92 protein-coding genes and 1 pseudogene (2 of these 93 only partly in view) are annotated in these 115,343 nt (G+C 72.2%); 49 read left to right on the top strand and 44 right to left on the bottom strand.

The genetic code is table 11. The features are described 5' to 3' along the window. The 6 genes from OG344_RS27160 to OG344_RS27135 form a co-directional block, all read right to left on the bottom strand. A protein-coding gene (locus tag OG344_RS27160; protein ID WP_405085521.1) for a toxic anion resistance protein crosses the window boundary here: on the bottom strand, positions 1–1,013 show its 5' portion. Its footprint begins 151 nt before the window's first position; 1,013 of the gene's 1,164 nt are visible here — the first part of the coding sequence; its start codon is at positions 1,011–1,013; the stop codon falls past the left edge of the window. 56 nt (positions 1,014–1,069) lie between these two features. Next, the gene (locus OG344_RS27155; RefSeq protein WP_405085520.1) at positions 1,070–2,194 is read right to left on the bottom strand and encodes a hypothetical protein; all 1,125 of its coding nucleotides are present in this window, start codon (positions 2,192–2,194) and stop codon (positions 1,070–1,072) included. Between the two features lie 228 nt (positions 2,195–2,422). Beyond that, positions 2,423–3,673, bottom strand: a complete 1,251-nt coding sequence (efeB, locus tag OG344_RS27150; RefSeq protein WP_405085519.1) for an iron uptake transporter deferrochelatase/peroxidase subunit — start codon at positions 3,671–3,673, stop codon at positions 2,423–2,425. 82 nt (positions 3,674–3,755) lie between these two features. Next, positions 3,756–4,892, bottom strand: a complete 1,137-nt coding sequence (efeO, locus tag OG344_RS27145; RefSeq protein WP_405085518.1) for an iron uptake system protein EfeO — start codon at positions 4,890–4,892, stop codon at positions 3,756–3,758. Between the two features lie 14 nt (positions 4,893–4,906). Continuing rightward, entirely contained in the window at positions 4,907–5,767 is an 861-nt protein-coding gene (gene efeU, locus OG344_RS27140; RefSeq protein ID WP_405085517.1) for an iron uptake transporter permease EfeU, read from the bottom strand. A 100-nt stretch (positions 5,768–5,867) separates the two neighbouring features. Further along, on the bottom strand, positions 5,868–6,272 hold the full coding sequence (locus OG344_RS27135) for a phosphotransferase (protein ID WP_405085516.1): 405 nt from the start codon (positions 6,270–6,272) through the stop codon (positions 5,868–5,870). 120 nt (positions 6,273–6,392) lie between these two features. Between OG344_RS27135 and OG344_RS27130 the strand changes: the two genes are divergently transcribed. Then, positions 6,393–7,283 carry a TIGR03619 family F420-dependent LLM class oxidoreductase gene (locus tag OG344_RS27130; RefSeq protein ID WP_327046104.1) on the top strand — a complete coding sequence of 297 codons (891 nt, stop codon included), beginning with the start codon at positions 6,393–6,395 and terminating at the stop codon, positions 7,281–7,283. Positions 7,284–7,301: 18 nt separating this feature from the next. Here OG344_RS27130 and OG344_RS27125 read toward each other — a convergent pair whose 3' ends face one another. Then, positions 7,302–8,363 (bottom strand): LLM class flavin-dependent oxidoreductase, encoded by a 1,062-nt coding sequence (locus tag OG344_RS27125; RefSeq protein WP_405085515.1) that lies wholly within the window; start codon positions 8,361–8,363, stop codon positions 7,302–7,304. A gap of 170 nt (positions 8,364–8,533) precedes the next feature. On the opposite strand from OG344_RS27125, the gene OG344_RS27120 reads away from it, so the two are divergent. The 3 genes from OG344_RS27120 to OG344_RS27110 are packed head-to-tail and all read left to right on the top strand — an operon-like array spanning position 8,534 to position 10,274. Continuing rightward, complete coding sequence (locus OG344_RS27120; RefSeq protein WP_359867492.1) at positions 8,534–9,313, top strand: HAD-IIA family hydrolase; 780 nt, start codon at positions 8,534–8,536, stop codon at positions 9,311–9,313. Between the two features lie 52 nt (positions 9,314–9,365). Continuing rightward, on the top strand, positions 9,366–10,001 hold the full coding sequence (locus OG344_RS27115) for a hypothetical protein (protein WP_405085514.1): 636 nt from the start codon (positions 9,366–9,368) through the stop codon (positions 9,999–10,001). Positions 10,002–10,040: 39 nt separating this feature from the next. Further along, entirely contained in the window at positions 10,041–10,274 is a 234-nt protein-coding gene (locus tag OG344_RS27110) for a hypothetical protein (RefSeq protein WP_405085513.1), read from the top strand. 113 nt (positions 10,275–10,387) lie between these two features. Here OG344_RS27110 and arfB read toward each other — a convergent pair whose 3' ends face one another. Further along, positions 10,388–10,810 (bottom strand): alternative ribosome rescue aminoacyl-tRNA hydrolase ArfB, encoded by a 423-nt coding sequence (arfB, locus tag OG344_RS27105; protein ID WP_405085512.1) that lies wholly within the window; start codon positions 10,808–10,810, stop codon positions 10,388–10,390. A 204-nt stretch (positions 10,811–11,014) separates the two neighbouring features. Here arfB and OG344_RS27100 point away from each other — a divergent pair, with 204 nt between their 5' ends. Next, the gene (locus OG344_RS27100) at positions 11,015–11,848 is read left to right on the top strand and encodes a hypothetical protein (RefSeq protein WP_405085511.1); all 834 of its coding nucleotides are present in this window, start codon (positions 11,015–11,017) and stop codon (positions 11,846–11,848) included. A 30-nt stretch (positions 11,849–11,878) separates the two neighbouring features. Further along, the gene (locus OG344_RS27095; RefSeq protein ID WP_405085510.1) at positions 11,879–12,469 is read left to right on the top strand and encodes an HAD-IA family hydrolase; all 591 of its coding nucleotides are present in this window, start codon (positions 11,879–11,881) and stop codon (positions 12,467–12,469) included. Positions 12,470–12,521: 52 nt separating this feature from the next. On the opposite strand, the gene OG344_RS27090 is transcribed toward OG344_RS27095, so the two are convergent. Further along, positions 12,522–13,988: an MFS transporter gene (locus tag OG344_RS27090; protein WP_405085509.1), complete on the bottom strand. Its 1,467-nt coding sequence runs from the start codon at positions 13,986–13,988 to the stop codon at positions 12,522–12,524. A gap of 151 nt (positions 13,989–14,139) precedes the next feature. Here OG344_RS27090 and lon point away from each other — a divergent pair, with 151 nt between their 5' ends. The 7 genes from lon (at position 14,140) to OG344_RS27055 (ending at position 23,585) form a co-directional block, all read left to right on the top strand. Continuing rightward, complete coding sequence (lon, locus tag OG344_RS27085; protein WP_405085508.1) at positions 14,140–16,500, top strand: endopeptidase La; 2,361 nt, start codon at positions 14,140–14,142, stop codon at positions 16,498–16,500. Positions 16,501–16,851: 351 nt separating this feature from the next. Next, on the top strand, positions 16,852–17,796 hold the full coding sequence (locus OG344_RS27080) for a methionine ABC transporter ATP-binding protein (protein ID WP_405085507.1): 945 nt from the start codon (positions 16,852–16,854) through the stop codon (positions 17,794–17,796). Positions 17,797–17,807: 11 nt separating this feature from the next. Next, positions 17,808–18,449, top strand: coding sequence for a methionine ABC transporter permease (locus OG344_RS27075; protein ID WP_327049606.1), 642 nt, complete (start codon positions 17,808–17,810; stop codon positions 18,447–18,449). A 32-nt stretch (positions 18,450–18,481) separates the two neighbouring features. Continuing rightward, the gene (locus tag OG344_RS27070; protein WP_405085506.1) at positions 18,482–19,315 is read left to right on the top strand and encodes a MetQ/NlpA family ABC transporter substrate-binding protein; all 834 of its coding nucleotides are present in this window, start codon (positions 18,482–18,484) and stop codon (positions 19,313–19,315) included. A 67-nt stretch (positions 19,316–19,382) separates the two neighbouring features. After that, a complete protein-coding gene (locus OG344_RS27065; RefSeq protein WP_405085505.1) occupies positions 19,383–20,525 on the top strand; it encodes a Fic family protein in 1,143 nt (380 codons plus the stop codon). A gap of 60 nt (positions 20,526–20,585) precedes the next feature. Next, entirely contained in the window at positions 20,586–22,121 is a 1,536-nt protein-coding gene (locus OG344_RS27060; RefSeq protein WP_405085504.1) for an AMP-binding protein, read from the top strand. A 156-nt stretch (positions 22,122–22,277) separates the two neighbouring features. Further along, positions 22,278–23,585 carry a S1C family serine protease gene (locus OG344_RS27055; protein ID WP_405085503.1) on the top strand — a complete coding sequence of 436 codons (1,308 nt, stop codon included), beginning with the start codon at positions 22,278–22,280 and terminating at the stop codon, positions 23,583–23,585. A gap of 59 nt (positions 23,586–23,644) precedes the next feature. Here the strand turns inward: OG344_RS27055 and cydC are convergent, their stop codons facing one another. The 4 genes from cydC to OG344_RS27035 are packed head-to-tail and all read right to left on the bottom strand — an operon-like array spanning position 23,645 to position 29,145. After that, complete coding sequence (gene cydC / locus OG344_RS27050; protein WP_405085502.1) at positions 23,645–25,372, bottom strand: thiol reductant ABC exporter subunit CydC; 1,728 nt, start codon at positions 25,370–25,372, stop codon at positions 23,645–23,647. Next, a complete protein-coding gene (gene cydD, locus OG344_RS27045) occupies positions 25,369–27,153 on the bottom strand; it encodes a thiol reductant ABC exporter subunit CydD (protein WP_405085501.1) in 1,785 nt (594 codons plus the stop codon). The genes cydC and cydD overlap by 4 nt, the downstream gene beginning before the upstream one ends. Before the next feature lie 59 nt (positions 27,154–27,212). Then, positions 27,213–27,950 (bottom strand): cytochrome d ubiquinol oxidase subunit II, encoded by a 738-nt coding sequence (locus tag OG344_RS27040; RefSeq protein ID WP_327046087.1) that lies wholly within the window; start codon positions 27,948–27,950, stop codon positions 27,213–27,215. Positions 27,951–27,960: 10 nt separating this feature from the next. Further along, positions 27,961–29,145 carry a cytochrome ubiquinol oxidase subunit I gene (locus OG344_RS27035; protein WP_405085500.1) on the bottom strand — a complete coding sequence of 395 codons (1,185 nt, stop codon included), beginning with the start codon at positions 29,143–29,145 and terminating at the stop codon, positions 27,961–27,963. 89 nt (positions 29,146–29,234) lie between these two features. On the opposite strand from OG344_RS27035, the gene OG344_RS27030 reads away from it, so the two are divergent. After that, entirely contained in the window at positions 29,235–29,558 is a 324-nt protein-coding gene (locus OG344_RS27030) for a PadR family transcriptional regulator (RefSeq protein WP_150934878.1), read from the top strand. Here the strand turns inward: OG344_RS27030 and OG344_RS27025 are convergent. Next, positions 29,518–30,249 carry a permease prefix domain 1-containing protein gene (locus OG344_RS27025; protein WP_405085499.1) on the bottom strand — a complete coding sequence of 244 codons (732 nt, stop codon included), beginning with the start codon at positions 30,247–30,249 and terminating at the stop codon, positions 29,518–29,520. The two genes, OG344_RS27030 and OG344_RS27025, sit on opposite strands and share 41 nt — an antisense overlap. 356 nt (positions 30,250–30,605) lie before the next feature. Between OG344_RS27025 and OG344_RS27020 the strand changes: the two genes are divergently transcribed. The 3 genes from OG344_RS27020 (at position 30,606) to OG344_RS27010 (ending at position 34,161) form a co-directional block, all read left to right on the top strand. Next, positions 30,606–31,076 (top strand): universal stress protein, encoded by a 471-nt coding sequence (locus tag OG344_RS27020; protein ID WP_327046084.1) that lies wholly within the window; start codon positions 30,606–30,608, stop codon positions 31,074–31,076. A gap of 92 nt (positions 31,077–31,168) precedes the next feature. Continuing rightward, positions 31,169–32,077: a universal stress protein gene (locus OG344_RS27015; protein ID WP_405085498.1), complete on the top strand. Its 909-nt coding sequence runs from the start codon at positions 31,169–31,171 to the stop codon at positions 32,075–32,077. 278 nt (positions 32,078–32,355) lie between these two features. Beyond that, positions 32,356–34,161, top strand: coding sequence for an ExeM/NucH family extracellular endonuclease (locus OG344_RS27010; RefSeq protein ID WP_405085497.1), 1,806 nt, complete (start codon positions 32,356–32,358; stop codon positions 34,159–34,161). Between the two features lie 3 nt (positions 34,162–34,164). On the opposite strand, the gene ctaD is transcribed toward OG344_RS27010, so the two are convergent. Continuing rightward, a complete protein-coding gene (gene ctaD / locus OG344_RS27005) occupies positions 34,165–35,847 on the bottom strand; it encodes a cytochrome c oxidase subunit I (RefSeq protein WP_405085496.1) in 1,683 nt (560 codons plus the stop codon). A gap of 127 nt (positions 35,848–35,974) precedes the next feature. Here ctaD and trxA point away from each other — a divergent pair, with 127 nt between their 5' ends. Then, on the top strand, positions 35,975–36,340 hold the full coding sequence (trxA, locus tag OG344_RS27000; protein ID WP_327046080.1) for a thioredoxin: 366 nt from the start codon (positions 35,975–35,977) through the stop codon (positions 36,338–36,340). A 163-nt stretch (positions 36,341–36,503) separates the two neighbouring features. Here trxA and OG344_RS26995 read toward each other — a convergent pair whose 3' ends face one another. Together OG344_RS26995 and OG344_RS26990 are read right to left on the bottom strand one after the other, a co-directional pair. Continuing rightward, a complete protein-coding gene (locus OG344_RS26995) occupies positions 36,504–37,844 on the bottom strand; it encodes a class II 3-deoxy-7-phosphoheptulonate synthase (protein WP_327046079.1) in 1,341 nt (446 codons plus the stop codon). Between the two features lie 5 nt (positions 37,845–37,849). Further along, entirely contained in the window at positions 37,850–39,100 is a 1,251-nt protein-coding gene (locus tag OG344_RS26990) for an FAD-dependent oxidoreductase (RefSeq protein WP_405085495.1), read from the bottom strand. Between the two features lie 170 nt (positions 39,101–39,270). Between OG344_RS26990 and OG344_RS26985 the strand changes: the two genes are divergently transcribed. Next, positions 39,271–39,438: a hypothetical protein gene (locus OG344_RS26985; protein WP_327046077.1), complete on the top strand. Its 168-nt coding sequence runs from the start codon at positions 39,271–39,273 to the stop codon at positions 39,436–39,438. Positions 39,439–39,645: 207 nt separating this feature from the next. Here the strand turns inward: OG344_RS26985 and OG344_RS26980 are convergent, their stop codons facing one another. The 3 genes from OG344_RS26980 to OG344_RS26970 all read right to left on the bottom strand — a co-directional run bounded on the left by OG344_RS26980 (position 39,646) and on the right by OG344_RS26970 (position 43,273). Beyond that, positions 39,646–40,674 carry a phosphotransferase gene (locus OG344_RS26980; RefSeq protein ID WP_327046076.1) on the bottom strand — a complete coding sequence of 343 codons (1,029 nt, stop codon included), beginning with the start codon at positions 40,672–40,674 and terminating at the stop codon, positions 39,646–39,648. A 1-nt stretch (position 40,675) separates the two neighbouring features. Further along, complete coding sequence (locus tag OG344_RS26975) at positions 40,676–41,566, bottom strand: aldose 1-epimerase family protein (RefSeq protein ID WP_405085494.1); 891 nt, start codon at positions 41,564–41,566, stop codon at positions 40,676–40,678. Between the two features lie 384 nt (positions 41,567–41,950). After that, positions 41,951–43,273, bottom strand: coding sequence for a GH1 family beta-glucosidase (locus tag OG344_RS26970; RefSeq protein WP_405085493.1), 1,323 nt, complete (start codon positions 43,271–43,273; stop codon positions 41,951–41,953). 139 nt (positions 43,274–43,412) lie between these two features. On the opposite strand from OG344_RS26970, the pseudogene OG344_RS26965 reads away from it, so the two are divergent. After that, positions 43,413–44,687 (top strand): annotated as a pseudogene (locus OG344_RS26965) (RNA-guided endonuclease InsQ/TnpB family protein). On the opposite strand, the gene OG344_RS26960 reads toward OG344_RS26965, so the two are convergent. From OG344_RS26960 to OG344_RS26950, 3 genes are read right to left on the bottom strand one after another with little or no spacing between them, the layout of a single operon-like run. Then, on the bottom strand, positions 44,671–46,164 hold the full coding sequence (locus OG344_RS26960; RefSeq protein WP_405085492.1) for a 2-oxo acid dehydrogenase subunit E2: 1,494 nt from the start codon (positions 46,162–46,164) through the stop codon (positions 44,671–44,673). The pseudogene OG344_RS26965 and the gene OG344_RS26960 overlap by 17 nt on opposite strands. Next, entirely contained in the window at positions 46,161–47,138 is a 978-nt protein-coding gene (locus tag OG344_RS26955; RefSeq protein ID WP_327046072.1) for a transketolase C-terminal domain-containing protein, read from the bottom strand. Before OG344_RS26955 ends, OG344_RS26960 begins: the two co-directional genes overlap by 4 nt. Continuing rightward, a complete protein-coding gene (locus tag OG344_RS26950; protein ID WP_405085491.1) occupies positions 47,135–48,064 on the bottom strand; it encodes a thiamine pyrophosphate-dependent dehydrogenase E1 component subunit alpha in 930 nt (309 codons plus the stop codon). The genes OG344_RS26955 and OG344_RS26950 overlap by 4 nt, the downstream gene beginning before the upstream one ends. Positions 48,065–48,626: 562 nt before the next feature. Between OG344_RS26950 and OG344_RS26945 the strand changes: the two genes are divergently transcribed. The 9 genes from OG344_RS26945 to OG344_RS26905 are packed head-to-tail and all read left to right on the top strand — an operon-like array spanning position 48,627 to position 66,685. Beyond that, positions 48,627–54,353 (top strand): amino acid adenylation domain-containing protein, encoded by a 5,727-nt coding sequence (locus OG344_RS26945; protein WP_405085490.1) that lies wholly within the window; start codon positions 48,627–48,629, stop codon positions 54,351–54,353. Next, the gene (locus tag OG344_RS26940) at positions 54,350–55,981 is read left to right on the top strand and encodes a class I adenylate-forming enzyme family protein (RefSeq protein WP_405085489.1); all 1,632 of its coding nucleotides are present in this window, start codon (positions 54,350–54,352) and stop codon (positions 55,979–55,981) included. Before OG344_RS26945 ends, OG344_RS26940 begins: the two co-directional genes overlap by 4 nt. Position 55,982: 1 nt before the next feature. Continuing rightward, a complete protein-coding gene (locus OG344_RS26935; protein ID WP_405085488.1) occupies positions 55,983–57,560 on the top strand; it encodes a condensation domain-containing protein in 1,578 nt (525 codons plus the stop codon). Then, positions 57,554–57,835, top strand: a complete 282-nt coding sequence (locus OG344_RS26930) for a phosphopantetheine-binding protein (RefSeq protein WP_405085487.1) — start codon at positions 57,554–57,556, stop codon at positions 57,833–57,835. The genes OG344_RS26935 and OG344_RS26930 overlap by 7 nt, the downstream gene beginning before the upstream one ends. Beyond that, positions 57,832–59,661, top strand: coding sequence for a condensation domain-containing protein (locus OG344_RS26925; RefSeq protein ID WP_405085486.1), 1,830 nt, complete (start codon positions 57,832–57,834; stop codon positions 59,659–59,661). The genes OG344_RS26930 and OG344_RS26925 overlap by 4 nt, the downstream gene beginning before the upstream one ends. A gap of 2 nt (positions 59,662–59,663) precedes the next feature. Further along, positions 59,664–59,846 (top strand): MbtH family NRPS accessory protein, encoded by a 183-nt coding sequence (locus OG344_RS26920; protein WP_327046065.1) that lies wholly within the window; start codon positions 59,664–59,666, stop codon positions 59,844–59,846. A gap of 8 nt (positions 59,847–59,854) precedes the next feature. Beyond that, entirely contained in the window at positions 59,855–61,354 is a 1,500-nt protein-coding gene (locus OG344_RS26915) for a condensation domain-containing protein (protein ID WP_405085485.1), read from the top strand. A gap of 7 nt (positions 61,355–61,361) precedes the next feature. Continuing rightward, a complete protein-coding gene (locus OG344_RS26910; RefSeq protein WP_405085484.1) occupies positions 61,362–63,410 on the top strand; it encodes a non-ribosomal peptide synthetase in 2,049 nt (682 codons plus the stop codon). Further along, positions 63,407–66,685, top strand: a complete 3,279-nt coding sequence (locus OG344_RS26905) for an AMP-binding protein (RefSeq protein ID WP_405085483.1) — start codon at positions 63,407–63,409, stop codon at positions 66,683–66,685. The genes OG344_RS26910 and OG344_RS26905 overlap by 4 nt, the downstream gene beginning before the upstream one ends. A gap of 84 nt (positions 66,686–66,769) precedes the next feature. On the opposite strand, the gene OG344_RS26900 is transcribed toward OG344_RS26905, so the two are convergent. The 7 genes from OG344_RS26900 to OG344_RS26870 form a co-directional block, all read right to left on the bottom strand. Continuing rightward, positions 66,770–67,789, bottom strand: a complete 1,020-nt coding sequence (locus OG344_RS26900; protein ID WP_405085482.1) for a LacI family DNA-binding transcriptional regulator — start codon at positions 67,787–67,789, stop codon at positions 66,770–66,772. A 28-nt stretch (positions 67,790–67,817) separates the two neighbouring features. Beyond that, positions 67,818–69,209, bottom strand: coding sequence for a GH1 family beta-glucosidase (locus OG344_RS26895; protein WP_327049605.1), 1,392 nt, complete (start codon positions 69,207–69,209; stop codon positions 67,818–67,820). Positions 69,210–69,250: 41 nt separating this feature from the next. Further along, positions 69,251–70,144 (bottom strand): carbohydrate ABC transporter permease, encoded by an 894-nt coding sequence (locus tag OG344_RS26890; RefSeq protein WP_327046060.1) that lies wholly within the window; start codon positions 70,142–70,144, stop codon positions 69,251–69,253. Further along, positions 70,141–71,115 carry a sugar ABC transporter permease gene (locus tag OG344_RS26885; protein WP_327046059.1) on the bottom strand — a complete coding sequence of 325 codons (975 nt, stop codon included), beginning with the start codon at positions 71,113–71,115 and terminating at the stop codon, positions 70,141–70,143. Before OG344_RS26885 ends, OG344_RS26890 begins: the two co-directional genes overlap by 4 nt. 84 nt (positions 71,116–71,199) lie before the next feature. Beyond that, positions 71,200–72,549 (bottom strand): extracellular solute-binding protein, encoded by a 1,350-nt coding sequence (locus OG344_RS26880; RefSeq protein WP_327046058.1) that lies wholly within the window; start codon positions 72,547–72,549, stop codon positions 71,200–71,202. A gap of 302 nt (positions 72,550–72,851) precedes the next feature. Then, on the bottom strand, positions 72,852–74,303 hold the full coding sequence (locus OG344_RS26875) for a sulfatase (RefSeq protein WP_405085481.1): 1,452 nt from the start codon (positions 74,301–74,303) through the stop codon (positions 72,852–72,854). 121 nt (positions 74,304–74,424) lie between these two features. Then, positions 74,425–75,243, bottom strand: a complete 819-nt coding sequence (locus OG344_RS26870) for an aldo/keto reductase (RefSeq protein WP_405085480.1) — start codon at positions 75,241–75,243, stop codon at positions 74,425–74,427. Between the two features lie 98 nt (positions 75,244–75,341). On the opposite strand from OG344_RS26870, the gene OG344_RS26865 reads away from it, so the two are divergent. Together OG344_RS26865 and OG344_RS26860 are read left to right on the top strand one after the other, a co-directional pair. Continuing rightward, positions 75,342–76,394: a hypothetical protein gene (locus OG344_RS26865; RefSeq protein ID WP_405085479.1), complete on the top strand. Its 1,053-nt coding sequence runs from the start codon at positions 75,342–75,344 to the stop codon at positions 76,392–76,394. Further along, the gene (locus tag OG344_RS26860) at positions 76,391–77,629 is read left to right on the top strand and encodes a DUF6716 putative glycosyltransferase (protein WP_405085478.1); all 1,239 of its coding nucleotides are present in this window, start codon (positions 76,391–76,393) and stop codon (positions 77,627–77,629) included. The genes OG344_RS26865 and OG344_RS26860 overlap by 4 nt, the downstream gene beginning before the upstream one ends. Here the strand turns inward: OG344_RS26860 and OG344_RS26855 are convergent. Together OG344_RS26855 and OG344_RS26850 are read right to left on the bottom strand one after the other, a co-directional pair. After that, entirely contained in the window at positions 77,626–78,492 is an 867-nt protein-coding gene (locus OG344_RS26855; RefSeq protein WP_405085477.1) for a dihydrodipicolinate synthase family protein, read from the bottom strand. The two genes, OG344_RS26860 and OG344_RS26855, sit on opposite strands and share 4 nt — an antisense overlap. Positions 78,493–78,792: 300 nt before the next feature. Next, positions 78,793–80,283: an Ig-like domain-containing protein gene (locus OG344_RS26850; RefSeq protein WP_405085476.1), complete on the bottom strand. Its 1,491-nt coding sequence runs from the start codon at positions 80,281–80,283 to the stop codon at positions 78,793–78,795. A gap of 81 nt (positions 80,284–80,364) precedes the next feature. On the opposite strand from OG344_RS26850, the gene OG344_RS26845 reads away from it, so the two are divergent. Then, positions 80,365–80,496: a hypothetical protein gene (locus OG344_RS26845; protein ID WP_405085475.1), complete on the top strand. Its 132-nt coding sequence runs from the start codon at positions 80,365–80,367 to the stop codon at positions 80,494–80,496. A gap of 28 nt (positions 80,497–80,524) precedes the next feature. Here the strand turns inward: OG344_RS26845 and OG344_RS26840 are convergent, their stop codons facing one another. Then, on the bottom strand, positions 80,525–82,015 hold the full coding sequence (locus OG344_RS26840) for an aromatic amino acid ammonia-lyase (RefSeq protein ID WP_405085474.1): 1,491 nt from the start codon (positions 82,013–82,015) through the stop codon (positions 80,525–80,527). Positions 82,016–82,077: 62 nt separating this feature from the next. On the opposite strand from OG344_RS26840, the gene OG344_RS26835 reads away from it, so the two are divergent. Then, the gene (locus tag OG344_RS26835) at positions 82,078–83,631 is read left to right on the top strand and encodes an NAD(P)-binding domain-containing protein (RefSeq protein ID WP_405085473.1); all 1,554 of its coding nucleotides are present in this window, start codon (positions 82,078–82,080) and stop codon (positions 83,629–83,631) included. Next, positions 83,615–85,099 (top strand): class I adenylate-forming enzyme family protein, encoded by a 1,485-nt coding sequence (locus tag OG344_RS26830; protein ID WP_405085472.1) that lies wholly within the window; start codon positions 83,615–83,617, stop codon positions 85,097–85,099. Before OG344_RS26835 ends, OG344_RS26830 begins: the two co-directional genes overlap by 17 nt. 259 nt (positions 85,100–85,358) lie before the next feature. Here OG344_RS26830 and OG344_RS26825 read toward each other — a convergent pair whose 3' ends face one another. Both OG344_RS26825 and OG344_RS26820 read right to left on the bottom strand, forming a co-directional pair. After that, positions 85,359–87,047, bottom strand: coding sequence for a TIGR03767 family metallophosphoesterase (locus OG344_RS26825; RefSeq protein ID WP_405085471.1), 1,689 nt, complete (start codon positions 87,045–87,047; stop codon positions 85,359–85,361). 253 nt (positions 87,048–87,300) lie between these two features. After that, a complete protein-coding gene (locus OG344_RS26820; RefSeq protein ID WP_405085470.1) occupies positions 87,301–88,524 on the bottom strand; it encodes a benzoate/H(+) symporter BenE family transporter in 1,224 nt (407 codons plus the stop codon). A gap of 63 nt (positions 88,525–88,587) precedes the next feature. On the opposite strand from OG344_RS26820, the gene OG344_RS26815 reads away from it, so the two are divergent. Beyond that, positions 88,588–89,175, top strand: a complete 588-nt coding sequence (locus OG344_RS26815) for a helix-turn-helix domain-containing protein (RefSeq protein WP_405085469.1) — start codon at positions 88,588–88,590, stop codon at positions 89,173–89,175. On the opposite strand, the gene OG344_RS26810 is transcribed toward OG344_RS26815, so the two are convergent. The 5 genes from OG344_RS26810 to pulA all read right to left on the bottom strand — a co-directional run bounded on the left by OG344_RS26810 (position 89,146) and on the right by pulA (position 98,087). Continuing rightward, positions 89,146–90,408 carry a polysialyltransferase family glycosyltransferase gene (locus OG344_RS26810; protein ID WP_405085468.1) on the bottom strand — a complete coding sequence of 421 codons (1,263 nt, stop codon included), beginning with the start codon at positions 90,406–90,408 and terminating at the stop codon, positions 89,146–89,148. The genes OG344_RS26815 and OG344_RS26810 overlap by 30 nt on opposite strands. After that, positions 90,401–91,351 (bottom strand): glycosyltransferase family 2 protein, encoded by a 951-nt coding sequence (locus OG344_RS26805; protein ID WP_405085467.1) that lies wholly within the window; start codon positions 91,349–91,351, stop codon positions 90,401–90,403. Before OG344_RS26805 ends, OG344_RS26810 begins: the two co-directional genes overlap by 8 nt. Next, positions 91,348–93,471, bottom strand: coding sequence for an N-acetylneuraminate synthase family protein (locus tag OG344_RS26800; RefSeq protein ID WP_405085466.1), 2,124 nt, complete (start codon positions 93,469–93,471; stop codon positions 91,348–91,350). Before OG344_RS26800 ends, OG344_RS26805 begins: the two co-directional genes overlap by 4 nt. Before the next feature lie 124 nt (positions 93,472–93,595). Then, positions 93,596–95,017 (bottom strand): sensor histidine kinase, encoded by a 1,422-nt coding sequence (locus OG344_RS26795; protein WP_405085465.1) that lies wholly within the window; start codon positions 95,015–95,017, stop codon positions 93,596–93,598. 79 nt (positions 95,018–95,096) lie between these two features. Continuing rightward, entirely contained in the window at positions 95,097–98,087 is a 2,991-nt protein-coding gene (gene pulA / locus OG344_RS26790) for a pullulanase-type alpha-1,6-glucosidase (RefSeq protein ID WP_405085464.1), read from the bottom strand. Positions 98,088–98,343: 256 nt separating this feature from the next. On the opposite strand from pulA, the gene OG344_RS26785 reads away from it, so the two are divergent. After that, positions 98,344–98,961 (top strand): amino acid-binding protein, encoded by a 618-nt coding sequence (locus tag OG344_RS26785; RefSeq protein WP_405085463.1) that lies wholly within the window; start codon positions 98,344–98,346, stop codon positions 98,959–98,961. Positions 98,962–98,999: 38 nt separating this feature from the next. Here the strand turns inward: OG344_RS26785 and OG344_RS26780 are convergent, their stop codons facing one another. After that, positions 99,000–100,274 (bottom strand): ABC transporter ATP-binding protein, encoded by a 1,275-nt coding sequence (locus OG344_RS26780; RefSeq protein WP_405085462.1) that lies wholly within the window; start codon positions 100,272–100,274, stop codon positions 99,000–99,002. Positions 100,275–100,587: 313 nt separating this feature from the next. Here OG344_RS26780 and OG344_RS26775 point away from each other — a divergent pair, with 313 nt between their 5' ends. The 6 genes from OG344_RS26775 to OG344_RS26750 all read left to right on the top strand — a co-directional run bounded on the left by OG344_RS26775 (position 100,588) and on the right by OG344_RS26750 (position 106,970). Continuing rightward, entirely contained in the window at positions 100,588–101,895 is a 1,308-nt protein-coding gene (locus OG344_RS26775; RefSeq protein WP_405085461.1) for an extracellular solute-binding protein, read from the top strand. A gap of 3 nt (positions 101,896–101,898) precedes the next feature. Then, on the top strand, positions 101,899–102,861 hold the full coding sequence (locus OG344_RS26770; RefSeq protein ID WP_405085460.1) for a carbohydrate ABC transporter permease: 963 nt from the start codon (positions 101,899–101,901) through the stop codon (positions 102,859–102,861). Next, positions 102,855–103,778, top strand: a complete 924-nt coding sequence (locus tag OG344_RS26765; protein WP_405085459.1) for a sugar ABC transporter permease — start codon at positions 102,855–102,857, stop codon at positions 103,776–103,778. The genes OG344_RS26770 and OG344_RS26765 overlap by 7 nt, the downstream gene beginning before the upstream one ends. Positions 103,779–103,804: 26 nt before the next feature. After that, positions 103,805–105,433 (top strand): glycoside hydrolase family 13 protein, encoded by a 1,629-nt coding sequence (locus tag OG344_RS26760; protein ID WP_405085458.1) that lies wholly within the window; start codon positions 103,805–103,807, stop codon positions 105,431–105,433. Positions 105,434–105,443: 10 nt separating this feature from the next. Continuing rightward, positions 105,444–106,466: a LacI family DNA-binding transcriptional regulator gene (locus OG344_RS26755; protein WP_405085457.1), complete on the top strand. Its 1,023-nt coding sequence runs from the start codon at positions 105,444–105,446 to the stop codon at positions 106,464–106,466. 297 nt (positions 106,467–106,763) lie between these two features. After that, positions 106,764–106,970 carry a cold-shock protein gene (locus tag OG344_RS26750; RefSeq protein ID WP_061253952.1) on the top strand — a complete coding sequence of 69 codons (207 nt, stop codon included), beginning with the start codon at positions 106,764–106,766 and terminating at the stop codon, positions 106,968–106,970. A gap of 108 nt (positions 106,971–107,078) precedes the next feature. Here the strand turns inward: OG344_RS26750 and OG344_RS26745 are convergent, their stop codons facing one another. Continuing rightward, positions 107,079–107,492 carry a helix-turn-helix domain-containing protein gene (locus OG344_RS26745; RefSeq protein WP_405085456.1) on the bottom strand — a complete coding sequence of 138 codons (414 nt, stop codon included), beginning with the start codon at positions 107,490–107,492 and terminating at the stop codon, positions 107,079–107,081. A gap of 585 nt (positions 107,493–108,077) precedes the next feature. Between OG344_RS26745 and OG344_RS26740 the strand changes: the two genes are divergently transcribed. The 3 genes from OG344_RS26740 (at position 108,078) to OG344_RS26730 (ending at position 110,266) form a co-directional block, all read left to right on the top strand. Then, entirely contained in the window at positions 108,078–108,995 is a 918-nt protein-coding gene (locus OG344_RS26740; protein ID WP_405085455.1) for a carbohydrate kinase family protein, read from the top strand. Positions 108,996–109,199: 204 nt separating this feature from the next. Next, entirely contained in the window at positions 109,200–109,532 is a 333-nt protein-coding gene (locus tag OG344_RS26735) for a hypothetical protein (RefSeq protein WP_405085454.1), read from the top strand. Then, the gene (locus OG344_RS26730; protein WP_405085453.1) at positions 109,475–110,266 is read left to right on the top strand and encodes a hypothetical protein; all 792 of its coding nucleotides are present in this window, start codon (positions 109,475–109,477) and stop codon (positions 110,264–110,266) included. Before OG344_RS26735 ends, OG344_RS26730 begins: the two co-directional genes overlap by 58 nt. 512 nt (positions 110,267–110,778) lie before the next feature. Here OG344_RS26730 and OG344_RS26725 read toward each other — a convergent pair. Both OG344_RS26725 and OG344_RS26720 read right to left on the bottom strand, forming a co-directional pair. Continuing rightward, complete coding sequence (locus OG344_RS26725; RefSeq protein WP_327046030.1) at positions 110,779–111,192, bottom strand: hypothetical protein; 414 nt, start codon at positions 111,190–111,192, stop codon at positions 110,779–110,781. Continuing rightward, positions 111,189–111,323: a hypothetical protein gene (locus OG344_RS26720; protein ID WP_405085452.1), complete on the bottom strand. Its 135-nt coding sequence runs from the start codon at positions 111,321–111,323 to the stop codon at positions 111,189–111,191. The genes OG344_RS26725 and OG344_RS26720 overlap by 4 nt, the downstream gene beginning before the upstream one ends. A 187-nt stretch (positions 111,324–111,510) precedes the next feature. Here OG344_RS26720 and OG344_RS26715 point away from each other — a divergent pair, with 187 nt between their 5' ends. The 4 genes from OG344_RS26715 to OG344_RS26700 form a co-directional block, all read left to right on the top strand. Beyond that, positions 111,511–111,771, top strand: a complete 261-nt coding sequence (locus OG344_RS26715; protein WP_327046028.1) for a hypothetical protein — start codon at positions 111,511–111,513, stop codon at positions 111,769–111,771. Next, complete coding sequence (locus OG344_RS26710; RefSeq protein WP_405085451.1) at positions 111,768–112,190, top strand: hypothetical protein; 423 nt, start codon at positions 111,768–111,770, stop codon at positions 112,188–112,190. The genes OG344_RS26715 and OG344_RS26710 overlap by 4 nt, the downstream gene beginning before the upstream one ends. A gap of 214 nt (positions 112,191–112,404) precedes the next feature. Continuing rightward, a complete protein-coding gene (gene ligA, locus OG344_RS26705) occupies positions 112,405–114,492 on the top strand; it encodes an NAD-dependent DNA ligase LigA (protein WP_405085450.1) in 2,088 nt (695 codons plus the stop codon). A 434-nt stretch (positions 114,493–114,926) separates the two neighbouring features. After that, positions 114,927–115,343, top strand: the beginning of a protein-coding gene (locus OG344_RS26700) for a hypothetical protein (protein ID WP_405085449.1). Its footprint extends 1,860 nt past the window's final position; 417 of the gene's 2,277 nt are visible here — the first part of the coding sequence; the start codon lies at positions 114,927–114,929; its stop codon lies off the right edge, out of view.

The raw sequence follows: 115,343 nt of genomic DNA, 5'->3' as shown, positions 1-115,343 counted from the left end.
TCGAACGCCTTGCTCAGCGCCTCCATGCTCACGGTCGTGGCGGCGGCCTGGGTCTGGATGTCCCCGGCCTGGGTGCGCAGCATCTCGCTGGTGGCGAGGATCAGGTCGGAGGTGGTGGTGTTCAGCGCGGTGATCTGGTCGAGCACGAGCTTCTGGTTGGCCAGGGCCTGGGCGACCGTGACGGCCGTGCGCAGCGCCGCGATCGTCGTGGTGGTGGCCCGCTCGACCCCCTTGATCAGCTCCAGGTTGTTCTTGCGCACCAGGTCGAGCGCGAGGTAGCCCTGGGCCGACACGGCGAGCTGGGTCAGCAGGTCCTGGTGCTTCTGGCGCACCCCGAACAGCGCGTCCGACCGCAGGGCGTTCGCCTTGTCCGGGTCGGTGAGCTCGATCCGGTCGATCCGCTCCTGGAGGGCCGCGTCGAGCGCCGCCGCCAGCACGGCGTACTCCTGGAGCTTCGTCATCGACTCCCAGAGGTTCGCCTTCTCGCCCTCGATCGCGGCGTTGTCCTTGCGCAGCTCGTCCTGCCCGGACTTCAGCGCCCGGATGATGTCGTCGATGTGCTTCTGCGCGCTGCGGTACCTGGCGAAGTAGTCGCGCAGCCGGTCGCCGAACGGGATGACGCCGAGCAGCCGCCGGGTGCCGGCGGCCGCCTGCTTGGGATCGAGGTCGACGATCGTCCGGCGCAGCGCCACGAGCTGCCCGGCGACCCGCGCCTGACCGTCGGCGCCCTCGCCCTTGGCCGAGGCCAGCGCCGCCACCGGGCGCCTGAGCATCCGGTTGGCGACCTGGGACGACGCGCGGATCTCCGCGTCGCCCATCGAGGTGATGTCGGTCACCTTCCTGGTGAACTCCGGCGACCGGTGGTCGAGCGCGCCGAGCTCGTCGGCGAAGCCGGCCGCCTTCCGGGCGAGCTCGCCGGCGCGCTCGCCGGGGAGCGGCAGCATGGTGGCCGCCTTCTCGACGGGCACCGCCGCCACCGGGGCGGGCGGGGTCAGCACCAGATCTTCGGACACGGATGTCCTCTCTTCCTGGGACTCTTCAGGGAACTGTCTTCCTGAACAAGTGGGGGTCAGGACGACGGCTTCGCACCGGCCTGATAGCGCCGCTCGATGGTCGCGACGAGCTCCTCCAGGCGGTCGTAGGCGGGCGGCTCGACCACGTCGACCAGGCTTGCGGGAATCGGCGCCTTCGCCTTGGTGACCAGGTCCGCGAACGTCTGGGGATCGGCGGTGCGGAAGCCGTACCTCGCGGCGAGCCGGGCGAACTCCGGGTCCTCCTGCAGCAGCCGCCCGACCTCGGCCGCCCGGGCCGTGAGCGGGACGAGCGTGTGCTTGCTCAGCACGGTCGGCGCGGGGTAGATCAGCCGCATGTCGGGGCGGACGGCTCCGCCGCCCGCGAACAGCCGCGCGGCGTACTGCGCCTCGTAGATGACCACCATCGGGGTCTTGCCGATCCCCAGCGCGAGATAGTCCTCGAAGGGCGCCTCGGTGCTGGACTCGGAGTAGCCCTGGTCGAGGAAGAGCGGCGCGATCTTCTCCGCCGCGGCCGTGACCTGTTCCCGCGAGCTCACGACGTCGTCGCCGTTGGCCACGTAGCTGGTCGCCGCGAGGTACATGGCGGCGGAGTTCGACGTGCGGACGTCGGTGGTGGTCAGCAGGACCCGCTTGCGCGCCCGGTACGCGGTGTTGCCGGGCAGCGCGTCCCAGCGGGTGCCCCGGGCGACGAGGTCGAGGAACCGCCGCAGGTCGAGGACCTGGTAGCCCGCGCCCGAGTCGCGGACCACCCCCGCCTTCGCCAGCACGTCCACGACCGGCTGGAACGTCGCGACGGCCATCGGCGAGTAGAACGGCGAGTAGGTCCGGGTGATCTTGCGCGCCTGCCGGATCTTCTCCGCCGCCGGGACGCTGGAGGGAAAGGCGAAGTCGTACGGACGCAGGTCCACCGTGGACGCGATCTCACGCGACCCGGCGGTGTCGACCTCGACCCGCAGTCCGTGCCTGGCGAAGGCCGCCCTGACGGCGGGGTCGTCGAAGAAGGGTTTCTTCTCCGAGCCGATGACGCCGCGGACCGTCGTGAGGGCCCCCTGCCCGTCCCCCTGCCCGTCGCCGTCGCCCCGGTCGTTGCCGAGCACGAGGGCGAGGACGACGGCCGCACCCAGCAGCAGCGCCAGCCCGACCCCGATCCACCGCTTCATTCCCGGTTTCCTTCGCCCCGTGGCCCTGATCCCCGTACCCGAATTATGGGAGACAAGGGAAATTCACGAGCGGAAGAAAAGGGGCATCCAGCGAAATTCCGCGTATGTTCACGACGAATTCATCGACGTGGCAATCGGGACCTCTTCGGCCTGAATGCTGCTGTGTCGAAAAAGGGGCAAAGTGCTATTTATGGGACATGCGGAATCGGGTGCCGACGGGTCACGCGCTCAGGCGAACAGCGTGCGGCCCCAGTAGTCGCCGCCGTCGATCACCCCGGGCGGGCAGGCGAACAGGCCGCTGGAGACGTGCTTGATGTACTCGTTCAGCGCGTCCTTCTGCGCCAGCATGCGCTGGATCGGCACGAACTGCTTGTGCGGGTCGCGCTGGTAGGCAATGAAGAACAGGCCCGCGTCGAGCCGCCCGAGGCCGTCGGAGCCGTCCACGAAGTTGTAGCCGCGCCGCAGCAGCCGCGCGCCGCCGTGCGCGTCGGGGTGCGCGAGCCGTACGTGCGCGTCGCCGGCGATCGCCGGCTGCCCGTCCGGGCCCTTCGCGGCGAAGTCCGGCGCGTCGAACTCCTCCTTGCCGGTGAGCGGCGCGCCCTTCCCCTTGTCCCGGCCGAAGATGGCCTCCTGCTCGGCCAGCGGGGCGCGGTCCCAGGTCTCGATGTGCATCCTGATCTTGCGGGTGACGAGGTAGGAACCGCCGTCCATCCAGGCCGGGCCGTCGCCGGGCGCGGCCCACAGGTGGGCGCGCAGCATGGAGGTGTCCTCCAGCTTGAGGTTGTTGGTGCCGTCCTTGAAGCCCATCAGGTTGCGCGGCGTCGCCTGCGCCCGGGAGGTGGACGAGGTGCGGCCGAAGCCGAGCTGCGAGTAGCGCACGGAGACCTTGCCGAAGCCGATGCGCGCGAGGTTGCGGATCGCGTGCACCGCCACCTGCGGGTCGTGCGCGCACGCCTGCACGCAGATGTCCCCGCCGGAGATCTGGGGCTGGAGGTCCTCACCCGGGAAGGCGGGCAGGTCGGCCAGCGCGGGCGGCCGGCGGTCGGCGAGGCCGAACCGGCCGTCGAACAGCGAGGGTCCGAAGCCGGCGGTCAGGGTCAGGCCGGACGCGGGCAGGCCGAGGGCCTCGCCGGTGTCGTCCGGCGGCGCCTCCGGCGCGCCGCCCACGGCGCCGAAGGTGCCGGCGTCCCTGCCCTGGGTCATCCGGGCCGCGGCCGCCGTCCACTCCTGGAGCAGCTCCACCAGCTCCCCCCTGTCCTTCGTGATCACGTCGAAGGCCACGAAGTGGAGCCGGTCCTGGGCGGGGGTGGTGATGCCGGCCTGGTGGGCGCCGTAGAAGGGGACGGCGTCGGAGGTGGCGGAGGCGAGCGCGACCGGCTGCTCCGCGAGGGACCGGGTGGCGAGCGCGCCCGCCCCGACGGCGGCCACCCCCGCCGCGCCGAGGCCGAACAGCCGCCTGCGGCTCAATCCCTCGCTCACGATGCCTCCCCCTCCACCTCGAACACGGTGCCTCCCCGCCTCGCCGCGTCCTCCGGACCGCGCTCCGGACCGCGTTCCGGGCTCACTTGACCACCGCCGCCGCGACCCTGCTGATCGGCTCGGCCAGCGCGTTGATCGCGTCGGACAGCGCCCGCAGGTCGTCCTTGGACAGCTCCGTGTGCAGCTTCCACCCGTCGCCGTCGCGGTGCCGGCCGAGCGCAGCCTCCGCGTCGGCGAACTTCGCGTCGAGCGTCTTGACCAGATCGGCGTCGCGCTCCTTCAGGACCGGGCGCAGCGCCTGTACGGCCGCCTTCGAGCCCTGCAGGTTCGCGTCGAAGTCCCACAGGTCGGTGTGCGAGTAGCGGTCCTCCTCGCCGGTGATCTTGCCGGTGGCGACCTCGTCCAGCAGCCCCTTGGCGCCGTTGGCGAGCTGCACGGGGGAGAGGTCGACCGTCGCGGACTTCGTCACGATCGTGTGCACGTCGGTCATCAGCTTGTCGGCGATCGGGCCGTCGCCGCCGACGTCCTTCTTGACCCACAGGTCCTTCTCGATGCGGTGGAAGCCGGTCCACTCCTCGCCGTCCGGGACGTCGTTCTCCCGCGCGTCGATGGCCGGGTCGAGGTCGCCGAAGACCCCGGCGACGGGCTCGATCCGCTCCCAGTAGGTGCGGGCGACCGGGTAGAGCCTCTTGGCGGCGGCCACGTCGCCGGCCTTGACCGCCTCGGTGAACTCCCTGGTCTTGTCGAGCAGCGTGTCGGACTGGCTCTTGATGTAGCGCTTGTAGCTGGCCATGGCCTCGGCGAGCCCGGCGTCGCCGCTCAGCGGCTTGTGCTCGCCGCTGACCTTGAGCGGGCCGCGGATGCCCCTGCCGGTCATCCCGGGCTTGCAGGCGGTCTCGTACATGCCGGCGGGAAGCTCCATCACGACCTCGCGGGTCAGGCCGGGCACGATGTTCTCCACCTCGCCCATCACCCGGTCGCCCGGCGCGTACACGTAGAACTCGGTGACCTTCGTGCCGCTGTTGGTGATGGCGAAGGTCGAGGTGCCGGCCGCGAGGTCGGATTTCGTCACCTTGCACTCGGTGTCGGTGGCGGCCACGGCGATCGCGCCGGAGCCGGCCGCGGTCGCCTCGGTGGCGGCACCGGAGCCGGAGGACGAGCACGCGGTCAGGCCTGCCAGGGCCATGGTCGCGACGGCCAGGACGGTGGGGGTGCGCATCGGGCGGACTCCGGTCACGAAGCGGGCTGGGGAGACTGGGGCTGTTGAGACTGGGGGGCGGCGCCGGCGGGTGCCTTGACGGAGGGCCGCCGCAGGAACAGCACGAGGACGGGCACGGCGTAGGCGACCCAGGCGACGGTCTCCAGCACGCTGGGCTGGGCGGTGATGTTGAACATGCCGCTCAGCAGCGTCGAGTACCAGGCGCCGGGGTCGAGCACGCCGCTGATGTCGAAGGCGTACGTGCTCAGGCCGGGCAGCAGGCCCGACTCCTGCAGGTCGTGCACGCCGTACTTGAAGATGCCGGCGGCGACCAGGATCAGCAGCAGGCCGGTCCAGGTGAAGAACTTGGTGAGGTTGATCCGCACCGCGCTGCGGTACAGCCCGTAGCCCAGCGCGACGGAGGTGAGCAGGCCGAGCGTGATGCCGGTGAGCGGGCTCGCGCTGGTGGTCGCGCCCTGGACGGCGGCGAACCACAGCAGGGCGGTCTCCAGCCCCTCGCGGGCGACCGACAGGAAGGCCACCACGACCACGGCCACGGACCCGAGCTGCAGGGCGTCGCTGAGCTTCTCGCGCAGGTCGCCCGACATCCGGCGGGCCGCCGTGCGCATCCAGAAGATCATGAAGGTGACGAAGACGGTCGCGGCCAGCGAGGCGAAGGCGTCGAACATCTCGTGCTGCCGGGAGCCGAGGTTGGCCGCGGTGAACGTCAGCAACGCCCCGAACCCCACGGAGAGCGCGACGGCGGCTCCGACACCGGCCCAGACCAGCGGCAGGCGGTCACCCCTGCCGCTCTTCACGAGGAAGGCCACCAGGATGGAGACGACCAGGGTCGCCTCCAGGCCCTCGCGAAGGCCGATGAGGAAGCTCGCGAACACATCGCCCTCCGGATAGTCGGTAAGCCTTACCTAACTTAGGTCAGGTTCACCTTACCGACAAGAGCACGGATGCGAGTAACCGGGTAGGGCCTTTGTCACCTCAAGGGGCCGCTGGGGCAACGGCACGGCCGTACTGGCGAAACTGGGCGCGTCGGGAGACTTCACAAGCTTCCGGGCGTCCGCCGACGACCTGGCGAAGGCCGGAGACTACCCGGTGGTCCCGCTCAAGCCGCCCGCCCGGCACACCCGCCGCCTTGTCATCCGGGGCGAGCAGGCCGGCGGCGAACCAGGCGGCGGGACGGGCCAGGTCCCACGCCGGGTCGCCCGCTCCGAGGTCGTCGGGGTCGATCAGCAGCCAGCCGCCGCCGTGCCGGACCAGCTGGCCGAGGTGCCAGTCGCCGTGCGTCAGCGCGCCACCCTCCCGGGCCGGCGGCAGCGTCGCGTACGCCTCCAGGATCGGCGCTGCGACGGGGGCGGGAACGCCAGCCGACGCCAGGTCGGCCATGGCCCGCGGCAGCCGCGACGGCCCCCCGGCGGGCGGCAGGCCCGCCGGGTCCCGCCAGACGGGCCAGGTCGCCGGCCTGTAAACGATGATCGTCCACGGCGGACACCCTAGTGTGCGGGTATGAGGATTGGATTTGCCGTGCCGGTGTCGGGCTCGTGGGCGACGCCGGAGAACATGAGGCGGATCGCCCGCCGCGCCGACGAGCTCGGCTACCACGGGGTGTGGGCGTTCCAGCGGCTGCTCTACCCCGAGGGCCACGCGATGGGGCCCGTCTACCGGAGCGTGCAGGACCCGGTCGTCACGCTCGCGTACCTGGCGGGGATCACCGAGCGGGTACGGCTCGGCGTGGCCGTGCTCAACCTGCCGTTCGTCAGCCCGGTGCTGCTGGCCAAGCAGCTCTCCACCCTGCAGCAGGTGTCCGGAGGCAGGCTCGACGTGGGCCTCGGGCTGGGCTGGCTGCCGGAGGAGTTCACCGCGTCCGGCGTGCCGATGGAGCGGCGGGGCAGGCGCGCGGAGGAGTACGTCGGCCTGCTGCGGCGGCTGTGGACCGAGGACGTCGTCGAGCACAGGGGCGAGTTCTACGAGGTGCCGCGCTCCCACCAGGACCCCCGGCCCGCCTCGCCGCCGCCCGTCCTGCTGGGCGGCACCGCGCGGGTCGCGCTGGAGCGCGCCGGGCGGATCGCCGACGGCTGGATCAGCTCCAGCCGCGCCGACCTCGGCACCATCGACCAGCAGATCGCCATCGTGAAGGAGGCGGCCCGGGGGGCCGGGCGCGACCCGGACGCGCTGCGGTTCGTCGTACGCGGCGTCACCCGCGTCCGCCCGGCGGACGAGGGCCCGCTGACCGGGCCGTACGACAAGATCCGGCGGGACGTCGAGGAGCTCGCGGCCAGGGGGGTGACCGAGGTCTTCCACGACCTCAACTTCGACCCCGAGATCGGCGACCCGGAGGCTGACCCCGGAGAGTCCCTGCGCCGTGCCGAGGAGGCCCTTGACGCCCTCGCCCCGTAGGCGGGCGCGGCCGCGACGCTAGATCATGCCGTACGCGCGGGCGACGAGCTCGTGGGAGCGCAGCCGTGCCGGGGCGCCGTGGACCATCGTGGTGATCATCAGCTCGTCGGCCCCGGTGCGCTTGCGCAGCTCCTCCAGCCCGGCCCGCACGGTCCCGGCGTCGCCGTGCACGACGGCCGACAGCCGGTCGCGGACGAACTCCCGCTCGATCGGGGTGTACGGATAGGCCAGCGCCTCCTCGGGGGTCGGCATCCGGCCGGGCCGGCCGTGGCGCATCCGCAGCCACGACAGCGCGCCCGGCATGACCTGCCGCAGCGCCTCCTCCTCGGTGTCGGCGGCGACCGCCGCCACCCCGATCAGCGCGTACGGGCGGTCGAGCACCTCGGAGGGGCGGAAGGAGGAGCGGTAGAGGTCGAGCGCGGGCTCGGTGTTGGCGGCGCTGAAGTGGTGGGCGAAGGCGAACGGCAGCCCCAGCAGCCCGGCCAGCCTGGCGCTGAACCCGCTGGATCCGAGCAGCCAGATCGGCGGCCGGCCCGTGGTCGCCGCGTCGGGTCCGCCCGGCACGGCCCTGATCTTCTCGTACGGGTGACCGGGCGGGAAGGAGCCGTCGAGGAACCCGGTCAGCTCGGCCACCTGCCGGGGGAAGTCGTCGGGGTCCACCTCGGCGGAGCGGCGCAGCGCGTTCGCCGTCGCCATGTCGGTGCCCGGGGCGCGGCCGAGGCCGAGGTCGACGCGGCCGGGGTGCAGCGCGTGCAGCGTGCCGAACTGCTCGGCGATCACCAGCGGGGCGTGGTTGGGGAGCATCACGCCGCCCGACCCGATCCGGATCGTCCGGGTGGCCGCCGCGAGATGCGCGATGAGCACGGCCGGGGAGGAGCTCGCCACTCCCGGCATGCCGTGGTGCTCGGCGACCCAGATGCGGTGATACCCCCACTCTTCGGCCCGCCGGGCCAGCTCGGTGGCGTCGCGCAGCGACTCGGCGGCCGTCTGGCCCTCGCCGACGGTCGCGAGCTCCAGGATCGACAGCGGCACTCCCGCCGTCCCGCGCGGCACGCCGCGGATCTCGTCCCCGCCGCTCATGCCACCCCCTCGCCGCGCGGGCCGGGATCGCGTGGGCCGGTCGGGCCGTGCGTGCTGTCCTGCCTGCTTCGCTCGCTCATGTTCGCCCCAACTTGAGGTCGCATCCGGATATTTCCCGGTGCCCGGGCGAAATGTGCTTCGGTGCCCCGCCACCTGCCATGCTTGGACGCATGAGCGAGCGAAAGCCCATTGAGTCGTGGTTGTCTGATATGGATGGCGTACTGGTCCACGAGGGCCAGCCGGTGCCGGGCGCCGACGAGTTCATCAGGCGGCTGAAGGAGTCGGGGAAGAGGTTCCTCGTCCTCACCAACAACTCGATCTACACCGCCCGCGACCTGTCCGTGCGGCTGCGCGCGGCGGGGCTGGACGTGCCCGCCGAGTCGATCTGGACCTCCGCGCTGGCCACCGCCAAGTTCCTGGCCGACCAGCGGCCCGAGGGCTCGGCGTACGTCATCGGCGAGGCGGGGCTGACCACGGCCCTGCACGAGGTCGGCTACGTGCTGACCGACCTCGACCCCGACTACGTGGTGCTGGGGGAGACCCGCACCTACAGCTTCACCTCGATAACCCGGGCGATCCGGCTGATCGACAACGGCGCCCGGTTCATCGCGACCAACCCCGACCCCGTCGGCCCGTCGACCGAGGGCTCGCTGCCGGCCTGCGGCGCGGTCGCCGCCATGATCACCAAGGCGACCGGGGTCGAGCCGTACTTCGTCGGCAAGCCGAACCCGATGATGATGCGCAGCGCGCTCAACCAGATCGACGCGCACAGCGAGAGCACCGCGATGATCGGCGACCGCATGGACACCGACGTGGTCTGCGGCATCGAGGCGGGCCTGAACACGATCCTGGTGCTCACCGGCGTCACCCAGAAGGACCAGATCGACCGGTACCCCTTCCGGCCCACCCAGGTGGTCAACTCCGTGGCCGACCTCATCGACCTCGTCTGAGCCGGCGGGGAACCTGACAGGGGCTGGCAGGTACCGCTGCCATGCTGGCCCCATGAACCACCGCGTCTATCTGGAGATCGGGCCTAAGAGGGTCTTCGCCTGCTCGGCCGACTGGCCGGGCTGGTGCCGCATCGGCAGGACCGAGGAGGCCGCGATCGAGGCCCTCCTGGACTACACGCCGCGCTACCGCGTGATCGCCGGGCGGGCCGGGCTGGAGTTCGCCCCGGGGGACCCCGAGGTCGTCGAGCGGGTCACGGGCGACCGCAACACGGACTTCGGCGCGATCGCCGCGATCCCCGGCCTCGACCGGGAGCCGGTGGGCGCGCCGGAGGCCGCCCGTACGGTCGCCCTCGCCCGGGCGGCGTGGGACGTCTTCGCCGGCGTGGCCGCGGCGTCCCCCGAGGAGCTGCGCAAGGGCCCGAGGGGCGGCGGCAGGGACCGGGACAAGATGGTCTCCCACGTCGTCGAGGCCGAGCGGTCCTACGCCAGGAAGATCGGCGTGCGGCACAGGCCGTTCAAGGACACGGCCGGCCTGGCCGCCCTGCGCGAGGACATCGTCCGCGTCCTGTCGCGGCCGTCGGACGGCGGGCCGCTCGCCGAGGGCGGATGGCCGGCCCGCTACGCCGCCCGCCGGATCGTCTGGCACGTGGCCGACCACATCTGGGAGATGGAGGATCGTAGGATCTGATCTGATCTGCTGGGGTGGTAACTTGTTACCATGGTAACAGTGGAGCGAACCCAGACCGGCCTCCGCGTCGAGCGCAGCACGCTGAAGGTGCTCAAGGGCCTGGCCGAATACCTGGACATCTCCCTCGGCGACCTCGTTGAGGGGATCGTCCTGCACGCCTTCGAGGGCAAGGCGCCGTTCGGGCCGGAGACCCTCACGAAGATCGGGCAGCTCAGAGAGGTGTACGGTCTGACGCTCACGGCCGCCGACGCCCACCTGCTGGAGGAGGGGTGAGCGCCGCGCCGCGCCGCCGCCGCCTCACCGGCGGCCTGCGCGTCGCGAACGGCGAGCGCGAGTGGGTCGAGGGTGGGCACAGCGACGTGGCGGGGGTGTGCCGGCCGAGCGGCTCAGTCCTCCGTACGGCGCAGGCGCTTGAGGTCGGAGCGGTGCTTCTTGGCCGCCAGGCGGCGCTCGACCGAGCCCCTGGAGGGCTTTGTGGAACGGCGCCGTTTGGGCGGCGGCGCGATGGCGTCGCGGAGCAGGGCCGCCAGCCGTTCCAGCGCCGCCTCGCGGTTGCGCAACTGCGATCGGTGCTCCGAGGCCGTCACCGTGATCACGCCGTCCACCAGCCGGACGGCGAGGCGTTCGAGCGCCCGGGCTCGGAGCGCCGGACCGAAGGCGGTCGTGCGCGCGACGTCGAAGCCGAGCTCGACCCGGCTGTCGGTGGTGTTGACGCCCTGGCCGCCCGGGCCCGACGAACGGGAGAAACGCCAGGTCAACTCGGCCTCGGGCACGACGATCGAGCCGCGGACGGGCAACGGGCCTGGCATGACGATTCCTCTACGGTCGAACGGACGGGACGAACAGGCGAAACAAACGGACAGGACGAACAACTTATCCGCGTAGATACCACCGGCGCGCGTCATTTACCACCGTAAACGCGGCTTACGGTTGTCGCGGTCCAGCACGTCGTGCACAGTGACCCCCGGAAACCGGTGGGTTCCGGAAAACGGGCGACATGGTGGAGCGGGAGCATGACCTCGATCGTCGGCGTGCACGGCATCGGCAAGTACCACTACTACGAGGACGCCGGCGGATCGGCGGACGGCGCCGCCGCGGCCGTCCGGGCCAAGTGGAACGCCTATCTGCACCAGGGGCTGGGCGGACGGGCGGGCGGCGCGGGTGACTACTTCACCGAGATCGCCTACTACGCCCATCATCTCCACAGCGGCCCGCCCCGGCCGGTCCGGCAGATGGCGACTCCGTCGAAGCTGGTCCTCGCCGACTGGGCCGCCCAGCTCGGCGGTCCGTTCCGGGACGCGGCGGGGGAGTCGCTGACCGGCGTCGCGCACCTGCTCGCCGAGTGGCTGCTGGCGAGGCTGGGCCCCGCGGCGGTGCGCTTCGCGCAGGACTTCTGCCCGGAGGTGGCCACCTACCTCGGCGGCGGCTCCCCGCGCGTACGGGCCCGCGACACCGTGGCCGACGTCATCCGCCGGCGCCGCCCCAGGGCGGTCGTCGCGCACTCCCTCGGCAGTGTCGTGACGTACGAGGCCCTGTGGGCACATCCCGACCTGTCCGTCGACCTGCTGGTCACGCTGGGCAGCCCGCTCGGCATGCGCCGCGTCGTGTTCGAGAGGCTCGCGCCAGTGCCGGTCCGGGGCCGGGGAGCGCGCCCGCCGGGCGTGCGCCGCTGGATCAACATCGCCGACAAGGACGACATCGCCGCCATCCCGGCCGCGCTGGCGTCGTGCTTCGACGGCGTCGAGCGGGACGTCTCCTGTGACATCGACTGGCTCGACTTCCACACCGTGCGCAACTACCTGCGCTGCGGGGGCGCCAACGAGTACCTGAAGCCCTTCGTGACCTGAGACACGCACACACGATATGGTCGTACGACCATGAAGACTGTGCTTTTCGACTATGGCAACGTCGTCTCGCTGCCCCAGGCTCCCGAGGACGTCGCCCGCCTGGCCTCGTACGTCACGGGGGCCGAGCCCGGGTTCGAGGACCGCTACTGGGAGGTGCGGCTCGACTTCGACCGCGGCTCGCTCGACCCGGCCGCGTACTGGTCCCACGTGTACGGCAGGCCGATGGACGGCGGCGGCCTCGACGAGGTCGTCGCCATCGACGTGGCGAGCTGGTCGCGGCCCAACGAGGAGACGGTGGCGATCGTCGACGAGCTGGCCAAGGTCGGGGTGCCGATGGCGCTGCTGTCCAACATGCCGGTCTGCGTCGCCGAGGGCATCGACACCCTGCCGTTCATGCGGCCGATCGGACCACGCTTCTACAGCGGCCGGATGGGCCTGGTGAAGCCGGAGGCGGAGATCTTCCACGAGACCGTGGCCTGGCTCGGGGTCGCTCCCGGCGACCTCGTCTTCGTGGACGACCGGCTGGAGAACGTCGCGGCGGCCGAGCGGGCCGGGCTCGCCGCCGTCCACTTCCGCGACGCCGCCGCCCTGCGCGAGGACCTGAAGACGCTTCTCGGCTGAGCGCGCGGCCACCCGCGCCCGGGGCGCAGGAGGGTGGACGTGAACCCCCGCGTCAGGTGCCCGAACCCGCCGGCGGGCGGGAGCCGAGCGGCGACGCCTCGCCCGGGCGTTCAGGGGCGGGCCGCCCAGCCTCCTGCGCGGCGAGGACGTTCGTCCTGATCGTGGCGAAGGCGATGACCGCCGCGACGGCCATCATGACCGCGCAGACCAGCATCGAGGTGTGATATCCCCGGGTGAACGCGGCGGGCGACTCGTAGGCGTCGCCCGTCAGCCCCACGAGCGGCGGCACGGCGGCGACGGCCAGCAGGCCGCCCGTCCTGGCCAGGGCGTTGTTGACCCCGCTCGCGATACCCGCGTACCGCTCCTCCGCGGTGGCGAGCACGGTCGCGGTGAGCGGGGCGACGGCGGCGGACAGCCCGAGCCCGAACACGGCCGCCGCGGGCAGCACGTCGGTCAGGTAGGAGGTGCCCGGGCCGATGCGGCTCATGAGCAGCAGCCCGGCCGCGCACAGCAGGATGCCGCCCGTCATGGGGAGGCGCGGGCCGATCCTCCTCGCCAGCTCGCCGGCCCGGGACGACAGCAGCAGCATGAGGATCGTGACCGGCAACATCGCCGACCCGGCGGCGATGGGAGACAGCCCGGCCGACACCTGCAGCTGGACGACCAGCAGGAAGAACACCAGTCCCATCGCCGCGTACATGACCAGCGTGACGACGTTGACCGCGGTGAACTCCCGCGAGGCGAACACCCCCACGGGGACGAGCGACCGGGGGGAGCGCCGGATCTCCACCACCACGAAGCAGACGGACAGGATGATCCCGGCGGCCAGCGGCACCAGCCCGTCGCCCGCCAGGATCAGGCCGTACGTCAGCCCGGCCAGGGCGGGGGCGGCGAGGACGGTCCCGAGCACGTCGAAGCGGCCGTGCGGCCCGGCGTCCCGGGTCTCGGGCACGTGCCGGGCGGCGACGCCGACCACGACGGCGGCGAGCGGCAGGTTGAGCAGGAACACCCACCGCCAGCCGGCCGCCTCGACCAGCCACCCGCCGAGCAGCGGCCCGACGGCGGCGGCCACGCCGCCCAGACCCGACCAGGCGCCGACGGCGCGGGGCCGGTCGTCCGGCACGTAGCTCGCCTGGATGATCGCGAGGCTGCCGGGGATCAGCAGGGCCGCCCCGACGCCCTGGAGCGCGCGGGCGAGCACGAGCACGGGGGCGCTCGGCGCGAGCCCGCAGAGGGCGGAGGCCAGGGCGAACCACACCACTCCGACGACGAAGATCTTGCGCCGGCCGAGCCGGTCGCCCAGGGACCCACCGAGCAGGATCAGCGCGGCCATCGTGAGCGTGTAGCCGTTCACCGTCCACTGGAGGCCGGACATTCCGGCGTCGAGGTCGCGGCCGAGGGCGGGGAGGGCCACGTTGACCACGGTGCCGTCGAGGGTCGCGAGGGACGACCCGAGGACCGTGGTGAGCAGCACCCAGCGGCCCGTCGCCGAGCGGAGTCGGATATGCCCGGATGTCATGCAGGCCATCATGCGCCATCCGAAGGAGCGGCCCCACCATGGCATCAGGGATTACACGATTACGATCGCTCACAGCGAACTGACGCAGAACAGGGAACAGGGGCGGGCTCCTGTTAGTTGAGTCGGCATAACTCAACCCATTGGAGTGCTGATGTCCCAGGTCCTTCCCGTCCTCCCGCTCGACGACGAAGTTGTCCTGCCCGGCATGGTCGTTCCCTTCGACCTGTCGGACTCGGAGGTCCGCGCCGCCATCGACGCCGCCCGGGCCGGTGGAGAGAGCACGGTCCTGCTGGTGCCCCGGGTGGACGGCCGCTACGGCCCGGTGGGGGTGAGCGCCGTCGTGGAGCAGGTCGGACGGCTGCCGGGCGGCGAGCCCGCGGCCGTCGTGCGCGGCGTGCACCGCATGCGCGTCGGCACCGGCACCACCGGCCCCGGCGCGGCGCTGTGGGTCGAGGCGACGGTGCTGGAGCCGGTTGCCGCCGGGCCGAGAGCCGGAGAGCTGGCCAAGGAGTACAAGGCCCTGACCACCACGATCCTGCAGAAGCGGGGCGCGTGGCAGGTCGTCGACGCCGTCAACCAGATCACCGACCCCGCCGTCCTCGCCGACAGCTCGGGCTACGCCCCCTGGCTGACCATCCAGCAGAAGCTGCTGCTGCTGGAGATAGACGACCCCGCGGAGCGTCTCGACAAGCTCGTCGGGTGGGCCCGCGACCACCTCGCCGAGATGGACGTCGCGGAGACCATCCGCAAGGACGTCCAGGAGGGCATGGAGAAGCAGCAGCGCGAGTTCCTGCTGCGCCAGCAGCTCGCCGCCGTACGCAAGGAGCTGGGTGAGCTGAGCGGCGACCCCTCCGACGAGGAGGAGGACTACCGGGCCCGCATCGAGGCCGCCGGCCTGCCCGAGAAGGTCAGGGAGGCGGCGCTCAAGGAGGTCGCCAAGCTGGAGCGGACCTCCGACCAGTCGCCCGAGACCGGCTGGATCCGCACCTGGCTCGACACGGTGCTGGACGTTCCGTGGAACGTCCACACGACCGACTCCTACGACATCGCGGGCGCCCGCGCGGTGCTCGACGCCGACCACACCGGCCTCGACGACGTGAAGGACCGCATCGTGGAGTACCTCGCGGTCCGCAAGCGCCGGGCCGACCAGGGTCTCGGCGTGGTCGGCGGGCGCCGCAGCGGCGCCGTGCTCGCGCTGGCCGGCCCTCCCGGGGTCGGCAAGACCTCCCTCGGCGAGTCGGTCGCCCGCGCCATGGGCAGGAAGTTCGTCCGGGTCGCCCTGGGCGGAGTGCGCGACGAGGCGGAGATCCGCGGCCACCGGCGCACGTACGTCGGGGCGCTGCCGGGCCGCATCGTCCGGGCGATCCGCGAGGCGGGCTCGATGAACCCCGTCGTGCTGCTCGACGAGATCGACAAGGTCGGCGCGGACTACCGGGGCGATCCCACGGCGGCGCTGCTGGAGGTGCTCGACCCGGCGCAGAACCACACCTTCCGCGACCACTACCTGGAGGTCGAGCTCGACCTCAGCGACGTGCTGTTCCTCGCGACGGCCAACGTCCTGGAGCAGGTGCCCGGGCCGCTGCTCGACCGGATGGAGCTCGTCACGCTGGACGGCTACACCGAGGACGAGAAGGTCGCCATCGCCCGCGACCACCTGCTGCCGCGCCAGCTGGAGAAGGCGGGCCTCACCACCGCCGACGTGACGGTGGAGGAGGCCGCGCTGCGCCGCCTGGCGGGCGAGTACACCCGCGAGGCCGGCGTCCGCTCGCTGGAGCGGTCGATCGCCCGCGTCCTGCGCCGGGTGACGGCGAAGGTCGCCCTCGGGGAGACGGAGCTGCCGGTGACGGTCGCCCCCGGCGACCTGGTCGCCCACCTGGGCCGGCCGCGGCACGTGCCCGAGTCGTCCCTGCCGGAGGCCCGTCAGCGTACGGCAGTGCCGGGCGTGGCCACGGGCCTCGCGGTGACCGGCGCGGGCGGCGACGTCCTCTACGTCGAGGCGTCGCTGGCCGACCCGGAGACCGGGGCGACCGGCGTCACGCTCACCGGACAGCTCGGCGACGTGATGAAGGAGTCGGCCCAGATCGCGCTGTCCTTCCTGCGGTCACGCGGCGCGGAGCTGGAGCTGCCGGTCGGGTCGCTCCGGGACCGGTCGGTGCACATCCACGTGCCCGCGGGCGCGGTCCCGAAGGACGGCCCGTCGGCGGGCGTCACGATGACCACGGCCCTCGCCTCCCTGCTGTCGGGCCGCCCGGTCCGCGGTGACGTGGCGATGACCGGTGAGGTGTCCCTGACCGGCCGGGTGCTGCCGATCGGAGGGGTCAAGCAGAAGCTGCTGGCCGCCCACCGGGCCGGGGTCACCACTGTGCTCATCCCCGCGCGGAACGAGCCCGACCTGGACGACGTGCCGGCCGAGGTGCTGGCCGACCTCACCGTCCACGCCGTGAGCGACGTCCGCGAGGTCCTCGACCTGGCGCTGACCCCCGCGACGGTCACCCGGCAGGCCGTCGCCTGACCGTCGCCCGCTCGTCGCCGGACAGGCGGCGGCATCCGGCGGCTCGCCGCACAAAGGCCCGCGTCCCCGTCCCGGGGGCGTGGGCCCTTTCGTGTGACAAAGGGCACATTACAGGTCTGGAATACCGGAAGTCGCACGGGTTGTTTGAGCTGGTCGTGAGCCTATCGAACTCGATGAACCCGCCTCGACGGGAGTGTCCCTCGGGCTGAGCCCGTGGTCCTCCCGCCCCTCCCATGAAGGCACACACCCGATGACGCTCTTCTCACCGTCCGAGCCGGCCCCGCGCCGGAACGGCCGTCCGCTCTCCCCGACCGGCACGCGGCAGCCGTACGCGTTCTTCGGAGGCAGCAAGTGATCACGGTCACCGGCCTGCGCAAGGCCTACGGCGACGTCGTCGCGCTCGACGGCGTCGACCTGCACGTCGGCAGGGGGAAGGTCTTCGGCGTGCTCGGGCGCAGCGGCGCCGGCAAGAGCACCCTGCTGCGCTGCGTCAACCTGCTCGAACGCCCCGACGAGGGCGGCGTGACCGTCGACGGACGCGAGCTGACCACCCTCGGCGCGGCCGATCTGCGCCGCGCCCGCCAGCGGATCGGCATGATCCACCAGCACTTCGCGCTGCTGTCGTCGCGCACGGTGGCGGGCAACGTGGCCTTCCCGCTGGAGGTCATGGGCGTCGGCCGGGCCGCCCGGGCCCGGCGGGTCGCGGAGATGCTCGACCTCGTGGGCCTGGCCGACCGCGCGGGGGCCTACCCCGCGCAGTTGTCCGGCGGGCAGAAGCAGCGGGTCGGCATCGCGCGGGCGCTCGCGGCCGAGCCGTCGGTGCTGCTGTCGGACGAGGCCACCTCCGCGCTCGACCCCGCCACGACCCAGTCGATCCTGGCCCTGCTGCGGCGGCTCAACCGGGAGCTGGGGCTGACCATCCTGCTCATCACCCATGAGATGGACGTCATCAAGGCCGTCTGCGACTCCGCGGCGATCATGAGCGACGGGCGGATCGCCGAGGCGGGCTCCCTGCCCGGCCTGCTCGCCAGCCCCGGATCGCGGCTGGCGGCCGAACTGTTCCCGCTGCCTCCCGCCGAGGCCGGCACCGTGACGGTCGCCCTGGCCGCGGACGAGACCCTGCTGTCGCGTCTCGCGCGTACGTACGACGTGGACATCGCGGTCGTGGGCGGCGCGGTCGAACAGGTGGCGGGGGCTCCGGCGGGCCGGCTGCGGCTGCGGATCACCGGAGCCGGTGCGGCGGCCGCCCTCGCCGGCCTGCGCGAGCGCGGCCTGCTGGTGGAGGAGGACGCGTGACCTGGTCGGAGATGAGCCCCCTGCTGTGGGAGGCCACCGGGCAGACGGCGGTGATGGTGAGCTGGTCCACGCTGTTCACCGTGCTGTTTGGGCTCCCGCTCGGCGTCTGCCTCGCCGGGACGGACCGCGGCGGGCTGTTCCCCGCCCCCGCCGTGCGGCGCGTGCTCGGTCTGATCGTCAACGTCGGGCGGTCGCTGCCGTTCATCGTCCTCATGATCGCGGTCATCCCGCTGACCCGCGTGCTCACCGGCACGACGATCGGGACCACCGCCGCGGTGGTCCCGCTCACGATCGGCGCGGCGCCCTTCTTCGCCCGGCTGGTCGAGACGGCGCTGCGTGAGGTGGGCCGCGACGTCGTGCAGGCGGCCGAGGCGATGGGGGCGGGCCGGGTGACGATCGTGACGCGCGTCCTGCTGCCCGAGGCGCTGCCCGGCCTGGTCGCCGGGCTGACCGTCACCGTGGTCACGCTCATCTCCTACTCGGCGATGGCCGGCGTGATCGGCGGTGGCGGCCTCGGCGACCTCGCCGTCCGCTACGGCTACCAGCGCTTCGAGACCACGCTCATGGTCGTCACCGTGGTCGTCCTGGTCGTCGTGGTGCAGCTCGCCCAGACCCTGGGCGACGTCGTCGCCCGCCGCCTTTCCCACCGCTGACCTGTTGTTCCTTTGCAAAGGAGTTCTGTCCCATGCGTAGAACACTCGGCCTCGTCATCGGCGCCGTGGTCGCGCTCGTGTTGTCCGCCTGCGGGTCCTCGTCTCCGGACACGGCGACCGCCTCCGGTACGGCGGCGGCGGACGCCCCGCTCAGGGTCGGCGTGAGCCCGGTGCCGCACGCGCAGATCCTGAAGTACGTGGCCGACAACCTGGCCGCCACCAGGGGGCTGAAGCTGGAGATCGTCGAGTTCAGCGACTACGTGCAGCCCAACCTGCAGCTCCAGGATGGCCGGCTCGACGCCAACTACTTCCAGCACAAGCCGTACCTGGACGATTTCAACGCGTCCAAGGGCACCAAGCTGAGCTTCGTCGCCCCGGTGCACCTGGAGCCGCTCGGCCTGTATTCGAGGAAGGTCAAGGACCTCGCCTCGCTGCCGCAGGGCGGCACGGTGGCGGTGCCCAACGACGCCACCAACCTCGGCCGGGCGCTCGGGCTGCTCGCCGACAACGGCGTGGTCACGCTGAAGGACGGCGTGGGCACCGCCGCGACCGAGCGCGACGTGGCCGGCAACCCGAAGAACCTGACCTTCCGCCCGCTGGAGGCCGCGCAGCTCCCGCGCTCGCTCGACGACGTGGACGCCGCCGTGATCAACGGCAACTACGCGATGGACTTGAACCTCAACCCGTCCTCCGACGCGCTGGTTCTGGAGAAGGCCGAGGGCAACCCGTACGTCAACGGCCTGGTGATCGCCCAGGGACACGAGAGCGACCCGCGGGTGAAGACGCTGGTCGAGCTGCTGACCGGCCCCGAAGTGAAGAAGTACATCGAGGAGACGTTCACGGGCTCGGTCATCCCCGTCTCCTAATGCGCACATAAATGGACGAATCATCCGGTCGCTTGATCGGATGATTCGTTCGTGCTGTCATGGCCCCATGTTGTACGGGACACCGGCCCTGGAGGCCGAGGACGAGAAGGTGCTCGCCGAGATCGAGGAGATGCGGCGCGACCTGAAATACCGGCTGGCCGAGGCGCACCGCTGGGACGGCCTGCTGCGACGGCAGTTGCAGGCGCGGGCGATCCAGGGGTCGAACTCCATCGAGGGCTACCACGCCAGCGTCGAGGACATCGAGTCGATCATGTCGGGGGAGGACCCCCTGGAGACGCCGGCGGCCGTCGCCCGCGAGATCTCGGGGTACCAGCAGGCGCTCACCTACATCGGCGCCCTCTCGCGGGCGTGGGCCTTCCGCTACGACGCCGGCCTGCTGCACGCGCTGAACTTCATGATGATCGGCCACCACATGAACAAGACCCCGGGCACGGTGCGGCCGCCCGGCGCGATCTACGTGCGGAACTCGGCCACTGGCGAGGTGGTCTACGAGGGCCCGGACGACGAGCAGGTGCCCGGCCTGCTCGCGGAGCTGGTCGAGTGGCTCAACGAGGGCGATCCCGACGCCGCCGGCTACGTGCGCGCCGCGATGGCCCACTTCAACCTGGTGGCGATCCACCCGTGGCGGGACGGGAACGGGCGCATGTCGCGGGCGCTGCAGACGCTCGTGCTCGGCCGCGACCAGATCACCACGCCGGAGTTCTCCTCGATCGAGGAGTGGCTGGGTATTGGGGAGACCACACTCGAGTACTACCAAGCGCTCCGGGCCGTGCAGAACGGCCGGTGGAGCCCGCACGGGGACACCCTTTCGTGGGTGCGGTTCGTCCTGCGCTGCCACCACATGCAGGCCCAGCGGGTGGGGCGCCGGCTCGCGGAGGCCGGCGAGGTGTGGATGCTGCTGGAGGAGCGGACCGGGGAGCAGGGCCTGAACCCGCGCACGGTCTCGGCGCTCTACCAGGTGTTCGTCTCCCGGCGGCTGCGCCGCGGCATGTACCAGGCCGACGAGGGGCTGAGCCAGGGGCAGGCCGCCCGCGACCTGCGCGAACTGGCCGCCTCCGGATGGCTCCAGCCGTACGGCGAGACCAAGGGCCGCTTCTACGCCCCGGGGCCGAGGATGACGGAGATCAAGGCCGCGTTCGCCGAGCGGGCCAGGCCGCTGCGCGACCCCTACCGGGCGCTGGAGCGCTGAGAGCGCGTCATCGGGAACTCGCGCCTACCGCACCGGTGGCGGACCGGGTAACTTTCGGTCATGCACCCTGGGGCGATCGCGGCGGTGACGCCGGACAAGCCGGCGGTGATCATGGCGGGCTCCGGCCGTGTGATCACCTACCGGGAGCTCGACGAGGAGTCCAACCGTCTCGCGCACCTGCTTCGGGCCGCCGGCCTGCGTCCCGGCGACCACCTCGCCTTCATGCTGGAGAACCACCCGCTCTTCCTGGTGATCGCGTGGGCAGCGCACCGCTCCGGGCTGTACTACACGGCGATCAACTCCCACCTCCAGGCGGACGAACTGTCCTACATCGTCGGCAACTGCGAGGCGCGGGTCTTCATCTCCTCGGCGCGGCTCGCCGAGGTCGCGAGCGCCGTCACCCAGGCCACGCCCCGCGTCGAGGTGCGGCTGATGCTCGACGGCGTCGCCCCGGGCTTCACGTCGTACGAGGAGGCGGTGGCCGGGCAGCCCGCGACGCCGGTCGAGGACGAGTGCCAGGGCATCGACATGCTCTACTCCTCCGGCACCACCGGCCGGCCCAAGGGGGTGAAGCCGCCGCTCAGCCTGGCGCCGCTGGACGCTCCCGGGGTCCTGTTCCGGCTGATCGGGCACATGTTCGCGCCGGCGGCCGACAGCGTGTACCTGTCGCCCGCGCCGCTCTACCACGCCGCCCCGCTGCGCTACTGCCTGACCTTCCTGCGCCTCGGCGCGACCGTCGTCGTGATGGAGCGGTTCGACCCGGAGGAGGCGCTGGCGCTCGTCGAGCGGCACCGGGTCACCCACGCGCAGTGGGTGCCCACCATGTTCGTCAAGATGCTCAAGCTGCCGCGGGCGGCGCGCGAGCGCCACGACCTGTCGTCGCTGCGCTGCGCCGTCCACTCCGCCGCGCCCTGCCCCGTCGAGGTCAAGGAACGGATGATGGAGTGGTGGGGCCCGATCATCCACGAGTACTACGCGGGCACGGAGGGCAACTGCTTCCTGTACGCCTCGCCGGAGGACTGGCTCGCCCACCGGGGCACGGTCGGCCGCCCGCTGCTCGGGGTCGCCCACGTCTGCGACGAGGACGGTGGCGAACTGCCGCCGGGCGAGCGCGGCATCGTCTACTTCTCCGAAGGGCCGCGGTTCGAGTACCACGGCGACCCGGAGAAGACCGCGTCGGCGCGGGACCCCAGGGGCCGCGGCTGGACCACGCTCGGAGACATCGGCTATGTGGACGAGGACGGGTTCCTCTACCTCACCGACCGGCGTGCGTACATGATCATCTCCGGTGGTGTGAACATCTACCCGCAGGAGGCGGAGAACGTGCTGGCGGTGCACCCCAAGGTGGCCGACGTGGCCGTCTTCGGGGTGCCGGACCCGGAGATGGGCGAGCAGGTCAAGGCCGTCGTGCAGCCGCTCGACCCGGCGGAGGCCGGTTCCGGCCTGGAGGCGGAGCTCATCGCCTACTGCCGGGAGCGCCTGGCGCACTACAAGTGCCCGAAGTCGGTCGACTTCCGCGACGAACTGCCCCGCCACGCCAGTGGCAAGCTGTACAAGCGGCTGCTCAGGGACGAATACCTGCAGCGTACGGCCTGAGCCGGGAGCATCGGGCGGCCTCGCATAAAGTACGCGTAGGGCGCTTGGGGGCCCGGCGGCTGATCGCTTAGCGTGACCTTATCGCCGATGCGCCATCGTATTACCTGTACCGGCGGAGAGCCGGGATGACCGGCGGATCCATTGAGGGGGATGGCGATGAGCTCACCTGAGCACGTTCCCGGCAACGAGAACACCGATGTGCTCCCCGGCCACGGCTGGAGCCAGTTCGGCAGCACTCCGCCGCAGCACGGGCAGTACACCGGGGCCTACCAGTCGTACGGCTCGTACGGCACCGGTTCTTATGACACGGCGCAGTTCCCGGCGCCTCCGGCGCGGAAGGGCACGTTGACCGCTCGCCAGAAGGCGGGCGCGGGTCTCGCTCTCGTGGCCGTGGCGCTGGGCGGCGGGGTCACCGGGGCCCTCGTCGCCAACAGTCTGAACGGCGACCGGCCGGTGATCGCGAGCCCGGTGGTCAGGGGGGTCTCCAACTCCTCCGGCAACACCATCGCGGCGGTGGCCAAGGCGATCATGCCCTCGGTCGTGTCGATCGAGGTGAAGACCTCCACGGGTGGGGGCGAGGGTTCCGGCGTCATCCTGTCCGCCGACGGCCTGATCCTGACCAACAACCACGTGGTGACGGCCGGCGGCGCGGGCGGCGGCACGGTGCGGGTCAAGTTCAGCGACGGCAAGACGGCGGACGCCGTCGTCAAGGGCACCGACCCCACCACCGACCTCGCGGTCATCCAGGCGCAGGGCGTCTCCGGGCTCACCCCCGCCTCGCTCGGCGACAGCGACAAGCTCCAGGTCGGCGACGCGGTGCTCGCGATCGGCAGCCCGCTCGGCCTGGAGGGTTCGGTCACCTCCGGCATCGTCAGCGCGCTCGACCGCACCCTGACCGAGAGGCCGGAGGAGCAGCAGCAGCCGCAGCTCCCCTGGGGAATGGGACAGCAGGAACCGCAGCAGCAGAGCCAGGGCACCACGATCGGCGGGATGATCCAGACGGACGCCGCCATCAACCCCGGCAACTCGGGCGGTGCGCTGGTCAACGCGGCCGGCGAGGTCGTCGGCGTCAACACCGCGATCGCCACCTCGGGCTCCAGCTCAGGCAACATCGGCGTCGGCTTCGCGATCCCCATCAACACCGCGAAGCTGGTCTCCGAGCAGCTGATCAAGACGGGCAAGGCGACCCACGCGTTCTTCGGCGTGAGCGTGGCCGACTCGGTCGGCGGCTCGCCCGGCGCGGTGGTCAGCTCGATCACGGCGGGCAGCCCCGCGGAGAAGGCCGGCCTCAAGGAGGGCGACCTCATCACCAAGATCAACGACAGGCTGGTGGACAGCGCGGAGGCGCTCGTCGGCGTCATCCGCAGCTCCCGTCCCGGCGACAAGGTGACCGTCACCTTCACCCGCGACGGCAAGGAGAACACCATCACCACCGCGCTCGCCGAGCAGACGCCGACGAACTGACGGCGTCCACGATCGTCGCCGGCGGGCCTCCGGGGGGATGGCCCGCCGGCGATCGGCGTTCAGGCGTGGCGCCGGGTCAGCGCCTCGGACTCCCACAGATCCCGGTAGTAGCCGGGCACGCCGACGAGGTCGGCGTGGGCGCCGCGCTGGATGACCCGGCCGCCCTCCAGCACCACGATCTCGTCGACCTGCTCCAGGCCGCGCAGCCGGTGGGTGACCAGCAGCGTGGTGCGGCCCCGGGTGGCGTCCAGCAGGTCGGCCGTCAGCAGGTCGGCCGTCTCCTCGTCCAGCGCCTCGGCGGGTTCGTCCAGCAGCAGCACGGGCGGGTCGTACAGCAGGGCCCGGGCCAGCGCGAGCCGCTGGAGCTGGCCGCCGGAGACCGTGCGGCCGTCCTCGCCGAGCACCGTGTCCCACCCGGTGCGCCCCGCCCAGGCGTCCAGGCGGGCCCGCCGTACGGCCGCCTCGATCTCGCCGGTGGAGGCGCCCGGCCCGGCGAGGCGCAGGTTGTCCGTGAACGAGGCCTGGAACACGTACGGATCCTGCGTGAGGCCGGTGACGCGGGCCCGCACGTCGTCGGACGACAGGCGGCGCACGTCCGTTCCGTTGAGGCGGATCGCCCCCGACTCGATCTCCACCGTGCGCATCAGCGCGGACAGCAGCGTGCTCTTCCCGGCGCCGCTCGGCCCGACCACCGCGACCCGGCGGCCCGGCGTCAACGTCAGGCTCACGCCGTTCAGCGCGGGCTCGCGCCGGCCGTGCCGCACCACCAGGTCCTCCACCTCGATCGTCAGCGGCGGCTCCGGGGGCGGCGCCGGCTCGTCCGGCTCGCGGACCGCCGGGGGTGTGGCGGCCGTCTCCCGCAACCTGCGCAGCGCCGCGAGCACCGCCGCGAACCGCTCGCCCGCGGCGCCCAGTGCGAGCGCGGGCTCGAAGGCCACCAGCGAGGTCAGGGCGAGCACGGCCGTCGCCACCCGGTCCAGCCCGGCGCCCTGGGCCACCCAGACCACCGCCGCGACGGTCAGCCCCTGGGCCAGCACGCCGATCCCGAGCGCCGCGGCGTTGATCCGGGCCTGGCCCCGCTCCAGGCGGGCGAGCCGGCTGTCGGCGTCCATCGCGGCAGACAGGGCCTCATCGCGCGCGCCGTACGCGGTGAGGTCGGCCGCGCCGTGCACCAGGTCGGCCACCCGGGCGGCGAGGCCGGCGCGGGCCGGAGCGATCCGCGCCGACCAGCGGCGCGCGGCGGCGGCCGTGCCGGCCGGCAGGGCCAACCCGGCGGCGAGCAGGCCGGCGGCCAGCACCGGCGCGGCGACCGGCAGCAGGAAGCCCGCGACCACGACGGCGGTGAGCCCGGTGACCAGGGCCGCGACGGCCGGGAGCAGGCACCGCACGAGCAGGTCCTGCACGGCGTCGGTGTCGTCCACCATGCGGCTGAGCAGGTCGGCGCCGCGCTGTGGCAGCGGCCCGGCGGGGATCAGCGCCCGGTAGAGGCGTTCGCGGGTGCCCGCCTGGGCGCGCAGCGCGACGTCGTGCCCGGCCAGCCGCTCCCCGTAGCGGAAGATCCCCCGGGTGGTGGCGAACGCCCGCACGGCCACGATGGCGACCGACAGGGCCGCCAGCGGCGGCTGCTCGGCCGCCCTGGTGATCAGCCAGGCGGCCGACGCGATGAGCGCCACGCCCGCGAGGTCGGCGGCCGACCCGGCGAGCGCGGCGAGCACCAGCCGCCGCCCCGTCCCGGCGACCGCGACCACGGACAGCGGCGACGGGCCGGCTGCCTTCGCGCGGCTCATCCCGCCTCCTCGCGTCGCTCCGCCGATCCCGTCCGGGCGGGGGTGACGAGGGCGCCGCCGTCGAGGCGGACGACCCGGTCGGCCAGATGGATCATCGCTGGGCGGTGCGCGACGATGATGGCCGTACGGTCCCGCGCCAGCCCTCGCGTGGCCGCCACGACGGCCGCCTCGCTCCTGCCGTCGAGCCGGGCCGTGGGTTCGTCCAGCAGCAGCACCTCGGTCCCGGTGCGGCAGAAGGCGCGGGCCAGCGCGACCCGCTGACGCTGGCCCGCCGACAGGTTCGCCCCCCGCTCGCCGAGCGGGGTGTCGTACCCCTGGGGCAGGGCCTCGGCGAACTCCGCCACCTGGGCCGCCTCGGCGGCGGCCCGGATCTCCCCGGCCGTGGCGGCCGAGCCGAGCGCGATGTTGCGGGCCACCGAGGTCGCGAACAGGTGCGGGCGCTGCGGCACGAACGCGAGCCGCCGCCGCCACTCGCCGAGGTCGAGGCTCGTGAGGTCCTCCCCGCCGACGAGCACCCGTCCCTCTTCGGGGGTCACGAATCCGAGCAGCAGGTGCAGCAGCGTGCTCTTCCCCGCGCCGCTCGGGCCCACGATCGCCACCCGCTCACCCGGCCCGACGACCAGAGAGACCCGGTCGAGCGCGGCCTCGGCCCGCCCCGGATAGCGCACGGTGACGTTCTCCAGGCGGATCTCCGGGGGCTCGGGCCCACCGGGCGGAGTGGTGCCCCTCGCCGCGGACGCGGCGCGTTCCGTACGCGCACGAGTCGTCGAGGCAGGCGCGGTGTGTTCCGCCGGCGCCGGGGGTGCCCCGGCCGCCGCGTCCTCCCGTACGGCTTCGCGACCGGTTCCGTCGGTCTCGCCCGAGGGGGGCGCGATGACGGCGAACGCCTCGTCGGCGGCGGCGACGCCCTCCATCGCGGCGTGGAACCGGGTGCCCATCGCCCGCAGGGGCAGGTACGCCTCCGGCGCCAGCAGCAGCACGAGCAGCGCCGTGTGCAGGTCGAGCGAGCCCGACAGCAGCCGCAGGCCCACGGGCACCGCCACCAGGGCGAGTGACAGCGAGGCCACGAGTTCGAGCACCAGCGACGACAGGAAGGCCACCCGCAGCGTGCGCATGGTCGCGGCGCGGTGCGCCTCGGCGACCTCGCGGATCACCGAGGCCTGGTAGCGGGCCCGGCCGAAGGCCCGCAGCGTCGGCAGGCCGCGCACCACGTCGAGGAAGTGGCCGCCGAGGCGGGCCAGGGCGCGCCACTGGCGCTCGGTCACCGCCCTGGTGGTCCAGCCGACGAGCGCCCCGAAGATCGGGATCAGCGGCAGCGTGAGCACCACGATCACCGCCGTGGCGAGATCGGCGGCGAACAGCCGCACCACGACCGCGAACGGCACGACCGCGGCCACGGCGGCCGACGGAAGATAGCCGGTCAGGTACGGATCGAGCGCGTCGAGCCCCCGCCCCGCGAGCGTCACCACCTCACCCGACCGGTACGACGGCCCGAGATCGTCGACGCGTCCCAGCAGTAGCCGCCGCAGGGCCGACTTCAGCGCGGTCGCCGCCCGGCCCGCGAGAACCCCCTGTGCCCAGCCGAACAGCCCGCGCGCCGCGACGACGAGCGCCAGGGGGAACAGCGCGGCGACGGCGAAACGGCCCGACAGCACCCCGGCGAGCAGTTCCGCCTGCACGAGCACGAGCAGCCCGGCCGCCACCGCCGCCGCCAGGCAGCAGGCGAGGTGGCGGCGGACGCTCCGCTCGGCGCGGGCCAGTCGCAGGAGATCCTTGTGCAACGGTCACCCATCCAGAAGAACGTCGGCCCAGAAGGACGTGGGCTCAGAAGAACGTCGGCTCAGAAGAACGTCGGCAGGGCGCCCTTCGAGAAGGTGCGCCACACCCATACTTGCGCGCCCACGAGGAACGGGACGAACGGCACCACCATGACACCCAGCACCGTCAGTGTCTGATCCGGGGCGGCGTCGCCGAGCATCCGCCCGGCCGCCCCCGCCGCGACCAGCACGGCGGGGAGCGCGGCGGCGCAGGCCGAGAGCAGCAGCGCACCGCCCCGGGCGCCGTCGAGCCGCCAGGCCGCGAACGTCCGCCCGTGCCAGGCGAGCAGCGCCAGCAGCACGACGCCTCCCGCCAGGCCGAGCGGGTCGAGGGGCGAGCCGGGCAGGCCGCGTGCGACGGCCGTCAGCGCGGCGCCCCAGCCGAGGGCCAGCCCGGCGGAGCCCGCGCACACCGCGCCGTCCCACACCAGCCGCCAGCGCGCGCCGCCGGCCCTGCGCCGGAACCACAGCCCGGCGTCGCGCACGATCCAGGCCAGCAGCACGATGACGACCAGGGGATAGAGGCCGCTCAGGACCGGGCCCTCCAGCGCCGGGAACGCACCGAACAGCACTCCCGCGAGCGCGAGCAGCCACACCTCGTTGGCGAGCACGAACGGGGCCATCGCGCCGACGAGACGGTCCCGGGCGGCGGGTGAGCGCCCGAGAACGGGCAGCAGCACGCCGAGGCCGATGTCGAAGCCCTCCAGGGCGAAGTAACCGGCCAGCAGGACGGCGAACGTCGTGAACCAGACAATCTCCATGCGGGGGTCCTCAGAACGAGTGGGCGGGGGCGGGAGCGGGGTCGGCGGACTGGTCGGGCGCGCCGAGGGAGACCTCCCCGGGACCCCGCCGTACGGCGCGGATGATCAGGGCCCAGTCCACGACGGCGAGCAACCCGAGCACGCCGGCGAAGGCGGCGAAGGAGGCCGTGATGGTCGCCGGGGTCAGCCCGGGGGTGAGGGCGTCGGCCACGGTGAGCTTGCCGTACACCAGCCAGGGCTGGCGGCCCACCTCGCGGGTGAGCCAGCCGGCGATCACCAGGCCGAACGGGGCCGGGGCGATGACCATCAGGACCGGATGGGTCCAGCGCCAGCGGGTGAGCCGCTCGCGGAAGAGCAGCGGCAGCGTGGCCCACACGACCAGCAGGACCAGCTGGCCGAGGGTCGACATCAGGTCGACTCCCAACGCCGGGATCGCGCCGTTGAGCTTGCCGGGCTGGACGCGGTCCACCAGGTCGAGCTGGGTGTAGCCGAACCAGACCGTGACGAACGACCCGACGGACGCGGTGATCACGCCGATGCGCAGCGAGCGCGTGAAGAACTCCCGCTCGGCGGTGCGCCGGAACAGGTGATAGGCGCTGGCGCCCATGACGAAGGAGCCTCCCGCCCATACTCCCGCGCCCAGCACGTGGGGGAGGGCGGCGACGAGGCTGGGGTTGGTGAACAGCGCGCCGAAGTCCCGCAGCACCAGCCGTCCGCCCTCCTCCACCGCCGCCGCCGGGTGCTGCAGGAACGAGTTGGCGACCATGATGAACAGGGCCGAGGCGTACGCCGTCAGGGTCACCAGCCAGATGCAGGCCACGTGGAGCCCGCGCGGCAGGCGGTGCCAGCCGAAGATCCACAACCCCAGGAACGTGGACTCCAGGAAGAAGGCGAGCAGCGTCTCCAGGGCGAGCGGTGTGCCGAACACGTCGCCCGCGTAGGACGTCAGCCCGCTCCAGTTCAGCCCGAACTGGAACTCCATCACCAGGCCCGTGAAGATGCCGAGGGCGTAGTTGATCACATAGATCTGTCCCCAGAAGCGGGTCATCCGCTCGTACAGGGGGTTTCCGCTGATGGCGAGACGGGTGTGCATGATCGCCACCAGGGGGGCCAGCCCGAGTGTCAGCACGACGAACAGGAAATGGAGATTTCCCGTCACGGCGAACTGCAGCCGGGCGAGGTCGACGACATCCATGATTCTCCCAGGGGGGAAACGTAGGCAGCCTACATATAGACAGCCTACATATAGACTGGGGTCGTGACGAACCTGGATAGGCTGCGATCGTGAACGCCGACGCGCTCCGGGGCCACATGGACGCCCTGTTGCTCTCCGTGCTGGAGCGCGAGCCGCTGCACGGTTACGCGATCATCGAGGCGCTGCGCGAGCGCAGTGGCGGCGCGCTCGACGTGCCCACCGGGACGGTCTATCCCGCGTTGCGGCGCCTGGAGCGGGCCGGGCTGCTCGCCGGGGAGTGGGCCGCCGACGGCGGGCGCAGGCGGCGGACCTACCGGCTCACCGACCTGGGGCGCAGAGCGCTCGCGGGGGAGCGGTCCGCCTGGCGGTCGTTCACCAGCGCGATAGGGAGCGTTCTCGATCCGCTGCGCTAGCTCTTGTCTCCCGGGGCGCGGCGACCGCCGTGGTGCAGCGCAGGCAGCGGGCGGCGCTGAACAGCGCGGATCCGGCGAGCAGATAGCTGACGGCGGACACGGCCACCCCTGGCGGGTACGTCGCGAACCCCACCGGGCCACGGGCGGCCGCCGCCAGCGTCAGGCCCATCGCCGCGACCAGCGGCGTCTGCACCCAGACGAACAGCCCCAGGCGCCGGGTGACCAGCGCGGGGCGGCGGATCCGCCGCAGGCCGCGGCCGAGCGCGAGCAGGGTGAGTCCGCCCACGACTCCCACGCCCAGCTGCAGCAGGTCCACCGCCTTGGCCAGGAATCCGAACCAGTCCGGCTTGACCCGCTCGATCCGCGCGGCCTCGGGGAAGACCCGCCAGATCACCGCCCACAGGAACGCGGTCAGCGGCACGCTCAGGAACAGCAGCGTCGCCGTGCGCCTGCCCTGGCTCACCGAGAGCTCCCGCTGGAACCCGGGCGCGATCTCGTCCACCGTGCCGAAGTCGGCGATCGCCCGCCGCTCGGCCTCGGCCCGGGGCAGGCCCCCGGCCTCGTACGCGTCGGCGGCGTCCAGCAGGCCGTCGCGCGCCTCGGCCAGCAGGTCGCGCCGCGCGCCGTACGGCCCGCGCAGCGCACCCCGCAGCACAGTGACGTACTCGTCGATCACACCCGCCCCCGCCATGCACTCCCTCCCCGGCCAGGGCCAGCGTACGGCCCGGATGGCCGGGGGCGCATCAGGGCGATCCCCGACCCCCGCCGATCCGCCGCGCCACGATCTCCTTGAGGCGTGGCAAGGACCCGGAAAGAAGTGCTCCCGATTGAGTAGAACGGCGGAACGGCACCGCTCCGGTCCAGCGATACCCTGTCCTCAGGCCGGGCCGCATTCCAAAACATGGCCTGTTCCCCGTGGGGCGAGAGGGGCAGAAGGGCTTTGTGGGTACGAGGATGCTCGTGGACCCCTGTCTTCTGACCGTTTCGCCACGGCAACATGCCGTTAACCCCGGTGGGCGAGACTGAGAGCGGAGAGCGAGGCGGGACGTGAACCAGCCGAAGATCGTGGTGGGAATCAACGGGTCGATGGCGTCGCAGGCCGCACTTCGGTGGGCCGCCGCCGAGGGTTCGCTGCGCGGCTCGGTGGTGGAGGCGGTGTACGCCTGGGAGTGGACGGGCGGGCTGCACGCGCACTACGCGCCGATCGCGGGCCGCACCTCCCGGGAGGAGGAACGCCGGGCCGCCCTGGACATCGCCGGGAAGGCGGTCGCCGAGCTCGGCGAGCGCCACGTCGAGCCCGTCGTCGTGGAGGGCCCCCCGGCACAGGTGCTGCTCCGCGCGACGGACGGCGCGGACCTGCTGGTGCTGGGCGCCCACGAGGCCGAGTCCGAGCCCTACCCCGTGCTCAACCCCGTCGTCTCCGCCTGTCTGCTGCGGGCCAGGTGCCCGGTCGTCGTCGTGCTGCCCGGCATGGAGCACGACCGCCGTCCCGGGATGCTCGCCGGCAGCCGCTCCTGACCCGGCGCTGATCCGGCCCTGGGCCGGACGTCCTCCCCGTTTCGGGACTTTCCGCCCTGCCCGGCCGTACGGCTCCGGGGCAGCCTGGGGACATGGATGCTGACAGGCAGCAGGGGACCAGCCAAGGGAACAGCCAGGAGACCGGCGAGGAAACAGGGCGGGGGATCGTCGTCGGATACGACGGCTCCGACTACGCCATGCAGGCGCTCGACTGGGCGATGGACGAGGCCGAGTTCCGCCGGGCTCCCATCACCGTGTGTCACGCCTGGCAGTCGCCGTACGCCCTGGGCGACGAGGAGGCGCGCAAGTCGCTGCACCACGCGGCCGAGCACGTGCTGTGGCACGGCGCCGAGTGCGCGCGCCAGTGCACGAGCGGTGTCCGCGTGCGGGAGGACCTGTTCGAGGGCCCGGCCACCGAGCGGCTCGTCGAACTGTCAGCCACGGCCGGTCTCGTCGTGGTGGGGTCCCGGGGCCTGAGCGGACCGGCCCGCCGTGTGATGGGCTCGGTCGCCGGGCACGTCGCCACACACGCGCGCTGTCCCGTGATCGTGGTGCGCGGCGCGGGATCGCTGCCGCATCCGCGCCATCCCGGCCCGATCGTCGCGGGCGTCGGGGGCGGCGACGACCACGTCCTCGCCTTCGCCTACCGCGAGGCCGCCCTGCGCGGGCTGTCGCTGATCGCGGTGCACGCCATGCGCCACCCGGCCGCCGTCTGGAGCGCGGGCATGGCGCCCATGGTGATGGCCGACGTCCCCGGACGGGAGGCGGTCGAGCTCCTGGAAGCCGCCGTACGGCCCTGGCGGGAGCGGTTCCCGCACGTGGAGACGGTGCTCCAGCCCGGCGGGGGCCCGGTGCTCGACGTCCTGGCCGACACCTCTTCCGGCGCGACGATGCTGGTCGTCGGCGCGACCCGGGAGAAGGGCGTGCTCGCGAGGCTCGGGTCGGTCACCCGGCCGCTCATCGACGCCGTCACCTGCCCGGTGGCGGTCGTGCATCCCTGACCCGTCCGCGCCCCTTGACCCGTCCGCCCCTTGACCCGTCCGCCCTTGGACCCGTCCTAACCATGACTCGCCCGAATCGGTGCGGCCGAGCCTGTCCGGTGGACCGATCTGGGGCCGGCCGCACGGCGCGCATTGTCAGCACGGCGCATTGTCAGCACGGCGGAGTGGCCAGCACGCGCACTGCTGTGCCGTACACAGCTCGTCAAATAAGGCCAACATTTTCCCAAAGCCACCGCTTGGTCCTGGTGTTGAGGGGGCCTGCCCCTAAGGTCCGGGACATGCGTGCTCTCTGCCGAGTCAGCCCCGCCGGCCACCCTGGTGGTCGAGGCCTCCGCCGCCGTATCCGCGGCCGGGCGGTCGCCGTGCTCGCCCCGGCCGGCCTGCTGCCCGTCCTCGTCACGGTCGTCGCCCTGGTGCCCGTCTCGGCCGAGCCGGGCACCGTCGTGATCAGCCGGGCCTGCGCGGTGCCCCCGGACCGGCGGATCGCCGAGGTGCAGGGCAGCGGGACCGCCTCCCCGCTCACCGGGCGGACGGTCCGGGTCGAAGGCGTCGTGACCGGCGACTTCCAGCGCGCCGACCAGCTCAGCGGGTTCTACTTCCAGGACCCCACGCCCGACGCCGACCCCGCCACCTCCGACGGCCTGTTCGCGGTCGCCCGTGAATCCGTCAAGGACGTCAAGGTCGGTGATCGGGTGTTCGTCACCGGCCGGGTGGCCGAGTTCGACGGCCTGACCGAGCTCTCCCCGGTCACCGCCGTCGACGTCTGCGGCACCGGGACCATCGGGCCCGCCGTCGTCGTCCTGCCGAGGGCCGCGGGCGCCACCTTCGAGCCGCTGGAGAACATGCTTGTGACGTTCCCCGAGCCGCTGACCCTCACCGACCACTACGACCTCGGCCGGTACGGCGAGGTGACCGTCGCGGCCGGAGGCCGGCTCTTCCAGCCGACCGACCGCGAGGGCGTCGACCCGGCGCTCGACGCGCGCCGGTCCCTGCTCGTCGACGACGGCTCCACCGTGCAGAACCCCGTCACGATCCCGTACGCCGGGTCCCAAGGGGTTCCCCGTCTGGGCGACACCGCCCCCGGGATCACCGGAGTCCTCACCCACGGCTTCGGCGCGTACCGCCTGGAGCCCACCCAGGAGATCCGCTTCCTCCGCGCCAACCCCCGGCTGAGCGCCCCCCTGCCGGTCGGCGGCAACGTGCGGGTGGCCGGCCTGAACACGCTCAACTGGTTCACCACCCTCGGCTCCCGGGGCGCCACCACGGCCGCCGAACAGCGGCGCCAGCTCGCCAAGATCGTGGCCACGCTGCAGGGCCTCGACGCCGACGTCGTCGGCCTGATGGAGGTCGAGAACAACGGCCAGACCGCGCTCCAGGCGCTCGTGGACGCGCTCAACGCCAAGGCCGGCGCGGGAACCTACAAGGCGCTGGTCCACCCGTACCCGGGCGGCGACGCCATCCACGTGGCGGCGATCTACAAGCCGGCCAGGGTCACCCCGTTCGGCGCCGCCCGGTCGTCCGCCGACCCCGTCTTCCGCCGTCCGCCGCTCATCCAGGAGTTCCGCAGGGCCGGCGGCGGCCGGCCGTTCACGCTGGTCGTCAACCACTTCAAGTCGAAGGGCTGCGGCGTGGACGCGCCCGCTCCCGACCAGGAGCACGGTCAGGGCTGTTACAACGACGAGAGGGTCCGGCAGGCCAGGGCCGTGCTCGGGCTGATCGACAGCATGGACCTGCCCGGCCCGCTGTTGATCGGCGACCTCAACGCGTACGGCGAGGAGGACCCGATCCACACGCTGGAGCGGGGCGGGCTGACCAGCCTGACCAAGCGGTTCGTCCCGGAGCCCCTGCGCTACAGCTTCCTGTTCGACGGGCGGTCGGGCGAGCTCGACCACGCCCTCGCCGGACGCCGGCTGGCGAGCCGGGTCACCGGGGCGACGATCTGGCACGTCAACTCCGACGAGTCCCGCATCCTCGACTACAACACCGAGGTCAACCCGCCGGGGCTCTACCAGCCCGACGCGTTCCGCTCCTCCGACCACGACCCGCTGCTGATCGGGCTGAACCTGCCCCGCGGCGAGGGCTGAGGCTCACGCGCCGGGATCGACGAAGTCCCGTTTGGTCTCCGGCGGCTCGCCCGGCGTGCCGCCGGCCCTCGGGTAGCGCAGGTCGAAGACGGGCCGCTCGGAGCGGATCGGCGGGATCGACACGAAGTTGTGCCGCGGCGGCGGGCAGGAGGTGGCCCACTCCAGCGAGTTGGCCTGCCACGGGTCGTTCACCGTCACCTTCTCCCCGTGCCGCCAGGTCCAGAAGAGGTTGTAGAGGAACGGCAGGGTCGACAGTCCGAGCAGGAACGCCCCGACGCTCGACAACTGGTGCATCCAGGTGAAGCCGTCGTTGGCCGAGTAGTCGCCGTACCGCCGGGGCATGCCCTGCATGCCGAGCCAGTGCTGGATGAGGAACGTCATATGGAACCCGACGAACAGCGTCCAGAAGTGGATCTTCCCGAGACGCTCGTTCAGCATTCGCCCGGTGAACTTGGGCCACCAGAAGTAGAAGCCGGAGAACATCGCGAACACCACGGTGCCGAAGACCACGTAGTGGAAGTGGGCGACCACGAAGTAGGTGTCGGTCACGTGGAAGTCCAGCGGCGGCGACGCCAGGATCACCCCGGTCAGCCCCCCGAGCAGGAACGTGACGAGGAAGCCCACGGCCCACAGCATGGGCGTCTCGAAGGTCAGATGGCCGCGCCACATCGTGCCCGTCCAGTTGAAGAACTTCACCCCCGTGGGCACGGCGATCAGGAACGACATGAGCGAGAAGAACGGCAGCAGCACGCGCCCGGTGGCGAACATGTGGTGGGCCCACACGGTCACCGACAGCGCGGTGATCGCGATCGTCGCGCCGACCATCCCGACGTACCCGAACAGCGGCTTGCGGCTGAACACCGGGATGACCTCGGTGATGATGCCGAAGAACGGCAGCGCGATGATGTAGACCTCGGGGTGGCCGAAAAACCAGAACAGGTGCTGCCAGAGCAGCGGGCCGCCCGTCCGCGGGTCGAAGATGTGCGCGCCGAGCTTGCGGTCGATCTCCAGCGCCAGCAGCGCGGCGGCGAGCACCGGGAAGGCCAGCAGCACGAGGATCGAGGTGAAGAACACGTTCCAGGTGAAGATCGGCATCCGGAACATCGTCATGCCCGGCGCGCGCATGCACATGATCGTGGTGATGAAGTTGACCGAGCCGAGGATCGTCCCGAGGCCGGACAGCGCGAGCCCCATGATCCACAGGTCTCCGCCGAGCTGCGGTGTGAAGGGCGCGGTCGACAGCGGCGTGTAGGCCGTCCACCCGAAGGTCGGCGCCCCGCCGGCCAGCGACGACCCCACCACCATCAGCCCGCCGAACAGGAACAGCCAGTAGCTCGCCATGTTCAGCCGGGGGAACGCCACGTCCGGAGCGCCGATCTGCAGCGGCATGATCGCGTTGGCGAACCCGGCGAACAACGGGGTCGCGAAAAGCAGCAGCATGACGCTGCCGTGCAGCGTGAACATCATGTTGTACTGCTGCAGGGTGACGAACTGCATCCCCGGCTCGAAGAGCTCCGCGCGGATGATCATCGCTTCCACGCCGCCGACCAGGAAGAAGCAGAACGCGGTGACCATGTACAGGTTGCCGATGACCTTGTGGTCGGTGGTCGACAACCACGAGGTGATGCGGGCGCCGGGGCCCCGGTGGGGCACCAGATCACTCGGCCGTACGGCGTGAGTCGTCATCCGCCTGCTCCTTCTAGAGTCAGCTCAAGGGGGTCTCCTGCCCGGTGACATGAGGCTCATCGCGAATGGAATGCTGGGATCGTCCGGCTGGTTATGCCCGCTGAAGACCGACTGAAAGGAGTCGCCCATGGCAACCGTCGAGGTGACCGAGAAGAACTTCAACGACATCGCCGACAACGGCATCGTACTGCTCGATTTCTGGGCGTCCTGGTGTGGCCCCTGCCGATCGTTCGCACCGATCTTCGAAAAGACGTCCGAAGAGCACGCGGACATCACGTTCGGCAAGATCGACACCGAGGCGCAGCCGGGCCTGTCGGAGGGATTCGAGATCACCGCGATCCCCACGATCATGGCGATCCGGGACGGTATCGTGGTGTTCGCGCAGCCGGGCGCGCTGCCCAAGCCGGCGCTTGAGGACCTGATCAGTCAGCTCCGCGCACTGGACATGGACTCCATCCGCGCCCAGATCGAGGCGGAGGCCAAGAACGGCTGAGGCGCCGGGCCGCGCCGGGCCGGGATCGGCCCGGCCTCCGTCGCCCGGTCCGCCTTCGTCCCGGCCGCCCCGCATTCCGGCCGCCCCGCATTCCGGCCCCCCTCACCCCGGCCCCTCACCGCAGACCAGGAGTCGCGCGGGCCGGGGGGTGACGGCGTCGGGCTCAGCTGGCTCGGTACAGCTCCGCGACGCGGAAGGCGAGGTCGAGCGACTGGCCGCGGTTGAGGCGGGGGTCGCAGGCGGTCTCGTACCGCAGCGCCAGGTCCTCCTCCACGATCGCGTGCCCGCCGCCGACGCACTCGGTCACGTCGTCGCCGGTGAACTCGATGTGGATGCCGCCGGGGTGGGTGCCGAGGGCGTGGTGGACCTCGAAGAAGCCCGCGACCTCGTCGAGCACGTCGTCGAGCCGGCGGGTCTTGTGGCCGCTCGGCGCCTCGAACGTGTTGCCGTGCATGGGGTCGCACACCCAGGCCACCGTCGCGCCGCTCGCGTTGACCTTCTCGACGAGCGTGGGCAGCGCGTCGCGGACCTTCCCGGCGCCCATCCGGGTGATGAAGGTGAGCCGCCCCGGCTCGTTGTCGGGGTTCAGCTTGTCGATCAGGCTGATGGCCTCTTCCGGCGTGGTCGTCGGGCCGAGCTTCACGCCGATCGGGTTGCGGATGCGGCTGAAGAACTCCACGTGCGCCCCGTCGAGCTGCCGGGTGCGCTCACCGATCCAGACCATGTGCGCCGACACATCGTACGGCAGGCCCGTACGCGAGTCGATCCGGGTGAGCGCCCGGTCGTAGTCGAGGAGCAGAGACTCGTGCGAGGAGTAGAACTCGACGGTGTGGAACTCCTCGGGGTCGGCCCCGCAGGCCCGCATGAACGCGAGCGCCTGGTCGATCTCCCGCGCGAGCTGCTCGTAGCGCCGCCCGGCCGGGGACTCGGCGACGAAGTCCTGGTTCCACGCGTGCGCCTGGCGGAGGTCGGCGTAGCCGCCCTTGGTGAAGGCCCGCGCGAGGTTCAGCGTGACGGCCGAGGAGTGGTAGGCGCGCAGCAGCCGGTTCGGGTCGGGGCGGCGGGCCTCGGGGGTGAAGTCGAACCCGTTGACCATGTCGCCCCGGTAGGCGGGCAGTTCGACGCCGTCGCGGACCTCGGTGGGCTTGGAGCGCGGCTTGGCGAACTGGCCCGCCAGTCGCCCGATCTTGACGACCGGGACGCGGCCGGCGTAAGTCAGCACGATCGCCATCTGCAACAGCGTCTTGAGCTTGTTGCGCACGTTCTCGGCCGTGGCGCCCGCGAAGGTCTCGGCGCAGTCGCCGCCCTGCAGGACGAACGCCTCGCCGCGGGCGACCGCGGCCAGGCTGTCCTTGAGCTGGTCGCATTCGCCCGCGAAGACCAGCGGCGGCAGGCTCGCCAGCTCCGCGACGACCTTGTCGAGCTCACCGCGGTCGGGCCAGTCGGGCTGCTGGGCCGCGGACAGGTCACGCCAGGAGTCCAGGTTCGATGCGCTCACGGACACCAAGGTTATTGCACCGCGTCCCCTGTGGCCTCCTCCTTGTCCATCTGCTGAGATCCTTTCACTCGTGGCGGAAGACGGACGTGCTCGGGAAGCACGCCGAGGCCGATGAATCTGGGCAGCAGCGAGCGGACCACCGGCACGCGGGTGAGATCGGGCACGGTCCGTACGGCACGGGTGGCGAGAGTGGGCCGGATGAACCGGTCCTGCACCACCCGCTGCGCGGTCTGGACGACGACCGTGGGTATCCGGCGGCGGCGCTGCACCCTCGCCAGCAGCGCCGAGGGCGCCCGGCCGCGCAGCAGGGCCGGCCCGACGATGTTGGCCGTCGCGACCGCGTCCTGCACCGCCAGGTTGATCCCGACGCCGAAGACCGGCGACATCGCGTGGGCCGCGTCGCCGATCAGCAGCAGGCCGGGGAGGTGCCAGCGGGAGATCCGGTTCACCTCCACCCGCAGCACGCCGGTTTCCTCGAAGGAGCGCAGTTCGTCCACCCGGCCGCCGAGGAAGGGCAGCAGCCGCCGCACCCGGCCGCGCAGTTCCGCCACTCCCTGCGCCCGCAGCGCCTCGAAGCCCCCCTTGGGGATGACGTAGGCGAGTTGCCAGTGCGTCTCCCTCACGATGGCGACCATGAGCTCCCCGGCCGAGGCCCGCAGGAACGGCTGCCCCGGATCGCCGTCCTCGCGCGGCAGCCGGAACCAGACGACGTCCATCGGCGCGCCGAACCGCCGGGGCGCGAAACCGGCCGCCTGCCGCAGGACGGAGCTCCGGCCGTCCGCCGCGACCGTCAGCGTCGCCCTGATCTCGTGCTCCGCGCCGTGTTCGTCGCGGTAGCGCACCCCCCGGACCACGCCGTCGTCCCGTACGAGGTCGGTGACCGTCGCGTTCATGAGCAGACGGAAGTTGGGGTAGCGGCGCGCCTCGCCGGTCACGAGGTCGAGGAAGTCCCACTGCGGGACGAAGGCGATGTACTTGTACTTGCCGGGAAGCCCGCGCAGGTCGGCGATGGGCACCCGGCCCTCGTCGGTCTCCACGGACAGGGTGTGCGCCTGGAAGTGCGGCAGCCGGTGGAACGCCTCGGCCAGCCCGATCTCGTCCAGCACCTGAAGGGTGGAGGGATGGATCGTGTCACCGCGGAAGTCGCGCAGGAAGTCCGCGTGTTTCTCCAGGAGTGTGACGTCGACGCCCGCACGGGCCAGCAGCAGCCCGAGCACGGCCCCCGCGGGCCCGCCGCCCGCGATCACGCATGTCGTCTCCATAATTCATCACCCGCTGAAATTGTCGCATGAGCGGCTCGGGGACTCCATACCCGGAGGGGGAGCACCTGCTGACCCGCCGCGGCCGGCGGACCGGGGCGAAGCGGGCCTACCGGAGCGGCCGCCGGCGCGCTATTTTGTGATCAACGGAATATCGGCTGTGAGGAGTCGTCGTGATTGCTCGTGTCCCCCGCGCGCCGCGCGTCGCGGCCGGAGCGATGGTCCTGGCCCTCGTGGCCTCGGTGACCATCGGCGCCCCGGCGGCCGTCGCGGCGACCGGAGACGCCGAACCGCACACCGGCACCGGCTGCGGCTCGCAGTCGCTCGTGCTGGACGCCTGATCCGGAACGGACCACACCCCCGTGACCCTGGGTGGTCACGGGGGTGTGGCGTGCCCGTCGAACGGTGGGACGGGCCGGGCCGCGCTGGGCCGGAGCCCGGTTCAGCCTCATCTATCGCGGTGTCGCGGGCTGGGCAGTGAGTCACGCTGCCTGACGCGGACCAGACCGTCGAGGCCATCGACGGCGAGGAGCTGCAAGCCCGGTCGTTTACGGCCGAGAAGCTGACACGCGGGCGTGTGGCCCGTGCTGCCGCGGGCCGGTCCTCAGGGTGTCGAGGCAGCTCGCGAGTGATCGGGTGCACAGGTCACGGATGCGGCCGTAGGACTCCTCCGGGTACTGCCGCGGGCCGTCCTCCACGAGCATGATCAGATAGAGGTAGACCCGGTAGAGGGCGAGCCTGATCCGGGCGCCGTCGCCGAGGTCCGCCCTGCCGCCCTCACTCCGATATCCGGTGAGCAGGGGGTCGTCCTCGCGTAGCTCGCCGAACAGGGTGGGAGTGATGAAATCGGCCAGCGGATCGCCCCAGAAGGCCCTCTCGAAGTCGATGATCGCCTGGATGCGCCGGTCGCCGTCGAGGAACACGTTGCCGGGCCACACGTCGAAGTGGACCAGAGCCGGGGTGACCACCTCGTCGAGGGCGTGCGCGTTCCTGTGGACGAGCCCGGCGATCTCCACGATCGTCGCGGGGAGCCGGGTGTTGTAGTGGACGGCGTCGTCCAGCATCGCGCCCATCATGACGAGGAACGCGTCCCGCCACGTCCGGCCGGTGAGCCCGGCGTACGGGTAGCCGAAGACGCCGGTGCCCGGGATCGCGTGCAGCCGGGCGAGATGGCGGCCCAGCTCGAACCGGATCGCGCTCTCCTCCGCCGGGCCGAGCGAGGTGGCGCTCCACGCGACGCCGTCGAGGGCGGACAGGACGAGGTAGTCGCCGCCGAGCGCCGAGTCGTCGAACGAGGCGTGCAGCAGGTCGGGCATCGGCAGCCCGGCGGGCTTGGCCAGGTGGTAGACCATCGCCTCGGTGCGCAGCAGGTGCCGTTCGTAGGTCAGCATCCGGAGGTCCGGCGGCGGCCCCACCTTGAGCACCACCTGACTTCCGTCGTCGAGCCCGAGCCGCCACGCGGCGTTGGCGAAGCCGTCGGTGAGCTCTTCCGAAGTGGTCAGTGCGCGGCCCAGGGCGTCACGGGCGATCTCGTCGAGCTGCGCGGGGGACAGTCGTCTCTTGGTCCTGCTGTCCAATTCAGTCTTCCTCGTTGGCGGCCGCGATGGTCCACGTGGCCTCGTGCTTGTCCCCCGGCTGCAGAACGACCAGATCGGTGCCCGAGTTGAACGCGTCGGGCGGGCAGGTCATGGGCTCCACGGCCAGCCCCCGGTGGCCGAGCCCCGTGCCGGTGCAGACCTGGACCCACGGCATGACCGCCGGGTCCCAGGTCAGGTCCACCGCGCCTTCCGGGCCGCGCACGCGCACCCGTCCCTCCGCCACGCCGGTGAAGGCGTGGTCGACCGCCGTCTCCCCGACGACGCGCGGCGCCCGGAAGTCGTACGGCGTGCCCGCCACGTCGACCAGGTCGGTGGGGGCGAGCAGGTCGTCGGTGAGCAGCACCCGGCCGGCCGGAAGCTCCAGCTCGTAGGTGGTCACGTCCGGCCCGGCCAGCAGCCAGGGGTGCGGCCCGCAGCCGTACGGCGCGGCGCTCTCGCCGACGTTCTGCGCGGTCAGCGTGGTGGACAGGCCCGCCTCGGAGAGCGCATGCCGCACCTCCAGGGCGATCCGGTGGGGATAGCCCTCGACCGGCTCCACGATGTGCGACAGCCGCACGTGGCCGTGGTGGTCCTCCACCACGAGCAGCTCCGCGCACTCCCAGTCGCGGTCGGAGACCAGGCCGTGCAGGGCGTGCCCGCGGTCGGGCTCGTTCACCGGCAGGCGGTGACGCCGCCCGTCGAAGGCGTACTCGGCCCCGACCACCCGGTTCGGCCAGGGGGCGAGCATCGTGCCGCTGTAGTAGGGGACCGGCCCGCCCTCCGGCCAGCTCGTCACCAGGTCGCGGTCTCCATGCCGCAGCACCCGGAGCGCGCCGCCCCGCTCGCTGATCGTGGCCTGGTAGCCGCCGCCGGTGATCGTGTAATCAGGCACGGGGGGAGTCCTTTCGCTGACGCGAGGTCAAGAACATAGGTCATCTGCCGGTGTGCAGGGACTTTATCCCAGCTCATCGCCCTTGATCCAAGTGGGGTGGGCGATACGTGGGAGCGCTCCCACCGGAGGTAAAGCTAAGTCTTGCCGAGGAACGCGTCAACTTATTCCGGGATTGTGGTGTAGATCGGTATAACGGCCCTGAATTTGCCGTTCGGCGTGTTCCGCTGCACGTGCATGGGAAATCGCCCACCTGACCACGCTGAAAGTTTCAGCCGCTCATGGCACGCGTCGCCGCCCTCGCGCCGGGCGAGGGGCGGCGGGCGGGTGGCGGGCGGGTGGCGTGACACCCCGAAGGCGGACGCGCGGGCTTCCCGCGCGGGCGCGTCAGCGCAGTTCGCCGCTCTTCACGACGTCGCGGTACCAGAGCGCGCTGTCCTTGGGGGTGCGCTTCTGGGTCGAGTAGTCCACGTACACGATGCCGAAGCGCTGGCTGTAGCCCTGCGCCCACTCGAAGTTGTCGAGCAGCGACCACACGTGGTAGCCCTCGACCCGCGCGCCCTCCTCCATGGCGCGGTGCATGGCGGCCAGGTGGTCGCGGAGGTAGGTGATGCGCCGCTCGTCGCGGACGCGGCCGTCGGGGCCGGGCACGTCCTCGGTGGGCAGGCCGTTCTCCGTGATGATCATCGGCACGCCGGGGTAGTCGCGCTGCACCCGCATCAGGATGTCGTGGAAGCCCTCGGGGTAGACCTCCAGCCACTCGGCCTGGGTCCGCTCGTGCAGGAAGACCCGCTCGCCCTTGGCGTCCACGAAGATCGGCGTGTAGTACTGCACGCCGAGCACGTCGATGGGCTCACTGATGACGGCGAGGTCGCCGTCCAGGATGTGGTCGGCCATCGGGCCGCGCTCGGAGATCCAGCGCAGCGTGTCCTCGGGATAGGAGCCCTTGAAGATCGGGTCCAGGTAGAGCCGGTTCTCCAGGCCGTCCTGGTGGCGGGCCGCCTCGAGCGCCTCGGGGGTGTCGTCGGCCGGATACGTCGGGTGGAGGTTGAGCGCCGGCCCGATCCGGCGTCCCGGGTGCCGCTCGTGCAGCACCCGCGAGGCGAGGCCGTGGGCGAGCAGCAGATGGTGGCAGGCGACGAACGCGCGCGCGTCGTCCTTGAAGCCCGGCGCGTGCTGGCCCTCCCGGTAGCCGCAGTCGACGACCGTCTTCGGCTCGTTGATCGTCAGCCAGTCACGGATCTCCAGGGCGTCGAAGCAGATCCCGGCGTACTCGGCGAAGCGCTCGGCCGTGTCCCTGTTCTCCCAGCCCCCTCGGTCCTGCAGCGCCTGCGGCAGGTCCCAGTGGAAGAGCGTGGCCATCGGCCGGACGCCGCGTTCGACGAGCCCGTCGACCAGCCTGCGGTAGAAGTCGAGGCCCTTCTGGTTGGCCTTCCCCGAGCCGGTCGGCTGGATCCGCGGCCACGCGATCGAGAAGCGGTAGCTGCCCAGGCCGAGATCGGCGATCAGGTCCAGGTCCTCGTTGTAGCGGTGGTAGTGGTCGGCGGCCTGGTCACCGTTGTCGCCGTCGAGCACGTTCCCCGGGACCGCGCAGAACGTGTCCCACACCGAGGGCCCGCGGCCGTCCTCCGTGGTCGCGCCTTCGACCTGGTACGCCGCGGTCGACGCGCCCCAGACGAAGTCGGTCGGAAACCGTGCGGGTGAGTTCATGGGAACCTCCGTGGATACCCCCGCCTGCGGGCGGGAGCGGAATCGGACCCCTTGCGGAGCGGGGCATGGGCAGGCGGTTGTCTGCCAGGCGGAACGCCGTACGAACAATCGTGCGATTCTTGGCCGGGCGAGTGGCATGATGTGCGGCGTGGCGCAGAGCGTGAGGCGGGCTTACCGGTACCGCTTCTACCCGACTCCCGAGCAGGCGTCCGAGCTTGCCCGGACGTTCGGGTGTGTGCGCCTGGTCTACAACAAGGCGCTGGAAGAACGGAGTCGCGCTTACACCCTGGAGGGCCGCCGGGTCTCCTACGCGGAGTCCTCGGCCTTGCTGACGGCGTGGAAGCGCGAGGAGGAACTGGCGTTCCTCAACGGGGTGTCCAGTGTGCCGTTGCAGCAGGCGTTGCGGCACCTGCAGGCGGCGTTCGCGAATTTCTTCGCCAAGCGGGCCGGCTATCCGGTGTTCAAGTCGCGGAAGAGGTCGCGGGCGTCGGCCGAGTACACCCGCTCGGCGTTCCGCTGGCGCGACGGCCGGCTCACGCTGGCGAAGATGGACGCCCCGCTGGACATCGTGTGGTCGCGTCCACTCCCGGAAGGGGCGGAGCCGTCCACGGTGACGGTGAGCAGGGACGCGGCCGGTCGGTGGTTCGTGTCCCTCCTGGTGGAAGAGACGATCCGCCCCCTCACCCCCGGCGGGGACGTCGTCGGGATGGATGCGGGGATCACCAGCCTGGTGACCTTGTCCCACCCGATCCCCGGAGTGACCGACCAGGACGGAAAGGTCGCCAACCCCCGGCATGAGCGGGCCGACCGGCGCGCTCTGGCCAAGGCCCAGCGTGCGCTGGCCCGCAAATCCTGGGGCAGCGCGAACCGGGCCAAGGCCCGGCTCAAGGTCGCCCGCGCCCACGCCCGGATCAGTGACCGGCGCCGGGACTTCCTGCACAAACTGTCGACTCGACTCGTCCGCGAGAACCAAACGGTCGTGATCGAGGACCTGACCGTCCGCGCCATGGTCAAGAACCGCTCGCTGGCCCGCGCCATCTCCGACGCCTCGTGGCGGGAGTTGCGGTCGATGCTGGAATACAAATCGCAGTGGTACGGGCGGGAACTCGTGGTGATCGACCGGTGGTTCCCCTCCTCCAAGCTGTGCTCGGCCTGCGGGACACTGCAGAAGTCGATGTCGTTGAACATCCGGGCCTGGGAGTGCGCCTGCGGCGCGGTCCATGACCGGGACGTCAACGCCGCCAGGAACATCCTCGCCGCCGGGCTGGCGGAGAGGTGAAACGCCTGTGGAGCTGGTGTAAGACCTCAACGGAGTCCTCCGAGCGGGCAACCGGCGGCGAAGCAGGAAGCCCGCCCGGTGACGGTCGGAATGCCCTCCCTGCAGGGAGGGGAGGAGGTCAACCATTCTCGGTGAGGAAACGCGCGGGTGATTCGAGCGCCGACCGGAGTTCGCCGAGGAACTCCGCGGCATCGCGACCGTTGACGAAGCGGTGGTCGTACGCGAGGCCGATCGCGGCGGTCTTCCGTACGGCGAAGCCCGAGCCGTCGGGGACGACCTCCGGGCGGGGCGCGGTCAGCGACAGCGCGCACGTCTGGCCGGGGAAGACGATCGGGACGGCGTGCACGATGCCGTCGTGGGTGTGGAGGGTTAGCGTGATATTGCCTCCTTGGAGGTCGCTTTCCCGGAACGACCCGGTGAGGGCCGTCCTGCGGAAACCGGCCAGGTCGCCGGCGATCTCGGAGAGCGGCCGGTCGCCCACGTCGCGGACGACCGGGATGAACAGCCCCCGGCCGACGTCGACGGTCACGCCAACGTCGGCGGTGGCGGCCCGCCGCAGGCGCGGGCGGGGGCCGGGGGTGGGCTCGGCGAAGAAGACCGGGAATCGGTCGAGCAGCCCGCCCGTCGCCTTCACCACCATCTCGGGCAGGCCGATCAGGGCGCGCAGCCGCCGGGTGAGGTCGCGGGCGAGCGAGAGCACCTCGGTCACGTCGACGGTCATCACGGTGAACGCCGCGGGAATCTCGCGCCGGGACCGCTCGACGACCTCCGCCGTCCGCTGCTGCGCCCGGGACAGCGTGATCCACTGCGCGTCGTCGTCCAGCCCCGCCCCGTCCAGGGCGGCACCGGCACGCCCCGCGCCGTTCAGGGCCGAGTCGGTCGCCGAGTGAGCTGCCGAGTGGGCCGGGGCCGGCCGGCCGTTCGCCTGGCCCGCCGTCGACCGCGGAGCGCTTTCGGAGGCGTCCCCCGCCGTGACGGTCGTCCCGGCTGTGGCGGTGGTTCCGGCTGTGGCGGTGGTTCCGGGCGCCGTGGGAGAGGGGAGCGCCTTGCCGCCGAGCAGCTCCTCGACGTCGGCCCGCCTGATCACCTTGCGGCCGAGGGCGTACACCCGCTCCATGGCGACGCCGTGCGCCTCGATCAACTCGCGGGCGGGCATGGTGACGACCACGCCGGAGCCATCGCCAACACCTACGCCGTCAGCGCCGCCGGGACCGCCCGGCACTGGCCCGTCCGGCACTGGCCCGTCCGGCACTGGCCCGCCCGGCACTGGGGCGCCGGGACCGCCCGGCACGGAGTCGCCGGGCGCCGCCGGGAGGCCCGTGCTTCCCGCGCTCTCTGTGCTTCCGGTGCCTGCCGGGTCGTGCGGGGCCGCCTCGTCACCGGGCCCGAGCAGGTGGGCGATGACCTGCCCCGGCTCGCATTCGGCCCCCTCGGCGAGCAGCCGCCGCAGGACGCCGTCGTGCGGGGCGACGACCTCCTCGGTCGCCTTCGACGTCTCCAGCAGCACGACCGGATCGCCGTCGCGCACCGCCTGGCCGTCCTCGGCCAGCCATTCCACCAGGACGTACGTCGTGTCGTTGTTGTTGAGCTTGGGCACGGGGAAGCCGGTCACGACAGGGCCTCCCTGACTGCGGCCCGGATGTGGCCGGCCTGCACGAGCACCTCGCGTTCGAGATGGGGGGCGGCGGGAATCACGCTGTCCGCCGAGTTGACCAGGGTGATCGGGCGGCGCAGGCGGCCCCACAGGCGCGGGTAGAGCGCCGTGGCCACCTCGGCCGCCCAGGTGCCGCCCTCGGTGCCGTCGTCCACCACGCAGACGTGCGGCGCGTTCTCCAGCCCCGGCAGGTGGGGCACCGGGTAGAGCTGGGCCGGCACGAGCAGTTCGCAGACCAGCTCGTCCTCCAGCAGCAGCGCCCGCATGGCGTCGAGCGTCCGATGGACGAGCCCGCCGTGGGTCACCAGCGTGCAGTCGGGCGGGCCCGCGCCGTCGACGTACACCCGCGCCACGTCGTCGGCCACCTCGAACCGGAACAGGTCGCCGGTGTCGTGCATCTGCCGGGTGTAGAGGACCTTGTCCTCGAAGAACAGGCAGGGCCGGGCCAGGGCGAACATCCGGGTGAGCAGGTCGCCGGCGTCGTGGAACGGCGTCATCTCGAACAGGGACAGCCCCGGCACCCCGATGAAGTGCTTCTGCGGGTTCTGGCTGTGGGTGGGGCCGTAGCCGCGGTTGCCGCCCGTGGGGCAGCGGACCACGAGCGGCACCGGCACGGGCCTGCCGTACATCGCGGTGGACTTGGCGGCGAAGTTCGTGATCTGGTCGAACGCCAGGGCCACGAAATCGGCGAACATGATCTCGACGATGGCCTTGTCGCCGGCCAGGGCCAGACCGGCGCCGACCCCCGCGATGGCGCCCTCGCTGAGCGGAGTGGACCGCACCCGGGAACCGAACCGGCTGGACAGCCCCCGGGTCACCTTGAACGCGCCGCCGTACGGGTCGCTGACGTCCTCGCCGAGCAGGTGGACCGAGGGGTCGGACTCCATGAGATCGTGCAGCGCCTGGTTGATGTGCTCGGAGACTCTGGTCACGGCCGCGCCTCCGGCGACGGAGCCGACGGGGCTGACGGGGCTGAGAGGGTGACGGACGCGGCCGGGGCGGCGGGCCGGGCGGAGACCTCGGCGACCACCCGTTCGACGAGATCTCGCTGCTCCGCGTCGATCCGGGCGAACCGCTCGGGATCGGCCTCGGCGTACCGGTCGTACCAGTCGGACTCCCGGACCCGGCGGATCTCCTCCGGCGAGCGGGTGTCGTCGCCCTTGCTGTGCGGTCCGAGACGGTGCGTGGCGAACTCCACGACCAGCGGGGACGGCTCCGCCCGTACGGCGTCCAGCAGCGGGGCGAGGCCCGTCCTGATCTCCTCCACGTCGGTGGACGCGACGTGGTGGTGGCGGACGCCGAAGGCCGCCGCCCGGGCGGCGATCGTGCCGGCCATCTGGACGGACGTGGGGGTCGACTGGGCGATGCCGTTGTGCTCGACCACGACCAGCAGCGGCACCCGCCACAGGGACGCCATGTTGAGCGCCTCGTAGACGGCGCCCTCACCCCAGGTGCCGTCCCCGATATACGCGCAGGCCAGCGCGCCCGTGCCGGCCAGTTTCAGGGCCACCCCGGTCGCCACCGGCAGGCTCTCGCCCTGCACGCCGGTGGACAGGAAGCGCTGGTGGTAGATGTGCTGACTGCCGCCGACGCCGCCGCACAGGGCGCCCTCCCGCCCCATGATCTCGGCGAGCAGGCCGTGCGGATCCGGATGGCGGGCGAGGAAGTGGCCGTGCCCGCGGTGGTTGCTGAACACGAAGTCGTCGTCCCGGAGCAGCGCCGACAGGACGACCGGGACGTACTCCTGCCCGAGGCAGGTGTGGGTGGTGCCGCTCAGCACACCCCGCTCGAACAGGCGCAGCAGGGCTCGCTCGAAGTGCCGGATGAGTAGCAGCGAGCGGAGATCCTGGTCGCCCACGGTTGGCCGTGGGCTCCGAGGGGGTGCGGCGGCGGTGACGGTCAAAGGTGGTCCGCTCCTGGTGCGTCACTGACGGAGGGGCGCGCTCGGTCACCGGCGTTCCCGGCCTCAGGGACAGGAGCACCCATTCTGGGAGCGCTCCCACGGAGCGTAGGTGGGGTGAGGGGTGCTGTCAATCCTCAGCGATAGGGCGATTTGGCGGGTTGTGGCCCATATTGTCCGTGATCTGCGGCAATATCCTCACATTCCCCCTCCTGGGTCTAATAACGGACAGAAACTTCCATGACTCTTGACGAACGAAAGGTCCCGTCCATAGCCTCCGTTCCCGTGGGAGCGTTCCCACTTATGCGTCTTGTTTGAGGGGGATTTACCGGCGCGGACAGCGGCGAATTTCACGCCGCGCACGCCGGCATCAGGCGGGAGGCCCGCCGGCGGTGATTCGGTCACCGCCGGATCGTCGGCCGCCCGCGTATCCGCCCCGGCCCGCCGGCGTGCTGGGGCGCGAAGCGCACAGAGGAATCGCCATGTTCATAACACAGGATTCACCCGAGGTGCCGGCGACGTGACCCGAACCGGTCTCTCACCTGCCAAGCAGGCCCTGCTGGCGCAGCGGCTCAAGGCCGGGAAAGCCGCGAGGGTCACCGTGCCGCCGCGGCCGGCCGGCACCCACCCGCCGCTCTCACACGCCCAGGAGCGCCTGTGGTTCCTGGAGCAGTACGCGCCGGGCACCACCGCCTACACCGTCGCCTTCGCCGTACGGCTGGAGGGCGGCGAGATCGACGAGGCGGCCCTGGAGCGCGCCCTCACCGAGGTCGCCCGGCGTCACGAGAGCCTGCGCACCCGGTTCGTCACCACCGACGACGGCACGCCGGAGATCGTGCTGGACGACGATCCGCCGGTCGGGTTCCGGGTGTCCGGCGATGCCGCCGCCGCGCACGAGATCGTGCAGGAGGAGCTGGACCGGCCGTTCGACCTCGCGAACGGCCCGCTGCTGCGGGTGCTCCTGGTCCGGCTCGGCGCCCGGGAGCACGTGCTGCTCCTGACCATGCACCACGCCGTGACCGACGGCTGGTCCTGCGACATCGTGATGGAGGAACTGCTCGCCCTGCACGAGGCGTACCGGACCGGGACGGAGGCCGATCTCGCCGCCCCGCCGGTGCAGTACGGCGACTACGCCGTGTGGGAACGCGGACGGATCCACGACGACGACATCCGTTACTGGCGGGAGCGGCTGGCCGGGCTGCCGCCGCTGGAGCTGCCGACCGACCTGCCGCGCCCGCCGGAGCAGGGCGCCGCGGGCGCCGCCCACCGCTTCGTGCTCGACCGCGCGCTCGCGGACGCGCTGACCGAGCTGGGCCGGGCGAACGGCGCGACGCTGTACATGACGCTGCTCGCGGCGTTCGAGGTGCTGCTCGCGCGGTATTCCGGCCAGGACGACTTCGCGGTGGGATCCCCGGTGTCCGGGCGCGAGCTCCCGGAGCTGGAGCGGGTGGTCGGCCTCTTCATCAACTCGCTGCCGATGCGGGCCGACCTGTCCGGTGACCCGGCCTTCACCGAGCTGCTCGGCCGGGTGCGCGAGACGGCGCTGGACGCCTACGCCCACCAGGAGCTGCCCTTCGACCGGCTCGTCGGCGAGCTCGGGGTCGAGCGCGACGTGAGCAGGTCACCGGTGTTCCAGGTGATGTTCGCGCTGCAGAACTACCGGTCGGCCCCGCTGCGCGGGCAGGGGCTGACGCTGTCGGCGTACCCGTTCGAGGTGACCGCGAGCCGGTTCGACCTCGGGCTGTACCTGATGGATCTGGGCGACGGCCTGCACGGCAACCTCACCTACCGCACCGAGCTGTTCCGCCCGGCCACCGTCGCCCGCCTGGCGGAGTGCTTCGAGAACCTGCTGCGGTCGATCGTCGCCGCCCCGGACACCCGGGTGCCGGACCTGGAGCTGCTCCCGGAGACGGAGCGGCGCCGCGTGCTCGGCTTCGCAGGCGCGCCGGTGGACCTGCCCGCCGCCGGCACACCCGGCACATCCGGCACATCCGGCACAGGCGTCGCGTCCGGCACATCCCCGGCCGCGCCCGAGCCGGTCGCCGCGCGGCCGCACGAGTGGAACGCCGCCCGCCTCCACGAGGTGATCGCGGCGCAGGCGGCCCGCACTCCGTCCGCGACCGCCGTCGTGTGCGGCGACGACGCTCTCACGTACGCCGAGCTGGACGCGGCGGCCGACCGGCTCGCCCGGCGGCTGCGCGCGCTCGGCGCGCGGCGCGACGACCGGGTGGCGATCTGCCTGGAGCAGTCCACCGGGCTCGCGGTCGCGGTGCTCGGCGTGCTGAAGTCCGGCGCCGCCTATCTGCCGCTCGACCCGGAGCACCCGGCGAGCCGGCTCGGCTACGTGCTCGCCGACGCCGGGGCCACGCTCGTCGTCACCAGCGCCGACCTGCTTGATCGTCTCCCAGGCGACGTCACCCCGGTGTACCTCGGCGACGACCACGCGCCGGAGCCCTCCGCCGCCGACGGGGAGACCGGGACGCCGGGCGACCTCGCGTACGTGATCTACACCTCCGGCACCACCGGGCGGCCCAAGGGCGTCGCCGTGCAGCACCACGAGGTGCTGGTCTACCTCGCCGGGGTGCGCGAGAGGCTGGGCGTGGAGCCCGCCTCGTCCTTCGCCCTGCTCCAGTCCCTCGCCTTCGACTTCGGCGTCACGGTCTTCTACCTGTGCCTGATGACCGGCGGCACGCTGCACCTGGTGCCCTCGCGCACCGCCGGCCCGGAGCTGGCGGAGATCTTCCGCCGGACCGGGATCGACTACCTCAAGATCACCCCGTCGCACCTCGCCACTTTGCTCGCCGACGCCGGCCCGGCCGGCCTGCTGCCCAGGAAGCTGCTGCTGCTGGGCGGGGAGGCGGCCCCGCGCGGCTGGGCGGCCGAGCTGGAGGCGGCGGGCCGCTGCCGGGTCGTCAACCACTACGGGCCCACCGAGGCGACCGTCGGCGTCACCACCTATGACGTCGCCCGGCTCCCGGCTCCCGACGGCCCTGCCGAGGCGAGCGTGAGCCTGCCGATCGGCTCGCCGCTGCCCGGGGCGCGGGCGTACGTGCTGGACGAGCGGCTGCGGCCGGTGCCCGCCGGGGTGCCGGGCGAGGTCTACCTCGGCGGCGACCGGCTGGCCCGCGGCTACCTCAACCGTCCGGGCCTGACCGCCGACCGGTTCGTCCCCGACCCGTACGGCCCGCCCGGCGCGCGCATGTACCGCACCGGGGACCTCGGCCGGTGGACCGACTCCGGCGACCTGGAGTTCCTGGGCCGCCGCGACCTGCAGGTGAAGATCCGCGGTTACCGCGTCGAGCTCGGCGAGATCGAGTCGGTGCTGACCGACCACCCGGACGTCGCGCAGGCCGTCGTCGAGCCGCGCGGGGAACAGCTCGTCGCCTACCTCGTCCCCGTCGCGGGAAGCACGACAGGACCCGACGCCGGGAGCACGCCGGACGGCGGGTCCGGGGAACGGCCCGGCGCCGCGGCCGTGCGCGCCTGGCTGGCCGACCGGCTGCCCGCCTACATGATCCCCTCCCGCTACGCCTGGCTGGACGAGCTGCCGCTCAAGTCGCACGGCAAGGTGGACCGCTCGCGCCTGCCCGAGCCGGCGGCCGACATCCCGGCCGCCGAGTACGTCGCCCCGGAGCCCGGCCCCGAGGAGGATGTGGCGCGCGTCTGGGCGGAGGTGCTGGAGGTCGAGCGGGTGGGGGCGCACGACGACTTCTTCGCGCTGGGCGGCCACTCGCTGCTCGCGATGCGGGTCATCGCCCGGCTGCGCCGGGCCTACCCGGACCGGCCGGTCACCGTGCTCGACGTGTTCAAGCACCGCACCGTGCGCGAGCTGGCCCGGCTGCTCACAGCCGAGGGAGACGTGCCGCGCTCCCTGCTGCACCGGCTCACCCCCGCCCGGGCCGCCACCACCACCCTGGTATGCGTGCCGTACGGCGGGGGCAGCGCGGTCGTCTACCAACCCCTCGCCGACGCGCTGCCCGCCGACTGGGCGCTCTACTCGGTCGCCGTGCCGGGCCACGAACTGGGCGAGGAGCCCCGGCCGTTCGACGAGGTCGTCCTCGGCTGCGTGGCCGAGATCGCCGAGATCATGGACCGCGACGGCGGCTCGCTCGTGCTGTACGGCCACTGCGGCCTCGGCGTCATGCTGTCCGCCGAGATCACCCGGAAGCTGGAGGCGGACGGCCACGCCGTCGACGCGCTGTATCTCGGCGGCGTGTTCCCCTTCGCCCGGCCGGGCCGCGGCATGAGCTGGATCGGGACGTTCTTCGATCACCTCACCAGCGACCAGCAGCGGGTGAACATGCTCACCGCGGCCGGGCTCGACGTGGAGGATCTCGGCCGGGAACAGATCAAGCTGATCGTGCACAATCGCCGCGAGGGCACCCGCGCCGCCGAGCGGTACTTCACCCGGATCTTCGAGGAGGGCGGCGGCCCGGCGCTGCGCGCGCCGGTGATCGCCGTGGTCGGCGAACGCGATCCGGCGGCCGAGTTCTACCAGGAACGTTACAAGGAGTGGCACTGCCTGTCGGACGAGACGGCGTGCGTCGTGCTCGACGAGGCCGGGCACTTCTTCCTCCGCTACCGGAACACCGAGCTGGCCGACATCGTCACCGGCACGCACGCCGCCCTCGCCTCCGGGCGTACCGAGGGGATGACCCGGGACGAGAGCCGCACCTGGTGGCTCCAGGGCGTCTCGCGCCGGCCCGCCGAGGCCGCTGCGGATGCCGTCATCACCCAGGACGGCCCGGCAGACACCATGCGGAACGGGCGGGCCGGGGGCGACGGGCGGCCCGAGCGGGAGGCGCCGGTCGGTTCGCCGGATTCGTCGCCACGGGTCGGCCCGCCCCCCAGCATGCGCCGCTTCCTCGTCGTCGCGGCGGGCCAGCTCGTCTCGATCACCGGCTCCGCGCTGACCGAGTTCGCCATCCCACTGTGGATCTATCTCACGACGGGGTCGCTGGCCAGGTTCGCGCTGTTCTCCGTGCTCGGCCTGCTGCCCGGCATGCTCGTCGCGCCCCTGGCCGGCGCCATCGTCGACCGGTTCGACCGGCGCAGGGTCATGCTCGCCGGCGACGTGGCGGCCGGCGGCACCCAGCTCGCGCTGGGAGTCCTGCTGTGGACCGGCAACCTGCACGTCTGGCACATCTATCCGCTGCTGGTCTGCCTGTCCGTCGCGCTGACCTTCCAGCGGCTCGCGTACGGCTCCGCGATCCCGCAGCTCGTGCCGAAACGGTTCCTCGGGCACGCCAACGGCGTCGTCCAGATGGTCGCCGGCACCGCGCAGCTCATCGTGCCGCTGATCGCCGTCGGGCTGATGGCGGCGATCGGGCTGGAGGGCATCCTCGTCATCGACGTGGCGAGCTACGTCGTCGCCACCCTCACCCTCCTGCTGGTCCGCTTCCCGGCGACGATGGCGTGGAAGCGGCGGGAGAGCGTGCTCGCGGAGATGATGGGCGGCATCCGCCACTCCTGGGGCAACCGGGGCTTCCGCGCGATGCTGTTCTACTTCGCGGTGCTGAACATCTTCCTGTCCCCGCTGTTCCTGATGATCTCGCCGCTGGTGCTGTCGTTCGCGTCGCTGGCCGAGGTCGGCCGGGTGTCGTTCGCGGGCGGTCTGGGCGCCTTCCTCGGCGGCCTCGCCATGGCCGCCTGGGGCGGGCCGCGCCGCCGGAGGCTGCACGGAGTGCTGCTGTCCACGCTCGCCCTGTCGGTGTTCTGCCTGCTGACCGGGCTGCGCCCGGACCTGTTCCCGATCGCCGCGGGCGCGTTCGGCATGTCGCTGTGCCTCACCCTGCTGAACGGCGTCTACGCCACGATCATCCAGGTCAAGGTGCCGCAGCGGTTCCACGGCCGGGTCATCGCGCTGAACACGCTGGTGGCCTGGTCCACCCTGCCCATCGGGTTCGGCCTGGTCGCGCCGTACGGCGCGCAGGTCTTCGAGCCGCTGCTCGCCCCCGGCGGGCCGCTCGCCGGGACGGTGGGCGCGGTGCTCGGCACCGGCCCCGGCCGCGGCATCGGCTTCATGTACGCCTGCTTCGCCCTGGCGATCGCCGCCGTGGCGCTGGTCGGCATGCGGATCGGGGTGCTGCGCCGGTTCGACGACGAGGTGCCCGACGCTCTGCCGGACGACGTCGTCGGCTACCAGGCCCTCACCCGGCGGATCGCGTCGGTCCGTGAGGCGGCCCGCCAGCCCGCGCCCGTAGTCGCCTCCACGTCCGGCCGGGTGCCCGAGAAGGAGCAGGTATGACGCGCACGACGAGGACGCGGAGGATGCCCGCGCTCACCGTGCCGGAGTTGCTGCGGCTGCGCGCCCAGCAGGAGCCGGACGGCGTCGCGATGATCGTCGAGGGGCAGGGGACGCTCACCTTCGCGGAGTGGGAGCGCAGGTCGGCGGCGCTCGCCGCCGGGCTGGCGGAGCAGGGCGTCGTCCCGGGCGACCGGGTGGCGCTGCACTTCGGCAGCCGTGACTGGATCGACTTCGCGGTGGCGTTCTGCGGGGTGCTCGAAGCGGGCGCGGTGGCCGTGCCGATGTCGGACCGGCTGGCGCCGGCCGAGATCCGCTACATGGTCGGGCACTGCTCGGCGTCGGCGGTGCTGCTCGGCCGGGACCTCGCTCTCCCGCCGGCCCTGCCGGCGGCCCGCTCGGACGAGTCAGCGGCCCCGGCGGCGCCGGAACCGTGGACCGCGACCCCGGCGGAGCTCGAATCGCGCGTATCCGGCGGCGTATCCGTCGCCGGGCCCGGCTCCCGCCCGGCCGCGCCGCCGGTGCGGCCCGGCGACCTGGCGCAGATCCTCTACACCTCGGGCACGACCGGGCGGCCCAAGGGAGTGGGCGCGAGCCACGCCAACCTGGCCTACGGGTGCGTCACGCAGCCCAGGCACCGCAGGTTCGCCCACTCGCGGCACCTGCTGCACGCCTTCCCGATCGGCACCAACGCCGGCCAGACGATGCTGATCAACGCGCTGGACGCCCGGCCCACCGTGCTGACCCCCGCGCGGTTCACCCCCGGCAGGTTCGCCCGGCTCATCGAGACCTACCGCCCCGGCACCGTCTTCCTGGTGCCCTCCATGGCGGTCGAACTCCTCGACGCGGGGCTGCACGAGCGGCACGACATGTCCGGCGTGGTGCTGCTGGGCTCGGCGGCGGCGGCGCTGCCCCCCGCTCTGGCGGAGCGGCTGGCGGCGGCCTTCCCGAACGCGACGGTGACGAACTACTACACGTCCACCGAGGCCGCCCCCGCCCAGACCATCATGATCTACGACCGGGCCCGCCCGGCCGCGCTGGGGCGGCCCGCGTTCGACGGGTCGCTGCGCATCGCCGACGAGGAGGGCGGCCCGCTCCCGGCCGGGGAGACCGGCGAGGTGTGGATGCGGTCGCCCGCCGCCAGCAGGTCCTACTACGGCGACGAGGAGGCCAGCGCCCGCGCGTTCCGCGACGGCTGGGTGCGGATGGGCGACATCGGATACGTGGACGCCGACGGCTACCTCTACCTCGTCGACCGGGAGAGCGACGTGGTCAAGACGGGCGCGTACAAGGTGTCCACGCTCCAGGTGGAGGCGGCGCTGTACGAGCACCCGGAGATCGCCGAGGCGGCCGTGTTCGGCCTCCCGCACCCGGTGCTTGGCTCCGTGCTGGGCGCCGCGGTCGTGGCCAGATCCGGCCCCGCATCGGTCCCGGCACCGGTTCCGGGGCCGGGGCAGGGATTGTCGGCGAGCGAGGTACGCGCCTTCCTGATGGACCGGCTGGCCTGGCACGAGCTGCCCGAACGCATCCTCGTGGTCGACGACCTGCCCAGGAACCAGTCAGGAAAGGTCATCAAGAAGGAACTGCTCACGTTGCTGGGCGACTCCATGATCAGCAAAGAAGGCGAGTGAGATGTCACCGACGCTCACGGGCGAGGGGGAGCAGTCGTCCCTCGCGCAGCACGGCATGTGGGTAACGGAGCGGATGGGCTGCGGCGGTCAGGTGTACCACATGCCGCTCGCGATCCGGTTCGACGGCCCTCTCGACGCGGACCGGCTGCTGGCCGCCTGCCACGACGTGGTCCGCGCGCATCCCCAGCTGGCCGCGGCGCTGGCCGAGCGGGACGCCGTGCTGCGCCCCGCCCCGGCCGCCGTGCCGCCGCCGATCGGGTTCGAGGACGCCACCGGGCGCGAGGCCGGTGAACTGGTCGACCGCGAGGCGTCCCTCGACCTGGACCTGGAGACCGGCCCGACGGCCCGGTTCAGGCTCTTCCGGCTCGCGCCGGAGCGGCACCTCCTGGTCGTCGTCGCCCACCACGCGGTCTTCGACGGCATGTCCAAGGACCTCCTGGTGCGCGGCCTGGCCGACGCCTACGCCGGGCGGCCGCTGCCGGCCCTTCCCCTGACGTACGGCGAGGCCGTCGAGCGGGAGAACACCCGGGTGGCCGAGCTGCTCGACGAGGCCGCCGCGTTCTGGCGGGACCGCTGGCAGGACCGGCAGGACCTGCGGCTCCCCGGGCTCACGGGCGTCTCCACCCGGGCCGCCGCGGGCGAGGCCGTCGACTTCGCCCTTCCCGCCGGGCTCGCCGTCGCCGCAGACAAGATGGGCGTCACCCGGTTCGAGCTGGTGCTCACCGCCGTCCACACCCTGCTCGCCGCGTACGGCAACGAGGACGCGGCGGTGTCGGTGGACCTGTCGACCAGGACCGAGGAGACGCGGGACCTCATCGGCCTCTTCGTGAACGAGCTGCCGGTGCGGGCCGGCGCCCCGGGCGGGACGTTCGCCGAGTTCGCCGGGTCGGTGCGCGGCGAGCTGCGGGCCGTCTACCGGTTCCGGCAGGTGCCGCTCGCCCGCGCGGTCGGGGGCGTGAGCCCGCGCACCGCGCTGACGCCGGTCTCGGTCAGCTACCGCGGGCGCGACGGGAGCGCGCCGGAGTTCCCCGGGGTGGCGGCGTCGGTCGACTGGATGTCGTTCAACCACCAGGTGCGCGGCACGCTGCACCTGCAGGTGGTCGACGCCCCGGACGGCAGCACGGCCCGGCTGCAGTTCAACCCGGCGATCCTCAGCCGCTCCGGCTGCGAGTCCCTCGTGGGGCACCTGCTCGACCTTCTGGAGGCGGTGGCCACCGCCCCCGACGACACCGACCTCTCCCACCTGCCGCTGCCGGCTCCGGTCGAGTCCTCCTCCGTACGGACGGAGGCGAGGCGGAGTGAAGCGGAACCGGCCGCGGTGCCGCGCGCCGGGGAGGCGGGCGCCACGCCCTACCTGGCGGAGGTCGCGGAGATCTGGAGCGAGGTGTTCAAACGGCCCGGCATCGGGCCGGACGAGGACCTCTTCGACCTCGGCGGGCACTCGCTGACGATCGTCGAGATCATCGCGAAGGTGCGCGAGCGGATGGACGTGGAGCTGTCCTTCGACCTGTTCTTCGACGAGCCGACGATCGCGGGGGTCGCCGCGGAGGTCGCCCTCCTCCGGGAGGAGGCATGCTGAGGGAGCGCCTCGCCGAGCTGGTGTCCAAGGCGAGCGGCGGGGACCTGGCCGCCGCCGACGTGCTGGCGGCCGACTGCAGCCTGCCCGCGCTCGGCCTCAACTCGCTCGCCTACCTCCGGCTGATCGACATGGTGGAGACCGAGTTCGGCTGCGACGTCGACCTGGACGGCGGCTACCTCGACACACTCGACGGCCTGGCCGGGCACATCGCCGCGCACACCGGCGGCGACGGTGACGCGGACGGTCACGGAGACACCGGCGGGCAGCGGAGGTGACCGGCAGCCCGCCGGCGGCGCAGGCGCCCGGCCTCACCGCGCTGCCGCCCCGCACCGTGGAGTTCCGCGGCGCGCGGGGCGGGCAGGCCGCGCTGACCTGGGGGCAGCAGGGCATCTGGCGTTCCACCCAGTGGCTGGACGACGGCGATCCCTACTTCAACCTGGCCTGGACCCTGCCGGTGACCGGCGCCGCCGACCTGGACGCCGTGCTGCGCGCCGTCGGACGGCTCGTCGAGCGGCACGAGACGCTGCGCACGGCGTACGTCCGGGAGGGCGCCGGGGAGGGCGCCGAGGAGGGGACCGTCCAGCGGGTGTGGCGGGAAGGCCGGATCACCGTGGGCGTGTACGAGGCGGCGGCGAAGCCGATGACCGCCGCCAAGGCGCTGGCCGCCGAACTGGCCGCGACCGGGTTCGACTACGCCGCGGAGCTGCCCGTCCGGTGCGCGGTGGTCTGCCTGAGGGGCCGGCCGCGCGCGCTGGCGCTCGCGCTGTCCCATCTCGCGCTCGACGGCTGGTCGCTGAACATGGTGGCCGCGGAGTGGCCGCGGCTCGTCGCCGGGGAGGACCTGCCCGTCCCGGAGTGGCAGCCGCTCGACCAGGCCGCCTTCGAGCGGTCGGACCCGCCGCCCGGCGCGCAGGCGCTGCGTCACTGGCGGAACGGCCTGGCGTCCGCGCCGCGCTCGATGTTCGACTTCCCCGAGCGGGAGCCGGAGGAGCCGCGTTTCGTCCGCTACGGGATGGACTCCCCGGCGGCGGCCGTCGCCGCCGAGGCGCTGGCCGCCCGGCACGGCGTGACGACCTCCAGCGTGCTCACGGTCGCGAGCGCCGCCCTGCTGGCCGCCGTCACCGGGCACTCCATCGCCGCGCTGCAGCTCATCGTGTCGAACCGGCATCACCTCCGTACGGGGGCGATGGCCGGTCCGGCCGCGCAGGACGGGCTCTGCGTCATCGACCTGGGCTCCGGTGACCTGCGCAACGGGGATCCGGGGCGCGGTGATCTGGGGGCCGGCACCTTCGCCGAGGCGCTGGGGCCGGGGCACCGCAGGACCCTGGCGACCTACCGGAACGGGCACTACGACCCCTCGCTCGTGCTCGCCGCCCGGGACGCCGAGGCGTGGCACCGCGGCGCCGACATCGACCTGGACGCGTTCTTCAACGATGTCCGGCAGGGCGGCCGCTGGTCGGGCCTGCCGGACGTCGATCCCGGTGACGCCGGGGCGCTGGCCGCGCTGCGGGGCCGGACCAGGACGTTCTTCGTCGGCGCCTACTCGAAGGTCAAGGCGAAGATCTTCTTCGCCACCGGCCCGGCCCCGTCCACCTGCGAGTTCTTCGTGCTGGTGGACACGGCGTTCCTGCCCGGGCGGGTCGCCGAGCGGATGCTCGGCGGCCTGGAGGAGCTGCTGGTCCGGGCGGTCTCGGCGGACGTGCCGCTGGACCGGATCGCGGAGGTCGCCGGCCTCGACCCGGTGCGGCGTCCGGCCGGATGGACGCGGATCGGCCCCGACTGGGTGAGCCTGCCGGAGACCGAGGCGCTGCTGCGCCGGGTCTGCGGCACCGGTCCGGCCGCGGTCGTGGTGGAGCCCGGCGACGACGGGGCGGCCCGGCTGACCGGCTATCTCGTGGCGCGTCCCGGGCTGGACACGCCCGACGCCGTCCACGCCGCCGTGATGCGGGCCGCGGCCGGTCGCACCGGCGTGCTCGCCCCCCGGCACTACGTGCTGTGCCCGGCGCCGCCGGCCGGCCCCTCCGGCTGGCCGGACCGCCCCCGCCTGACCGAGGGCGGCGGCCGGGTCCCCTCTTCCGCAATGACTGCTTTGGGAAGGTGAAAATGACCGAGTCCCCGATGCTCGTGGTCGTCAACGACGAGGAGCAGTATTCGGTGTGGTGGAGCGACCGCGAGCCGCCCGCCGGGTGGCGGCCCACCGGCTTCACCGGCACCCGGCAGGAATGCCTGGACCACATCGAGACGGTGTGGACCGACATGCGCCCGCTGAGCGTACGCGGCGGATGACCGGGCCGATGACCGGGCCGACGACTGGGCCGACGACGGGGCGGGTGAGCGGCGCCGAGCGCCGCGCGGCGCTGATCGAGAAGCTGGCCGGGCTGCCCCCCGAGCGCCGGGCGGCGCTGCTGCGCTCCCTCGGGGGCGCGGCGGCGGACCCCGGCGGGCAGGAGTGGCCGCTGTCGCCGGGACAGGAGCGCCTGTGGTTTCTCAGCCGCTTCGACCCCGCCGACACCAGCTACAACACGCCCTGGTCCGTACGGCTGCGCGGGCGGCTCGACACGACCGCGCTGGCCTCGGCGTTCACCCGGGTCACCGAGCGGCACGAGGTGCTGCGGACCCGCTTCCGGCTGCGCGGGGACGCTCCCGTGCAGGTGGTGCTGCCACCCGCGCCGACGCCGGTGGAGGAGCTCGCGATCTCCGGCGAGGCGGGTCCCGGCGGAACGGGTCCCGGCGGAACGGGTCCCGGCGGAGCGGGGGCCGGCGAGGCGTTGCGCGAGTTCGCCGAGCGCCCGTTCGACCTGGAGAACGAACCTCCCCTGCGGGTCGGCGTGGCCTGGCGGGGAGAGGACGAGGTGGTGCTGTGCATCGTCCTGCACCACATCGTGGTGGACGGCTGGTCGCTCGACGTGCTCATGCGCGAGCTCGCCGAGTGTTACGCGGCGACGCGCGAGGGGCGTGAGCCCGTCCTGGCGGAGCTGCCGATGCAGTACTCCTCCTACGCCGTGCAGGAGAGACGGCGGGACCACACGGCGGGCGTGGAGCACTGGGCGGGCCGCCTGGCCGGCGCCCCCGCACTCGACCTGCCACCTGATCATCCCCGGCCGTCCCGGTGGTCGGGGCGCGGCGGGCGCGAGGAGCTGCTGCTGCCGCCGGAGGAGGTCGCGCCCCTGGAGCGGGTGGCCAGGAAACGGCGCTGCACGTCATTCATGGCCCTGGTCGCCGCCTACCAGGCGACCCTGGCCCTGGCGTCCGGCCAGTCCGACTTCTGCGTCGGCGTCCCGGCGTCCCGCCGGACCCGCAGCGAGCTCGCCCCGCTGATCGGCTACTTCGGCAACACGCTGGTGCTGCGGGCCGACCTGTCCGGCGATCCGGCGTTCCACGAGCTGCTGGACCGCGTGCGGGAGACGACCCTGGCCGGGATGCGGCACGCGGACGTGCCGTTCGAGCACATCCTGGCCGCGCTGCGCGTGCCCCGCGACGTCGGCCGGCCGCCGCTGTGCCAGGCCATGTTCAACCTGCACAGCGACCTGCCCAAGGACGACCTGCTGGGGACCCGGTTCGCCGACCTCGACGCCGAGGTCCACACGATCCCGCCCAGCCACACCAAGTCCGAGGTCTCGCTCGACCTGTGGCGCGGACCGGAGGGGCTGGGCGGCGTCTTCGACTACAGCGCCGACCTGTTCACGCCCGCGACCGCGCGCCGCCTCGTCCGCGGTTTCGCCGAGGTCGTACGGCGGGCCGGGGCCGACCCGGAGACCCGTCTGTCCGCGCTGAGCGGCGCGTTCTCGAAGTGAAAGGTGCATGACAGTGAGTGACGCGGTGAGCGGCGGGCCGGCGGCCCCGGGTGCCGGGCGGCCGGGAACGGACGCCGCGACGGCGCTCGCGCTGATCCGCCGGTGGCGTGACGAGAGCCCCGGCGCGGTCGCCGTGAGCGGCGACGGCGGCGTGCTGACATACCGGGAGCTGCTCGACCGGGCCGACCGGCTGGCGGCGCTGCTGCGCGCCCGCGGCGTCGGGCCGGAGGTGCCGGTGGGCCTGTGCCTGGAGCGGTGCCCCGGCATGGTCGTGGCGCTGCTCGCCGTCTGGCGGGCCGGCGGCGCGTACGTGCCGCTCGACCCGGCGTTCCCGGAGGACCGGCTCCGCCACATGCGGGAGGACGCGGGCATCCGGCTGGTGCTGGCCGGCAAGGGCGTCGGCTCCGCGCTGCTCGACGGCGTCCCGGACGTCGTCGAGCTGGCGTGGGACGGCGTACCGGTCGCGGGCGAGGGGCAGGACGGCGACGGCGCTGGTGACGGCGCTGGTGACGGTGCGGGGCCGGTGGGGGATCTCGCCTACCTCATGTACACCTCCGGCTCCACCGGCCGGCCCAAGGGGGTCGCGGTCCCGCACGGCGCGGTGGTCAACCTGCTGGAGTCCTTCGCCTCCCTGCTGGAGCTCGGCCCGCGCGACGCCTGGCTCGCGGTCACCACGCTGTCGTTCGACATCTCCGTGCTGGAGCTGCTCCTGCCGCTGACCCGCGGCGCCCGCGTCGTGGTCGCGTCCGCGCACGAGACGACGGACGGCCGGGCCCTGCGGTCGCGGGCCGTGACCGACGCCGTCACGATCATGCAAGCGACCCCGGCGAGCTGGCGCATCCTGATCGAGTCCGGCGGAGTCCCCGCGAACATCGCGACCCGGCTGTGCGGGGGAGAGGCGCTGCCCCGCGACCTCGCCGACGCCCTCCTCGCCGACGGCGCCCGCCTCTGGAACGTGTACGGCCCCACCGAGACGACGGTCTGGTCGACGGCCGGGCGGGTCGCCCTGGTCGACGAGGGAGGGTCGCCCGCCCCCATCGACCTGGGCGAGCCGATCGGCAGGACGACCGTGCACATCCTCGGGCCCGACGGGCGTCCGGTGCCGCCCGGCGAGGCCGGGGAGCTGCACATCGGCGGCGCCGGCCTGGCCAGGGGATATCGCGGCATGCCGGGCCAGACGGCGGACCGGTTCCGGCCCGACCCGTTCTCCGCGGTTCCCGGGGCACGCCTGTACGCCACGGGCGACCTGGCCGCGCTGGAGAACGGCAGGCTGCGCTATCTCGGCCGGGCCGACCAGCAGGTGAAGGTGCGCGGCTTCCGGATCGAGCTCGGCGAGATCGAGACCGTGCTGCGGGCCGCGCCGGAGGTGGCCGGCGCGGCGGTCGGCGTCCACGCCGGCCACGACGGGCTGGCCCGCCTGGTGGCCTACGTCGTGCGCGCCAGCGGAGAGACCGCCAGCGGAGAGACCGCCAGCGGAGAGGCTGCCCGGGAGACCGCCGGGGAGATTTCCCCGGAGACGCCCTCGGAGACGCCCTCGGGGGCCGGGGAGGCGGATCTGTGGGCCTCCCTGCGGGACCGGCTGCGCCTCAGCGTCCCCGAATACATGGTGCCGGCGCGTCTCGTTGTGCTGGACGCCCTGCCGCTCACCCCCAACGGGAAGCTCGACCGCGCCGCCCTGCCCGCGCCCGAGTGGACCCGCGCCGGGAGCCGGCCGTACCGGCCGCCGTCCACGCCGCTGGAGGAGGATCTCGCGGCGCTGTGGGGAGAGGTGCTCGGCATCGCGGAGCCGGTCGGCGTCGACGACGACTTCTTCGAGCTGGGCGGCCACTCGCTGACCGCCACCCAGATCATCGCCAGGATCCAGGCGCGGTTCGCGATCGGTGTGCCGATCGTCGAGCTGTTCGAGAACCCCACGGTGGCCGGCCTGGCGGCGGCGATGGACCGGCTCGATGACGACGACCTGGACCTCGCCGAGATCGCCGCGCTCCGCGACGAACTCGACGGCCTCAGCGCCGAGGACCTCGCGGCGGTGCTCGACGGGATGTCGGACCGATGAGGGCGCCGCTCTCGCCGGACCAGGAACGGCTCTGGCTCCTGCAGAAGCTGGATCCGCGCGACGCCTCTTTCGGTATGTATCTCGTCCGCCGGCTGCGCGGCCCCCTCGACCGGGACGCCCTCGAAGGGGCGATCGCCGACGTGGTGGCCCGGCACGAGAGCCTGCGCACCCGGTTCGAGGAGGAGGACGGCGTCCCCTGGGCGGTCGCGGAGCCGGCCGGCTCCCCGCCGCCGGTGGCGTGGCCGGCCGCGACGGACGAGGAGCACGCCGGGCGGCTCGTCGCCGAGCGGGTCAACGCGCCGTTCGACCTCGCGGACGGCGTGCCGCTGCGCGTGGCGGTGATCGGGATCGGGCCGCTGGACCACGTCCTGTGCGTCACGATGCACCACATCATCGGCGACGGCTGGTCGCTGGGGATCCTCCTCGACGACCTGGCGGAGTGCTACACCGCGCGGCTGCGCGGCCGCGCGCCGGAACTGGCGCCGCTGCCGGTCCACCCGTCCGACTACGCCCGCTGGCAGCGCCGCCGCGCCGAGCGCGCGGTGCCGTACTGGCAGGAGCGGCTGGCCGATCCGCCGCCGTCCGATCTGCCCTGTGGCATCGGCGGCATCGGCGGCGGGGACGACGGCGGCGCGGAGGGCGGCGCGGGCCACGGGCCGGGCGGGTTCCAGATCGTCCGGGTCGGCCCGGAGGTCGCGGACCGGCTCGACCGGCTCGCCCGCGAGCACCGGACCACCCTGTTCACCGTGCTCATGGCGGCCTACCAGGTCCTCCTGCACCGCCACTCCGGCCACGACGACGTCCTCGTCGGGACGGTCGTCGCCGGGCGCGACCGGGTCGAGCTGGAGCCGCTGATCGGCTACCTCACGCAGACCGTCGTGCTGCGCGGCGACCTCGGCGGCGATCCCGCGTTCGCCGACCTGCTGCGGAGCACCGGGCGCGAGGCGCTGACGGCGATGAGCAGGACGTCGGTGCCGTTCGAGCGGATCGGGCACCCCGCCCAGGCGCTGATGCCGACCGTGTTCATCCTGCACACCCAGGACGTGGGTCCCTCCCGGCCTTTCGGGGACCTGTCCGTCGGCTTCTTCCCCGACGGCTTCCGGCAGGTGAAGCTCGGCCTCTACACCGAGGCGTGGCGGGACGGCGGCGGGATCACCGTTTCGTTCGGTCACGACGGGTCCAGCGGGTCCCCGCACGAGGCGCAGGCCGTCCGGCGGCTCGCCGAGCGCTTCCTGCTCCTGCTCGCCTCGGCCGCGGCCGAGCCGCATCGCCGGATCTCCGAGCTGCGCGTCTGGACCGACGACGACGAGGCCGACATCCACACGATGGCCGGCGACGGCGCGGACGTTCCCGGGCCGGCGGTCCCCGAGATGATCGCCGAGACCGTCCGCCGCACGCCCGGCGCCGTCGCGGTGGCCTGCGGGGAGACCGAGCTCACGTACGGCGAGCTGGACCTGCGGGCGGCCCGGCTCGCCGCGTCGCTGCGCGCGTCCGGCGTCCGCCCCGGCGACGTCGTCGGCGTCCGCCTGCCCCGATCGGCCGAGGCGATCGTCGCGCTGCTCGCCGTCTGGCGGGCCGGCGCGGCCTACCTGCCGTTCGAGCCGGACGAGCCGGACGAGCGGATGGCCTTCTCGCTCGCGGACGCCGGGGCCACGCATGTGATCACGACCCGTACGCCGCCCCCCGGGCTCGTCGCCGTCGGCCCGATCCCCGGCGGGGAAGAGGACGCACAGGGGCCCACCGAGCAGGGCGACCAGTGGCCCCCCGAGCAGCGGTCCATCGGGCAGCAGGGCGAGGAGGGGTCGGGTGAGACCCGGCCGGGAGACGTCGCCTACGTCATCTCCACCTCCGGCTCCACCGGCCGCCCCAAGGGCGTCGCGGTCGAGCACCGCGCCATCGCGGCCCGCATCCGGTGGATGCGCGACGCGTACGGCCTGACGCCCGGCGACCGTGTCGTCCAGTTCGCGTCGCTGAGCTTCGACACCCACCTCGAAGAGGTGTTCCCCGCGCTCGCCGCGGGAGCGACCCTGGTGCTGCTCCCCGGCGGGGCGGCGACGCTGCCCGACCTGCTGGCCGCGCCGGGCGGGGAGCGGATCACGGTGCTCGACCTGCCCACCGCCTACTGGCACCACCTGGTCGAGGAGATCGACCAGATCGCCTGGCCGCCCGCGCTGCGCCTGGTGATCATCGGCGGCGAGCAGGCGTCCGGCGGTGCCTGGACGCGCTGGCGGCGCCGGTTCGGCGACGGCGTCCGCCTGCTGAACACCTACGGCCCGACCGAGGCCGCGGTCATCGCGACCTGGGCCGACCTCGGTGCCGGTCCTGGGGCCGGCCTTGAGTCCGGCCTTGAGTCCAGCCGGGGGTCCGGTCTGGGGTCGGGCCTGGGGAGCGGTTCCGCGGCGGGCCCCGGCGCGGCGCCGTACGGCAGGCCGCCGATCGGCCGGCCCGTCGGCGCGACGACGGTCCACCTGCTCGACGCCGCCGGAGCCCCGGTCCCGAAGGGCGCGATCGGCGAACTGGTCGTCGGCGGAGCCGGCGTGGCCCGCGGCTACCTGCGCCGCCCCGCGCTCACGGCCGCCGCCTTCGTCCCCGACCCCGCCGGGCCGCCGGGAGCGCGGCGGTACCGCACCGGGGACCGGGCGCGCTGGAACCAGGACGGCGAGCTGGAGTTCCTGGGCCGGCTCGACGGGCAGCTCAAGGTGCGCGGCTTCCGGATCGAGCCGGGCGAGGTCGAGGCGCGCCTGCTCGACCACCCGGGGGTCGGCCAGGCGTTCGTGACGGTCCACGCCGAGGAACTCGTGGCGTACGTGACGGGGACCGCGACCGGGGAGGAGCTCGCCGCGCACCTCGCGCGGACCCTGCCCCGGCATCTCGTCCCGACCGCCTGGGTCGGTCTCGACGCGCTGCCGCTCACCAGCCGCGGCAAGGTGGACCGCGCGGCGCTGCCCGCGCCGGTCCGGGGGCCGTCGGCCGGGCACGTCCCGCCGAGCACGGACGCGGAGCTGCTGGTGGCCGAGGTCTGGGCCGAGCTGCTCGGCGTCGCCTCCGTCGGCGCCGACGACGACTTCTTCGCCCTCGGCGGGCACTCGCTGCTCGCGACGCGGATCGCGGCCCGGCTGCGCCGTACGACCGGGGTGGAGGTGCCGGTCCGGACCATCTTCGAGCGGCGCACCGTGGCCGACCTGGCGGCCGCGCTGGAGGACCTGCTGGTCGCCGAGCTGGAGGGCATGTCGGAGGAGGAGGCCGAGCGCCTGCTCTCGTCCGCCGACGGCTGAGCCCTCTCGAAGGCAGGGCCGACGACAACGAGACCGCCGCACACATCGGGGATGTGCGGCGGTCTCGTCGTTCTTGGCGCGTCCTCAGGCGGAGGCGCGGATCACCAGGTGGGTGTCGAGGATGACGACCGGCTGCTCCAGCGGCTCGCCGTTGATGCGGGCGATCAGGAGCTGCACCATCTGCCGGCCCATCGCCTCCGTCGGCTGGTGCACGCTGGTCAGCGCGGGCTCGGTGTGCAGGGCGACCTTCGAGTCCTCGAAACCGATCAGCGCGACGTCGTCCGGCACCACCATGCCGCTCTCCTTGAGCACGCGCAGCGCCCCGACCGCCATGGGGTCGGACGCGGTGAACACCGCGTCGAGGTCGGGATGGCGGGCCAGCAGCTCACGCATGGCCGCCGAACCGCTCTCCTCGGAGAAGTCGCCGTACGAGACGCGTTCGCTCATCCCGGTGGCGAGCAGCGCGTCGCGGTACCCGGCCAGACGGTCGACACCCACGCCCATGTCCTGGGGACCGGCGATGGTGGCGATCCGGCTCCGGCCCTTGGAGACCAGATACTTGACCGCCTGCCGCGCGCCCGCGCGGTTGTCCATGTCGACGAAGCTGTAGGGGTTCAGCCCGACGGGCCGGCCACCGAGCACGGTGGGCACGCCCAAGTCCTCCAGCCGTCCCGGCAGAGGGTCGGCGCCGTGCACCGAGGTGAGCAGGACGCCGTCCACGTGCTGCCCGGTCAGGTAGTGCTCCAGGCGGTCGTGCTCGGCGCGGTTCTGCGCCATCGTGAGGATCAGCTGGAGGCCGGTCTCACCCAGCGCCGAGCCGATCCCGCGGATCAGCCCGGCGAAGTACGGTTCGTCGAAGACGCGCTGCTCCGATTCCGACACCACCAGGGCGATGGTGTCGGTCCGGTTGGTCACAAGGGTACGCGCCGCCCGATTGGGCACGTAGCCGAGCTCCTGGATCGCCAGTAACACCGCGTCGCGGGCACGGTCGCTCACCTTCGGTGAGCCGTTGATTACCCGCGACACGGTGCCGCGGCCGACACCGGCACGCGCGGCGACCGCTTCCAGAGTCGGCCGACCTCCGGAACGGCGGTCCCCGTTCATCTATACTGCCCCCTTATCGCGTCTGAGCTTATTGTGCCCGACCCAGCAGGCCGCCGTGCCTGATGGTGTCGGCATACCACAACGCGCTCGATTTCATCGTCCTCGCCTGGGTCTCGTAGTCCACGTAGACGAGGCCGAAGCGCTTGCCGTATCCCCAGGCCCACTCGAAGTTGTCCATCAGGGACCAGGCGAAGTAGCCCTGGAGCGGGACGCCGGACTCGATGGCGGCGTGGCAGGTGCGCAGGTGCGCCTCGATGTAGGCGACGCGGTCGGGGTCGTGCACGGTCCCGTCCTCGCCGAACACGTCGTCGTACGCCGCGCCGTTCTCGGAGATGTAGAGGGGGATACGCGGGTACTCGTCGGCGAGCCGCCGCAGCGTCTCGTACAGCCCGCTGTCGTCGATCTCCCAGCCCATCGCGGTGACCGGGCGGCCGGCGTTGACGAACCCGACGTGCTCGCTGCCGATCCACGGCGACCCGGAGTCGGTCGGGGCGGCCGCGGCCGACACGGACCCGCCGGGGGCGCCCGACACGGTGAAGCGGCTGTAGTAGTTGACCAGCAGCATGTCGAGCGGAGCGCCGATGGCGGCCAGGTCGCCGTCCTGGATGAAGGACATGTCTGAGATGTGGCTCAGGTCGGCCAGCACGTCCTCCGGGTACGCGCCCTTGAGCAGCGCGTCGAGGAAGAACCGGTTCTGCAGCCCGTCGATGCGGCGGGCGGCGTCCTGGTCGGCCTCGCTGGCGGTGGCCGGCGTGACCGGGTAGAGGTTCACGCACCCGCCGATCTGCGAATCGGCGTTCTGCGCCCGCATCGCCTGCACGGCCAGGCCGTGCGCGAGGTTGAGGTGGTGCGCGGCGCGCAGCGCGGCGGCCGGCTCACGCCTGCCCGGCGCGTGCTCGCCCGAGGCGTACCCCAGGAACGCCGAGCACCAGGGCTCGTTGACCGTGCTCCAGTTCCTGACCCGGTCGGCGAGCTCGGCGTGGACGGTCGCGGCGAAGTCGGCGAAGCGCTTCGACGTGTCCCGTGCGGGCCACCCGCCCGCGTCTTCCAGGGCCTGCGGGAGGTCCCAGTGGTAGAGCGTCAGCCACGGGTCGATGCCGTAGCTCAGCAGCTCGTCGACGAGCCTCTTGTAGAAGTCGAGGCCCTTGGCGTTGTACGCGCCCGAGCCGTCGGCCTGGATCCGCGGCCAGGAGACCGAGAACCGGTAGGCCGTCAGGCCGAGGTCGGCCATCAGCTTCACGTCGTCGCGGTACCGGTTGTAGTGGTCGATCGCGGTCTCGGCGTGGTCGCCGCCGACGATCCGGCCCTCCTGGCGGCAGAAACTGTCCCAGATCGAGGTGCCCCGCCCGTCCGCGGTGAGCCCACCCTCGATCTGGTACGCGGAGGTCGCGGCGCCCCAGACGAACCCTGTGGGGAACATCAGGCCGGCCGCCTCCGCCTCTGGTCGTGTGTCTTGCGTTGTCACGCCTTGACCGCACCTTCCATGAGTCCGCCGATGATCTGTCGGCCGAACAGGATGAAGACGACGATGAGCGGGAGAATCGACATCAGCGTGCCGCTGAAGATCAGCACGTAGTCCGTTCCGTACTTCGCGTTCAGCGAGTTGATCGCGACCTGGACCGTCGGGTTGTCCGGGGTCAGGACGATCAGCGGCCACATGAAGTCGTTCCAGATCAGCATGAACGTGTTGATGCCCAGCACCGCCATGCCCGGCCGTACGGCGGGCAGGACGACGTTGAACCAGATGCGCAGGGTGGACGCGCCGTCGACCCGGGCGGCCTCGACCAGTTCGTTGGGCACGGCCTGCTGGGTGTACTGCGTCATGAGGAAGACGCCGAAGCCGTTGAGCAGGTAGGGCAGGATCACCGCCTTGATCGAGCCGACCCATTCGAGGCTGACCATGAGGCGGTAGAGGGGGACGATGCCCATCTGCTGCAGCGGGACCATCATGGTCAGCAGGACCAGCAGCAGCAGGACCTTGCCGCCCCGGAAGTTCAGCCGGGCGAACGCGAAGCCGGCGAACGTCGAGATCAGCACCACCGAGAACGTCACCGTGGCGGCGATGATCAGCGAGTTGGTGAGACCGGCCAGATAGTGCGCGTCGGGGTTGGTGAGCACCCGGTGGACGTTCTCCCCGAGGTTGCCGCCCGGCAGGAACGGCGGCGGCATGTCGGTCGCCTCGGTGTTGGTGCGCGAGGCGATGACGATCATGTAGTACAGCGGGAACGCCGAGATGATGATCGTGACCGCGAGAACGAGCCTCGTCATCGGCGTGGCGTTCCAGAGGCCGGCGGCCCCTCCCGGCGCCTTGGCGCGGCGCCGCCGCGTGGTGGCGGGCGCGGAGAGCGTGGTCACTTGTTGCCCCCGATCCGGCGGATGAGCAGGAAGTTGATGGCCGACCCGACGAGGATGAGCAGGAACAGCAACCACGCGGCCGCGGAGGCGTAGCCGTAGTCGAACTCGCGGAAGCCCTGCTCGAAGATGAACATCGAGACGGTCTGGAACTGGCTGTCGGTGCCGCCGTGGACGTTGCCGTTGTAGAACGTGGTCGGCTCGGAGAACAGCGTGAGACCGCCGATGGTGGAGTTCAGCACCACGAAGATCATCGTGGGCCGGAGCATCGGGATCGTGATCTGCCAGAACTGGCGCCGCCGGGACGCGCCGTCGATCGAGGCCGCCTCGTAGAGGTCCTTGGGGATCGTCTGCATGCCGGCCAGGAAGATGATCGCGTTGTAGCCGGTCCAGCGCCAGTCGATCATCGTCGCGATGGCGAGCCAGGAGGGGAGACGCTGGGCCTTCCAGTCGATCGGGTCGGCCCCGAACCAGCCCAGAACCCAGTTGACGACGCCCCAGTCGCGGCCGTACAGCTGGGTGAAGACGACCGCCACCGCCACCACCGAGGTGACGAGGGGGAGCAGGACGCCCAGCCGGACGAACAGCTGCGCCTTCATCCGCTTGTTCAGCGCGTTGGCCAGCAGCAGGGCCAGCAGCATCTGCGGGATCGTCGCGATGGCGAACATCGCGAGGGTGTTGACGACCGCCTTCCAGAAGTCGGCGTCGCCGAGCATGGCGGTGTAGTTGCCGAGGCCCGTCCACTCGACCGTACCGGTGAGGTCGTAGTCGAAGAACGAGTAGTACAGGGTGAAGCCGAGCGGGAAGAGCCCGAAGATCAGGAAGAGCAGGTAGTAGGGAGAGACCAGGAGGTAGGGAGCGGCCCTGAGATCCAGCCAGGTCAGGAAGGACCGGCCCGATCCCGGCCGGACGTGCCTCCGGCCGGGCGGCATCGGTGCGCGGGTGGGTTGCCCGGCGTCGACGTGCAGGCTCATAAGTTACCTTTCGGGTGAAAGCAGGCGACCGGCCCGCCGGCGGGGTGCCGCTGCGGCGGGCCGGTGCTCACCTGGCGGGCAGGATCAGCCCGCGGCCTTCACTGCGTCGTCGACCAGCTTCTTCCAGCCGTTCGCGTACGGCACCGAGCCGTCGTCGATCGCCGAGACGACCGACTCGACCGCGTTCTTGACCTGGGCGTGCTTCACGCCGAGGAAGACCGGCTGAAGCGCGGCGGCGGACTTGGCGAAGATGTCGCCGACCGGAGCGTCGTTGAAGTACTCGTTCTTCGCGCCCTGGACGGCCGGGTCCTGCTGGGCCTGGACGTTACTCGGCATGTTGCCGGCGAAGTTGAAGACGCTGACCTCGGCGTCCTTACCGGTCAGGTAGTCGAGGACCTGCGCGGCCTCCTTGGGGTGCTTGGACTGCTTCGGCACCGCGAGCCAGGAGCCGCCCCAGTTGCCACCGTCGCCGGGCACCGCCGCGACGTCCCACTTGCCCTTGAAGTCCGGTCCGGCGCCGCCGTCACCGCTCACCGCGCCGAGCATCCAGGACGGGCAGCCGAGAGTGGCGAACTGCGACTTCTTCATGCCGGTGTTCCACTCGGGCGTGAAGTTGCGCAGCTTGGCCGTGAGGCCCTCCTGGCTGATCTTCTGGGCGAAGTCGTAGGCCGACTTGACCGCCGGGTTCTTGTCGACGATCAGGTTGTTGTCCTTGTCGAAGTAGGAGACGTTGCCGTTCTTGGCGGCCTCCTGCACCAGGACCACGTTGTAGAGCGTGTTGGTGCCGTCGACGAACTTGGTGTCCTTGATCTTGTCCTGGAACTTGTGGGCGACCTTGACGAAGTCGTCCCACGTCGGCCAGAGCTTGCTGACCTCGTCGCGGTCGGCCGGGAGGCCCGCCTTCTCGAACAGGTCACGGCGGTAGCAGAGGCTCATGCCGCCGACGTCGGTGCCGAGGCCGAACAGCTTGCCGTCGGCGGTGACGCCGTTCTCCCACTTCCAGTCGGCGAAGTCGGCCTTGCGGTTCTGCAGGCCCTGCTCGCCGAGGTCGGCCCACCACTCGGGGTGCGCCTTGGCGAGGCCCATGCCGCCCTCGTCGATGCCGACGACGTCGCCGGCGCCCGCGCCGGACTGCAGCCACTGGATCATCTGCGGCCAGTAGACCTGCTCGAACTGGTCGGTCAGGTTGTCATACTTGATCGTGATGTCCTTGTGCTCGGCGTTCCACTTGTCGACGGCCTCCTTGTAACCGAAGTTCTTGCCGCCGCCGAACGTCTGAAGCGTGATGGTCACGGGATCCGCCGCCGCAGTGGAGCCGCCCGCCGCGTTGTCGGCGGGCTTGTCGTCCGTGCCGCAGGCGGTGGTGACGCCGAGAGCCAGCGCCGCCACCGTGGCGACCGCGAGCAGCCTGCCGCGGCGCGAGTTGTTGAACATTCTTCCGGACCCCTCTCAGGTGGTACCTGAATCTCTTGGGAGGTTCATCCCAGGCCGGTCCCCGACGTCACGGCCCGCGACTAATGGTTGTGCTTGTGGGTGCGAGCGCTGTTGGGAGCGCTCCCACGAAGGGTCCTCTATGAGCAACGCGGGCGTCAATATGCCGAAACCTAACTGTTACTCCACGGTGGGTTAGGTGCGTTAAAAGGGGTGATATAGGACATAGTACGCATGGGAGCGCTCCCATCACCATATGGGCAGAAATGAATACCGGGCGCCCCAAACCTGTGACGGTGGTGCCGTTATGCCGTGCCGTCGCCGACACCGGCGGCGTCCGTCAGCGCGCAGGTCATGCCCGCGCAGGCCCGCAGCAGCGCCAGCCGGACCGACAGCGCGGCGACGACGCCGGTGTCCGCCGAGCCCGCGATGTTGCGCAGCTCCGCCGGGTCCTCCCACAGATCGTAGAGCTGCCGCTCCCCGGTCTCGTACTCCACGTACGCGTACCGGCCGGTGCGCAGCACGGCGTAGCTCGGCGGCGACTGCGGTGAATAGGAGGGGTGGTAGAACTCGACCAGGACGGCGTCGCGCCAGGGCACGTCGAGCCCGCGCAGCAGCGGGACGAGCGACCGGCCCTCGGCGGAGAGCGGCACGGAGGCTCCGCCCAGCTCGGCGAACGTCGGCGCGAGGTCGACGGTCGAGGCGAGCCTGTCGATCACACCCCCGGTCGGCACGCCGGGCCCGCGCACCACCATCGGCACCCGGATGTCCTCCTCGAAGGGCGTCGTCTTGCCCGGCCGCAGCCGGTGCTGCCCGAGATGGAAGCCGTTGTCGGAGGTGAAGAAGATATAGGTGTCGTCGAGCCGGCCCGCCCGGGTCAGCGCGTCGACCAGGGCGCCCACCATGTCGTCCACGCCGAGCATGGCGCGCAGCCGGTCGCGGTGGACCCGGTCGATCCTGCGCACGTCGGCGGCCGACAGCGGCGTCCGCTCCTGGAGCCAGCCGGGCTCGGCGGACAGGTCGGCCTGGTCGAAGGACGCGGTCCGCGGGGCCTGATCGTCCGCGAAGGCGGCCGCGTGGCGCGCCGCGTGGTGCGCGGGCAGGTGCGGCGCGACGGGGGCGAGGTAGAGGAAGAACGGTGCGCCTCCCGAGGAGGCGAACGCCGCCGCCTTGGCGCTCAGCACGTCCTCCAGGTAGTCCTCCGGCGCGTGGCCGTAGTGCCGGATCACGCCGTTGTCGTTGAGCGCGTAGCCGTACTCCTGGTAGAGGCGGGTGACCGGCACGGCCCACTCGTCCCAGCCGGGAGGGATGTACGTGCGCGGCGCGCCCTGGGGGTAGTTGTTGAGATACTTGCCGAAGAGCGCGGTCCGGTAGCCCGCGTCGTGCATCCACGTCCCGAGCGTGGACGTCTCCAGCGGCCGGAACTTCGTGAACCCGCCGGTCGGCGACCGGTTGCTCTCGACCTGATGGCTGTGCATGTACTGCGACCGGAGGATCGAGGAGCGGGAGGGACAGCACCAGGGGTTGGTGACGAAGAACCGCGACAGGGTGGTGCCCTGGCTCACCAGCAGATTGGAGATGTTGGGGAACCGGCTGAGGTCCGCCGCGTCGAGGTCGTCGGTCAGGATCAGCACGATGTTGGGCCGGTGCTCCGCCGGAGCGGGCTCGACCCGGGCGGCGCCGGTGAGCCCGAGAGCCGGCAGGAGCGCCGCGGCGAGCCCTGCCCACAGTTTCGTCGATCGTCGCGGTTGCGGCACGGCAGCAACCATATCCCTCCGTCCGCCTGGGGAAACGTACGCAGGGTGACCGCGTGGACGCGCCGCGTCCGGTTCGGGAAGCTTCGCCGCGACACGCGCCCCCGGCCCGGCGAGCCGGTTCCTATCCGAAGGTGGCGGGGTCGGGCCCGAGGCGGCGGCCGGCGTCGAGAGCGTCGATCGCGGCCATGTCGTCCGCGCTCAGCTCGAAGTCGAAGACCTCGAAGTTCTCCCTGATCCGCGAGGGCGTCACCGACTTCGGGATCACCACGTTGCCGAGCTGGAGGTGCCAGCGCAGCACCGCCTGCGCGGCGGTCCTGCCGTGCCTGGCGCCGATCTCGGCGAGGACCGGCAGGTCGAGCAGGCCCCGGCCCTGCCCGAGCGGGCTCCACGCCTCGGTGGCGACGCCGTGCCGCGCGTGGAAGTCGCGCAGTTCCCGCTGGGCGAGCTGCGGGTGCAGCTCGATCTGGTTGAGCACGGGGACCACGCCGGTCTCGGCGAGCAGCCGCTGCAGCGTGTCCACGGTGAAGTTGGACACCCCGATCGCCCGGACCCGGCCGTCGGCGTACAGCTTCTCCAGGGCCTGCCACGTCTCGACGTACCGGTTCCGGTTCGGCGCCGGCCAGTGGATCAGATAGAGGTCGACGGTCTCCAGGCCGAGCCGCCGCGTGCTGGCGTCGAAGGCGCGCAGCGCCTCGTCGTAGCCCTGCTCGTCGTTCCACAGCTTGGTGGTGACGAACAGCTCCTCGCGGGGGATGCCGGAGGCGCGCAGGGCCCGGCCGACGCCCTCCTCGTTGTTGTAGAGCCTGGCCGTGTCGATGCTCCGGTATCCGCATTCGAGCGCCGTCGTCACGGCCTTCTCCGCCTCGTCGTCGGCCACCTGCCAGACGCCGAAGCCGAGCCGCGGCATGGGAACGCCGTTGTTCAAAGTGATGACTTCCATGCCCCTATGCTGCCCCAACGCCCCGGCATGATCCCTTCCGGGTCCGTTCACCCCGAGTTCCCGCGTACGTCGCATGGGGTGGCTAGGGTGAGCGCGTCGTGAACGAATCCTCACGCGGCGTGGATGACGAGGGACGGTGCCACGCCGCCGGGCAGGGGCAGGCCGTCGCATGGGTGGAGTCCCCCCTGCAGCTTCTGTGCGTCGTCGAAGCGCACCATGCGGGGCTCCTCGGCCGCACCACCCGGGTGGTGCCGCGGTCCGGGCTGCCCGCGCTCCGGCTGACCCGGCGTGAGCTGGGGCGCCTCGGGCTGCCCGAGGGGCTGGAGTTCGCCGAGCCGTCCGAGCGGATTCCCCGTCCGGGCCGCACCTGGGCCGTGGGCGACGCCTTCTCCGGCCGGGTCCAGCTCGCCCTCGTGACGGCCGTCCCCGGGCGCACCGTGCTCGTGGACGACGGGCTCGCCACGATCCGTCTCCTGGAGTTACTGGTCGCGCGGCGCCCCCTGCTGCGCGCCCGTGCGACGGCGAGCCTGGGCCGCAGGGTGCTGGGCGCGGCGGCCGGGCTCCGCCTGCGCACGCGCCGGCCGTCGGTTTTCACCGCGCTCCCCGTTCCCGCCGGCCTCGCCGAGGAGGTGGCGGGCGCGGGCGTCCGGCTCGTCCGGCACGATTTCGCCTGGCTGCGCGCCCAGCCCGCCGACCGGCCGCCGCCGGAGCGCACGGTCGTGCTCGGCACCTCGCTCGTACGCAACGGGCTCATCCACCGCGACCGCTACCTGCGCTGGCTGGAGCGGATCGAGGAGCCCGTCGCGTACTTCCCCCACCGGCGGGAGGACCCCCGCGACCTCGACCGGGTGCGCCGCATCGCCGGCCTGACCGTGTACGACGCCGGAGCCCCGGCCGAGATGACGCTGCGCGACCTGCGGCCGGGCCAGCGGGTGCTGAGCCTGCCGTCCACCGCCGTGACCTCGCTGCGCGTGCTGCTGTCGGCCCGGGGTGTGCCGGTGGAGGCCGTGGACGTGCCGGCCGACTGGTGGACCTCCTCGGCCGCCCCGTCGCTCCGTTCCCATCTCCAGTTGTTCGCGCACCAGCCCCAGCAGACGAGCGGGGCACCGCCGGACTCTCCCCGAACAAGTGAAGGAAAGGTCGCTCCTTGACCCGTCTGCTCGCCGTGGCCGACTCCGATTCGTACCTCAAGTGGGCCGCGGGCCTGCTCGACGCGCTCCCGGAGGACTGGACCACGGATCTGGTCGTCGTCCGTACCCCCATCGCGCCCTCGGCGGCACAGATCGCCGCCGCGGTGAGCGGCACCCGGGCCGGCGCCGCGGGGCGGGAACTGCCCGCGGTGCAATCGGCGCGGCAGTTGCGGCGGACCGCCGAGCGGTTCCGGCCCGACGTCGTGCTGCTGGCCTGCACCGGGCCCGTGGTGGACGCGCTCGCCGCGGAGACGCCGGCCGGGCTGCGGCCCCGCCCGGTGCTGGTGTCGGGGCTGCCCGGCATCTCCGTGCCCGCGACGGAGAAGGCCTGGCTGTTCCGCAGCGGCTGCGACCTGTTCGTGGTGCACAGCGGCCGGGAGGTCGCCGAGTTCTCGGCCGTGGGCCGTGAGCTGGGCGGGGGAGGGGCGGTGGCGCTCGCCCGGCTGCCCTACCTGGACCTCGGCGCGGGCCTCGGCGGCCTCGGCGCGGACACCGGCGGGGGCGTCCGCGACCGGGTGGTGTTCGCCACGCAGGCCAAGGTGCCCCGCCGCCGCGAGGAGCGGGAGGACGTCCTGTTCGCCCTGGCCGCACTCGCGCGCGCCCGGCCGGACCTGGACGTGGTGGTCAAGCTGCGGGCCCGCGACGACGAGCGGCAGACGCACAACGAACGCCACCACTACGAGCGGCTGTGGAACGCGCTGGCGGACGAGGGCCGGGTGGACCGCGACCTGGTGCGCTTCGCCGCCGGGCCGATGCACGAGCACCTGTCGCGCGCGGCCGGGTTCGTCACGGTCAGCTCGACGGCCGCGCTGGAGGCGATCGCCGGGCATGTGCCGCTGCTCGTGCTGTCGGACTTCGGAGTGAGCGCCGAGATGATCAATCTGGTGTTCGAGGGCAGCGGCTGCCTCGGCACGCTCGACGACCTGGCGAAGGCCGGCTTCCGCACCCCCGACGCGGAGTGGTGCCGGGCCAACTACTTCCACGACGCTTCGGCCACCGACTGGGCCGGCCGGGTGGCGGCGCTGGTCGCCGCGGCCCGCGCGGGCACGCTGGAGCCGGCCCGCTCGCTCCTGGACGGCCCTGAGCACGCCGCCGCCCGCCGCCGCGCCCGGCTGCGCCTGGAGGTGCCGCCCAAGGTCCTCCGGTACGGCTACCGCGCCAAGCGCCGCATGCGCCGCTACCTCAAGGCTCTCTAGACGACGGCGTCCGCCGCCCGGAGCGCCCGTCGCAGCGCCTCCGGGCCGGCCGGCAGCAGCGGCAGCCGTACGCCGGGGGCCGGGATGCGGCCCCGCGCGTGCAGGACGGCCTTGACGACGGCGGGGTTGGGCTCCGCGAACAGGGCCGCCGACAGGGCCGCCAGGCGGTGGCCGAGCGCCCGGGCCCCGGCCGCGTCGCCCGACCGCCACAAGGTGATCAGTTCGGCGAACCGCGCGGTGCAGAGATGCGCCGAGGCGAGGATCCCGCCGTGCGCGCCGAGCGCCAGCAGGGGTGAGACGACGACGTCGTCACCGCCCAGCACCGCGAAGCCCGCCGGCGGATCCGCCAGAAGCTCGACGGTCTCCGCGTCGATCCCTCCGGCGGAGTACTTCACCCCGGCGATGCCGGGCAGCCCGGCCAGCCGCCGGATGGCGTCGGCGGACAGGGGCTGGCCCGTCCGGTAGGGCACGTGGTAGACGACCAGCGGCACCGGACTCGCCGCGGCGAGCGCGGCGAAGTGCGCGACCACCCCGGCCTCGCCGGGCCGTACGAACGGCGGCACGAGCGTGAGGGCGGCGGTCACCTCGGGACGGCGGCGCAGCGCCGTCAGCGCCTCCGCCGTGTTCGCGCCGACCAGAAGCTCCGCCGAGCGGGCCCGGCAGACCCCGGCGACCACGTCGAGGACGGCGCGCCGCTCGCCGTCCGTCAGGGAGGCCGGCTCCGCCGTGGTGCCCAGCGCGACGACGCCCGTCGCGTCGGCGTCCAGCATGTCGTGCGCCAGGGCCTCCAGCGCTGTCAGGGCGACGGCGCCATCGGCGTCGAAGGGAGTGATCAGTGGGACGTACAAACCGGTCAGTGTCATGCCTGCAGTGTCCGGCGGGCAATCTATAAGAACAATTGAATTGTTCTGAAATTATTTGTTAGCAAATCTAATGTTGCCGGGAGGGTCTCGTGAAGAACATGGCAGCACTGCCAGGTGCCCCCGTGCTGGTCGCTTTCAGGGGAGCCACTCCCGCAGGCCGTCCTGAAGGGAGGGGGGCGGTGCGCGCGCACCGCCCCCCTCCGCTCGCGGCCGGTTCCCTCCCCGGCCACGAGCGTGACTCATGGTGATCGGGCCACCGCTCCCGCCGCCTGGATCAACGCGGGAGGGTGGCCCGGCGCGTCAGAACTGACGCGCGGTGCTCGCCTTACCGGACCTCGCGTTGCCGGCCATGGGCAGGCAGGGCGGCGTCTGGAAGACGACGCCGTCGAGGAAGTTGCCGACCGCCGGGTTCCCACCGGCGGCCGACACCGATTCGAAGGCGAAGCGGGTCACGGTCTGCCCGGCGGGCACGACGTACGTGCCGGTGTAACGGCCCCAGGCGGTGTTGCCGTCCGAGATGTCGGGGGAGGCGGCCCCGTCCGGCGTCTGCGCGGTGGTGGCGCCCGGTGCGCCGATGAGGACCCGCATCACATCGGTTCCCGCCCGGCCCCGGTGATACAGCGACCAGGTCATCACCGTCCCGGGAACCGTGGGAACGTCCTGGTAGAGCGTGGAGGGCTCGTTGGCGTTGAGCTCGGCGAACTGCTGGCCGTCCGCCGCCGGGACGCCGCTGGAGCTGTTCCAGAACTCCAGCTTGCGGTCGGAAGCGGTCGTCCGCCAGCCGACGCCGGGGTTGGTGGAGGCGTCGGGGATGTTCCAGTCGTAGCGGTTCACGACAGGCGTCTCGAAGCTGCCGTTGACCAGGTCGACGGGCGTGCGGGTGCAGGTGACGGCGACGGTGACCGTCGCGGTGCTGCTGCCGCAGGCGGTGTCGATGGTGTAGGTGAAGGTGTCGGTGCCGGCGCGGTCCGTGTCGGGCGTGTAGATCAGCTTGTCGCCGGAGATCCGCACCGTGCCGTTGGCGGGCTGGGTCACCTGGCTGATCGTCGGGGCCGTCGCGGTGTCGTTGGCCAGCACCGGCACGGTGACGGCGGTGTTCTCCGTGGTGGCGGCGGTGTCGTCGGTCGCGTTGGTGGGCGAGATGGACTGCCCGTTGACGATGTTGATGGGCGGGGCGGAGGCGTTGTTGCCGAGCTGGCCGGGAGCGGCGATGACGCTGCTGATCCCGCTCGGGCGGATGGTCATGCTCCGCCCGACGGTGCCCGGCCTGACCCGGAAGGTGATGACTGTCGGACCCGGGTCGGTCTTGGTGCCCGGCGACGTGACGCTCAGGGTGTTGCCGCTCAGAGCCCCGTTGCTCACCGGCCCCACCACCTGGGCGTTGGCGAGCAGGGAGGACACGTCCCACATCGTGGTGTAGGTCCGGACCAGCAGCGGCCACTGCGCCGTACGGTGTGTGAGCGTGAGGGTGAAGGTGCTGCCTGGGGCGATCTGACCGCCCCAGAGCGAGGGCGAGGTGGTGACCGAGATCGAGCCGCTGCCCAGCCGCATGCCGAACGCGTTCTTCCAGTAGTACTCGACCGGGTAGTTGGCCTGCCCCTGCCGCACGCAGGGTGCGGCCGCGGCCTGGTGCGCGGGCCTGCCCACGGTGGGGCCGGAGACGGACTGCGCCTGGGACGCCGCGGTCGTCGCCGCGAGCAGGGGGATCATGAAGGCCCCGGCGAGGGTCGCCGTCGCCACGGCCCTGGCTCGACCGGCGAGGCCGCGCCGCTGACACGGTATGCGGTTCAACTTGTCGTCCTTACTCTCTGTGGTTGACAAGTAACTACAGGTGATCAAGGCGGGCGTGCAAGCCGACGTGCTGCTCTCGCCGTGAGTCGTTGGCAAACAAGCTCCGACCGCCGCGATCTCACTGTCGCGGCCAACGTCTTGCACTCCCGCGACGACGCCACCACCGACCGGGCCGTCAACCGGCTCCTGGCCGCCGAGTTCTGCGCTCCCTGAGCGCCAGTCAGCGGAACCGGCGATGTTCTCAGAGAGGGGGTGTCGCGGTGAGCAGGTCGGCGGCCCTGCGGACATCGGCGTCCAGCGGGCGGTCGGGATCGACCGCGGGGATCGCCTCGACCAGGGTGTCGAGGAGCGCCGCGCAGCCCGGAGCCGTGGGGCGGCGGGCGCCGACGTACGCCGCCTGCCGCAACCCCACCGCCAGCGACCCGCAGAGCAGCCGCAGCAGGCCGGCCATGTCGTAGGCGCGCAGAGCGGCCTGGGTGCCGAACGGCACCACGTCCTGGTTGTGCAGGTTGGTCGGCAGGCTCTGCATGCCGGCCGGCACGGCGGCGCGGCGGATCTCGGCGACGAACGCCGTCGTGGCGAGCTGCACCCCCTGCATCCCGTGCTGGCGGCCGGGCCCGGCGGCGAGCATGGGGGGCAGGCCGCCGTTGCGGGCCGGGTCGACGAGGAGGTCGAGCTGCCGCTCCGCGAGGTTGCCGAGCTGGGCGGTGACCATCGCCAGGACGTCGGCGGCGAATGCGGCCGGCTGCCCGAAGAAGTTGCCGCCGTGCACGACCAGGTCGTCGTCGGGGAAGAACAGCGGGTTGTCGCTGACGCTGGACAGGTCGGCCGCGACGACACCGTCGACGTAGCGCAGGGCGTCCTCGGCGGCGCCCAGCAGTTGCGGGGAGCAGCGGATGCTGTACGGCTCCTGCAGCGCACGTGTGCCGGCCGGGATGGTCCCGGCGAGGGTCCCCCGCATGCCGTCGGCGACGTCGATCGCGCCGGGATGGCCGTAGGCGTCGAGCAGGCGCGGGTGGAGGAAGCCCGGGTCGCAGCCGAGCAGATCGACCAGCAGACAGGTGAGCGCCTGCGTCGCGCGGTGCGAGGACCGGACGCTGTCCAGGGCCAGGGCGGTCGCGGCCGTGGTGAGGGAGGTGCCGTTGACGAGCGCGAGGGCGTCCCGGCCGTCGAGCGTCAGCGGGGTCAGCCCGGCGCGGCGCAGCGCCTCGGCCGCGGGCATCCGCGAGCCGCCGAGATACGCCTGTCCCCGGCCGCGCAGCGCCTGGGCGGCGTAGGCGAGCGGGATCAGGTCCCCGCTCGCGCCGACCGAGCCGTAGCGGGGGATCGCCGGAACGAACGTCGTCGTGAACATCGCGGCGAGCCCGTCGACCACGTGCGCCGAAACGCCGGACGCCCCCTGGGCGAGCGACCACGTACGCACGAGGATCGCGGCCCGGCTCACGTCGTGGGGCAGATCCGGCCCCTGCCCGGCGCCGAGGTGGGCCAGGGTGTTGTCACACTGGTCCGCTTCCTCCTCCCGGCCGGAGAACCCGACCAGGGCGCCGAATCCGGTGGTCGCGCCGTAGACCGGACGTTCCTCCTCCCGTACGTCGCGGAGGAAGCCACGGCCCCGCTCGACGCGGTCACGGACGGCCGCGCCGGCCACGACGGACACCGGTGTCGCGGCGCGGTGCAGGTCGGCTGAGCGCAGCGGAGCGCTGAGGTCGATGGTGCCTTCGACGGCGGACATGCCGGGACCGTAGGCAGCCGATTCTCAGAATCCTATGAGAATTCGTCCGTAGCTTCCGGCTCATGGCGCATGACTACCTGATCATCGGGGCCGGACCGGCCGGGCTGCAGCTCGCCGCACTGCTCGAACACGGCGGTCACGACTATGTCGTCCTGGAGCGCGGAGCCGGCCCGGGCACCTTCTTCACCCGGTACCCGCGGCACCGCCAGCTGATCTCCATCAACAAGGTGCACACGGGGTACGACGACCCGGAGCTGCGGCTGCGGATGGACTGGAACTCGCTGCTGAGCGACGATCCCGAGCTGCTGTTCACCCGCTACAGCGAGAAGTACTTCCCGCAGGCCGACGATCTCGTGCGCTACCTGTCCGACTACGCGGCGGCGACCGGCGTCCGGGTGCGCTACGACGTCGACGTCGTAAGGATCGGCCGGGACGACGACGGGTTCACCGCCACCGACCGCGGTGGACGCACCTGGCGGGGGCGGCGGCTGGTCGTGGCCACCGGCGTCTCCCAGCTGTACGTCCCGCCGATCCCGGGCATCGACCACGCCGAACGCTACGACACCTTCGAGACCGACCCGCGGTCCTTCGCCGACCAGCGGGTCCTGGTGATCGGCAAGGGCAACTCGGCGTTCGAGACCGCCGACGCGCTCATGGACCAGGCCGCGGTCATCCACGTCGCCGGGCCGCACTCCGTCAGGATGGCCTGGCAGTCGCACTTCGTCGGGCACCTGCGCGCGGTGAACAACAACTTCCTCGACAGCTACCAGCTGAAGTCCCAGAACACGGTCCTCGACGGCACGGTGGAGAGCATCGAACGCCGCGCCGACGGCGGCTACCGGGTGATGTTCCGCTATGCCCGCACCGTGGAGGCGCTGCGCGAGCTGTGCTACGACCGGGTGGTCGTGTGCACCGGCTTCCGGTTCGACGCCTCGGTGTTCGACGACGGGTGCCGGCCCACGCTGGTCATCGACGACCGTTTCCCCGAGCAGACGCCGGCGTACGAGTCCGTCAACGTGCCTGATCTGTACTTCGCCGGCACACTCACCCAGCAACGCGACTTCAAGAAGGCCACCAGCGGGTTCATCCACGGTTTCCGGTACGGCGTGCGCGCACTCCACCGGATCCTGACCACCCGTTACCACGGCGGGACCTGGCCGGCCGAGCAGGTCGAGCCCGCCCCCGAGGCGATCGGTGACGCGATCATCGCGCGGGTCAACCGCTCGTCGGCGCTGTGGCAGCAGTTCGGCGTGCTCGGCGACGTCGTCACGGTGACCGGAGACACCGCGCTCTACCAGGAGGAGGTCCCGGTGGCGTACGTGGCCGGCGGCGGCCTCGGCCGCGCCCCGCACACGTTCGTCGTCACCCTGGAGTACGGCGAGGGCCACGACGCCGTCGACCCCTTCGACATCTCGATCCCGAGGGTGGTCGAGAACGACGCCGTCAACGCCCAGGACGCGAGCTACCTGCACCCTGTGGTGCGGCACTATCGGGACGGCGCGCCGGCCGGCGTCCACCACCTCGCGGAGAACCTGGAGAACCACTGGAACCTGCCGGAGGTGCACCAGCAGCCACTGGCCGTCTTCGTCAAGGAGTGCCTTGCCGACGCCGGCTGAGCCGTACCCGCGTGCCGTTCTGGACCTCCTGGCCGCGGCCGGGGACCGGCCCGTCTTCGAGCACGGCGCCCGTGCCGTCACCGGCGCACAGATGCTCGGCCTCGTCCGGCGGATCGCGGCCGGGCTGCGCGCCGCGGCCCTCGGGCCCGGGGACGGCCTCGCCATGATGCTCGGTGTCACCCCCGAGGCGTTCGCCGCGACGATCGCCGCCTACGCCGTGGGAGCCCGGGCCGTCGGGGTGCGGCCCGGGCTGTCCGACGGCCAGTTGCGCCACGTGCTCCACCAGGACGTCACCGCGGTCGTCACTGACGCGGCCACCGGGCCGGACCACGCACGGCGCACGCTGACCATCGCCGAGCTGCTGGCCGCGCCCGGCGAGGACGGTCCGCTGCGCCTGTCCGGCCGGCCGGAGGACGTCGCCCGGCTCGTCTACACCAGCGGAAGCACCGGCACGCCCAAGGCCTGCGCCCAGACCTACGCCGCCATGGACGCGGCATGGACGGCCCGCCCGGAGGCGTGGCCGCCCGCGATCCGCGAACTGGCCTCCCGGCTGCGGCGCTACCTGGTGTTCGGGTCGCTGGGCAGCCAGGTGATGATGGAGTACGGCGTGCTCACGCTCGCCGCGGGCGGGACGATGGTCGTCGCGGACCCGCCCGCGTTCCCCGACGCGATCACCAGGCATCGGGCGACCGCCAGCGTCATCACCGTGCCTCGCCTCTACAGACTCGTCGCCGCCCAGCGCACCGCCCCGGCCGACCTGAGCAGCCTCCGGGCGCTCATGGTGTCGGGGTCGCCGCTGGAGGCGTCCCGGCTCCGCGAAGCACTCGACGTGCTCGGCCCGGTCGTGTTCCAGGGCTACGGGCAGACCGAGACCGGCACGATCTCCATGGCCACGCCGCAGGACGTCCCCCCGTCGGTCGGGTTCCCGCCCGACGTCGTCGACGTCGAAATCCGGGACGCGGACGGCCGGCCCGTCCCGCCCGGCGCCGACGGCGAGCTGTACGTCCGTACTCCCGCGCAGGCCGTCGGATACTGGGCCGAGCCGGCGGAGACCGCGGAGGTGTTCGTCGACGGGTGGGTGCGCACCCGGGACCTGGGCCACTTCGACGAGGACGGACGGCTGTACCTGGCCGGACGGACACGGGACGTCGTCATCGTCAACGCGAACCTCTACTACGCCGGTCCGATCGAGCGGGTCCTGGCCGCTTCCCCCGACGTCGCGGAGGCGTACGTGGTCGGCGCCCCGGACGAGGACACCGGCGAGGCGGTGCACGCGTTCGTGGTGCCGGTGGCGGACCGGATCCCCGACCTCGGCTCGCTGCGGGCGCTGGTCGGCGAGCGGCTCGGCGACGCGTGCGTTCCGGCGACCATCACCGTCCTCGACGAGGTGCCGACGGCGCCGAACGGCAAACCGGACAAGCGCCTTCTGACGGCCGCGATACCCCGGGCCGGGAACAGCGTTCCCTGACGACCGTCCGGCGAGAAGGAGAGCAGCCGGTCCTGCCCCGGTGGCGCTTCCGCGCTCCGGCTACGTGCCGCTTCGCGAGCGCGCGCGGTCTGCCGAGGTTCACGCCGTGATCGTCGCCGTGTCTCTCGTTCACCTCCCGTGCTTTCGGGTCCTCGAGCTCGGCCAGCTCGGTCATCACCTCGGCCGGCATTGTCTCCGTCGGCGTCGTTCCGGCCACCTCAGCCTCCTTACCGTCATGGGCGAGATCAGCCTACGAGCACTAGTGCTTCTTCAGCAGAAGCTCGGTGTTGCGGTCGCCGGGCAGGCCCGCGAGCCCGCTCCGGATGCCGGGGGAGTTGAACGAGAACTCGCGATAGAGCGCGGCCAGGCCGCCCTGGGACAGGTCGGCGAAGTCGGTGCGGTGCGGCGCGGCCGACTCCACCAGGGTGGTGAACAGCGACAGCGTCCCGTCGTGGTTGTCGGCCAGTTCGACGACCCTCGCCAGCTGGGGGTAGTCGACGTGGGAGGCGGTGGAGATCTCCCAGAGGCCGCCATGGGGGACGATCCTGTTGAGGTGGGAGTGACCGTTGATCCACGCGGCCACGTTGCGGTGCTTCCTCAGCACCGCGAGGAGCTCCTGTCCGCTGTGGCGTTTCTCGCCGGGCCGGGCGGGGTTGGGGGTGAGGTTGGTCATGGCCCAGCTCGGGTGGTGACTGAAGATCAGCGCGGTGTCGCCGGCGTGGGTCTTCAGGGCCCGCTCCAGCCAGGCGAGCTGCCGGGTGCCGACCGATCCGCGGTAGTCGCCGCCGCGGTCGGTGGTGTCCAGGCTGATGCCGACCACCCCGTCGGCGATCCGGAAGGAGTAGTCCAGCCGGCCGCTGTCGAGGTTGTCCCGGGTGTAGCCGTGGCCGACGGGTCCCGCGCCGGTGTACGCCGGGTCGAGGTGGGCGGCGACGTAGGCGTGCGGGCTCAGGGGGGCGCGGCGCTCGTCGGCGGTGACCGTGCGGGTCCTGCCCTTGTAACGCTTCCACGCGGCGCGGAAGCGGGCGCCCGTGGGGTCGCCCCGGCGCAGCGCCCGGTAGACGGCGCCGGCCTCGGACGCGGGCAGATCGAAGAGCTTGCGCGAGCCGGTCGCCAGGTCGGCGAAGAAGCCGCCGGCCCCGGAGTAGGCGCCGCCGAAGAGCTGGTCGTGGTTGCCGATGGTGGAATACCACGGTACGGCCAGGCCGGGGCTGCTCACCTCGCGGACGGCCGCCTTCAGGAAGCCGTCCAGGTGCGGGAATCCCACCCGCTTGTCGACGTCGCGCAGGCCGGAGTCGGGCTGCCAGTAGAGGCCCAGACCGGAGTTCTGCACGCCCTCGTACGAGCCGGGGTCGCCGGTGTTCGGGGTGAAGCGGCCGCCGGTCATGGCGGTGAGGAACCACTCCATCTCGATCCGGGAGTTGTTGTCGGTGTTGTCACCGGTGGTCATCACGAAGCCGATCGGCGCGCGGGTGGCCGGGCCGTACCGCAGGGTGTTGATCTGCTCGATCAGCGAGACGGCGCCGACGGCGGTCAGCGCCTCCTGGGGGCGCCAGGAGCCCAGGTCTCCGCCGCGCAGGAACTCGTAGCGCTGCGGGTTCTGCGCGTCGGTGATGTGCAGGTCGGTGAACTGGACGAAGCAGGCCAGCACCGTACGGCGTTCGGCCCTGTCCTTCTCGGCGTCGGCCAGGTCGGTGCGGGTCACCCGCCGCCAGCCGGGGCCGTCGGACAGCCTGCGGTATCCGCCGGTGCCCTGCGGGCTGGCGACGGTGCGGACCGTCGTCATCGGCGCCGCGGCCGAGGGTGTCACGATCGAGGGCGGCACGATCGAGGGCGGCACGACCGAGGAGGCGGCCGGGACGGCGGGGAGGGCGATCTCCAGCGCGACGCCCGAGGCGGTCGCTCCGGAGGCGAGGAGGAAGGCGCGGCGGCTGAGGGCGGGATCCATGATTTCCCCAGTGGTGGCGTCGAGGCGAACGTCCACTGGGGATGTTTGACAGTGGGAATGACTCCCGGCCTAACACGGCTGAAACGCCGTCCAGCCATATAACGCATAGAAATAACCGCAGGTGATACGACATCTGGTGGCTGCGGGCCGGAAGCCTGCCGCTCTCCCGCCGTTCAGGAGAGCCGTGCCGGCCTGCCTCTGTCTCAGGCGGATGCGGTCACCCGGACGGACCCGCCCGGTGTCGAACCGCCACCTATGCCGGGCGGGCCGCGCCGGTTTCCGCGTGCGTCGCCGGCTCGGCCGGCGCCGCCGGCTGCCCGGCTGACGGCGGTGCCGTACGGCGCCGGGTGAGCAGGAGCGCGAGAGATCCGGCGATCAGCCCCCAGAAGGCCGATCCGATGCCCGCGATGGAGGTCGCCGAGGCGGTGACGACGAAGGTGACCGCGGCCGCCTCCCGCCGGTCCGGCCCGGTGAAGGCGGTGGCGAGCGAGGAGGCGAGGGCCGGGAGGAGCGCGAGCCCGGCCACGGCGGTGACCAGGACCGGGGGCGAGGCCACGACGAGCGCGGTGGCGAAGGCGGCGCCCAGCCCCAGCGTGAGCTGCCCGGCGCCGAGGGCCAGGGTGGCGATCCAGCGGCGGGCCGGGTCGGGGTGGGCGTCGGGCCCGGCGGTCATGGCGGCGGTGATGGCGGCGAGGTTGATCGCGTGTCCGCCGAACGGCGCGGCGGCCGTGCTGACGAGCCCCGTCGTCACCAGTGCGCCGCGCAGCGGCACCGGGTAACCGTAGGTGGAGAGAACGGCCGCCCCGGGCACGTTCTGTCCCGCCATGGTCACCAGGAACAGCGGCAGCGCGATGCCGACGAGGGCCGGCAGGGTCACGGCGGGCATCGTGAACACCGGGTCGGGGCGCAGGGACGCGGCGGGGAACGCGGCGCCGCTGATCGCGAGGCCCGCCACTGCCGCGGTCAGCGCCCCGGCGACCGCCCACCGCCGGGCGTACCGCATCAGCACCGCCCAGGTCAGGATGACCGGCCCCGCCAGCAGCGGGACGTCGGCCATCGCGCGGAGCGGGGCGGTGCACAGCGGGACCAGGACGCCGGCGAGCATGGCCGCCGCGATGGGGCCGGGGATCGCGGCGACGGCGCGGGCCAGCCACGGGACGAGCCCGGCGAGCACGGTGAGGAGCCCGCAGACGGCGAAGGCCCCGATCGCCGCCGGGTAGCCGCCGGCCACGTGCCCGGCCGAGACGAGCAGCGCGGCGCCCGGAGTGGACCACGCGATCGCGACGGGCATGCGATACCGGACGGACAGGACGGCGGCGGCGACGGCGATGCCGGTGCAGAGCGCGAGCAGGCCGGAGGCCGCCTGCCGCGAGCCGGCCCCGGCCGCCTGAAGGCCGGCGAGGACCACGGAGAACGAGCTGGCGTAACCGACGACGGCGCTGACCAGTCCGGCGAGCACCGGCTGCAGATTCCGCACCCGTCCCCCCTCGCGACCCGGGCGTTCCGTTTACGGAACGATTTCAGGTGACACCATAACCAGGTGGGTGCAGACGGGACAAGCCGGTTCGATCCGGCCATCGGGCGGCGGCTGCGCGGGCTGCGGGAGGCACGCGGGCTGTCGCTGTCGGAGCTCGCCCGCAGGGCCGGCGTCGGCAAGGCGACCGTGTCGGGGCTGGAGCACGGCACCCGCAACCCCACGCTGGAGACGATGTACGCGATCGCTGCCGCGTTGTCGGTCCCGATGAGCGCGCTCACGCTGGACCCCGGCGCCCCCGCCGGCGCCGCCTCACCGGTGCGGGGCGCGGCCGTCGTCTCCACCCTGCTGGAGGTGTTCCGGGAGCCGGGCGCGACCTACGAGATGTTCCGCCTGCGGATCCTCGCCGGGGCCGAGCAGACCTCGCCCGCGCATCCGCCCGGGGTCACCGAGCACCTCTCGGTCATCCGGGGGGCGGTCAGGACGGGCCCGGCCGCCGCGCCGCTGACCGCCGCCGCCGGGGAGCACCTCTCCTGGGCCGCGGACGTCCCCCATGTCTACGCGGCCCTCGGCGGCGTCGAGGCACACGCGATCCTCCTCATCCGAACGCCCGTGAATCCGCGCTCAGCGGGTGAGCAGGCGGCGCAGGCGTGAGGCCGGCTGCGCGGGCGGGGGAGGCGGGGGCTCGATCAGGCCCAGCGCCTCCAGCCTGCGCTTCTTGAAGTAGCGGGCCGGGCCGTGGTCGCGCACGTAGGCCGCCGCGGCGTCGCGCAGCCCGGGGTGCGCCGCGCTCTGCATGCAGTAGCCGACCGCCCCAACCAGGGCGGGCAGGTCCAGGGCGGGCGGCTCGGTGAGCGTGCCGTCGGCCTCCAGCCGGGGCAGGGTCGCGTCCGCGATCGTCGCCGGAATCCGGTTGCCGTTCTCGTACGGCGTGAGCCGTTCGAGCACGAGATCGGTTCCGGCGGCCGCGACGGGCAGGCCGAACAGCCGCCGCGCGGTCACCAGCGCGGTGGAGAAGCACCCCGCGACCAGGTCGGGGCGGTGCGCGGCGAAGCACGCCTCGGCGGGCGTCGTCTCGGACGCCACCAGGAGTTCGACGCCCAGCTCCGCGGCGACCGGCCGCAGCTCGCGGGCGTGCCGCCGCCCGGCGGCGGGGTGCGGCTTGAACAGCACCGTGCGGTGTCCACGGGCCGCCAGGCCGCGCAGCATCCGCTCGTGCAGCCCGGCCTCCTCGGCGGCGGTGAGCAGGCCCAGCGAGGACAGGTACTGCCCGAGGATCACCGCCTCGGCGCGGGGGGCCGCTTCGGCCGCCTCCGTGATCCGGCCCACGACCTTCGTGAACGACGCGTGCGTGAGCGCCTCGGCCGGCACGCCGTACTCGGCGAGGAGCATGGGCGCGAGGCCCGGGACGAGGTCGAGGTGGAGCAGCCAGCCGATCCGGCCGGCGATCTCCTGCGGCAGCGGGTCGCGGGTGGGCCCGTAGCTCATGAGCCCGTCGGAGTAGACGGTGATCGGGCAGTCCTTCACCAGACCCGCGAGCGTCCGCGACGGCGGCACCGCGATCGACTCCAGGACCAGCTCGCCCGGTTCCCCCAGCAGGTCGCGCAGCAGGCGGCCGAGCATGGGCGTCTCGATCACCCGAGGCTTCCAGTCCGACGGGTGCAGCGGCGCGATGACCTCATTCCAGGACAGCACGCGGTCGAACGTCCCGCGCAGCGCGGCGAACCCCGGCGCCTCGTCCAGCGCCGGGGTCACCTCCGGGATCGCCGCGTTGTTCGACACCAGCAGGACCCGGGGCCCGCCGCCGAACCGCCCCTCGTCGATCGCCGCGGCGAGCGTCATCGCCCCGAACAGCGTGGAGGCGTAGAACAGCGTCGGGTCAGGCACGCGGCCCTCCGGGAAGGTAGGGGCCGAGCAGGGCGGCCCGCTCGGGCTCCAGGCCGCCGACCGCCTCGGTCAGCGTCTCGCGCGGCAGCCGGGCGAGCGCCGCCCGCGCCCGCTCGTCGAACCGGGCCCGTACGGCCGGGGTGAACCGTCCGGTCAGCTCGGCGTGGTGGGCGAGCAGCGCGCACAGGTTGCGGGCCGCCTTGGGCAGGTAGCGCGGCTCGGCCTCGTCCAGCACGATGGCGTAGGCGTCGAAGAAGTGCAGTTGCCGCTCGTCGCCGATCTGGGTGAGCGAGGCCGGGAGCCCCCGCCGGTAGAACAGCCCGGCGAGGGACACCACGGCGTACGACCGGGCGAGGCGGTGCAGCCGCCAGATCCACGGGCGGTCCTCGGCGGTGTGCAGGCCCGAGGGGAACGCCAGCAGGTCCCCCAGCTCACGCCGGTAGATCCCGGCCCAGGCGTAGGGGTAGTCGACCATGGTCTTGAGCCCGGCCGGCAGGATGCCCTCGCGCGGGTCGAGCACGACCCCGCGGCGCGGCTGCGGCGCCCGGTGCGTCTCCCGGTTGCGGCCCTCGGCCCGCACGTGGTCCACCCGGACGAAGTCGCAGCCCAGCCCGTCGATCGCCGCGACCAGCCGGGGCAGGTAGCCCGGCGCGAGCCAGTCGTCGGCGTCGAGGAAGGTGACGTACCGGCCGGAGGCCAGCTTCAGCCCGGTGTTGCGGGCGTCGGCGAGCCCCAGCGGCGCCGCGTTGCGGACGAGCGCGAGCCCCGGCAGGTCGCGCCGGAAGTCCTCGGCGACCTCCGCCGTCGCGTCGGCCGAGCCGTCGTCGACGACGACGACCTCGGTCTCGAACGCGCGCGTCCGGTTGCGCGCCAGGGAGGCGAGGGCGTCCCCGAGGTACGCCTCGCCGTCCCTGACGGGCACGATCACGGAAAGGGTGATCACGCCGTGACCCGGCGCAGGCGGGCCCGCGGGGCCTCCTCACCGGGGTAGACCCGCTTGACGCCGTCCCCGAGGGACTCCTCGATGATCCGGATGTCGCGGACGAGGTGCTCCAGGCCGCTCGGCTCCAGCGAGGCGGCGTGGTCGGAGCCCCACATCGTGCGGTCGAGGGTGATGTGCCGCTCGACGGTGACCGCGCCCAGCGTCACGGCCGCCAGCGAGATCTGCAGCCCGCGCTCGTGCCCCGAGTAGCCGACCGGCACGCCGTACCGCTGCCGCAGCGTGGTGATCATGCGGAGGTTGGCCTCCTCCGGGGGCAGCGGATAGGTGGACGTGGCGTGCATCATCACCAGGCGCTCGGCGCCGAGGATCTCCACCGCCGCGTCGATCTCCTCGATCGTCGACATGCCGGTGGACAGGATGACCGGCTTGCGGGTCGCCGCCAGCGCCCGGAGCAGTTCGTGGTCGGTCACCGAGGCCGAGGCCACCTTGTGCGCGACGACGTCCATCTTCTCCAGGAACTCCACCGACGGCACGTCCCAGGGGGAGGCGAACCAGTCGACGCCGCGCTCCTCGCAGTACTTGGCGATGTGGGCGTACTCGTCGGCGCCGAACTCGGTGCGGAGCTTGTACTCCATGTAGGTCATCTCGCCCCACGGGGTCTGCCGGATCTGGTCGCGCTGCTCCAGCGGCACACAGATCTCCGGCGTCCGCTTCTGGAACTTGACCGCCTGGCAGCCGGCGTCGGCGGCCACGTCGATCAGCCTCCGGGCGATCTCCACGTCACCGTTGTGGTTGATGCCGATCTCGCCGATCACGTAGACCGGCTGCCCGGGCCCGACCAGCGACCTGCCGATCCGCACCGGCCGGGGCTCAGCGAGCGGGGCCGCGCCGTACGCCGGGAAGACGGGGGCGGCAGGGGTCTCGGGGGCGGTTTCAGGGGCGGTTTCAGGGGCGGAGGCCGGGCGGGCGGCGAGCACCCGGTCGGACAGCTCGCGCACCGCTCCCGCGCCGCCGGGGGCCGACAGCACGACGCGGGCGGCGGCGCGCACCCGGGGGTGGGCGCCCGGCACCGCGACCGGCCAGCCGACCATCGCCATGCAGGACAGGTCGTTGACGTCGTTGCCGACGTAGGCGACCCGCTCGGGGTCCAGGCCCTCGGCGGCCAGCCAGGCGCGCAGCGCGACGTCCTTGGCGCCGAGGCCCTGCACCACGGGCACGCCGAGCTTGGCGGCGCGGGCGGCGACGACAGGGTTGCGCTCGGTGGACAGCACGAGCGTCCGCACCCCGGCCCGGCGCAGCAGCGCGATCCCCATGCCGTCGGAGCGGCTGACGGCGACCATCTCGCGGCCCTCGGAGTCGACGAACGCGCGGTCGTCGGTGTGCACGCCGTCGAAGTCGGTGACGACCGCGTCCACGTCGACGGGCAGCGGCTCGTCCACGAACGGGGCGAGCGCCCGGGCGATCTCCAGGTCCTCCGGGACGTCGATCTCGACCGCGTGCCGGGCGGGCACGGGCTGGACCGCGACGGTGCCGAAGAACCGGTGGCCGCGCTCGCGCAGGCCCGCCGTACGCATGACGTAGAACGCGCCGGTCTCCCGGAAGTGGGGCTCGCGGTCCTGGCGGCGCGGGCGCACGGCCGGGTCGTGGTTCACCCCGTGACCGGCGCCGGTCCAGACGAACTCGTAGGTCTCGACGCCGGAGAAGACCACGTCGGCCTCGCCGCCGAGCACCCTGCCCACGGCCGCGTCGAGGTCGCGGGGGTCGAGGAACGCGCTGGTGCACTGGACGAGGACGACGATCTCCGGGTCGACGGTCTCCGGGTCGACGGTCTCCGGGCCCTCGCCCGGCGTCTCGGACAGGGCGTGCAGCACGGCCGACTCGCTGGAGGCGGCCGGGCCGCTCAGGTCGGCGGGCCGGCGCACCACGCGGGCCCCGGCGGCCTCGGCCGCCCGGGCGATCAGGTCGTGGTCGGTGCTGACGACGACCTCGTCCACGAGCTCGGCGCGCAGGCAGGCGTCGACCGCGCGGGCCACGAGCGGAACGCCGCCCACCTTCTCCAGGTTCTTGAGCGGGACGCCCACCGAACCACCTCTGGCGGGGACGACTGCCAGCACTCGCACGAGTGACTCCTTCACCTGCGACATCGGGAACCCCGGGGGTCCTGGGGGGCGGGGGTGTCCCGAAAACTAGCCAGCAGGTGGTCCCGTCAGGGGTTGCGCGGCTGAACGAGCAGGGGCGCCGGTCTTAACTTTGGGTGTCCTCCATTCGGGGTCGCGCGTTCTGGCCCCCGGGGTCCGGTCCGTCCGGATCCGGCTCGTCCGGGTGATCGGGCGCCAGCGGCAGCCGCAGCACGAACCGCACGCCGTCCTCGACGTTCTCCACCCGGATGGACCCGCCATGGGCCTCCACCACCTCGCGGGCGATGGCGAGGCCGAGCCCGGTGCCGCCCCGGCTGCGGCTGCGCGCCGCGTCGGTCCGGTAGAACCGCTCGAAGATCCGTTCGTGGTCCGCCTCCGGGATGCACCCGCCGTCGTTGCGCACGCAGAGGACCGCCTCGTCCTCCGCCCGCTCGATCCGTACGGACACCACCGTCAGCGCGTGCCGCTCGGCGTTGTCGAGCAGGTTGGCCACCACCCGGGCGAGGTGCCGGCGCATGCCCCTGATCACCACCCCCGGCGTCTCGTGCAACTGGGTCGGCAACCGGCCCGGCCGCCGGTCGACCTCGGCGACGACCAGATGCGACAGGTCGACCTCCTCCCGCGCGGTCTCGGGGACCGTGGGGATGCGGGCGAGCAGGAGCAGGTCGGAGACGATCGCCTCCAGCCGCTCGGTGTCGCGCAGCGCCGCGAGGACCGCCTCGGGGGTGTCCTCGGGATGCAGCCGCGCGCTCTCCAGCTGGGCGCGGATCCCGGCGATGGGGGTGAGCAGTTCGTGCGAGGCGTCCGCCGCGAACTGCCGCTGCCGCCGGATCGAGGTGTCGAGCCGGGCCAGCGTGTCGTTGGCGGTCCTCGCGAGGACGGCGATCTCGTCGTCGCCGGGTGGCTCGGGCACCCGCGAGCCGGGGTTCTTCTCGCCGATCCCCGCGAGCTCCGACCGGATGGCCTCGACGGGGCGCAGCACGCGGCCGGCCGTCTTCCAGGCGGTCCATCCCGAGAGCGCGGAGAGCAGCAGGGCCAGCAGGAACAGCGACGGCAGGGCCAGGGGGCTGGTGAGGATCGCCGGGGCGGCGCGGCCCGCGTAGACGAAGTCGGAGCCGGAGCCGGGGAGGACGCGCACCACCGTCACGTAGATGCAGTCGCGGCCGTGGGGGGCGCAGGAGGTCGTCTGGGTCACCTCGCCGTCGGCGGCGGGGTGTAACGGGCTCAGCCGGTGGACGCCCCTGGCCGCCGCGCTGCCGGCGATCACGCGGCCGTCGGAGCTGACCACCTCCACCAGGTCGATGCCGTTGGCGCCGGCCGGCACGGGATCGGTCAGGGTGCCGTCGCGGATCGAGGCCGCGACGCGGCTCGCGGTGTCGAGGCTCTCGTTCCAGATCCCTTCGGCGACCGCGTGCCGTACGAGCACGTTGAGCACGACCGCGATCGGGATCAGCAGGCACGCCGCGAGCCCGGCCGCGATCAGCGTCAGCCGGGCCCGGAGCGAGCGGGGGTGCTTGGGAACGAGCATCACCCGAGGCTACTCATGGTCATTACGCGAAAAACTCGCAACGATGGCAATAGAACGCCAAAACTATCCAAAGTCGGATTTATGCCGCATTGCCGGATGTTTCGGTGAAGACCGCGACCGTGCGGGCGGGCACGCGCAGGACGCCGCTCGCGGGGTCGGCCGCCGCCTGGCGCACTACCGAATCGGCCGACGCCGCCTGCACCGGGTGCAGCGCGACCCGGGCGCCCCTGACGCCGGGCACGGCCGGATCGGCGGCCTTCCCGGTGGCGTTGAACACCACGTAGATCGCCTTCACGGCGGGGTCGGCGCCGGCGGCGTCGATCCGCATGACGATCACTCCGGGCGTCCCCGAGGGCGGGAACGTCACCCGCCGGGCGATCTCCGCCGTCGAGCCCAGCGAGAACGCGGGGGAGGAGTACCTGATCCGCAGCAGCTCGCCGAACCCGGCCCGGGCCGCCCCGATCGCCGCGCAGTCCGGCCGCAGCGCGGGATCGGCCAGCAGCGGCCGCGCGTACGGCCAGTGCGCCTCGTTGTCCTTCGCGGGCGGCAGGCCGGCCCCGAAGCCGTTGCCCCGCTCGCAGTCCCACAGCAGCCGGTTGAACCAGTCGCCCGAGTCGTAGGAGTTGCGGTCGAGCGACTTGGACCGCAGCCGTTCGCTGCCGGCGTGGACGAACGCCGTGCCCTGGCCGAGCAGGACCGTGGCCAGCGACAGCGTCTGCATCCTGACCCGGTCGGCCATCGGGGTGTCCCGCGGCAGCTTGTACGCCAGCGCGTCGAACAGCGTCTCGTTGTCGTGCGCGTCCACGTACGTCACCGCGTCGCCCGGCGTGGCGGCGTACCCCGCGGGGCCGCCGTTGTACTCGATCTCGGAGCCCTTCACCGGCGTGCCCGCCGACCCGGTGAACGTGAAGTCGCGCAGGTTGCCCGCGAGCCCCAGCCTGACCAGGTCCTCGTAGTGCGCGAGCCGGTCGCCGGGCCGGTCCGCGAGGCCGGAGCCGAAGCCCTGGACGCCCGGGTCGGCGTCGAACGGCGAACCGCCGCGCACCGCGTCGCGCAGCCGGTCGTTGAACGTGCCGATCCCGGTCCCGGCCATGGCCGCCTGCGTGGCCTGCTCGAACCGGGCGCCACCCGCGACCTCGCCGAAGTCCCAGCCCTCGCCGTACAGGATGATCGACCTGCCGTCCACGCCGTCCCTGCCCGGCGTGAGCGCGTCGAGCGCCTTCCGTACGGCGAGGATGTTCGCCTTGGGGTGATGACCCATCAGGTCGAACCGGAACCCGTCGACCTTGTACTGCCTCGCCCAGGTGACGATCGAGTCGACCACGAGGCGGCCCATCATCGCGTGCTCCGGCGCGGTGTTCGCGCAGCAGGTGGAGGTCGCCACCGTGCCGTCGTCCATGAGCCGCTGGTAGTAGCCGGGGACGACGCGGTCGAGCACGCTGCCCGGGTCCTGCCCGGCGGCGTGCGTGTGGTTGTAGACCACGTCCATGACCACCCGCAGCCCCGCGCCGTTCAGCCCCGCCACCATCTCGCGGAACTCCCTGATCCGCCGGTCCGGGTGGGTCGCGTACGACCCCTCCGGCACGGTGTAGTGCAGGGGGTCGTACCCCCAGTTGAAGGAGTCCCCGGCGGCCGTCTCCATGACGCACGCCTGCTGGCGGTCGGAGTCCGGCGGCAGCGCGGCGAGGTCGCAGCCCGGCTCGGCGCGGTCCGCCACGAGGTCGGGCACGGTCGCGAAGTCGAAGACCGGCAGCAGGTGCACATGGGTCAGCCCGTCCTTCGCCAGGCTCCGCAACTCGGTCATCCCGGCGCTGCCCGTCTCGGTGAACGCCTTGTACGTGCCGCGCTCGGCGGCCGGCACGGTGGCGTCGGAGGCGGAGAAGTCGCGCACGTGCAGTTCGTAGATCGACGCGCGGTCCTGCCGCACCGCCGGGGGCTTGCGCAGCGCCGTCCAGCCGTCCGGCCGCAGCGCCCGGTCGTCCAGGTCCACGATCTGGCTGCGCCCGGACCCGGCCGACACCGACAGGCTGTAGGGGTCGGTCACCTCGTTCGTCACGAACTTCCCGGCGGCCGGGGCGTAGACGGTGACGAGATAGGTGTAGTACCTGCCCCGCCAGGACGACGGGCCGGCGACGGACCACACGCCGGTCGCGTCGTCCCTGCGCATCGGGTGAACGGAACGGCGACCGGCCGCCGGGCCGTCGTAGAGGGCCAGCTCGACCTTCCGGGCCGTCGGCGCCCACACCGACAGCGCGCCGCCGCCGGTCGGCCCCAGAGGGATCTTGGCGGCACCGGCGTAGAGATCGTCGAGCACGCCGGAGATCTGCACGCCGGTGGCGGTCAGCAGCGCGCCGGAGGGGCCGCGCTCGACCGCCACCACCTGGCCGCGTAGCGCGTCGCGCACGAGACCGGTGTCGCGCGGGTCCACCTTCAGCGCGCCGTACGCCGACAGGTGCGGCCACGCGGCCTTCTGCGCGTCGCTCAGCTGCCCGGGGGTCAGCCGGACGAGATGGACGTCCCCGGTGTGATCGCCCTTCTCGTACGCGATGTCGCCCTTGGGGGAGTAGGCCAGCGCGTAGCTGTTCGCCGCCGCGACCTCGCCCTTCCAGGCCACGGTGTCGCGGTCGATCCACTGGGCCGCCGCCTTCGACAGGTCGGCGTCCGCCCCGGAGGCCGCCGGCTGGGGCAGCAGGTATCCGTCCACACCTGACAGTTTCCACGCCTCGTTGCCGGTGACGGCGAGATCGAGGGACTGGCCGGTCTGCTGGTCCTTGACGTCGCCCTTGTGGACGATCCACCCGAGCGACCGCGCGCCCTCCTTGAGCGGCACCTCGAAGTAGACCCCGAAGAGGTCCTTCCCGGCCGGCTTCAGCGGGTCGCCCCACTCGGCCGATCCGGCCGCGTCGCCCCAGAAGTGCGGGCCCCAGCCGTCGTAGTCGCCGCCGTCGCGCTTGTAGTGGACCACCACGTAATCGCGCCTGACCGCGCCCGGCTCCTCTTCCGCGGGCTCCGGCCCCGCCGTCGCGGTCGCCGTGTCGCCCGCGAACCGGCCCGCCGAGTCCTTGACCACGGCCTTGTACGTCAGAGGGGTGCCCTCCGGGTCAAGTCCACGCGGAGCGCGTCCCGGGCGAGCTCGGCGTCCGGCGGCGCGGCCGGAGCGGCGGTGGTGTCGGCTACTGTCACGCCCACGATGGTGCAAGCATTTGCTGAAATTTCCGGAAACATTCCAGTCGTCCCGTGACCCGCCGCCGTAACAGGCGTGAAACCTATGTCCGACACTGTTGGTGTCGCGTCGGCCCGCGCGGATGGAGGAGGAGGTGGTGGGGATGTTGCTGCGACTGAGGGTCTCGCTCCCCGACCGGCCGGGGGTGCTCGGCCAGGTGGCGCGGGCGTTCGGGGTCATGGGCGCCGACATCCTGCAGGTCACTGTGCTGGAGCGGCAGGCGGGCCGGGCCGTGGACGACTTCACCGTCTCCTGGTCGGCGGTGTTCGAGCCCGCCGAGCTGCGCGACCGCATCGGGGTGGTGCCCGGCACGCGGGTGGAGGGCGTGTGGCCGACCCGGGAGGTGCCCGGCGCGAGCCTCGACTACGACCTTCTCGGCCACGTGGCCGGCGACCCCGGCCGCGCGTACGTCACCCTCGTGGACGCGGTGGCCGACCTGGTGAGCGCGGAGTGGGCGGTGGCCGTCGACTCGGCCGGCGGCGCGATCGTCCACGGGTGCTGGCAGGCGCCCGAGACGGTGCCCGCGGCCGAGCTGACCCCGCTGCGCGCCACGGCGTTCGACGAGGGCGGCCTGCACCTGGTGAGCGTGCCGATGGACGGCGTCCACCTGGTGGTGGCCCGCTCCCAGGGCCCGGCGTTCCACCGGGCCGAGGTCGACAAGATCGCCCGGCTGGCGGGGATCGTCTCGGTGCTGGCCGGCGGCGTCAGCCGTACGGTGTGAGCCGTACGGCGTGTGCCGGCGTCATCGGTGCGGCGGTGTCAGCGGCGGGGCGGGTCGATGCGGTTGCCGTCCATGGTGAAGAGCATGAGGCGGGAGACGTCGACGGCGACCCGGCCGTGCTCGCCCGCGCGCCACACCGGCCGGTTGCCCAGCCGGACGATCAGGTCGGCGCGCCGGTGCGTGCCTGACGACGCCGAGATCGGCGGCGGTTCCTCCTCCTCCGGCGCCGACGAGCCGTTCAGCAGGCGGCGCACTATCGACCGGGCCTTGCCGCCACCGTTGGTGCCGTTCATCTGGCGGCGGTCCGGCGGCTCCGGCGCGGTGACGGCGGGAATCCCGGCCTCGAGATAGGCGAGCCACTCGTGACCGTGGTACTCCAGCGTCCTGACCCGGCCGAAGAAGGTCGGGCCCTCGGTCTTCTCCGGCACCGGGACGAGCCCGTCCGGCCGGATGCCCACGATGATCTGCATGCCGGTGTGCTGGGAGACGGCGTACGCGCGTGGATCGGTCCAGGGCATGGTGATCTGGTGCGGGCCGAAGTCGAGCATGATGAACTTGTTCTGCGGGGTGCGCACGGTCGCCGCGAGCAGGTTGAGCTGCTGGGAGTTGAGGAACGCGGCGGTGAAGGCGGTCGCCGGGTCGTTGTAGACCTGCGCGGGGGTGCCGAGGTCCTGCAGCACGCCCCTGTTCATGATCGCGATGCGGTCGGCCAGGGTCAGGGCCTCGACCTGGTCGTGCGTCACGTAGATCGTGGTGACCCCCAGCGCGCGGACCAGTGACGAGATCTCCATGCGCAGCTCGGTGCGCATGCCGGCGTCGAGGTTGGACAGCGGCTCGTCCATGAGGAAGAGCGAGGGCTGGCGCACGATCGCGCGGCCCATGGCGACGCGCTGGCGCTGGCCGCCGGACAGCGTGCCCGGACGCCGGTCCAGCGTCTCGTCGATGTGCAGCGCCCGCGACAGCTCGACGACCCGCTGTTTGACCGCGGTGGGATCGGCCTTGGCGATCTCCAGCGGGAACGACAGGTTGCCGCGCACCGTCCGGTGCGGATAGAGGGCGCCGTTCTGGAACACCATCGCGACGTCCCGGTCCCGGGGCGCGAGGTGGTTCGCGAGCTGCCCGCCCAGCCACAGGTCGCCGGAGGTGATCTCCTCCAGTCCCGCGATCATGCGCAGCAGTGTGGACTTCCCGCAGCCCGACGGGCCGAGCAGGACAAGAAGCTCGCCCTCGTCCGCACGCAGGTTCATGCGGTCGACCGCGAGGTACCCCCCCGGGTAGATCTTCGTCACGTTGTCGAGGACGACGGTGCTCATTCCAAGCTCGTTCCTCCCGGGCAGGAGAGCCCGAATCCCCGGCCGCCGATGTAAATGATGAGGTAGTACATCGCGTCGCGGGCACTCATGTCCATACGTGTCGTGAAAGATCCGGCATCTGCCTGCAACTTGCCGTTACTCCAAACTTTCCCCTTGCTAAAGCCGCGTGTCAGGGTTATGCCGTGACCTCCCTGACGCCCTCCGGGAGGGGTCAAAGGTAACGAAATTGCTGAAACTTTCTGTAAGGCCTTTCATCCCACCAGGCCCGCTGTTACCTTCCGGTCAAATCCCCTGAGCAAGGAGTGCGACACAGATGAGGCGAGTCCTCACGTCCGCGGTGGTCGCCGCGGCGCTGGCTTTGGCGGTCACCGCCTGTGGCAACGACTCAGGTAACGACTCGGGCGACGCGGGATCGGCGCCGGCCGGGAGCGCCGCTACCGCCGAGGTGTCCGGCACGGTCACCTGGTGGGATACCTCGGACGCCACGAACGAGGGTCCGGTCTTCCAGGAACTCATCAAGGACTTCGAGGCCAAGTACCCGAAGATCAAGGTCGAGTACGTCAACGTGCCGTTCGCGGACGCGCGGGACAAGTTCAAGACCGCCGCGCAGTCGGGATCGGGCGCCCCCGACGTGCTGCGCACCGACGTCGGCTGGGTCGCGGAGTTCGCCTCCCTCGGCTACCTCGCGCCGCTCGACGGCACCCCGGCGGTCGACAAGCCCGACGAGTTCCTGCCGGTCCCGGCCGCGAGCGGCAAATACGACGGAAAGACGTACGGCGTGCCGCAGGTGACCGACACCCTCGGCCTGCTGTACAACAAGGAACTGCTGAAGAAGGCGGGCCACGACGAGCCTCCGGCCACGATGGCCGACCTCAAGAAGGCGGCGCTCGACGTCAAGTCGAAGACCGGAGCGGGCGGGCTCGCCCTGAACGTGGACGCCTACTTCCTGCTCCCGTTCATCTACGGCGAGGGCGGCGACTTCGTCGACGTCCAGAACAAGAAGATCACGATCTCGTCCCCGCAGAGCGTGGCGGGAGTGAAGGTCGTCGAGGACCTGATCACGTCCGGCGCCGCCGTCAAGCCCGCGCTGCAGGACAGCTACACGAACGCGGAGACCGCGTTCAAGGACGGCAAGGTCGCGATGATCTTCAACGGCCCCTGGTCGAACGCCGACAACCTCGGTGGCAAGGTGTTCAAGGACAACCCGGACAACTTCGGCGTCGCCCCGGTCCCGGCCGGCTCGGCGAAGGCGGGCGCGCCGCTGGGCGGCCACGACTACACCGTCTACGCCGGCTCGAAGAACCTCGACGCGTCCTACCTGTTCGTCCAGTTCATGGACAGCGCGGAGGGCCAGGCGAAGGTCGCCGGCAAGCTCGGCCTGCTGCCGACCCGCCAGCCCGCCTACAGCGCGTCCGAGGCCACCGCGAACCCGAAGATCGCCCAGTGGCAGAAGCCCATGGAGTCGGCCGTCGAGCGCCCCTGGATCCCCGAGGCCGCCTCGCTGTTCCAGCCGCTGGTCGAGGGCTACCAGAAGCTCGCGGGCGGCCAGACGACCACCGAGCCCATGCTCAAGGACGTCGCCACCGCATACCAGGGCATCCTCAAGGGCTGGAGCCTGTAGGCGATGACGGCTGACGTCGTCACGACGAGAAGGGCCGCGCCCCGTAGCGGGGCGCGGCGCCTCCTGTCGCGTCACTGGTACGCCTGGGCGATGACGGCGCCGGTCGTCATCGTGACCCTGGTGCTGGTCGGCTATCCCCTCGCCCGCGGCGTGTACCTGTCGCTGACCGACGCGACCGAGGCCACCATGGGCCGCACGATCGGGATGAACGTCATCCCGTCCACCTACGAGTTCGTGGGCCTGCGGAACTACACCGCCATCCTCACCTCGGCCGAGTTCCTCGGCCGGCTCGGCTGGACGATCGTGTGGACGGTCGTGTGCGTCGCCCTGCACGTGGGCATCGGTCTCGGCCTGGCGCTGCTGCTCAACCGCCCGCTGCGGCTGAGGTCGCTCTACCGGATGCTGCTCGTGCTGCCCTGGGCGGTGCCGGCCTTCGTGTCCGCGTTCATCTGGCGCTACCTGCTGAACGGCGAGTTCGGGGTGGTCAACGCCATGCTGCGGGCCGCCGGGTTCGCCGGGATCGCCTGGCTCGACGACCCTTTCTGGGCCAAGGTCTCGGTGATCGCCTGCAACGTCTGGCTCGGCGTGCCGTTCATGATGCTCGCGCTCCTCGGCGGCCTGCAGTCCATCCCGCGCGAGCTGCACGAGGCGGCCGAGGTCGACGGCGCCGGCCCCTGGCAGCGGTTCCGGCACATCACGCTGCCGGGCCTGCGCCCGGTGTCGAGCACTGTGGTGCTGCTCGGCACGATCTGGACGTTCAACCAGTTCCCGGTCATCTTCCTGCTGACCAAGGGAGGACCGGGCGGCTCCACGGAGATCCTCGTGACGTACGCCTACCGCCAGGCGTTCGAGGGCATCAGGAACTACTCCGGCTCCGCCGCCTGGGGCCTGGTGATCCTCGCGCTGCTCGTCGTGCTCGCCACCGTCTACAAGCGCGCGCTGCGGCGGCAGGGGGAGGCATGGTGAACCCCGCCGCCCCCGAGCCGAGCCCAGCACCCGGCACCGCCCCCGCCCCCGCCGCCCCGGCGTCCGCTCCCGCCGGGACGTGGAGCCGCGAACGGCGCACCCCGGTCAGGTCGGTCGCCCTGCACCTCACGCTGATCGCGGCGAGCATCGTGTCGGTGTTCCCGGTCGCGTGGCTGGTGCTGACCTCGCTCAAGCCGAGGACCGTCATCGAGACCGCCTCGGTCGCGCCGGTCGACCACCCCACCCTCGCCAACTACGCCCAGGTCCTGGGGGAGACCCGGTTCCTGACCTGGGCCGCCAACTCCATGATCGTGTCGCTCATCACGGCCGCGCTCGGCGTACTGCTGTCGGCCACCACCGGCTACGCCGTCAGCCGGTTCCGCTTCCCGGGATTCCGCTCGGTGATGTGGATGCTGCTCATCACGCAGATGTTCCCGGTGGCGATCCTCATCGTGCCGATCTACAACCTGATGGCCGGGCTCGGGCTGATCAACCAGTTCCCGTCGCTTGTCGTCGCGTACCTCACCTCCACCGTGCCGTTCTGCGCGTGGATGATGAAGGGCTACTTCGACACGGTCCCCGTGTCGATCGACGAGGCGGGCCGGGTGGACGGCCTGACCCCCTTCGGCACGTTCTGGCGGCTGATCCTGCCGCTGGCCAAGCCCGGCCTCGCGGTGGCCGCGTTCTACTCGTTCCTCACCGCGTGGGCGGAGGTCGCGTACGCGACCGCGTTCATGACGGGCGACGACAAGTACACGCTCGCGGTCGGGCTGAGCCAGTTCGTCGGCCAGCACAAGGCGGAGTGGGGCCTGCTCACCGCCGCGTCGGTGCTGATCGCGATTCCGGCGGCCGCCGTGTTCCTGCTCGTCCAGCGTCACCTCGTCACCGGCCTGACGGCCGGCGCGACGAAGGCGTGACCCACCATGAGAATCGGGGGATCCCCATGACCGAACTCGCCGTCCAGCCGCCGGTGGTCACCACCCGGTGGTGGCGCGACGCGGTGATCTACCAGGTGTACGTCCGCAGCTTCGCGGACGGCAACGGCGACGGCGTCGGCGACCTGCTCGGCGTCCGCAGCCGCCTGGCGTACCTGTCCGACCTCGGCGTGGACGCGATCTGGCTGACGCCGTTCTATCCCTCGCCGATGGCCGACTTCGGCTACGACGTGGCCGACTACCGGGACGTCGACCCGATCTTCGGCTCGCTCGCCGACGCGCGGGCGCTGATCGAGGACGCCCACGGGCTGGGCCTGCGGATCATCGTGGACGTGGTGCCCAACCACACCTCCGACCGGCACCCCTGGTTCGAGGCGGCGCTGCGGGCCGCGCCGGGCGGTCCCGAGCGGGCGCGCTACATCTTCCGCGAGGGCAAGGGCGTCGCCGGCGAACTGCCGCCCAACGACTGGGAGTCGATCTTCGGCGGGCCCGCCTGGACCCGCGTCGGGGACGGGCAGTGGTACCTCCACCTGTTCGCCCCCGAGCAGCCCGACCTCAACTGGGAGCACCCGGAGGTGCACGAGGAGTTCGCCGACGTGCTGCGCTTCTGGCTCGACCTCGGGGTCGACGGCTTCCGGATCGACGTGGCGCACGGGATGGTCAAGGCCCCCGGCCTGCCCGACGTGGGAGCCGCCGGGCAGGCCGAGATGATCGGCGCCCAGGTCGTGCCGTTCTTCGACCAGGACGGCGTCCACGAGATCCACCGGGCCTGGCGGCGCATCCTCGACTCCTACGAGGGAGAGCGGATCGGCGTGGCGGAGGCCTGGGCGCCCTCGCCCGAGCGGCTGGCCAACTACGTCCGCCCGGACGAACTGCACCAGGCGTTCAACTTCCACTTCCTCCAGACCCCCTGGGACGCCGTGCGCTTCCGCGAGGTCATCGACGAGTCGGTGCGCACGTCGGCGCTGGTCGGTGCGCCGGCGACCTGGGTGCTGTCCAACCACGACGTCAAGCGGCACGTCACCCGGTACGGCGGCGGCGAGCGCGGCCTGCGCCGGGCGCGGGCGGCGGCGTTGCTGATGCTCGCGCTGCCCGGCTCCGCCTACGTCTACCAGGGGGAGGAGCTGGGCCTCCCCGAGGTCCTCGACCTGCCGGAGCGGTATCTCCAGGACCCCCAGCGGCTGCGCGACCCCGACAGCGGCCGGGACGGGTGCCGGGTGCCGCTGCCGTGGACCGACGCGGGCGAGCCGCCGTACGGGTTCAGCCCGCCGGGCATCACCGAGAGCTGGCTCCCGGTGCCGGCCGGCTGGCGCGACCTGTCGGTGGAGGCCCAGGTGCGGGATGGCGCGTCCATGCTCAGCCTCTACCGGGCCGCCCTCGCCCTCCGGCGGGAGCGCCCGGAGCTGGGCGACGGCACCCTGACCTGGCTCGACAGCCCGCCCGGCACCCTCGCGTTCCGGCGCGGCGACACCTTCGCCTGCGTCCTGAACATGACGCCCGAGTGGGTGGAGCTCCCGCACGACCACGCCGCGGCGTACGGCGGGCTGCTGCTGGCCAGCGGCGGGCCGGAGACCTCCGGCGGCGCGATCCGGCTGGCCCCCGACTCCGCCACCTGGTGGACCAGGGACAATGCCTAAAATGATGGTCATGCACAACACGCGCCTCGCTGACATCGCTGCTCAGGCCGGAGTCAGCGAGGCGACGGTGAGCCGCGTGCTCAACGGCAAGGCGGGGGTGGCCCCGGCCACCCGCCAGGCCGTGCTCACCGCCCTCGACCTGATGGGCTACGAGCGGCCCCAGCGGCTGCGCCGGCGCAGCAACGGCCTGGTCGGCCTGGTGATCCCCGAGCTCGGCAACCCGATCTTCCCGGCCTTCGCCCAGGCGATGGAGAAGTCGCTGATCCAGCACGGCTACACGCCGATCCTGTGCACCCAGGAGCCCGGCGGCGCACCCGAGGACGAGTTCACCGAGATGCTCCTCGACCGGGGCGTGTCCGGCATCGTCTTCGTCTCGGGACTGCACGCCGACACGAACGCCCGGATGGACCGCTACACCCGGCTCACCGACCGCGGGCTGCCGATCGTGCTGGTCGACGGGTACAGCGACGCCATCCCGGCGCCGTTCATCTCGCCGGACGACCGGCTCGCCGCCCGGCTCGCCGTACAGCACCTGGTGGACCTCGGGCACGAGCGGATCGGGCTCGCGCTGGGGCAGCGGCGCTTCGTCCCGGTCATCCGCAAGATCGAGGGCTTCGGGCAGGCGATGGCCCAGCTCCTCGGCCTGACCGACGTCGAGGACCTCGTGCAGCACTCGCTGTTCTCGGTCGAGGGCGGGCAGGCCGCGGCGGGGGCCCTGATCGACCGGGGCTGCACCGGCATCTTCTGCGCCAGCGACCTGATGGCCCTCGGCGCGATCCGCGCCGCCCGCGAGCGCGGGCTGTCGGTGCCGGGGGACGTGTCGGTCGTCGGGTTCGACGACTCGCCGCTGATGGCGTTCACCGACCCGCCGCTGACGACCGTGCGCAAGCCGATCGGCGCCATGGCGGCGGCCGCGGTGCAGACGCTCCTGGAGGAGATCGGCGGCACCCCCGCCAAGCACGTCGAGCTGGTCTACCAGCCCGAGCTCGTCGTCCGCGGCTCCACCAGCTCCGGCCCTCTCGTCAACCGCTGACCCCCGCCGTGATCGCGCGTCCGGGGGCGTTTTCTGAAGACAAGGGTGGGTGCGGGGCAGCCGCGCGGAATGCGATCTGTCCGGGCGCACGGCGGCGGGGTATGCGTACACGCCTCCCGTGTGCTAGGTTAGACCCAGTTGCAGTTGTGGTACCCATGATGAACTTGTGTGCACCTGACAGTATGTAGCGTCAGGTGCATTTTTGTTTGCCGGTCTACTCCGGGTGTGGGCCTATCGCGGCAACGCGGAATTCGTGACAATGCGGATTTCGGCTCCACCTACCAAGAGGAGATCAACATGGCTTCTGGCACCGTGAAGTGGTTCAACGCGGAAAAGGGCTTCGGCTTCATCGAGCAGGACGGCGGCGGCGCCGACGTCTTCGCGCACTACTCCAACATCGTCTCTCAGGGCGGTTACCGCGAGCTGCGCGAGGGCCAGAAGGTGGCCTTCGACGTCACCCAGGGCCAGAAGGGCCCTCAGGCCGAGAACATCGTCGCCGCCTGACAAGGTAGCGTCACGTATCAGGGCTCGCACCTTCACGGGTGCGAGCCCTGATTCGTTTCCGGCCGCCGCATCGCCGCCACCCGGGAATCGGGCGGCACGGATTGCCGATCACGGCCGCGCGGCTTCTCCGGCCGGGCGGCCGCGCGCGTCGTTGACGCGCAGCGCCTCGGCGAGCTGGTCTTCCAAGATGATGATCCGGCAGGCGGCTTCCACGGGAGTGCCCTGATCGACGAGTTCCCGGGCGCGCGCGGCCAGCCGCAGCTGATAGCGGGAGTAGCGGCGATGGCCGCCGCCGGAGCGTTTCGGCTCGATCAGTTTCGCGGCGCCCAGAGCCCGCAGGAACGCGGGGCTGACACCGAGCATCTCCGCGGCCGTGCCCATGCTGTACGCGGGGTAGTCCTCATCGTCGAACCGATCCTCGAAACGGTCTTCGGCCCTTGATCCAGCCCCGGACCCGGCCGTGTCCGCGATCCTGCCGTGAGCGAGCGTGTCACCCTCGGCAGCCGAGCGAGGTTGATCCATATATTCCTTTCATCACGCGTAGACAGGGGCCCCGGCACCTGTTGTGCCGGGGCCCGAAGAGTTCAACACCATCCACCGGCCGTATCCAGCCGACTTACTGTTTTCCGCGTCCGCCGTACAGACCGGCGGTGACGCGGGGATCGCGGATGCGTGACCGTAGACCACCTTCTTTCCGTGGAACTGCGGTACCCGAGCGGCGAGACTCAGCCGGCAACGGGCGATCCTTCGATGGCGTCAGCACTCCTTTCATCTCTTTTTTCCGGACCGCTGTCCGGTTACATCTGCGGCCTTCACCTGCGGCAGCGCGTCGACGATCAGGGCTGATCATGCCGCCCGTCACGCCCGACCTTCTGCCATCAACTCTCGACTTCATCCTGCTCCGGGCAGTTCCTCGTGATGCTGATCCTTCCGCTGCCCGGCCGAACCGTTCCTTGCGATGCGAGAAACAGTAGCCCCAGTGGGCACGAATGTCTACTGCGGCGAACACAGGTTTTTGGTTCCGGGCGTGGCAGCCCTTCCGCCGGCTCTGGTGATCTGGCAGCGTCGTACCGCCCTGATTCCGCGCCACGACCGTCCGGAGCCGACGTGACCCCTGATGACGACGGCGGCGGCGTCGTCGCCGACCGCCCGCTCGACGTCCTCGTCGTCGGCGGCGCCGGCGTCGACACCACCGTCTACGTGCCTGAGCTTCCCCTGCCGTACGCCGACACCTACACCGTGCCGCCCGTCGTGGACCGGATCGGCAACACCGGGGCCGGGGTGGCGCTCGGCTGCCGCGCGCTCGGCCTGCGGGTGACGCTCGTCGACCTCATCGGCGACGACCCCCAGGGCGCGCTGATCCGCGACCACCTCACCGCCCGGGGCGTGGACTTCCGCCACGCGGTCACGGCGGCGGGCACCCGGCGCAGCATGCTGCTCGTCGGCCCCGACGGGCGGCGCACCTCGCTGTTCGACCCCCGGGCGGTGCCCGGGGAGCGGCTGCCCCGGGACCTCTACCTGCCCGCTCTCCGCGCGGCGCGGCACGTCCACGTGTCGATCACCGACTTCTCCCGGCACGTGTACGCCGACGTCCCCGGGGGCACGACGACCTCGACCGACCTGCACGACTGGGACGGGGAGGCCGGGCACCACCGCGACTTCGCCCTCTCCTCCGACCTCGTCTTCCTGTCCGCCGCCAGGCTCGGCGAGCGGCGCGAGGCGGTCATGCGGTCGATCGCGGAGCGGGGCCGCGCGTCGCTGGTCGTCTGCACCGACGGCGCGGCGGGCTGCCACGTGCTGGCCTCGGGCGGCCTGCGGCACTTCCCGGCCGCGCCGCTCCCCGCGCCGGTCGCCGACACCAACGGCGCCGGCGACGCGTTCGTCTCGGGCTTCCTGTACGGCCGCCTGGACGGCCGGTCCCTGGAGGAGTGCGTACGACTGGGCGCCGTGGCGGGGGCGCACGCGTGCACGGTTCCGGGCACCCACGAGGACCCGATCCGCCTGGACGCGCTGCTGAGCGCCTGAGGACGCGCTGCTACGTACACTCGCCGACACCAAGGTGACCGGCGATTTCGTGGCGGAGCTTACCGACCGGCGCCTGGAACCCGCCGACCTGCCGACTGCCCAACGCCGGACACTCGCCCGTTCCGGCGGCAGCGCGGCTGGACATCCCGGCGCTTGATGCCGGCGGGGGCTGATCGCGAACACGGTGGCGGCGATGCTGTGGGCGTGGAGTACGTGTCCAGAGTGCCGCGACCGCCGCTGGACGGGCTGATCGACGACCTTTACTACCTGGAGGGTGCGCCGCCGTACGTCCGGCTGACGCTGCCGCCGATGCCGGCGGCGTTGCTCATCGTCAACCTCGGGGCACCGTTCCGCATCCGCGCAGGCACCGACATCGAGACGGCCGAGTACGCCGACGGCTGCGTGGTCACCATGCCCACCCGCGCGTTGGAGTTCGGCTACCCACTCCGGACCCGGTCCGTTGGCGTGCACTTCAGGCCGTGGGGCCGGCGCCGTTCCTGCCGATGCCCGCGGCCGAGCTGTGTGACCGGCCGGTGACGGTGGAGCAGGTTTGGGGCCGGCCTGCCATTGCCGAGCTGCGCGACCGGCTGGCCACGGCGGACGGACCCCACGAGATGCTGACGCTGCTCGAGGAGGAGCTGATGCGACGGCTGTGCGAGACTGCCGGCCTGGGGCTGGTCCGCCATACGAGCAGCGTCATCGCGGAGACCAGCGGGGCGGTGGCGATCGGCGACCTGAGCGTGGCTGCCGGTGTCAGCAGCACTCATCTGGCACAGCGGTTCAAGGAGCTCATCGGCGTCACGCCGAAGCGGCTGGCCCGCACCTACCGCTTCGCCGCCTACGACTACACCCGGGCGTACTGGGACCAGATCGGAGTCACCATCGTCGGCCGCCACGTCTTCGACCTGAACGGCTGGGACGGAAAGCCTCCGAGCGGGATCGACCATGTGGTCGTCGTGACGCACCGGCCGATGCCCGGGGGCTGGGACCCCGAGGCGCCGTTTCACTTCGTCGACGGCGTCGAGGCAGCCGTGGCCAAGGCGCAGGAGCTTGCGGGTGACCGCTTGATCGAGGTCGCCGCTGGCGACGTCGGTGGCAAGGTTCTTGCCGCGGGCCTGATCGACGAGGTGCGCATGGACGTCGTACCCGTCGTGTTCGGGTCCGGCAAGCGCTACTGCGGGTCGGTCCACGCGCAGCACCTGTTGGAGGATCCTGACGTGGCGATTCAGGGCAACCGAGTGCTTCACCTGCGCTATCGGGTGCGCCGTTGACCGATGTGAGCGGGTACGCGAAGAAGTCCACTGCGAACGGTTACACAAGATCGGGCCTCCGGCTGCGTTTGCGCATCGCTGTCCCTGGTCGGGCAGCCGACGCCGATCCGGGGTTGGGGGAACTTCGGAACGAAACCGGCGCTAAGCACTGTCGCGGATTCGGCGTGTTTTGATCCGAGAGTTGTGCTGTATGAACCGTGAGCTGCCAGCGGAGGTCGCGGCGACTGTGGCCCCCGACCTGACTGACCTCTACTACTGGGTCTTCGGCGAAACCCACAACGGCAAGAACGGCGTCGGGCACTCCCTCCTACCCCGCCTCGGCGGTCCGCCCCACCAGCCAGGTGGAGCTGTACCGCGCGCTGTCCGCCCCTGTCCTCCACGAAGTGAAGAGCCCCCTGATGGATGGAGTTCTCCCTATTGCCATGTGGCGTCGGCTTCCGCCTCGTGGAGGTGTTCCTCACCAGCCGGGACAAGCCGTGGTGCGCGACCTGAGGTAGCGCAGACCGGCCGCGTCAGCGGTGGCCCTCCTCCGGGTCGGTGCCCGGGGCGACTACGACCGGTGGCCCTTCGCGGTGGGTGCGTGCCCCGACGAGCAGGGCGATCGCCGCGGAATCCGGCGCATGGCCCTGCACCAGCGCGTAGCGGCGCTTCAAGCCGGCGATATCACCGGCGTCGAACAACTCCCCGCACGGGCCGCAGGCGTAGAACCGGTCGCCGGACAGCACACCGACGCTGGTGAGCTGAGGATGGACGATCTCGAACTCCTTCACGCAGAAGTACATCGTGGCGGTCTCTTTGGCGCAGAATCCACAGATCGAGCCGCTTCGCCCGGCGCGCCCGACATCGATGACGCGGTCCCCGGCCTGCGGCTGCCAGGCGCGGGTGCCGAAGGGGATCGGCGGGCCCTCCTCGTGAGGGCCGCTCATACGGTGCCTCCGGCAAGGACGCCGGGCAGCGACGGGCGGGGGACGGTGCCCACGGCGCCGTGCTGCCCGGCGGTGTGAGCGCGGAGCATCTTGTGGAGGTTCTCCGGGCTGAAGGTGGTCGGGTCGTGCAATGCCGTCTCCGTTCCCGCGCAGCTACGTGGACAGCTCATCGTAGGGGCGGGATCGGGGGTGGGGTGGCGGTTGCGGGTGGACGTCCCACCATTGCGCAGGAAAGACGCCGCCCCTGTGGACGACCACGGTACGAACTCAGTGCGAACCCTTCTGGAATACCTGAAGCATACTAGGTAGCCTTGCGGTATGACTGCTGACATGACCACCATCAAGGTGCCCAAGCCCCTGCGCGATCGGATCAGCGCGATCGCGGACGAGCGCGGGCGCGGAACCACTCTCTCCCAGGTCCTCGCCGATCTGGTCAAGCGGTACGAGAGCGACGAGACCCGTGCCCGGCAGGCGGCCCAGCAGGTCCATGACGAGGTGAAGGCGGATCAGGAGCGCATGGAGCGCGCTCGTGCGCGGGCCGCTCAGCACGCCGCGTATCTGAGCGAGCGGGGCCGGTGACAGCGCTCGGATTCGTCCTCGACGACACTGTCCTCACCGAGTTGGGCCGCGCCGATCAGGAAGTGCACGCACTCCTGATGGCGTACGACGAATACCACCTTCGTATGACGGTCCCGGCCCTTACGCTGGCGGTAGCCGAAGCGGTGCTGACGCCGGATCAGAGGCTCCTGCTCTCGGGCACGCGGAAGATCCTTTCGCATGTCCGGATCGCGTTCATAGCCGACGAAGAAGAAAGCACGCGGCTTGCCGACGTGCTCACCTATCAGGGTGGTGCGCCGGACATGGGGGCGGCACATGCGGTCGCGGTCGCCCAGCATCTCGACTGGCCGATCCTGACGATGAGCATGAAACGCTGGGAGCCGATCGCGGCGCTTCTGCCCTACTCCCTCGACCTGTATGAGGTCAAGGATCCCGACTGACAGGGACCCGCGACCGAAAGGGCGCCCAGCGTGTGAGCTGCGGTCTTCACGGAGCGATGCGCGGATGTCTTCAGGAGTCCGCCGCTACCCCTGCGCCGGCGCACCAGGCGGCGGTTGCGGGGGAGCCGTGGCAGGCGGCGCGCGTGGACGGGTCGTGGGATGCGAGGTGGCGGCGTCGGACGTCTTTGTCGGACCCTCCGGGCACGATGGCCGCATGACTGAAGCGCCCCCGATCGACGCGATCGCCGATGGGACCGCCTACGCCGAGGCGGTCCAGCTGGCGGCCGACGCAGCCGCGGCCTACTACGGTGACGGCACCTCCCCGCTGGACGATGACGCCTACGACCGGCTCGTGCGGGGCATCGCCGCCTATGAGAAGGCCCACCCCGGCCAGGTGCTGGAGGCCTCGCCGACGGGCAAGGTCGCCGGAGTCGTGGGTGATGTCCCGCACACCGTGCCCATGCTCAGCCTGGACAACGTGTTCGGGCCCGAGGAGCTGGCCGGCTGGGCCGCCTCGCTGGAGCGCCGGCTCGGCCGTCCGGTGACCGCGTGGTCCGTGGAGCCGAAGCTGGACGGGCTGGCGGTCGCCGCCCGCTACCGTCACGGCCGCCTCGTCCAGTTGGTCACCCGCGGCGACGGGAGCGCGGGCGAGGACGTCTCACACGCGATCGGCACGATCGCCGGCCTCCCCGGGCGGCTGGCCGACCCGGTCACTGTGGAGCTGCGTGGCGAGGTGATGATGACCGCCGCGCAGTTCGAGGAGGCGTGCGCGAAACGGCAGGCGCATGACGGGACCACGTTCGCGAACCCGCGCAGTGCTGCCGCGGGCACGCTGAGGGCGCAGGACCGGGCGTACGTGTGCGAGCTGACGTTCTTCGGGTACGGTGCGCTGCCGCTGCCCGACGACACCTCCGGCCTCGCCACGCGGCTCCGGGAGTCGCCGCACAGCCAGGTGATGGTCTGGGTCGCCGGGCAGGGTGCGCGGACCACGGCCGGGACCGCGGTGGCCGGGATCGTCGCGACGACTGTGGAGCAGGTGCAGCGGCGGGTGGAGGAGATCGCGGCCGCGCGGCCGGAGCTGCCGTTCGGGATCGACGGCATCGTGATCAAGGCGGATGACGCGGCGGATCAGGCGCAGGCCGGGTTCGGCTCCCGGGCGCCGCGGTGGGCGATCGCGTACAAGCTGCCCGCAGTACAGAAGATCACGAAGCTGCTCAGGGTGGAGTGGAACACCGGCCGGACCGGGGTGATCGCCCCGCGGGCGGTTCTGGAGCCGGTGGAGCTGGACGGCTCCGTCGTGACGTACGCCACGCTGCACAACCCCGCCGACATCGAGCGCCGTGGGCTGATGCTGAGGGACAGCGTCGTCGTCTACAAGGCCGGCGACGTGATCCCGCGGGTGGAGTCACCGGTGGTGCACCTGCGCACCGGCGACGAGCAGCCCATCGTGTTCCCGGAGGTGTGCCCGGCCTGCGGTGGTGAGATCGACACCTCGCAGGAGCGGTGGAGGTGCGTGCGAGGCCGGAGCTGCCGCGCGATCGCCTCGATCCGGTACGCGGTCGGCCGCGACCAGCTGGACGTGGAAGGGCTGGCCGACAACCGGGTCCAGCAGATGCTGGACGCCGGGCTGATCGCCGACTTCGGCGACCTGTTCTTCCTCACGCACGAGCAGCTGCTGGGCCTGGAGCGGATGGGGGAGGTGTCCACCGACAACCTCCTGGCCGCCGTCGACAGGGCCAGGACCAGGCCGCTGAGCCGGGTGTTCTGCGCGCTCGGTGTCCGGGGGACGGGGCGCTCGATGAGCCGCCGCATCGCCCGGCACTTCGGCACGATGGAGGCCATCCGTGCGGCCGGCGCCGAGGCGTTTCAGAAGGTGGACGGCATCGGCCCGGAGAAGGCGCCCGTGATCGTCGCTGACCTGGCCGAGCTGAGCGACCTCATCGACAAGCTCGTCCACGCCGGGGTGAACATGGTCGAGCCCGATGTGGCGGCGCCCGCCGGTGATGAGGGCGGCATGACCACCCCGGCGCCGGGCGAGGGCGAGCCGGGTGCGCTGCCGCTGACCGGGATGACGGTCGTGGTCACGGGCACGATGAGCGGGCAGCTGGCAGCGCTGTCCCGCAACCAGATGAACGAGCTCATCGAACAGGCCGGAGGCCGGGCGTCCTCCAGCGTCTCGGCGAAGACCTCGCTGGTCGTCGCAGGAGACAACGCGGGGTCCAAGCGGGCGAAGGCCGAATCCCTCGGTGTGCGGATCGCTTCCCCCGGGGAGTTTGCCGACATGGTCGCGCAGCTGTTGTAGGAGACCCTGTTCGTCCGCCGGCTCTCCACGACTCGAGCCCGGATCACCGCATGATGACCGAACTCCTCAGCGTGACGATCGAGGAACATCTGCTCGAGTACGCCGACGCTGAGATGCAAGCTGGTCGGGCCTGGTCGGTGTCGGCGGTGATGAACACAGCAGTACGTGCCCCAGCGGCGAATGCACCGGTGAGATGCGCTGACCCAGATCGGCATGTCGATCACCGCCCGGCAGTGCGAACAGGTGTCCCGGCTGATCAATCGATGGAGCACCGGCCAGTCCGGGCAGGTTGAGCAGTGGCCACTCGAGGAATGCCGGCGGTCACCAGGAGCGAGCCGCCATCCGCAGTTGATCGTTTCAGTGGTGGCTCGCTAGGGTTGGGCACCTTTGTTCGAATCTTCAGATCCTGTCCGCTCGTGCCCGAGGGTGTTCCCGTGCGCCGTTACCGTTTCGGCAGAATCGCCACGCTGTTCGTCACCGTCTATGTGGCCGTGGTCATCGTTGCCGGCGTCCGCGCGCTGGCCACCGCCGACCCCGCGCTGCTGCGCGAGATCGTCACCGGGGGATGGGACAGCGACTTCGTGCCCTACGCCTGGTGGGTGGAACTCCTCATGGTCGCGGGCGGAGTCCTGCAAGGCTGGGCCTACTGGCAGATACTCCGCGGGCGGCCGACCGGCGCGGCGGCGGTCAACGAAAGGCCGGTCCAGCTCCTACGAGCGGCCCTGTACCTCAGCGTCGCCTACACGCTGCTGTACCGGCTTCCGATCCCGTACCAGTGGTGGCTCGGTCTGCCCCTCGACCTGCTCCAGATCACCGTCGTCGGGCTGTTCTTCACGGTCCTGGCCGGCGTC

The sequence above is a fragment of the Microbispora sp. NBC_01389 genome (genome assembly GCF_045040095.1).
In the GTDB taxonomy this organism is placed as follows: domain Bacteria; phylum Actinomycetota; class Actinomycetes; order Streptosporangiales; family Streptosporangiaceae; genus Microbispora.
The sequence above is the reverse complement of the archived record's forward strand: the minus strand, read 5'-3'. Positions and strand labels throughout refer to the sequence as shown.

What these genes read in the sequence shown, in the direction of transcription:
- OG344_RS27155 (WP_405085520.1), bottom strand. Translation starts at nt 2,194, where the DNA reads ATGAAGCGGTGGATCGGGGTCGGGCTGGCGCTGCTGCTGGGTGCGGCC.
- efeO (WP_405085518.1), bottom strand. Translation starts at nt 4,892, where the DNA reads ATGCGCACCCCCACCGTCCTGGCCGTCGCGACCATGGCCCTGGCAGGC.
- OG344_RS27135 (WP_405085516.1), bottom strand. Translation starts at nt 6,272, where the DNA reads ATGGCCGACCTGGCGTCGGCTGGCGTTCCCGCCCCCGTCGCAGCGCCG.
- OG344_RS27130 (WP_327046104.1), top strand. Translation starts at nt 6,393, where the DNA reads ATGAGGATTGGATTTGCCGTGCCGGTGTCGGGCTCGTGGGCGACGCCG.
- OG344_RS27125 (WP_405085515.1), bottom strand. Translation starts at nt 8,363, where the DNA reads ATGAGCGGCGGGGACGAGATCCGCGGCGTGCCGCGCGGGACGGCGGGA.
- OG344_RS27120 (WP_359867492.1), top strand. Translation starts at nt 8,534, where the DNA reads ATGAGCGAGCGAAAGCCCATTGAGTCGTGGTTGTCTGATATGGATGGC.
- OG344_RS27115 (WP_405085514.1), top strand. Translation starts at nt 9,366, where the DNA reads ATGAACCACCGCGTCTATCTGGAGATCGGGCCTAAGAGGGTCTTCGCC.
- arfB (WP_405085512.1), bottom strand. Translation starts at nt 10,810, where the DNA reads ATGCCAGGCCCGTTGCCCGTCCGCGGCTCGATCGTCGTGCCCGAGGCC.
- OG344_RS27100 (WP_405085511.1), top strand. Translation starts at nt 11,015, where the DNA reads ATGACCTCGATCGTCGGCGTGCACGGCATCGGCAAGTACCACTACTAC.
- OG344_RS27095 (WP_405085510.1), top strand. Translation starts at nt 11,879, where the DNA reads ATGAAGACTGTGCTTTTCGACTATGGCAACGTCGTCTCGCTGCCCCAG.
- OG344_RS27090 (WP_405085509.1), bottom strand. Translation starts at nt 13,988, where the DNA reads ATGACATCCGGGCATATCCGACTCCGCTCGGCGACGGGCCGCTGGGTG.
- lon (WP_405085508.1), top strand. Translation starts at nt 14,140, where the DNA reads ATGTCCCAGGTCCTTCCCGTCCTCCCGCTCGACGACGAAGTTGTCCTG.
- OG344_RS27075 (WP_327049606.1), top strand. Translation starts at nt 17,808, where the DNA reads ATGAGCCCCCTGCTGTGGGAGGCCACCGGGCAGACGGCGGTGATGGTG.
- OG344_RS27070 (WP_405085506.1), top strand. Translation starts at nt 18,482, where the DNA reads ATGCGTAGAACACTCGGCCTCGTCATCGGCGCCGTGGTCGCGCTCGTG.
- OG344_RS27065 (WP_405085505.1), top strand. Translation starts at nt 19,383, where the DNA reads ATGTTGTACGGGACACCGGCCCTGGAGGCCGAGGACGAGAAGGTGCTC.
- OG344_RS27060 (WP_405085504.1), top strand. Translation starts at nt 20,586, where the DNA reads ATGCACCCTGGGGCGATCGCGGCGGTGACGCCGGACAAGCCGGCGGTG.
- OG344_RS27055 (WP_405085503.1), top strand. Translation starts at nt 22,278, where the DNA reads ATGAGCTCACCTGAGCACGTTCCCGGCAACGAGAACACCGATGTGCTC.
- cydC (WP_405085502.1), bottom strand. Translation starts at nt 25,372, where the DNA reads ATGAGCCGCGCGAAGGCAGCCGGCCCGTCGCCGCTGTCCGTGGTCGCG.
- OG344_RS27040 (WP_327046087.1), bottom strand. Translation starts at nt 27,950, where the DNA reads ATGGAGATTGTCTGGTTCACGACGTTCGCCGTCCTGCTGGCCGGTTAC.
- OG344_RS27035 (WP_405085500.1), bottom strand. Translation starts at nt 29,145, where the DNA reads ATGGATGTCGTCGACCTCGCCCGGCTGCAGTTCGCCGTGACGGGAAAT.
- OG344_RS27025 (WP_405085499.1), bottom strand. Translation starts at nt 30,249, where the DNA reads ATGGCGGGGGCGGGTGTGATCGACGAGTACGTCACTGTGCTGCGGGGT.
- OG344_RS27015 (WP_405085498.1), top strand. Translation starts at nt 31,169, where the DNA reads ATGGATGCTGACAGGCAGCAGGGGACCAGCCAAGGGAACAGCCAGGAG.
- OG344_RS27010 (WP_405085497.1), top strand. Translation starts at nt 32,356, where the DNA reads ATGCGTGCTCTCTGCCGAGTCAGCCCCGCCGGCCACCCTGGTGGTCGA.
- ctaD (WP_405085496.1), bottom strand. Translation starts at nt 35,847, where the DNA reads ATGACGACTCACGCCGTACGGCCGAGTGATCTGGTGCCCCACCGGGGC.
- trxA (WP_327046080.1), top strand. Translation starts at nt 35,975, where the DNA reads ATGGCAACCGTCGAGGTGACCGAGAAGAACTTCAACGACATCGCCGAC.
- OG344_RS26990 (WP_405085495.1), bottom strand. Translation starts at nt 39,100, where the DNA reads ATGGAGACGACATGCGTGATCGCGGGCGGCGGGCCCGCGGGGGCCGTG.
- OG344_RS26970 (WP_405085493.1), bottom strand. Translation starts at nt 43,273, where the DNA reads ATGAACTCACCCGCACGGTTTCCGACCGACTTCGTCTGGGGCGCGTCG.
- OG344_RS26940 (WP_405085489.1), top strand. Translation starts at nt 54,350, where the DNA reads ATGACGCGCACGACGAGGACGCGGAGGATGCCCGCGCTCACCGTGCCG.
- OG344_RS26935 (WP_405085488.1), top strand. Translation starts at nt 55,983, where the DNA reads ATGTCACCGACGCTCACGGGCGAGGGGGAGCAGTCGTCCCTCGCGCAG.
- OG344_RS26930 (WP_405085487.1), top strand. Translation starts at nt 57,554, where the DNA reads ATGCTGAGGGAGCGCCTCGCCGAGCTGGTGTCCAAGGCGAGCGGCGGG.
- OG344_RS26920 (WP_327046065.1), top strand. Translation starts at nt 59,664, where the DNA reads ATGACCGAGTCCCCGATGCTCGTGGTCGTCAACGACGAGGAGCAGTAT.
- OG344_RS26915 (WP_405085485.1), top strand. Translation starts at nt 59,855, where the DNA reads ATGACCGGGCCGACGACTGGGCCGACGACGGGGCGGGTGAGCGGCGCC.
- OG344_RS26910 (WP_405085484.1), top strand. Translation starts at nt 61,362, where the DNA reads ATGACAGTGAGTGACGCGGTGAGCGGCGGGCCGGCGGCCCCGGGTGCC.
- OG344_RS26905 (WP_405085483.1), top strand. Translation starts at nt 63,407, where the DNA reads ATGAGGGCGCCGCTCTCGCCGGACCAGGAACGGCTCTGGCTCCTGCAG.
- OG344_RS26900 (WP_405085482.1), bottom strand. Translation starts at nt 67,789, where the DNA reads ATGAACGGGGACCGCCGTTCCGGAGGTCGGCCGACTCTGGAAGCGGTC.
- OG344_RS26895 (WP_327049605.1), bottom strand. Translation starts at nt 69,209, where the DNA reads ATGTTCCCCACAGGGTTCGTCTGGGGCGCCGCGACCTCCGCGTACCAG.
- OG344_RS26885 (WP_327046059.1), bottom strand. Translation starts at nt 71,115, where the DNA reads ATGAGCCTGCACGTCGACGCCGGGCAACCCACCCGCGCACCGATGCCG.
- OG344_RS26880 (WP_327046058.1), bottom strand. Translation starts at nt 72,549, where the DNA reads ATGTTCAACAACTCGCGCCGCGGCAGGCTGCTCGCGGTCGCCACGGTG.
- OG344_RS26870 (WP_405085480.1), bottom strand. Translation starts at nt 75,243, where the DNA reads ATGGAAGTCATCACTTTGAACAACGGCGTTCCCATGCCGCGGCTCGGC.
- OG344_RS26855 (WP_405085477.1), bottom strand. Translation starts at nt 78,492, where the DNA reads ATGACACTGACCGGTTTGTACGTCCCACTGATCACTCCCTTCGACGCC.
- OG344_RS26840 (WP_405085474.1), bottom strand. Translation starts at nt 82,015, where the DNA reads ATGTCCGCCGTCGAAGGCACCATCGACCTCAGCGCTCCGCTGCGCTCA.
- OG344_RS26835 (WP_405085473.1), top strand. Translation starts at nt 82,078, where the DNA reads ATGGCGCATGACTACCTGATCATCGGGGCCGGACCGGCCGGGCTGCAG.
- OG344_RS26825 (WP_405085471.1), bottom strand. Translation starts at nt 87,047, where the DNA reads ATGGATCCCGCCCTCAGCCGCCGCGCCTTCCTCCTCGCCTCCGGAGCG.
- OG344_RS26795 (WP_405085465.1), bottom strand. Translation starts at nt 95,017, where the DNA reads ATGCTCGTTCCCAAGCACCCCCGCTCGCTCCGGGCCCGGCTGACGCTG.
- OG344_RS26785 (WP_405085463.1), top strand. Translation starts at nt 98,344, where the DNA reads ATGTTGCTGCGACTGAGGGTCTCGCTCCCCGACCGGCCGGGGGTGCTC.
- OG344_RS26780 (WP_405085462.1), bottom strand. Translation starts at nt 100,274, where the DNA reads ATGAGCACCGTCGTCCTCGACAACGTGACGAAGATCTACCCGGGGGGG.
- OG344_RS26775 (WP_405085461.1), top strand. Translation starts at nt 100,588, where the DNA reads ATGAGGCGAGTCCTCACGTCCGCGGTGGTCGCCGCGGCGCTGGCTTTG.
- OG344_RS26770 (WP_405085460.1), top strand. Translation starts at nt 101,899, where the DNA reads ATGACGGCTGACGTCGTCACGACGAGAAGGGCCGCGCCCCGTAGCGGG.
- OG344_RS26765 (WP_405085459.1), top strand. Translation starts at nt 102,855, where the DNA reads ATGGTGAACCCCGCCGCCCCCGAGCCGAGCCCAGCACCCGGCACCGCC.
- OG344_RS26760 (WP_405085458.1), top strand. Translation starts at nt 103,805, where the DNA reads ATGACCGAACTCGCCGTCCAGCCGCCGGTGGTCACCACCCGGTGGTGG.
- OG344_RS26755 (WP_405085457.1), top strand. Translation starts at nt 105,444, where the DNA reads ATGCACAACACGCGCCTCGCTGACATCGCTGCTCAGGCCGGAGTCAGC.
- OG344_RS26750 (WP_061253952.1), top strand. Translation starts at nt 106,764, where the DNA reads ATGGCTTCTGGCACCGTGAAGTGGTTCAACGCGGAAAAGGGCTTCGGC.
- OG344_RS26745 (WP_405085456.1), bottom strand. Translation starts at nt 107,492, where the DNA reads ATGGATCAACCTCGCTCGGCTGCCGAGGGTGACACGCTCGCTCACGGC.
- OG344_RS26725 (WP_327046030.1), bottom strand. Translation starts at nt 111,192, where the DNA reads ATGAGCGGCCCTCACGAGGAGGGCCCGCCGATCCCCTTCGGCACCCGC.
- OG344_RS26715 (WP_327046028.1), top strand. Translation starts at nt 111,511, where the DNA reads ATGACTGCTGACATGACCACCATCAAGGTGCCCAAGCCCCTGCGCGAT.
- ligA (WP_405085450.1), top strand. Translation starts at nt 112,405, where the DNA reads ATGACTGAAGCGCCCCCGATCGACGCGATCGCCGATGGGACCGCCTAC.